Genomic DNA, 93576 nt, shown 5'->3' with positions numbered 1-93576 from the left:
CGCGCGATTGTCCGCAGATATCAAGGTGGGCGACCCTAGATTCACCACTGAGGTGGTGAAAGCGATTTCCAGTACGACGCCTGATTAGGCGTTGCGGCGATAGGGGATGGTGACTGGGGTTGCGCGCTGCCGGCGCTTGGGCTGAGCATCAAGACATCGGCCAAACCGTGTTCCGAAACGAATAAATTAGTTTTGCTACGGATCGGAGATCGAAATCTAGAATGTCAGCGAGTTTAGCTCAGGCTGCTTTGGGGGTGACCTTGTGCAGCTGGCGTCGCGATCCGGGCGCTTCGGTCTTTGACAGACGGTTGGCGTCTGAGATTTTCGATACGGATCGCAAAAAAAGATGTTGGGTTGCGAATAAACGAGCAAGAGAAGAACAAGTCGATGGGAGGGGCTCATGATCGTAACCTGGCGCTTCTTCCGGCCCTGCGCGTTCTGCGCGGCGACGGTCGGCTTTATGTGCTCGCTGGTTGCCTGCAGCACGGCTCCTGTGGACCAGGTGAAGTACTTCTCCCAAGCCGTGAGCTCGGTTGATACCGTGGGGCAACCTCTCATCGACGACCTTGCGACGGCCGAGCGCAGCCAGGGCCAGCGAGCGGCAGTGAGGCGCTCGAAGACGAGCGCGACTGACGCGGACGCGGCGTGCCTCGTGCGCTGGATGCCCGTGAGCAATTCGGTCGGCTTCATGCAGGGATTTTGCCCGGCGGACTCCGCGTATTACTCGCTCATCGGCGATCCGCCCGCGACGAAATCCCTGCGCGCTGCGTTGCAGTTGCTAGGCGATTTCGCGGGCGTGTTGTCGGCGTTGACGCAAAACACCAATATCGATGCGGCGCAAGGCCAGATCGACACGCTCGTCGGCAACTTCGGCGCGCTTGCTTCGATCGTAAGCGGGACCGCGTTGCCTCTGGGCGCGGCTGTGACCGCGCTGAAGCCGATCGTGACTCAACTGGCCGAAGCAAGGAATGCCGAGGAAGCGCGCCGCGCGATCATCGATGGCAAGGACGGCGTCAGCACGCTCATCAGCGGGCTGAGGACATCGACGCCGGCCGTGTTCAACACGCTGACCGAGGAATCGACTGGGCGGCTCAGGTCGAGGGAGGTCGCAGCGGATCCCGCGCTTGCCGCGCCCGACCTCAGGCAGATCGATGCCTATCGGGTCACGGTATCGAACTTCGTCGTCATGCTCGGCAAGTTGCAGGACGCGTGGAATCTCACCGTCAAGGCGGCGGAGTCTCCCGAGAATCCCATCACGCTAGCCGCGCTCGCCGAGCGCAGCGGAGAACTGAAGGCGGATGCGGAAGCGGCGAGACGCGCTTTTTCCATACTGCGAACCGGCGGCACGATGGCCACGACGCAGTAAAGCGCTTGTCCCTTGGCGCGCGCGAAGTCGGGCGTCGTGGGAGATCACCGGTCTGTCGACTAACGAACGGGTTGAAGGAGGGCATATGGCCAACATTCAGGTTGCGCAGGCCGCAATGGTGGATGCGCTTGCGTTGCTCATGAAAAGGCGCATCAACACCACTGATAACGCCGAAAAAGACAAGATCAGCGACACAATAGACGAGCTAAACGGCATGCTCGAGGATCTCAATCAGGCGAGTCTTCTGCAGGCCGCGAGCGATGTTGCGCAGGCGACCCAGGAACTTCAGGGTGTGGTCAGCAGCGTTCGTCTCGGACCCTTCGACACTTACCTTTCCGACCTGCAAACCATCCTGCAGCGCCTGCAAGCGCTGCAGAGCACGATGCACGCGAGCGAAGCATTGCCGCGGACGCCGGAGCCACCGCCTCCTGCGGCCGGCGTGACGGCGCAGGATAAGCTCGGTATACAGGCGGCACCGCCAACGCCTGCCGGAGTTCCTGCACCGCCGAAAAATTCGACTTCGTACGAAGACCTCCAAAGTGAGTATCTCGCGTATTTCGATGCCTGCGTGCGGGGCGCCGATCACGCGGCCAACGTCAAATACTACATCGCCCAGATGACGAGGTCACAGAGCGTCTACCAGGGCGTCGGCGGCGGATTGCACATTCCCTGGTTCTTTATCGCCATCCTGCATGGTCTCGAATGCGGCTTCAACTTCAATGAGCATCTTCACAATGGTGACCCGCTGAGTGCGCGCACGACGCATGTTCCGGCGGGGCGCCCCATCGCTGGCCTGCCGCCTTTTACGTGGGTCGAAAGTGCCAACGACGCGCTGGTCTTCGAAGGCTTCGCTGGACAGGACGACTGGAGTACCGCGCGCATCCTGTATCGCTTCGAGCGGTACAACGGCTTTGGCTATCGTTCGCATGGCGTGCCGAGTCCTTATTTGTGGAGCTTTTCCAATCTCTATAAGAAGGGCAAGTTCTCGTCGGACGGACATTTCGATCCGAACGCCGTCTCGCAGCAATGCGGCGCGGGCGTAATTCTCAATGCGCTTCAGCAGCAAGGCACTATTCAATTGAGTCGTTGACACCGTGCCGCAATTGACACGAGTGACACGACAACACCCGGGCGGAGGGAGCCATGAAATATCTTGCCTGTCTGCTCTTTCTTTGCATCTCTCTGTTCCCGGGCCGTGCTGTGGAAGCGACCCCTCCCACGGTCGCCACCATTATGGTGCCCGCCAAAAGCGACGCGACCGCGCTCAATGAAGCCATCCATGTCACGGTGGATGGCGATACCGCCGTCACGTGTGACGACTTCGATCTTATCGTCAACAACAAGCCGGGACTGGTTCAATGCACGTCCGGTCCAAATGAGCGCGAACTCATGTTCACGCTGTGGCGCGACGCAGCGGACGTCGAGGGGAGCAATCGCAGGAATTGGGCAGCGATTCTGGGCGAGCCAACATGGCCTACGAAAGAGGTGAGGGTCATCGTCAGGTCGGCGAAGAAACCGCTTACGATTGCCTTCTACAAGGCCGCGACAGTCAACACCACCACTTCGTCGACACTCGCGCCGGCTGCCTCGGACGTAAGCGAGGCTTCGTCGGCTTCCGCGCCAGATGTGACCGCAAGCGGCGGCCACGTGCCAAGTGCGACGTCCAATGCATCCGGTGATCCCGCCAAGCCGAAGGTAACGGTGTTGACCATCAACCTGCACGTCTTCAACGGTCTGGTGATGCTCGGCGCGCTGCTCCTGGGTCTGTTCGTCGTTGTCTGCACCATCATCGGCGTGCAGCTGGGTCTGGGACGCGATAGCGGCGTCCCGCAGATGCGCGTCGAGGAGTTGCCGTTCAGCCTCGGGCGATGCCAGATGGCGTTCTGGTTCGTGCTGACCTTCTGGGCGTTCAGCTTCATGTATGCGCTGGTCGGTCAGACCGATACGCTTAACAGCGAGTCACTTACGCTGATGGGTATCTCGGCGGGGACGGCCCTCACGTCCATTGTGATCGATCAGACGAAGAATGAGGCGGCCAACATTGAGAAGGCTGTTGGCGCGCTCGGCCTGACGTCGCGCTGGCACGTCGAACTGCTTTACGACATCATCCATCCCGGAGTCAGGAGGCCTCTGACGCGTCCGCTCAGGGACGGCATTCGTAGGCTCTTGCTGGGCCGTGAAATGCGTGAGCAGTTGCGCCGCCCCAACGTTACACTCATACCCGGTGACACGATAATATCGAAGGCCATTTTCCCTGGCTTCGACACCAGCGTTCCGATGACGTATCAGCAGTTGTGGGACAAGTATGAAGCCTTGGTCGAGCCGGTCAGATCGAATGGCTTCATCACCGATCTCGTCACCGATGCGAGCGGACCGACGGTCGGGCGCTGGCAGATCCTCGTGTGGACGGTGACGCTAGGCATCATTTACGTCATCAACATGTGGGAACATCTCGAGTTGCCGGAGTTCGGCGACAAGCTGCTCATGCTGATGGGTATCTCGAGCGGCATCTATCTCGGCTTCAAGGTGCCGGAGACGCAAGTGCCCAACGCTCAGGCGCAGACGCCGACCGATGCCGCGAATAATCTTCCGCCGGTATTGAAGACGGGGCAGGGTGGCGGGGGTGGAGGCGGCGGAGCTGGTGACGGAGGTGGAGGAGCTGGCGGAGTCGGTGACGCGGGCACAGGCACAGGCACAGGCACAGGCGAAAGCACGGCCGTCGATCCCAACGCCACCAAAACACAGCAAGCCGACCCCGACCACCCCTAATGCAAGCCACGCGGTGTGGCCTCGCTACCCCGCTTCCTTCGGCACCCGCCCCATCAAATAGAAGTTGTCACTTGACCGTATCGACATCACATTGGCCATGCGATTCGACAAGCCGAAAAACGCGGCAATGCAATCAGCTCATCGCGTCGAAAGCGTCGATTGGCTATCCTCGCGAATCTGCTCGTGTATCGCATTGTCCTGAGCCTCGCGAATCTGCTCGGTCCCGCTCTTTGGCCTCACGGTCGCAGGTGCCGATCCGTTCGAGAAACGCTTGATGCCGTGCAGTCAAGAAAGTCGTTCCGAAAAAGGCGGGTACAAAGAGCGTAGCGACTGCGAAGAAGTCCAGCGCAACGAAGGCGCCGGCTGAGAAAGCCACCAATGCGCCCACTGCAAAAAAAGGCCGTAGCAAAAAAAGCACCAGGACGGAAGGCGCCGCCAAAAAAACGTAGTCGCTGCCGCTGAAATTGCACCGGTGCCAGTAGTCGCTGTTACTGAAGCAACGGCCTACGAACCGGAGAGGTAAGTTTCCAGTGGCGACGGGATGTAAGGCCCCGTCGCACAGTCCGGTTAGTCACAGCTGGCCAGAATAAATTCGATAGCTACTCATATCAAAAACTCTTCATCAAAGAAACTTTACGTTCGATATGTTTGCTATGCCTTTGGCGGAAGAACTGTTATTCGAGAGTTGCCGGCCTTCGGCCGGCGGTGGCGTCTTCGACGCCTGTTTGCCATGGCGGTGCCAGACTCCCACTGCTAGGCCCTGAGGCGTGGTGGCCCCGGAGGCCGTCGCGGCAAGCGGCACGTTACGGTTCCGTAAAACGTGAAACCTGTGAATCACAAGACCGTTGAGCGTGCCCACGCGCTGATGTCGAAATTGGCCGCTAGACAAATTATCCCGACGCTAGGACAAGGACCATGATGGAAGACACACCCATTGTGTACCGTTAGTTTGCGCGACTAAACCCCTTAGGTAAATTCAATTTGAGTTTGTCTTGGGTCTGGACTGTCCGACTTGACCGATCTTGAGCGTCGTGCTCCTGTGCTGCCTGTTTCAGATTTCGTTCCGCGTTTCAATCTTGCCGCACGTCCGTATGAGTGCCCGAAGACTTCGGTCACTGAAAAGCCGAATGCCGCAATGGTCGCTCGCACCTCGTCGAGCGCCGGGCCGTATTCATTGCGCTTTGCTTCTTCGATTCTACGATCTACTCTTCCAGTTGCTTCGAGAGTTCACTGTAGCGCGACATGCGTTACTCCATTACCGTGACGGCATAGTTTACTGCGAAACTATGCCGCGAGGAATCGCGACTATTGAGTCCAGATCCGAGAGCGCGTCAACTCCAGAAGAGGTGAGTGTTTCCAGGATTGAACGCGGGGATACGGTCGATGCTTTCACAGAGGTGAGAACTTCCAGGAGAGTCAGGTCATTGACAAAGGTGATTCGATCGGCACGATTGCGGGAATTATCGCCCGCATCCTGTTGCATGCCCGCAGCGCCCGCTATTCATGCACCTTCTGGCGTGACTTGCCGCTCGTGCCGTTGCGCGACACGCTGCTTGCGCTGCAGTGGTTGGGCGCATTGTTCGGATCGCAAGTCGTATGGCGCGGAGCGCGGATGTCGGTGGCCAACCGCGTGACGCGGCGACGCACGTCGGTCATGGAGATTTCCGATGACCGGTGAAGTCACCTCTTATTCAACGCGCCGACGCGCACTCCCGCGGGTGCGGTCTCTTTCATTCAATCAGCTATCGGATTCAACGCAGACTATTGGAGCACACATGAAAACGCTGTTTTTGCAGGCCCCATCGTATGACGGTTTCGATGGCGGCGCGGGATCGCGCTACCAGGCCAAGCGTGAAGTACGCTCGTTCTGGTATCCGACGTGGCTCGCCCAGCCCGCCGCGCTCGTGCCCGATAGCCGCGTACTCGACGCCCCCGCCGACGGCTTGTCCGTCGAAGCGTCGCTCGACATAGCACAGCAATATGACCTGGTGGTGATCCACACCAGCACACCGTCTTTCCCCACCGACGCACTGTTCGCCGAAGACCTGAAGAAGCGCAAGCCTTCGGTGCTGATCGGTATGGTCGGCGCGAAGGTCGCGGTCGATCCGCACAATTCGCTGACCGCGAGCGAGGCGATCGATTTCGTCTGCCGTGAAGAATTCGACTTCACCTGCCAGGAAGTTGCCGAGGGCAAACCGTTCGCCGGCATCAAAGGTCTGAGCTATCGCGCGGCAGACGGTTCGATCGAGCATACGAAGCGCGCCCGATCCTCGAGAACATGGACGAACTGCCGTTCGTGGCGCCCGTCTACAAGCGCGATCTGAAGATCGACAACTATTTCATCGGCTATCTGAAGCACCCGTACGTGTCGATTTACACGGGCCGCGGCTGCCGTTCGAAATGCACGTTCTGCCTGTGGCCACAAACGGTGGGCGGGCATCGCTACCGCACACGCTCGACCGAGAACGTGTTCGAAGAAGTGAAGTGGATTCGCGACAACATGCCTGAAGTCAAGGAGATCATGTTCGACGACGACACCTTCACCGACTTCAGCCGCGCGTCGAGGAAATCGCCCGCGGTCTCGGCAAACTGGGTGTGACGTGGTCGTGCAACGCGAAGGCGAACGTGCCGTACGCGACGCTGCAGATCATGAAAGAAAACGGCCTGCGCCTGCTGCTGGTGGGCTATGAATCGGGCGACGACCAGATTCTGCTGAACATCAAGAAGGGCCTGCGCACCGACATTGCGCGCCGCTTCAGCGAAGATTGCCGCAAGCTCGGCATCAAGATTCACGGCACCTTTATTCTCGGCCTGCCTGGCGAGACGCAGGACACGATCCAGAAGACCATCGAGTACGCGACGGAAATCAATCCGCATACGATTCAGGTGTCGCTCGCGGCTCCCTATCCCGGCACGACGCTCTACAACCAGGCGGTCGAAAACGGCTGGCTGGAAGAGAACAAGGTCATCAACCTCGTCAGCAAGTCGGGCGTGCAGCTCGCGGCGATCGGCTATCCGCATCTGTCGCGTGACGAGATTTACCACCAGCTCGAAATCTTCTATAAGCGCTTCTATTTCCGGCCGTCGAAGATCTGGGAAATTCTGCGCGAGACGCTTCCTGCGCGCCCACGAAGCGTGATGCCGGCAATGAAGTCCCTGGCGTGGCTTGCCTGCCTGATCGGTCTTCTGCTTGCAAGTGGACTGATCGCCATGGAGGGTGCTCTTCACAGGGAGCACCTTATCCTCATGGTCTTTGCCTTTCTCTGCGGTACGGGCGCCGCGCTCGGTATCGTTTATGCTGTGCTGGCCGCGGCGGGGATGGTCGTGACGACTGCGATGCCAACAAATAGACAGGCCGCCACGGCTGTGAAGCTCATCGCGATAATTGATAGTCTCAATGCCTCGAACTATGGCGTATCTGCGTGACTCATTGGGGCGTTGTCGATCAATGAGTGCCCACGCATATGTGTCTGCCGCGCAGCTTGCCGACAGGGCTCCTGTGCCCGACTCGCAAGTGGGCGAGACTCCGCATATATTCCTGTCGCCCCGAGCCGTGGCGAATCCTTGTTGTGAGTCAATTATGTGCCAGCCGATAGCCGCAATGCGTGCGGTTTGCGCAGCTCACAAAGGGACAACAAACTCCTGTTGCACACGGGCCGCCTGGACTGGATTGACGTCAAACGTCCACCGGCGGATACAGCGGGTGGCGGTCCCTGCCTACAAGGAAAAAAGCACGCATGCACAGAGGCGCAGGCTGGACAAGATGACGAAGGCTTTGCAGCGGATGGGGCCCTACAATGAGGTACTGGGAGGCCTTCCTTCCGTAAACAATGAGTGAGGGCCGCGGAAGAAGTGCGGAAGATTACTGCAGTTGCCTTCTCAGCGAGACAACTTCGCCGCCCGCATTTTTAGCTTTCCAGCGCGGAACCATCGGTGTTTGGCGGGGCAGGCACCAACACTCAATCGCTCCAGGAAATAGGCGAGCAAGACAGCACTAATCGCCGCGGGCCGACCAGATGTTTGTCCAGTAGCATCGCGAACAGCAAGGCGACGCCATTCCCGTAGAAAGCGTTTGAGTTTCCTTTCGTCCATTCGGTTTCTGCTTCCCACTGAGCGATTTCGTTGCCACGAGGATTCTGCTGGGCAGATAAAGTAAATCAGCGCACGAGGAAAACTGTGGCAGTTATCGGCGATAACTCGCCGGAGCTCTCGGGACACCGTTGCTCATCAATCCGGCTTCAAGATTGTCGAACCTCGTCCAAACATCGTTCCGATAAATCTTTAACATGGGATCAGGCAATATGCTTTGCCTGAAAAGGCGCTCCTCTTCAACTAGGCTCGCTGCAATAGCGATGCACCACTCGACGGCAAACTCCGCCTCATCTTGCAGCACGTCGTCGACGCGATTCATGTTTATCGCTCGGCATGCCCGATCCCACCAGTGTTCTAGGCGCGAATTTTCGTCTCTTATTTCAGGCTTTGTTAACACCGTGCCGTCCACCTTGTATCTATGTAGCAGATCGAGAGCGTCGTCGCGTAACCGCCGCTTGGCAAGAGTTTCCTCGTGGTGTGCCTCACACAAGCCTCCAGCGTGAGGGCTTTCGTAGCAACCGAATTTCGTGCATTGAGGTATTTTTTTTCTCGTCATCAGTTGCTATCGTGGGTTGTTTCGGACAAGTCAACTTGGTATTTAGAATTCGGGCAGGTTATCAAGATTGTCCACGAGCTTGTTGTCGTTTACCGTCTTGAGGTAATCAACGCCGTTGAGTCGTATGACGTAGACCTGCTTCCCCTTGTCCCAGGTGCCTTGGGAATTCCTGTAAATCGTGAGGAAGGTGGTGCCGTTGTTGATAGCAGCAACGATATCTTGGCGGCTATGCTCACTAGACTGGCCTACAGAATCACCGTTATCGACAGCAATTCGTAAGTGATTAATGTGAGTGTGCTGAGCGTTAAACTGAACCCCAGAAATCAAGTAATCGGCCCACTTTGGCATGCTGGTCCCCATCCGTCGTTTTTGTTAGTCTAGTATCGCGTTAGCAGTTCGTCTAGGGAAACGCAGGTGCATGAAGAGCACTCGTAGCCGGATACGTTGGACGCCCCGCTTGCGATAAGGGATTCTGGCGTCTGGAGTAGATGTTCAACGCGATGCTGGTTGCCCCGTGTACTTTTCATGGTGGTTTACAATGGCGAGAAGCGAGTTCCGGGCAGTCGATCGCTGACGTCCCGAGGTACACGAGGATGTTCTTCTTGTCGTAACATCATCCGGCTGATTCGATGGGCTGTTGAAGACACACAGGCAGGTTGTTTTTCCCGTTAATAAAGCACTCGACTTATCGCGGTCATTCAGTGCTTTGTAAGCAAAATATGCGGGACGCATTTGTGGTGACGTTTTGCCGCAGTGGTATCGCGTTTGTGCAGATGCCTTTTTTGGCATAGAGGGTCGTGGTGGACTGGGCGAACGCGCTGCGCTGCATAGCGGCTGCCCAAGAAATACATTCGTATGTTTAACCTTCACCGACATAGTACGGGGTAAGCAAGCATGTCAAACCACATTAATCCTGGACCGAAGCCGAAACGCGAGGATGGTAAAGATGACAGAAGGCATCACGTGAATCCGCCAACCAAACCAAAGCATCCATCACTCCCTATCCACGATCCCAAGAAAAAATAACGGGTAATCTAAGGCCTCGGCCGCGACGGATGCGTCTTTGGGGTGTCCGTCGCTAGGATGAGCTGTTACCTGCAAGAAAAAGGCCGGGATTCGCGTGCGGTCGCCTAGCGCGGCGTTCATGCACCGTTCAGAGGTGTGGTGCGCGGGGGTTGGCTCGCCGCTCCGGAATGGGAAAGATGCCCTTCGTCGTGACGACACCGCCGCACCCCTCAGCAAGGACAACCGATTGCCCTGTAGCGACGGCTGCATGAACAGATTTGTGCACGTTAGAAAAAACGGTGGGAGGTCCCTTGTCCGACCAACGGAACGATTGCCACTTGGCGTTGATATCGGCAAAGCATAAGGTGATTTTTTCAATTGACGCTCGCTAGTTCCCATCGGACGGCAGCGCCGGATGCGGGCCATTCGTGCTCGCGTAACGGTTCAATAGCGCAAAAAGAACGGAGGCATAAAGCCTCCGCTAGTCACCTGGTCAGCTAGTTTTGAGCTGTTTATCTTCGGTAGCATCGAGATTCTGAAATCTGTCGAACACCATCGCTGTTTTTTTCACCTCCGCATCATCATGGGCATCGTTGGGGTGCGTTCGAAGCTCTTGAATAACTAGAGAACTACGAGGCGGTCGTGGTCTGCGGGCCATACCTCAGAGACAATATTGCCTGAGATGATGACACGACCTTCTGCCAGAAGAAGAGATGTCGCACCGTTTCCGTTTCTCATGATTGAGCGTCTACGCAAAAATATTCAGACTGGATTTGATTATCTCGTGGCGACAGGTTCTTGAGTACGATGACAACGCACTTCTCCGCCTCGTCCGCTGAGATCCCGAACAGTTCCGGAAGCGGTACGACAAACACTTGCGGCGAGCCGGGTTCCGCTGCACAGCGGTGCACCTGTTCGATGAACTCTTCGAGAACGTCATTCTCGTCGAAATCCTGCGTTCCTTGCTTATCAGTCGAAAACTTCGATCGTTTGCATCATTGCCTGTTTTCCCTGCTTCCTTGCAGCGACACGCCGCCCAAAAACTTTCGGATGACCCGCGCCGAGCGGTTAGTCACGAAACGTTGTTAGCTATTCGCCGGAATCTCGACCACGATGTGCTCGGAAATATCGATAACACGTCGGGAGTCCACCAACTGGAGGCGAGGGCTGCCTGGCGTCGAATGGCTCTCGGCGACGCGTGACGCGACCCACATATCTTCCGCCAGCTCACCATTGAACCGATAGTCGGAAAATGCCCACATGTCATCGAAGCTCCACAGAACATACAGCCGGCCGTGATGCTCGGCGGCAGTCAAATGAACTGCAACGCCCGACAGAGCGATACGTTCGCGGCCCATCATGACGCATTCCAGCGCAGTCCCATCGGGACGATAGCGAACCTCCGCGTACAGGCGCTCATCCTTGTAGTCGATTTCGCTGGCTGAAATGCCAGGCAACGGAATGACGATGCATTTCTCGTCAGAGTCCACTGCGTCCTCCCACAGTTCAGACATCGGAATGACGTATGCAATATGTCCGGCCGAAGTAGCTCGATGCTCGGCGATTGCCGCCAGCAATTCGAGGTTCGGCCGACTCAATTCGTCGGCGTCATTCTGTGTTCCTGCGTTCGTTTGAGTCGTCAAAATGTAAGATCCTTGTGTTGATTTGCCCTGTAGCCGCGCACCTTTGGTGCCGACCTACATGTGTGTAGCAATCCGGCTCGTTTCAGTTCGAGTTCGCGTCGTCTGGCGGTCCGATCTCGACGTCCGGCAATCGGCTAGCGTTCGACCCAGCGAAAGTGCAGCGCCGTTTATCAGCCATCGCTGGGTACTGTCACGACCAGTCTGAAAGTTAGCTTCCTTAAATCCAGATTAACGAATGGTCCCTGGAAATTCAATGGGCGGGGGAAAATTTATTTTATACGTGGCTTGTCATATGGATCGCGTGCCGGAATTGAAAACATAGGAATATGGCCCCCACTGATGAATCGGCATATTTGATAAGGGTTATCAATTTGATGTTTAAAAAAATTTTATGCTCGGCGCGCGGAGACGGCCAACAGGCAACCGTTTGTGGCGAAGTGCTCCGCCTGTCTTCGCTGTCTTTTGTGGGGTCCAGTCGTTGGTATAAATATTTAAACTGGCTTAAATACTATGTTGCCTGTATCGAATAACCTGGTTATGATCTGCCGCAGTTTGTAGATGTGACAACCCTAATGATTGGCTATTTTAATTTTATACGTTAATGGAAAAATCGAACGATACACTGAACTCATCGAGCTCAGCAGGTAATGCATTTTTGCCTGCCGGCGAGCTTAAGGCGGCACGGGATTTCATGCCACATCTTGACGACGCAAGGAGTCTGCGCTCTGCGGCGCCTGTGTTCGTGACAACCGTGGATCTATCCCAATTCGAGGCCCATCGTTCTGGCGCTGGCTCGTTTCGCATGGGAGCGATGGAGTTCGACGACTGCGTGATTGTCACCGCGAGACTGCAGATGGGCGGGATGCAGTTCATCTGGCTTGCGGATGCTTCAGACAACGATGTGTGGCGGGCTATCGACAACATGCAGCGAACAAAGCAGGCGGCGTTTGTGTTCGTCCCTGATGGAAACCCTAGCGATATGTCTTTCATCCCCTGGCCGCTCGCAGGGGCGAGCAGCGCCCTTGACCGTTACCGGAGAGAGTTAGGGCATAAGAACGGAAATTTTCTGGCGAAAGCTCGCGAATTGATAAACAGTAAAGCTGTCGAAGAAGGCGCCCAAAGTGTGATCCCAGGCGTGTCGTTAAAAGTCACACGTGTCAATTTGCTGCTCACGAAGCGATTGAAAAACGCGCTCGCGTCGCATGGGGTATCTGCGCTGATGGTCCAGCCTCTTGGCGATCCAGGTGTTTCGCTCGACATCTGACACGTACCGACGCCTCGGATAGTTGAGTCCACGGAGCTAACGCCTGCGGCCACAGTGATTCCCGACGGGGTTTCAGGATGTTCTCATGCGGTTCGATGCCGCAAAAATCTCGAGCGAACAGATCTCGGCGCGCCGACCAGAACACTCAGACACGAATCTGCTACCTGAGCATCTTAGGATGCGACTCGGGAAGCGGGCCGGGTCGTCGAAAACGCGGCAGGAATGGTCGCGCCAATTTTAAAAAGGATTTTCCAATGGAACACATTGAAAAGAAGCAGCACGCGGTTCAGGATTCTCTCATCCCTCTAGGCATCATTGCACCTGCAAGCGAGTACCGAGGGGCTGATGCACGACTCGGGGGGCCCGTCCTTGAGCAGATGGTCGAGTTTGACCCGGGTCAGTATGTGAACGCCCGTCGCGCGGCATTCGATACTTTCGTGATGGTTGGCCCGCTGATGCCGATGATTGTGTTCTCTCCGCGCCTTGAGGATGCCTTGCTGAACTGGCTGGCGGACCCGACAGAGCCCGACGTGTGGAAAGCGATTGGCACCTGGAACAAGCATGGCGTGCTAGCTTCCCATCAATCGTTCGAGTTCTGGCTGCGTTCCCCGTCGATTTGCAGGTTCGATGCGATGGCATTGCGCAGCGCCGGAGTGACCTTCGAGCCACTCTCCGACAATACGCTTTCCGCCAGATACCATAGTGTGAGACGGTGCGGTATGCAGGCGGCGGCGATTGCGTCCGCACCTTCGTTTGAGCAGCAAGTCGCGCGCCTTTGTTCGGCGGTGTCGCGAAGGGTCGCGTGCTCAGCAAGCAAATCCGTCAAGGTTTCCCTTTGACCGCCACTGCTGACCGCGTCCGCGAGTTCGGGCGACGTGTGTTTCATCATCCAGAAAATGACGTCCGGGACAACGGGTAGAATTTCCCCGGTCGTACACCAATACCGGTCCATATCCTCGATTAAACCGAGGGCAGCCGTGAGAGCGGCTTCGAGCGCCTCTGGTTGATTTAGATTGTTACTTGTGTTCATTCGGGTCAACCTGTTTGCGTTGGAAAAATTGCTGTGCAAACATGTAGAGCCAAGTTTTATTCAAGTTTGCCTTGCAGGCATAAACGGCCAGTCGGCCATTCTGAGCCAATAGACAGGCTGCCAACAATCGTCGACCATCGACTCCTGGATTTGACTGCTGGCAGAGGACGAGGTGAAACTGGCAGATGGTCGCAAGACATAGCCAAGCCTCGATAGAGTCGGGAGAGATAAACGTAGCCAATGCAGTCTTTCTTCGATGCCCGTCAGCCGTTGCGCCGCCGCAGACCGCGCGTTTGCCAGTGGCGATGAGTGCGTGATCAATTTCCCGGATGGCGCATGGCCATGTGACGTTGCGATTGTCGAGATCGCTCGCCGTATGTCATTCGCCACGCAGCGCTCCGACACCTGTCGAGTGCGAACGAGAGGAGAGGCCGACAACGCTTTCAACTATCAATGCCACGCTTATGCGTAGTGTCCGGCGAACGTGATGTGTCGCGTGGCCCGTCTGGTTTTATCCGCGACGGGCCCGAAAAACTCGACCTTCATACCGTGTCGTTAATCATCCTCGTTGTCATCTACATCGAAGGGCCGGTCGATAATGAATGCGTGGCTGGTTACTATAGCTTCCCGCATCAACTCAGTCATAAATGGACGACCTTCCTTTGCAGCAAGCTGCGCCTCCACGAGTTCAAGCGCAGCATCTGGTCCCCTCTCTTTGTCTGCAATCACGTCCTTAGCCAGTCGAGCCTCGCCTCGAGAGCGAAGTTGCAGGACCAGATATTCAAGTGGATTTGCGAAGACCGCTTGCCGTTTGTCGGCAGGCACTGCAAGCAGGATTTCTGCGTTCATCTCGTCTCGGTGGCGGAGCTCAAGCATAAAGTCAATCCGGTCGACAAGAATGTCGTACGCATTTTCCTCAACGAAAGAAAGAGTGTCTTTGAAGCCTGGAGCATGATTCTCCAGTGCGCGTAAAACGGTCGCGCGATCCAGCGCGCGCCAGAATACGGGTTGCGGCTTGTACGATGCCTCGAGCGCGAACTGCACCAGACGAGGATTGATGAAGTAAGCAGGAATTTCGCAACGCTTCAGGTAGGAAACTACGTCGTTGATTACAGACTGTTGAATTTCAGACGGTTGGTTCACGTTTCTATGTTCCACAAGGATAATTGTCTGCTCGACATGTCCACGTGTGACATGTCCTTGCTGTTAGTAGTCAGTGTTCTCGACGACGGGATACGAAGTACACGACGGGGACGTTTGATAAGACGCGGTTTTTCGAGGGGCGGCGACGCGGGAAGCGAAAGGTTGGCCGGCGCATCTATTCTCTCGAGAGAGTAGAAACTTCATCGATTTGCGAAAGGAGCGAATCGAGAGGTTTGTCCTGCCGCTGAAGTTTCCGATAGCTCCCGTATCCGTATGTCGATTCTCAAGGTCAGGCTGCCGGAGCGATTTCCAGGAAAGAAGTCTTGGGGGTCGTCAGGTCGACCACTTCAAAAACGCCGATGTGGCTCGCCTCCGCCGCTACCTTTTGCCATGCCTTTACCTCCTCTTGGGTCAAAGGATTGTGGTCGTCTTCGATGCCGTTTGTGACCATCATGCTTTCATTGAGGTCGTCAGAGAAGTAATACTGCGACACGACCGACTCATCATCGAAAATCCAGAGAACGTCAAGGGTGTCGTAGAGGCTCACGTCAGCCCAGTGCGGAGCCATATGCGTAAGGGCCACTGCGCCGCCGGCGAGCATAAGACACGCTATGCGTGCACCGTCCGGTCTAGGATGAACTTGGCTGTAGATATCCGGGTTCTCGTGGTCAATCGCGTTGGAGTTGTGGCCGCGAAGTCGGATGGCGACGATGTTCTCGCCAGAGATTTTTGCCGCGTTCTCAAGTACGTCATCGGCTGCCAAAACGTAGGCAGAAAGAGCAGGGCGCGCATCTGCGTCGTCGCAGATTGTCTGTAGAGCCTGCGAATTAAAATCTTCAATGTCGAATTCGAGTGCGGCAGAGCGAGAACTGTTGTAGCGATGATTTGACATGTCAATGCGTATAAAAATAACCCGGCTGATATTCAGGCCGAAGTAAGGACTGGGTGGGAGGCGGGGCGTCTACAGAGCGCGTCGCGCCGTTGCGTTGGAAACCATATTAATGAGTTATTTTCTATTCGACAATGGGTTTTGCAAAATATTCTCTGCTTGTCGGTATAAATAGTTAATCGTCTAATGATTTTTATGATAAATCAATAATTAAGCGAAAGTTACTTGCAGGGTTTGAAGCAACTTGGATTCGCTGATTTGCAGTATTACAGCTGGAGCCGTGTACGTCGGCGGGTCCGCGAGGCGAGGGATGCGGGTATGTTGCCGAGAAACGGACCGTACTTGGGACGAGACGCGGCTGCGGCTATCTGCTTTAAAATACAGATCAGGCAATGTGCTGTTCGATTATTCTCAACCAAACGTCATTCAAGCCTTTTGCTTAGCGCAAGTGTGAGAGGCAAGGCACTGGTTGAGCCGAGTGCGCCTACCCACAGGCACGTTCTCATGTGACGCAAAGCGTTTGAGCAAAATCCGTGGCCGGGGGGCTGCGAATGATCAGCCCTTTTGGTGACTATTTATACGTGCCAGAACAAATAAAAATTTTCACTTCTCAGAAAATAAATTTCTGTATTGGAATCAAGATATTGGAATCGATTTTTATACCGATTTAAGAATTTATACGTCGGAGAGTTGTTATATCTTTCGCAGTCGGTATGATTCTGGAAATTCTTGATTTAAGCGTGAATTTGAGGCCGGCAGGTCACTTGGCGACTTCTCCCTGGCTTCGTTTGCTGAAACTACTGGGTAAGCGGACTCGATCGCTTTCACTTAAGAATGACACGTATAAATCCGCCCTGCGCTTGTAGCGGGGCCAACCAAATAGGATGTGTTATGGAAAACGTTTTGATTGATGATTCGATGTTCAGGATTTGCGAGATTGCTTCAATTGCGACCGCGAAGGATTTTGCACCGTACGGCAAGTCGGCTGCAAAACTGCGGCCATCAACGCCAGTCCTGACGGCGAGCTGCGAACTAGATTTGCTAAAAAAATATGCCCGACACGATGGTGCAGGCTGCTTTGGTTTTGGCTGCATTCATGTTGATGACTGCCCTTTGCTGACCATGCGCCTGCAGATTGGGGCGTTGCAGATTTATTGGTTAGCGGACCCGAGCGACCCAGAGCTTTGGAAAACGATAGACCTGTGGAAGAAAGTTGGGCAGGCAGGCTTCGCGCTGGCTCAAGGTAGCAACGTAGCATTCTTTTCGTGGGACATGCGGAGCCCGCAGACTGGCATGACTGTCGAACAGTTCCGTGGGGAATGCGGTAGGAACCGGGCGTGGGAATTCATGCAGTGCGCTGCGTCACTTGCCGGGAGCGGTCGAATTCAACTCAACGCAACGACGGATATACCGGGCGTTCGTCTAGAACACGTTCTGGTGAACATCCTAATGACTGAACGGCTCGAAAAAGTTGCTAGGGAGCGTTCGCTGGAACAGCTTGCAAGTGTGCCGGCGTTTTGGCGCCCGACCGACGCTTCCGTTCACTAATGTGGCTGATTTGTAAGACCGCAAGCTGCTGCGTTCTAGGGTTTCCTTCAGCAGCCTGGCGATGCGCGTCTCCCGCCGATACCGTTGGCCATACGCTTTTCGCCAAGCAACAAACGCACGGATATCTCACGATAGCTTCAGCGAGAGAGACGCGATCTCCGGCATTGAGACCGGCAAGTAGCAGTTCTACTTCGTGGGCGGCGGACAGATACCCACGCACGTCGGCTCGCGGATATAACTTGCGAATCGGTGGAGTTGCGCCGGGTCCTTCGGATGGCACCACGTCCGATTACACGATTCTGCGGCGAGAGGTTGAAGCGGCAGACATTATTGTAGATGCGACCGCGAGCCACCGAGTTAGTCACTTTCTCGCAGATTTGGCGAGCGAAATTGTAAAACCCTACATCTGGCTGACTACGACCCATGGCGCGGCAGGCGGCATAGTGGGCCGGGTACAGCCAACGAAAACCGGCGGTTGCTGGCATTGCTTCCTTCGCGACCTGAATGACGGGGCGATTCGTTTGCCCGCAACCGATTGGATTTGCTCGAAATACGACTGTTTGCAGGCTGAGTCGACTCGATCTTCTCACTTAAAGGCACAGCGAGAAGACTCCGACTCGATATCCACGGTCCTTACGGACATGCCACTATTCCATCGCTCGCCTCTTCACCTGCAGCTGACATGATTAATGAGAATGACCGGAAGGGTTTGCGCGGCATACTCATTGCGGGGCTCAAGCCATTGTGACCAAGACCTGGGGCAAGCCCGGTGCCTATAAAGGCGCTATTCCTAATGCCGCATTTTCAGCTTGAAGAATCAAAGACACTTCTTCGCGTTGAGGCTAGTTGTTATGGAAATGGTCATAGCGATTGACAGTGATAGAAAAGTGTCTAGGCACTGTGCCCGAGCGCGTGAACTCGATCGGGCGGCATCGCCAGTGCTGCCGCCAAGCCGGCGAGTTTGTCGGTAAGGGCTATCCGGCGCCATCACGCTTTGAAATAACTTCGTCGACAAATTTTTTGACCGTGGGTGTTATTACAATCCATGCGCAGTGGGCAGCGTCGGCGTTAAAGTGTTCGCCGGTGAACGTTGCGACAGAAGCTGCTGACCGACAGTTGGTGGCCGCCTGCAAAAAGAAGTATGGCGTTGTGCCTTCCCCCGCGTAAGCGCGAAATGCTTCGAGGTCATCGTTCAGAATGTCGCGTTCGTCTGCGAAAGCGAAAAATGGGTATGCCTGGCCATTGCGGTCCGCACCCACCTGCAAACCTCCTTGGCCTTGCCACGCCTCAAGCAAGGTCCATGTGACCGGGTCGTCCGGGTCGAGGAACCAGTCGAAGGTGGCCCACTCTTCAAAAGTCGCGCGCAAGTTAATGACAGTGCCAAACGCGCCACGCAAAGCGTGTGCGCTTGCGCTCCCCTCCACGAAAGATTCAGGCATTGGCATATGAGCGGGGAGCGGCGCTGAAAGCCCAGGGGCAGATGCGAGGAGAGAAAACTCAGCGGTTTCGTAAGGAACAATCCGATGCGCAAAAAGCTCATTTTGTTCGTTGTCTGAGGTGGGGACTGTTTGTGTGTTCATCTTTAGGGCGCACCATACGGCGCGACAGGAGTTGTAATGGAAAAGTGCAGGAACTGGTTTTAGCCGTACACCTCGCAGACATGCTGCGCATTCGTCAATCGGCCCGTTCAACGGGAGCTTGAAATAGTGATGCCGACGGATATGGTGAGTTTCAGGATAGTGACGTCTTCTCCGCCAATTCCGCGCACAGTGCGGCAGGCGAAAGCCAGGTTCGGCCATTACGTCACTGCCTGCGTGCGGTATTCCAGAACATTGCGTAGAATGCCCAAGCTCATCGCCGAGTGTCGGCCTTAGGCCTCGGGGGTGTGGCCATTTTCATAAGGGCAAGCGAAAAGTGAATCAACCTCAATCCAATGTTAAGCCGGCGCGAATTGCAGAAGACGCGCCTGGCGTACTCGTTCTTATTCCAGACGCAGAAGAGCTGTAAAGGCTCGAAGACACCTTTCGCGCTCGCTTTGAGACCTATGGCGTCTTACGCGATTCATTAATCTTGGCGGTGCAACGGGCGAAGGCTGATCCTATCAACGGTTTCGCCATAGAGGAGGCGCAGATAAGCGTTCCGCTACCCGTACCGATCGTTGTGGGTACTCCCGACGATCTGGTCATTTTGCATAACCTGGCATCAGCGGTCGAAATGCTGAAGATGGCTTCCCGGACTTACACGGTGTTGCGGGCAATCGAGAAAGACTAATTGTTGTCAGTTCCGAAGATTTTCGCAAACTGTCGCTGGTGTGGGGCGTCGTCGGGACAGTTTTTTGGTCGGCTTGCGAGGATATTTTCCATTATGCAGCCGACCGCCTGTTTTCTTGCAACTTCCTCAATGTTCGGACGTGTAAGAAGTTCGAATATTGTGCGTGCACCGTCTAGGCGTATTCTGGCACGCGACAGTGCCTCCAGTTGCAACGCATCTTGACCATCCATGCCGGGTGCCAGGACGGCCGTCTGATGGGGGGGAAGCAGGGAGACCATCTCAGACAACGCATCGACGAGGAATAAATTGACCAGGTCGAAAACTTGGCGCGAGGCCGGGGCTACTGTTTGGTTTTGTTGTGAGTTCATAAACATGAAGGTTTGGTTACGTCTCATTGTTAAGGCACGCGCTTTATCCCTTCAGGGAGCACCGATTCGATGTCACTCAGGGCATTTGCTTGTAAGCGAGGTTCCCATCGGTCAAGGAATTGAGCGGACGTCATCAACAAGGTGGAGTCGTGTTTCGGGCAATTTGACTATGCGGTAATGCAGCTCTGAGGTATTGCCCGGAAGTTCAGGCGGTAGGGCGTCGACGTCAGCCGTCCAGCACGCGGCGATGTTCGGATGTCTGACTAACTTTGAAGGAGGGTAAAACTCTGTTTCATAGGCAGAATCGGACGCTCCTACGGTGGAGCCGATCGCTTGCAGTTGCGCTGTTCGAGCATTTCGAGCGTGTGAGACGTCTGCGCTGAGCGGCCCTTGTTCTACCAAACGGCCCAGGCCGGACTGCCAAATCATGTTTATATGTAATTCGTTTTGCCAAAATCAGTTCTCTTTGTCGAAGATGTTTGCTGACCCGCTGTTTGTAAGGCTTTGGGCGACGCAGGCAGTCTGGGTATCAAAGGTGGGACAAATTAGGTGGAAGGCGGTGCGATTTGCGGAACAGCGACCGAATGCCGTCAGGATAAGAAAGATTGTTTATAATCAATGGATTAGCGTCAAATCAGATTTGTTTGTCGGCGACCCACACAACGTCGATAAATCTGAGGAACAGTTTTATTTGTCGAAAACGGCGAAGTCATATTTGTTTTGACCGGATCAGGTTTCGATTGAGCGTCACCAATGCGATACATCGTAGGCCCGATGCAGCGCACCATGTTTCGGGGCGGCGTGAAGTGTGGATGTCACGCGCAAGCGCAAGGCGTCGAGCCCGATGATGCAAACAAAAACGGCGCACCGTTTGCGGTGCGCCGTCGTTGCAAAGCACAAGCAGCCGATCAGCGCTTCTGCGGCGCGTCCTTGATGAACAGCGTGGTCAGTGCGCCGAGAATGCAGATCGCGCCGACGTACATCGGCGCGGCCATCGGGTTCGACTTCATCATCAGCGACACCGCGATCGGTGTAAGGCCGCCGAACACGGCGTACGCCACGTTGTACGAGAACGAGATGCCCGAGAAGCGCACCACTGGCGGGAACGCCTTGACCATCACGAACGGAATCGCGCCAATCACGCCGACGAACAGGCCCGCCAGCGCGTACAGCGGCACCAGCGCCGAGCTGTCGGCGGCGAGTTGCTGAAACATCACGTAGTACGTCACCGCCAGCGCCAGGCCGCCGATGAAAATCGTGCGCCCCGCGCCGATGCGCCCGGCAATCGAGCCCGCCATCACGCAACCGATCGTCAGGCACAGCGTCGCCACGCAGTTCGCCAGCAGCGCGGTGGCCGGCGCGATATGGAACTGCTTTTGCAGCAGCGTGGGCGTCATCAGAATCACCACGACGATCGCGGCCGAGAGCATCCACGTGAGCAGCATCGAGACGATCACGGCGCGGCCGTGGTCGCGCAGCACGGCCTTGAGCGGCACTTCAGCGGCGATTGCCTTGCGCTGCTTGAGTTCGGCGAACACCGGCGTCTCATGCAGCCAGCGGCGCAGGTAGACCGAGAACATGCCGAATACGCCGCCCACCAGGAACGGAATGCGCCACGCGTATGCGGAGATTTCCGCCGGCGCGAAGTTGCGGTTCACCGCCGAGGCAATCAGCGAGCCGAGCAGGATGCCTGCCGTGAGGCCGGCCGTCAGCGTGCCGCACGCATAGCCGATGTGGCGCTGCGGCACGTGCTCCGAGACGAACACCCAGGCGCCCGGCACTTCGCCGCCGACCGCCGCGCCTTGCATCACGCGAAACAGCAGCAGCAGGACCGGCGCCAGCACGCCGATGCTGGCGTAGGTGGGCAGCAGGCCCATCATCAACGTCGGCACCGACATGAGCAGCACGCTCAGCGTGAACATGCGCTTGCGGCCGAACAGGTCGCCGAAATGCGCCATGATGATGCCGCCGAGCGGCCGCGCCAGATAGCCCGCGGCGAAGATGCCGAAGGTTTGCACCTGGCGCAGCCAGTCGGGCATCGCCGCCGGGAAAAATAGCTGGCCGATCGCCGGCGCGAAAAATACGAAGATGATGAAGTCGTAGAACTCCAGCGCCCCGCCGAGGGCGGCGAGGCCGAGCGTCTTGTAATCGCTGCGCCCAAGAGGGCGTGGGGTGACAGCCTGCGCTCCACCCAGATTTGTCGCTTGCATTGCTTGTGTCTTGTCTTGAATTGGGAGCCACACGTAGCGCGTGGAAATACGGCGGTCGTCGGGCGAGAAGTGTGGCAAGCGCTGGGTAGAGCACGGGACACCGGCGCGCCGGCCCGGGTAGGGCAAGCGCGATGACGATTGAGGCCAGGCGGGGATTTTACAGGATGAAAGCGGAACGTTTCGGGAAGTGCTTAATTAGATTGAGAAAAGTTCCCGGGAATGTGCTTTTTCGGTAGCAAGCGCAACGACGATGTCATTAGGACGTTTCGTTGGCGAATGTAGGAATGCAGAGCCGCTTTGTCCGAGCGGATTGATTCATATGTAAATTAGGATTGCTCCTATGGGATGGAACGGGCCCGCCTCTGAGAATCGCGTCCGAGCTATCAGTTACGAGTCATCCCATGCGTATTGCCATTCTTCAACGTGACCTGGTCATGCGTCAGTCGATCGAAAAGGTCCTGACGGCCACCGGGCATTCCTGCACGACCTTTGACGACGGCCTGAGCATGTCGAGAACGCTCGCGCGTTCCACCGTGGATCTGCTGGTGCTCGACTGGCACGGCCTGCGTCTGTCCGGCGCCGATGTTTTGCGCGCGGCGCGCGCGGTGGGCGGCGACCGTCTGCCGGTCATGTTCGCATCGGCGGACACGGCGGAGGAAAACGTCGTGCGCGCGTTCGTCGCTGGCGCGGACGACTACGTCGCATTGCCGCTGCGCGCAGCCGAGTTTCGCGAGCGGGTCGCGGCGCTACTGCGGCGGGCGTACCCGGACCGGTTCAGTTCCGCGAGCTTCGATGTCGGTCCGTACCACTTCGACACGCACCGCCAACTCGTCATGCTGCGCGGCGAGCCGGTCCAGTTGTCCGGCACGCAGTACCGGCTGGCGTCGCTGTTCTTCTCCAACATCGGACGCGTGATGTCGCGCGATCACATCTTTGCGATGGTGTGGGGCCGCGAGTTCCGCGAATTCACCCGCACGATCGACAGTCACGTTTCGCGGCTGCGCCTTCTGCTCGAAATCGAGCCGCAAAACGAATTCCGGCTGCAGCCGGTTTATAAAAGCGGCTACCGGCTGCTGCATTTGCGTCAGGGCGCAGCCGCCGATATCGATGCGGATATCGATGTCGAGAAGAAAGCGGCCTGAAGTCAACCAGCCGCGTCAGATCAAATCTGCGGCAGCGCGGGGCGTGTTTCGAGCGCCTTGCGAATCAATGCTTCGACCGCCTTGCGTTCGTCGCCGGCCAGCGGCAGACGGGGCGGGCGCACCGGCTCCGTGCCCAGTCCGACGATCGCTTCGGCGAGCTTGATGTTCTGCACCAGCTTCGCCGATACGTCGAGCGCAAGCAGCGGCGCAAACCAGCGGTAGATCGCCCGCGCTTCCTCGAGGCGTCCCGCCTTCAGCAACTTGTAGATCACCACCGTCTCACGCGGAAACGCGCACACGAGACCGGCCACCCAGCCATGCGCGCCCATCAGGATCGCCTCCATCGCGAGATTGTCGACGCCGCAGAGAATCGCGAAACGGTCGCCGACCGCGTTGATCAGGTCGGTCACGCGCCGCACGTCGCCGCATGATTCCTTGATCGCGACAATCTTTTTCTCGTCGGCGATTTCCGCGAACATGTCGGGCGTCATGTCGACGCCGTAGGCGAGCGGATTGTTGTAGATCATCAGCGGCAGCGCGCTCGCGTCGGCGACGCTGCGGAAATGGTGCAGCGTCTCGCGGCGGTCCGACAGGTAACGCAGCCCCGGCAGCACCATGTAACCGGCCGCGCCATGACGGCTGCCCGCTTCGGCCTGACGGCAGGCGTCGAGCGTGCTGTTCTCGGCGATCGTCAACAGGACCGGAACGCGGCCGCGCGAGGCTTCGACAGCGATGTCGAGCACTTGCAGCTTTTCATCCAGCGAGAGCGTCGACGCTTCGCCCAGCGATCCGCACACGATGATGCCGTCCACACCCGCGTCGATCTGCGCCTCGATATTCTTGCCGGTCCACGCACGGTCTATGCTGAAATCCGCGTTGAATTTGGTGGTGACTGCGGGCAATACGCCTTCCCAGATATGCGCCACGACTGCTCTCCTGAGTGTGATGAGTTCAAGCGCAGTGTAAGCAGGGAAAATCCCGCCGTCTTGCGTGAATCGCGCGTGGCGGATGACGATTTCAGCACAGTCGCTTTGCTCGTAGTATCGCCGGAACAAGGCGGATGGCCTATTTCAGGATGGCGGGCGAGGCGCGTCTAGAGCGCGTGACCGGCACGACGGCATGTGCTCGGGGTCATGCCCGCCGTGCGTCCAGCGCAGGTACACGGGCCGCGGTCTGGGCGGCGGCGTGAGGTCGCCCGGCATCGCGAAGCTATGCCGAAATCGTCACAATCCACGCGCAAGCACACCAAGACTCGACCGGCTGCGGTTTCTACCATGAGCGTCATGAAAACCTTGGACATCATCGACTCGCACACCGGCGGTGAACCGACCCGCCTCGTGGTGTCGGGCGGCCCAGATCTCGGCGGCGGCACGCTGGCGCAACGGCTCGACGTGTTTCGCACTCAGTTCGACGACTGGCGCGCGGGCATCGTCACCGAACCGCGCGGCTCGGACGTGGTGGTGGGCGCGCTGCTCTGCGAGCCGGACGACCCGACGTGCGCGGCCGGCGTGATCTTTTTCAACAACGTCGGCTATCTCGGCATGTGCGGGCACGGCACGATCGGCCTCGTCGTTTCGCTGGCGCACCTGGGACGGATCGGGCCGGGGCGTCATCGGATCGAGACGCCGGTCGGCATTGTCGAAGCGACGCTCAACGACGACGGCAGTGTCGCCGTGCGCAACGTGCCGGCGTATCGCTATCGCGAATCCGTGCGGGTGGACGTGCCGGGCCACGGCGTGTTGACTGGCGATATCGGCTGGGGTGGCAACTGGTTCTTTCTCGTCGCCGACCATGGGCGCGCGCTGGAGGCGTCGCGGATCGGCGAATTGACGGCGTTCAGCGGGGCGATTCGCGACGCGCTGATCGCGCAGCGCATCACCGGCGCGGATGGCGCGTTGATCGACCACATCGAGTTATTCGGACCCGGTTCGCGCGATGGCGTCGACAGCCGCAACTTCGTGCTCTGTCCCGGCAGTGCGTACGACCGCTCGCCGTGCGGCACCGGCACGAGCGCCAAGGTGGCCTGCCTCGCGGCCGACGGCAAACTGGCTGAAGGCGCGGTATGGCGGCAGGAGAGCATTATCGGCAGCGTGTTCGAGGCGAGCTATCGCCATGCCGGCGATGGCGTTCACGTGATCCCCACCATCAGCGGTCACGCGTACGTCACGGCAGAGGCGCGCCTGTGCTTCGACGAGCGCGATCCCTTCGCCTGGGGCATCCGCACGGCATGACGGCGGACGCGCTGATCGTCGGGGCGGGGATTGTCGGCGCGGCGTGCGCGGCGGAACTGGCGGCGCTCGGCATGCGCGTCGAGGTGCTCGACGCGCAGGGCATCGGCGGCGGCGCGACGGCGGCGGGCATGGGTCACATCGTCGTGATGAATGACTCGCCGGCGGAATTCGTGCTGAGCCGCTATTCACGAGACTTGTGGCTGGATCTCGCGCCGCAGCTGCGTCTACGCGACGCGTTCGCGCGCTGCGGCACGCTCTGGGTCGCCGCCGACGATGAGGAGTGGCAGGCCGCCCGTTCAATGCATGCCGCGTTCGAGGCTCAGGGCGTTGTCGCGCAATTGCTCGACGCGCCCGCGTTGCGGGCTTGCGAGCCGGCGCTGGCGGCGTCGATGGCGGGCGGTTTGCGGATCGAGCACGACAGCATCGTGTATGCGCCCACCGTCGCTGAATGGCTGCTGACGCGGTCGCCGGGCGCCGCGAATATCCGTGTGCGACTGGGCGCGACGGTGACGTCGGTTGAAGCGAGTGGTGTGACGCTTGCTGACGGCGAGCGTGTTGGCGCGGGGCAAGTCATCGTGGCCAATGGGTTGGGTGCGCAGCAATTGGTGCCGTCGCTGCCCTTGCAGCCGAAGAAAGGCCATCTGCTGATCACGGACCGCTATCCCGGACTGATCCGGCATCAACTGCTCGAGCTCGGGTACATCAAGAGCGCGCATCACGCGGTCGGCACCTCGGTGGCGTTCAACGCGCAACCGCGGCCCACGGGACAATTGCTGATCGGCTCGTCGCGCCAGTTCGACACCACAGATCCCACCGTCGAGATGCCTGTGCTCGCGCAGATGCTCCAACGTGCCGCGCATTATCTGCCCCTGCTGCCGACGCTCAACGGCATTCGCGCGTGGACCGGGTTTCGCGCGGCCTCGCCGGACGGCCTGCCGCTGATCGGTCCGGCCGGCGAATTTGCTCCCGGCGTATGGCTTGTCACCGGTCATGAGGGTTTGGGCGTGACGACATCGCTTGCCACCGCGAAGCTGCTTGCCGCGCAGATTGTAGGGACCCTCGCGCCGATTCCTGTCGAGCCTTATTTGCCGGTTCGTTTTGTTGAGAAGGTGATTGATGAGTAGCGCGAGCGCCACGACACGCGTCAGCTTGACGATCGACGGCCACCGTATCGATGTCGAAGCCGGCACAACCGTGGCCGCGGCGCTCGTCCTGGCTGGCGTTCACGGCACGCGCCTATCGGTGAACGGCCAGCCTCGCGCCGCGCTGTGCGGCATGGGCGTGTGTCAGGAGTGTCGCGTGACGATCGACGGCCGGGCGCATGCGCTGGCGTGTCAGACTCTGTGCCGCGAAGGCCAGAACGTTCGTACCCAGGACGGGGCGGGCACGCGATGAGACAGCACTTCGACATTGTCATCGTCGGCGCCGGTCCCGCTGGTCTGAACGCCGCGGCGGCCGCTGCGCGCGCGGGCGCATCTGTGGCGCTCCTTGACGACAATCCACGCGCGGGCGGCCAGATCTGGCGTCAAGGTCCGGGCCACGCGCCGCAAGCGCCGTTGCATAACCTCCTCACTGCGATCAGCGGGCAGAGCACCATCACGCACTGGCCGTCGACTCGCGTGATCGCGCCGCTGGGTCTACGCGGCTTGCTGCTCGAATCGGCGGAGCACGGCGGCGTCTGCGTCACCTATGAGCGCCTGATTCTTGCTACCGGCGCACGTGAGCGGCTTCTGCCGTTCGCCGGCTGGACCTTGCCCGGCGTGACCGGCGCGGGCGCGCTGCAGGCGCTCATCAAAGGCGGCATGCCGGTGGGTGGCGAGCGGATCGTGATTGCCGGCAGCGGGCCTTTGCTGATCGCGGCGCTCGCCACTGCGCGCGCGGCGGGGGCAAAGGTGGTGGCCGTGGTGGAGCAAGCTTCGGCGTTCGACGTCGCGCGTTTCGGCATCTCGCTACTGGCCGCGCCGGTCAAGTTGCAGCAAGCCCTCGGCATGACGCGCGGGTTCGCGGGCCTGCATTACTGGACCGGCAGCATCGTGGAAGAGGCGCAGGGCGACGGCCGAGTCGAGCGTGTCACCATCCGGCGCGGCCGCGACAGCAAACGCGTCACGCTCGATTGCGACCGCATCGCCTGCGGTTACGGACTCGTGCCGAACAGCACGCTGGCTCAGGCGCTCGGTTGCGCGATCAGTGAAGCGGGCGAGATCGTCGTCGACCACGAGCAGCGGACGTCTGTCGAGGGCGTATTCGCGGCGGGCGAGTGCACCGGCATCGGCGGCGCTGAACTGGCCGGCGTGGAAGGTGAGGTTGCCGGCCTCCTGGCAAGCGGTGGCGCCGCCGCGGACCATGCCGCCCTCGACGCGCAGCGCGCGCGCTGGCGCCGATTCGGCCGCCGCGTCGAAACCGCCTTCGCCCTGCGGGACGCCGCGCGCACACCGCCGCCCGATGCCACGCTGCTGTGCCGCTGCGAGGACGTGAGCATCGGCGAGGTGCGCGCCTTCGCCGACTGGCGCGAAGCCAAGCTCCACACCCGCTGCGGCATGGGCGCCTGCCAGGGACGAATCTGCGGCACGGCGGCGAACCTGTACTTCGGCTGGCAGTCCGGCGCGCCGCGCCCGCCCTTCAGTCCAGCGCAAATCGGCACGTTGATGGCGGCGGTCGCGGAGCCGCCCCAGCTTGAATGACCCGTTCGCCGACAAGCCAGCGGATATTGTCGGCGGCGGCGCGGCCCTATAATCGACCGCACGGACCAGGCAGCTGGCACGAGGCTGCAAGCCCCGAGCGTCGGTCGTCAGGCGGCAACCGTCACCCGGCAACAGAGCAACCGTAACAACCCAACGCCGAAAAAACCGAACGCTCGCCCGACCGCCCCCATCAACGCACGGACCAACGGAACCCGCACGATGAACACGCTGGCTCATCCGCTCGAACCGGACGACGCAACGCTGTCCGGCATGCTGTCGCACTTCAGGCTGCTCGAGCCGGTGTTCGACGCGATGCCGGACGTCGTGTTCTTCGTCAAGGACGCCGAGGCGCGTTACGCGCTGGTCAATCGCACGCTAGCGTCGCGTTGCGGCTTCAAAGAAAAGTCCGCGCTGCTCGGCCGGACCGCCGAGGACGTGTTCCCGCGCCGCTTCGGACGCATCTACACGGCGCAGGACAAGGCGATCATCAACGTCGGCAATCAGATGATCGATCAGTTGGAACTGCATCTGTATCCCGGCCGCCAGCCGGGCTGGTGTCTGACCTGCAAGCAGCCGCTGCGCGATCCCGCCGGCAAGGTGGTCGGCCTCGCCGGCATTTCCCGCGATCTGAAAGCGGACGAAAGCAGTCACCCGGCCTACAGCCGTCTCGCCGCGGTCGTTCAGTCCATCCAGGAAAATTACGTTCAGCCGTTGAATCTGAAGCAGCTTGCGGCCATGGCGGATATGTCCGTCGCGCAACTGGAGCGCTACTTTCACAAAGTGTTTCATCTGACGCCGCGTCAGGTGCTGCTGAAAACCCGGCTGGACGCCGCCACGGCGCTGCTGGTTTCGCACGACAAGGTCACCGACGTCGCCGCGCTGTGCGGCTACACCGACCACAGCGCGTTCACGCGGCAATTCAAGGCGACAGTCGGCGTGACGCCGACCGAATACCGGATGCTGCTGCACGGTACTTCGCGGAGTTGAACCGCTGCACATGGCTCGTCGCAAGCATCATTACTACGTCTACGTCGTCGCGCTGGACGACAAGGTCTGGAACGAGGCGCGTTTTCGCCGCGCGAATCCGGACTACCGGTTCGACAAGCCTTGCGTGTATGTGGGAATGACGGGACTGGACCCGGATCTGCGCTTCGACCGGCATAAGGCCGGCATTCAGGCCAATCGCTATGTGCGCGATTACGGCTTGCGGCTCGTGCCCGAACTGTACGAGGTATTCAATCCCATGCCTTACCGCGGCGCACAGGACATGGAAGTGGAATTGGCGATTGGACTACGTGAAGCGGGGTACGGCGTGTGGCAGGCGTGAGCCGTGTGATGCGGCGTGGCGTTCGTCAAAGGATCCGGCCGGCGCTCGGCTGTTAAAAAAGGGCCCGAGACCTGTACGTGCGCGCCTTCGAACGCAATTGAACAGCGCGCGTTACTTCACGCCGAGGCCGCGCAGCACGGCGTTGCCTTCAGGCGTCAAACGGATATGCGAAGCGCCGGCGTCGCCGGAAATCGTTTCGATCAGGCCGGCTTCGTGAAGCTGCGGAATCTCGGGTTTCGCGGACGCGTCGATCGGCGCGTGCAGCAACAGCAGCAACGTCGCCAGCTCGTGGTGGCTCAGCAGGCGGCGCAGGATGGTAGGCCGCTTGGCCGGCGCCGGTGCGTCGTTCGTGTTGTGATCGGGCTGGTTCATGGTCGCACCTTGTGCGGAATAGTGTCGGGTGGATGATGCGGACGAAGTCTTAAACGATTCTTAAGACACCATTGTCCTGTAACACCGTGACACGATGATTGCACCGGACCATGTTACCGATTGTCACACTTACGCCCGCAAACCCTTACGGGGCGCAGGTTTTGCCCGCCGATTCGATCCACAGGTTGCTCACGTGGCGCTTGCCCGCATAGAAACGGTAAGTCGTCGCGCCGTTGTCGCTACGCACCTTGACGATATTCGAGTCGCCGAAGTCGAGCATCTGGCCTTGCGGGATCGCCGTGGATTTGAACGCGGCGTCGTGGCTGGTGGCCAATTGCGTGAGGCACGCGACCACGTCGTTGACGGAGCGCTGCGTGTTGGTGTCCGTGACGGGCTCGCCGGCATCCGGATTCTTCTGGAAGTACGCGCAAGCGCTGAGGAGCAGGGGAACTGACAGGACTACGGCAAACTTCTTCATATCTCTCCTGGCGTTACATTCGGCTGACGATACGTGCGACGCCCGCACGTGCCACAGCCGCGCGGCATCGACCGCGAATCAGGCGACATTATATCGGCGCGGCGCGGCTACCCCGCCGATGACGCACACGCCGTGCCCGCCTAGCTGGAATCGCTGGACCCGAATTCGCCTGCGTGACGCGATGGTGCCTATTTGCGCCGCTGAGCCTGCGCGGCGAGCCGCACGGCAGCATTGGCCGCGCCATAGCCGTCGTAACCGCCGCGCCGCTCGACGATCTCCATGAAGAAGCGCTGGTCGAGCTGCTCCGTGTAAGCGTGGAAAAACTCGCCGCCGCGCTCATCGCGATCGTAGAGGATGTTATTGGCGCGCAATGCGTCGAGCGTGTGGTCCGGCAGCGCGTAGCGCGCGGCCAGATCCTCGTAGTAATTGCGCGGGATGCGCAGCACCGGCAAGCCGTCGGCGACGAACTCGGGAATCGCGCTGAAAATGTCGCTGGTGCTGAAGGCGACGTGGTTCAGACCTGAGCCGTGATAGGTATGCAGCGCCTCGGCCACCGCCGTGTGATGGTCCACGGAGGCATTCAGCACGATGCGCACCGAGCCGTCGTGGCTGCGCAGCGCGCGGCTGCGCACGAGGCCGTACGGATCGGGGACCAGCACGCCGGGCTCGGCCTGGAAGCCCAAAGCGGTCCGCAGAAACAGCACCCACGTATCCAGCGAATTCGCCGGCACCGACAGGCACACATGGTCGATGCGGCTGAGCGGCCCCACTTCGGTCGGGCCGTTGATGTCGGTGAGGACGAAATCGGCCTCGAACAAGGTGGGCTGATCCGGCCTTTCGTCGACGAAATAGTTCAGGCTGCTGTCCGGCGCCTGCACGGCGGGCAGCACACGCTCGTTCGGGCCGATTTGCCCGGAAAACGGCGCGTAGCCGAAGCCGGCGGCGCGCTCGAACGCCTGATTGGCGTCGTCCACGCGAAACGCCGACGCGCACAGCGACAAGCCATGCTGCTGGAAAAACGCGTTGGCGAACGAATCCGGCTCCGCGTTCAGCACTATCGAAGCCGCGCCGTGCTGATACAGCGTGACTTCTTTCGACCGATGCCGGCCAGCCTCGCGAAAGCGCAGTTTGCCGAGCCAGTCGACGAGTTGCGCGCGCGTGGTGTGGTCCACCGCGAACTCGAGAAACTGATAGCCGACGTGCGCGGGCGCCGCCGGCGAGCGGTAGAGGTCACCGACCGGCTGCTGCGTGCTTTCGAGCAGCGCGCGAGTCTGTTCCTCGAGGAACAGCAGCGAGCGATGCCCGTCCGCGGCTGTGATGGTGGTGGGGGCGGCGCGAAAGCCGTCGTTGAAAATTTCCAGCGAAAGCGGCCCGCTGTAGCCCGTTTTCACGACCTGCGCCGTGAAATTAGCCAGATCGAAATCGCCTTGGCCCGGGAAGCAGCGATAGTGGCGGCTCCATTCGAGCACGTCCATGGCGAGCTTCGGCGCATCGGCAATCTGCACGAAGGCGATGCGGTCGCCCGGAATGTCGGCGATCGCGTCCACCGTGTCGTCGAGCGACAGCGTGTGAAAGCTGTCGAGCACGAGCCCGAGATTGGGATGATTCACGGCGTTCACGAGCTTCCACGCGTGCCGGTAGGTCTTCACGTGCTTGCCCCACGCGAGCGCTTCATAGCCCGCGAGCACGCCGGCCGCCTCAGCCGCGCGGGCCAGCGCGCCGAGCTGGTCGGTCATCAGCGCATCGTCGCCGATGGTGTCGGGCGAAACGTTGCTGCACACCAGAATGCGGTCTGTGCCCAGTTCATGCATGACGTCGAACTTACGCTTCGCGCGGTCGAGATTGCGCTCGAGGCGCTCCGGGCTGACACCGTCGAAATCGCGGAATGGCTGAAACAGCATGATTTTCAGCCCGAGATCTTCGGCGATGCGCCGCACGTCGGCGGGCGAGCCGTCGAAATACAGCAAATCGTTCTCGAAGATCTCGACGCCTTCGAAGCCCGCCGCCTGGATCGCGGTCAGCTTCTCGACGAGGGTTCCGCTGATCGACACGGTGGCAATCGAACGTTGCATGGACGGCTCCTGCTAAAACAATCAAACGGCTGTTGAATAGGGCGCGCAACGGCCGGGGCGCGCGACCGCTCGCAGATCCCGCTGGCTGGCATGCTGCAATGCGGAAAATGGACCAGTTCGTTACACGCATCGGCAAGAGGCAGGCCACAATCACCCACTGTAACCGAAGTTATCGACAGTTTATACAAACTAACTAGATGGTACAAATTCGTAGAAACCCCGAATGACGGCGGCGCTCAATGCGCGCACACTTCGCTCACGTTGCAAAACCACGGCGCTTGCCGTGGCTGGCTTCTTGCCTTACTTAGCAGGAGTGGTTGTCATGAGTTTTGCGTCAGTACTGGTCCTCAACGGACCGAACCTCAATCTGCTCGGCACGCGCGAGCCGACCATCTATGGCTCGGAAACGCTCGACGACGTCGCGAAGCTTTGCCGCGATGCGGGAGAGCGCCTGAATCTCGCGATCGACTTCTGCCAGTCGAATGCCGAACATCAACTGATCGACTGGCTGCACGCGGCGCGTACCAAGGTCGACGGCATCGTGATCAATCCGGCGGCCTACACGCATACGTCGGTGGCCATCGCCGACGCGCTTTCGGCAATCGAAAAGCCGGTCATCGAAGTGCATATTTCAAACGTGCATCGCCGCGAGGCGTTCCGGCATCACTCGTACGTGTCGGCCGTCGCGGACGCGATCATCATCGGTTGCGGCACGCAGGGCTATGTGTTGGCTTTGGAGCGGATGGCGACCATTCTTAAGGATAGGGCGGCGAAATGAACTCACAAGCGAACTCACAAGCGAACGTACAAACGAACTCACAGGCAACACCTCATTCCTATCTGGTCGGCCTGATCGGCGCGGGCATCAGCGGATCGCTGACGCCCGCGATGCACGAGGAAGAGGGCAGCAAGCTCGGTCTGCACTATGTGTACCGGCGTATCGATCTGGAAGCGCTGAAACTCGACGTCGCCTCGCTTCCCGATCTGCTGATGGCCGCCGAACGCATGGGCTACAACGGTCTGAACATCACGTACCCGTGCAAGCAGGCCGTCATTCCTCTGCTCGACGAACTGTCCGACGACGCGCGCGCACTCGGCGCGGTCAACACGGTGCTGTTCAAGGACGGCAAACGCATCGGTCACAACACGGATTGGTCAGGTTTCGCGCGTGCATTCCAGCGCGGTTTGCCGGACGTGTCGCTGGAGCGCGTCGTGCAGCTTGGCGCGGGCGGCGCCGGCGCGGCAGTCGCGCACGCGGCGCTGAACATGGGCGCGAAATCGCTCACGCTATTCGATGTGGACGCCACGCGCGCCGCGTCGCTCGCCGAGGAATTGCAGAAGCGCTTTCCAGGCGCCACCGTCAGCGCCGGAAGTTCGCTTGCCGAATCGCTCGCGGCCGCCAATGGCCTGATTCACGCGACGCCGACCGGCATGGCGAAATTGCCCGGCTTGCCGTTGCCGGTCGAATTGCTGCACCGCGATCTGTGGGTCTCGGACATCGTCTACTTCCCGATCCGCACCGCGCTTTTGCAGGCGGCGGAAGCGCTCGGCTGCCGCACGCTGAGCGGCGGCGGCATGGCGGTGTATCAGGCGGTCGACGCCATGCGCATTTTCACCGGTCTCGAACCGGACGCGGAACGGGTCTACACCCATTTCCAGTCATTGTTGCAACGCTAACCGGTAGCGCGCCAACCGGTAACAACCCGATCGAGGAGACGCACACCCCATGCAGCAACCGATTCAATCCAGTCCCATCGACACCGCCGCGCCGCAAGGCGTCACGGTGAGCACCGGGCGCCGCTCGAAAGCCCGCTTTCAGATTCTGGCGCTGCTCGCGGTCGGGACGATGATCAATTATCTCGACCGTACGGTGCTCGGCATCGCGGCGCCACAGTTGACCAAGGAGCTCGGCATCAACGCCGCGCTGATGGGGCTGCTGTTTTCCGTGTTTTCCTGGAGCTATGTGGCCGCGCAAATTCCGGGCGGCCTGTTTCTCGACCGTTTCGGCAGCAAGGTCACGTATTTCCTGTCGATGACCTTCTGGTCCCTGTGCACGCTAGCGCAAGGCTTGGTGCATGGCATCGGCGCGCTGTTCGCATTCCGCCTCGGCCTCGGCGTCTCGGAGGCGCCGTGCTTTCCGACTAACAGCCGCGTGGTGGCCACGTGGTTCCCGCAGAGCGAACGCGCGATGGCGACCGGCACGTACACGGTCGGCGAATATATCGGCCTCGCTTTTTTCAGCCCGTTCCTGTTCATGCTGATGGGCGCGTTCGGCTGGCGTTCGCTGTTCTACGTGGTGGGCGGCGTGGGCCTCGTGTTCGGCGTGATCTGGTGGATGTTCTATCGTGAGCCGCGCGATCATCCGTCGGCGAATCAGGCGGAGCTCGACTATATCGAAGCGGGCGGCGGTCTCACGCATCGGAAGAAGGACGCTGAGGCGGCAGCCAGCAAGCTCGTATCGGCGAAGAGCGGTTTCGAATGGCGCACCATCGGACGCCTGCTCAAGCATCGTCAACTGACGGGCATTTGCCTCGGCCAGTTCGCCGGCAACTCGACGCTGGTGTTCTTCCTCACCTGGTTTCCGACGTATCTCGCCACCGAACGCCATATGGCCTGGCTGAAATCGGCTTCTTCGCGATCATGCCGTTCATTGCCGCGTCGATCGGCGTGATGTTCGGCGGCTTCTTCTCCGACTGGTTATTGCGCCGCGGCAAGTCGCCGAACGTGGCGCGCAAGCTGCCAATCATTGCCGGCCTGCTGCTCGCGTCGACCATCATTCTCGCCAACTATGTCGAGAGCAACGTGCTGGTGATCGCGATTCTGTCGGTGGCGTTTTTTGCGCAGGGTATGGCCGCACTCGGCTGGACGCTGGTGTCCGACATCGCGCCGGACGGCCTGCTCGGCGTGACCGGCGGCATCTTCAACTTCGCGGCGAACCTGGCCGGCATCGTGACGCCGTTGGTGGTGGGTTTCATCGTCGCGGCAACCGGCTCGTTTGTCGGGGCGCTGGTGTTCATCGGCGCGATCGCACTGGTCGGCGCGCTGTCGTACATCTTCATCGTCGGCGATATCAAGCGGATCGTGCTGGTGGATTGAGCGGCCTCGCGCCAGACGAAAAAAACGGGACGTGGCGCAGGCCACGTCCCGTTTTTTACTTGAGGCTTACAGGCGTCAATCGTCCTTGCGCACGAACCGCAGCACGGCATCGACGATCATGGCGCGATGCCGCGCACGCAAACGCGGATGCGACGGGTCGCGCCCGAACGCCGTGCCGAAGGTATGGCGATTGCCGACGCGGTGAAAGCACAGCGAACTGATCAGCAGATGCAGATCGATCGGATCGATGTCGCTGCGGAACTGCCCGGCCGCGATGCCGCGCGCCAGCAGATCCTCGATCGTATGAATCACGGTGACGTTGCGGCCTTTGAACGTCTTGACCTGCTCGACGTACTTCGCGCCGTGAATATTTTCGATCGTCACGAGCCGCACGAAATCGCGCTGCCGGTCGTGATAGTCAAACGTAAACTCGACGAGTGCGCGCATCCCCTCGATCGGATCGAGTTCGCTGACGTGCAGATCCTGTTCGAGCGCGCGAATGTCTCCATACACCTTTTCCAGCACCGCCTGGTACAACCCTTCCTTGCTGCCGAAGTAGTAGTACAGCATGCGCTTGGTGGTGTTCGTGCGCTCCGCGATCGCGTCGACGCGTGCGCCCGTCAGTCCCATCGCGGAGAACTCCTGGGTCGCGACCTCGAGGATGTTGCGCTTCGTCTGTTCGGGATCGTACTTGCGCCGGGCGTCGGTACGCGGACTGTCGGACGGGATGCCGTTGGTATCAGGCTCGGCGGCCTTGCTTCCCTTTTTCATTGTGTATTCGAGCGGCAGTGACGGCGCATTCTAGCATGGCGAAATTGGCCTCTGGAGCGGGTCTCGGGCATGAGCAGCAACGTATTGGTCGACGTCAAACGGCAGGCCGCCGGCGTGCGGCGAGCGCGTCGCGTGTCTGCATGGCGGTGTAGGTCAGTTGTGCGGCCGCGAGGCCGAGCGCGCCGTAAGCGGGTGTCAGGCCGAACGACGCAAATGCCTCGGGCACCGGACGCTCGCCGGCAATCGCCGCCGCCAGCAGTTCGCCGGACACGGTGGTCGGCGCCATGCCGTGTCCCCCGAAGCCGACCGCGTACCAGACGCCATCCGCGCTGCGGCCGATCTGCGGCATCTTGTGCCGCGCGTAGCTCATCAGGCCACCCCACGCGTACTCGATACCCACGTCGTGCAACTGCGGATAGACCTTCAGCAGATCGCGCCGCAACAGGCGCGCGATCACCTCGGGCGCGCGGTCGCGCACCGAGATGCGGCCACCCCACAGAATGCGCGTGTCGGGCAGCGGCCGGTAGTAGTCGAAGGCGAAGCGGGTGTCATAGACGGCGGCGCGCGTATCGATTGCGTCTTGCAGACGTGAGCCGAGCGGTTCGGTCGCCATCACGTAGGTGGCGATCGGCAGCACCGCGCGTTCGACCAGCGGGTAGACGCGGCGTGCGTAGCCGCCGCCCGCCATCACGACGTGTTGCGCGTCGAGCGCGCCGTGCTGCGTGTGCACCACGAAGCCGGCGCCGTCGCGCTGCAGACGCACGACCGGCGAGTCTTCGTGGATCTGCACGCCGGCATGCGCAGCGGCGTTAGCCACGCCGAGGACGTACTTCAACGGATGAAAGTGGAACGCGTTGCGCTCGAACAGACCGCCGTGATAACGGCGCGTTTTCAGTTGCGCAGCGAGCTGCTCCGCTGCCACCGGTTCCCACTCGACGCCGAACGAATCGCGCATCAGGCGCCGCTGCGACTCGAGCCGTGCCGGTTCGTCGAACCAGTTGGCGAGGATCACGCCGGCGTCGGTCGCGTCGCAGTCGATGTGATAGCGCGCGATGCGCTTTCTCATCAGATCGACGGCGTCGGTAGTCAGCGTATAGAGTTCGCGGGCGTGCACGGCGCCGAGGGTTTTGAGCAGATCGGCGCAATCGAGGCTGTAGCCGCCGAACACGAACCCGCCATTGCGCCCGGATGCGCCGAAACCCACTTGCCGGGCTTCGAGCACGGTGACGTCGGCGACGCCCCGCTCGGCGAGTCCCAACGCCGTGGACAAGCCCGCCAGGCCCCCGCCGATGACGCAGACATTGGCGCTACGCCGGCCAGCCAGCGGCGCATAGGCGGACGAACGGGTGACAGTGGCTTCGTAAAAGCTTTGCATAAGGGCTAGGTTAGCGGCAATCGCGCGCTCGCGTCCAGCCGTCGCGCGATTGCCGAGTCGAAGGGCGGATGAAACAGAGGCCGGCACCCGCGTCGAGCAAATGCCGGTCTTCTTCGGCTGATCATGAAACGCCTAGGACACCGGCAACAGCTTGCCGGTGAACACCACCGGACCGCTCGGCGCGTTGTGATCCGGCGAGCCGCCCGGCGCTTCGATCGACACGGCCAGCGCCGCATAATTCTCCGGCTTCTGCTGGCCGGCCGTAACCTTGCCGTTCGCGCTGTCCGGCAGCATGCCGAGCGAGACCGGATGGCCGCTCGCCGGAATGCCCCACAGTTCCATCGCCCGGCCCGCGGGCAGCTCGACCTTGCCGAGCGGATGCACCGTCATGGTCGAATGCGCTTCGTCCCACGCGACCAGCATGACCGGATGCGCGTCCTTATTGTTCAGCACGGCGACATGCGACACCGCCGTTTCGGGTTGCTCAGCCACGGTCGGCGCGGTGACAGGCGCCGTGGTGGACGGCAACAGCGAGCGCACGGCGACCACCACGGCAACCGCGGCGAGGCCCGTGACGCCGAGTGCCCAGCCGCGCCAGAACGCCAGGTTCTCGAACACGCTGCGCGACGGCCGCGCGGGTGTTGCCGCCACGGTGCGGGGACGTGCGGCCTCGCGCGTGGCCGCGAGGCCGAGACGCCGTTCGATGGCGTCCCATACGGCGGACGGCGGCATGCGCGGCTCGGCGAGTTCGGCCAGCGGCGAGATGCGCCGCTGCCATTCGTCGACGGCACGGCGGATCGTCGTGTCGTGGTCCGCGTAGCGTTCGAAGCGGCGCCGTGCGCCGCCGCGCAGCGTGCCGAGCACATATTCGGCGGCCAGCAGGTCGACCAGCTGAGGATAGCGATGGAGATTCATCACTCGCCTCCCAGACAGGTCTTCAGCTTGGCGAGGCCGCGCCGGATCCATGACTTGATGGTGCCGAGCGGCACCGCCAGCACGTCGGCGATCTCGCTATGGCTTTGATCGCGTAGGTACGCGAGGGCCACCGCCTGGCGCTGCGCCGGTTCCAGCTGTTGCATGCAACCGGCGAGCAGACGCGCCTGCAGGCTGACCGCGGTCAGCGCTTCGGGATCTGGATCGCCGGTTGCCACGAGATCGTCCAACGCATCGCTCCATTCCGTTTCCTGGGTGTTGACCCGCCGCAGGTGATCGAGAGCACGGTTGCGGACGATCGCCGACATCCACGTCATCGGGGCGGACAGCGCGCGGCGATAGTCGCCGGCAAAGCGCCAGATATTGACGAAGCTGTCCTGCAAGACCTCTTCGGCCCACTCATGCTTGTTCAATATACGGAGGGCGAGGCCGAACAGTTTCGGGGCGGCGAGATCGTAGAGTTCGCGCAATGCCGCGGCGTCTTCCTTGGCGACACGTTCGAGCAACTCGGCAAGCGTGTCCGGCGTTAGTTCTCGAGGATGGGCGGTCATGGAAGGAGATAGGGTGAGCTTGCGCGCCTATGGTACTCAATTTCTCCACTGCCTTATATGCGGGTTTTTTTCTTCGACGTGCATCCGTTGATGAGATGTCAACGTATGTGGAGCAGAGTCCGGCGTTGGGTGTGCTTGCCGGATGGTCCGGGACACGGGGTGGTGTGCAGCGAGGGCGGGGCCGTTGCGCTGGTCTGCTGAAAGTGAAAGACCGGCAACGGAGCCACGCGATGCAAGGGCGGTTAACGCGTTGCGGGCGGTATGACGAAGTACGGGGGGGCACGGCTCATTCCTGATGAGGTCCGGGACGGTTGTCGACCGATCGGCAACCGCCCTGGACCGGAATGGGCGTTTAACGGCCCCAGCGCAGCACCAGCGGATCGAGCCGCCGCGCAACCTTCAACAGACCTTCACGCGTGGCCGGGTGCATTTGCGGCAACGGATGGCGCACCGCGTCCGAACGGATCACACCGCCTTCCTTCATCAGCGCCTTGCACGATGCGAGACCGCCCTGGCGGTTTTCGTAATTGATCAGCGGAAGCCACTGCTGATAGTGCGCGGCGGCGGCCTCGGTGTCGCCGGCCGCATAGGCGTCGATGATCAGACGGATGCCGTCGGCGTAGCCGCCGCCCGTCATCGAACCGGTTGCGCCCGCATCCAGATCGGCCATCAGCGTGATCGCCTCTTCGCCGTCCCACGGACCGACGATCGCATCGCCGCCCAATTCGATGAGCTCGCGCAGCTTGTTCGCCGCCTGCGGCACTTCGATCTTGAAGTACGACACGTTGTCGATCTCGCGCGCCATGCGGGCGAGAAACGACGCGGACAACGGCGTGCCGCTGACCGGCGCATCCTGAATCATGATCGGAATGCCGATCGCGTCGGACACGGTCTTGTAGAACTCGTAGATGCCGCGTTCGCCGATGCGGATCGTCGCGCCGTGATATGGCGGCATGACCATGACCATTGCGGCGCCCGCGGCCTGCGCACTGCGGCTGCGCTCGGCGCACTGGTACGAACTGAAATGCGTGGTCGTGACGATCACCGGCACGCGGCCCGCGACGTGGTCGAGCACCACGTGCATCAGCGTATTGCGCTCGTCGTCGGATAGCGCGAACTGTTCGGAGAAGTTCGCCAGAATGCACAGCCCGTTCGAGCCCGCGTCGATCATGAAGTCGATGCAGCGTTTCTGGCCTTCGAGGTCGAGACGGCCGGCGTCGTCGAAGATGGTCGGCGCGACGGGGAACACGCCGCGCAATGCAGCAGGATGGGATGACTGGGTCATGATGATAGGTGTTGTCGTAGTTTGGAATGTCTCCGTGTCGACCCGGGTTGGCGCTTTGGCGCTGACTCGGGTCCCATGCAACGCAGTCGACTATACGGCGCTGAACACGGCGGGTATATTGAATTGTTTCCATCTTGTGATCGCTTTTGCGACTCACCTCCGCTTCAGCCCCCGCTTTAGCCCCCCGCTTCAGCCCCGATACGCCGCCATGAAAGACACCCTCAACGTCCTGCTGTCGAAACTGCGCATGAAACAACTGCAATTGCTGATCGCGCTCGACGACCTGAAGTCGCTGCACAAAGCCGCCGGCGCGATGTCAATGACACAGTCGGCCGCCAGCAAGGCCTTGCAGGAACTGGAGTCGATGCTCGAAGCGCCGCTCTTCGAGCGCTCGAAGAGCGGCATGATCCCGAACCAGCTCGGCCACTGCGTGATCCGCTACGCGCGCCTCGTGGCGACCGATCTCACCGCGCTCTGCCAGGACGTCGCCGAGATACGTTCCGGGCGCGGCGGGCGTCTCGCGATCGGCGCGATCATGGGGGCGATTCCGGAGTGCGTCGTGCCGGCACTGAATCAACTGCATGCGGGCCAGCCGAATCTTTCCGTCGAAGTGGTGGAAGACACGAGCGCGCGAATGCTCCAGCAACTCGACGACGGCCGGCTCGATCTGGTGATCGGCCGCGCTGCGGTAGCGGCCGATCCGTCGAAATATCACTATCGTCCGCTAGGCGACGAGCCGCTCTCGGTGGTGGTGGGCTACGGCCATCCGCCGTTGCCAAAGAAAGAGGTGAAACTGCGCGATCTGGCCGGGCACCGCTGGGTGATGTATCCGTCGCATATGCCGTTGCACGCGCTGCTCGAGCGTGAGATGGATCTGGCCGGTCTGGAGATGCCGGATAACCCGGTTTCGACGGCCTCGACGTTCGTGACGGTCGCGCTCCTGCAAAGCAGTCACAACCTGGTTTCGTTATTACCGACGGCGATCGCCGCGCTGTTCGTCAGGCAAAAGATGCTGCGTCTCGTGCCGGTGAAGCTCAAGTCGCCCTCGCAAACTTTCGGCGTCGTGACGCGCAAGGGCGGGGTGCTGTCGCCACCGGCGGAACAGTTCATCGAATTGCTGCGCACGCAGCCGGCGGAGCAGGCGCAAGCCCGCTTGCCGGCGCATGCGGCTCGAAAGCAAAAAACCGCCTGAAGCGGCGGTTTTCATCACGCGAAAGACGTTGAATATCTCATGGCAATTGGCGCCGCGCCATGTCTTGCGAAGAGGTGTTGTAGCCGCGACACTCTCGGGTAAATCCGAACCGATCCTGGGTTCGCGTTCCGCGCTACACTGCCTTGAAGGTGCGCCGGGCCAGAAGAAACCGGCGTCCGCTCGGGGAGAGCACCATGAATCGGCCGCTGGTTCGATTACCGTTTCGCGCGACGGGCACGACGTCTGTGCGCAAGTGGTTCAAATGGGCGCTGGTGGCGGCATTCTTGCTTGCGCTGGCATTGGCGGTACGCTTTTGCCAGAACGAGATCGAAACCTCGCGATTGCAGGCGCACTATCTCTCCGAATTGACTCGCGACGTGGGCTTTTCCGTCGCCGACGGTGCCAGTCATTCCATCCGTTTTCCCCAAGCCGACAACGGCCCATACGATAGCCGACTGGGCTACGCGCTGCTGCCGTCGATCCAGCAGCGCTTGCTGCAACGCGGGTTTGAAATCACCGCCCAAGCGCGCGATTCCGACCGGATGCTGTCGCTGGCGGATAACGGCCTCTTTCTGCCGTACGAAGAAAAAGATCGGGCGGGCTTGCAACTCTTCGACGGCACCGGCGCGCCGCTCTTCGCCGCGCAGTTTCCCGGCCGCGTGTACGACGACTTCGACGCGATTCCGCCGCTGGTCGTGAATTCGCTGCTGTTTATCGAAGACCGCTATCTGCTCGATCCGAACCAGCCGAACCGCAATCCGGCAATCGACTGGGGGCGCTTCAGCCGTGCATTGGCCGACCAGGGCGTGCGCGTGTTCAATCACCATCAGTCGCAGCCCGGCGGCAGCACGCTTGCCACGCAGATCGAAAAATTCCGCCACTCCGCGGGCGGCCGCACGGCGACGCCGCCGGAGAAATTGCGGCAAATCGCATCGGCTTCGGTGCGCGCCTATCTGAACGGCCCGCAAACCATGCCGGCGCGCCGGCAGATCGTCGTCCGCTATCTCAACTCGGTGCCGCTGGCCGCGCAGCCGGGCATCGGCGAAATCAACGGGATCGGCGACGGTCTCGCCGCCTGGTATGGCCGCGATTTCAACGATGTCAACCGAATCCTGGCAGCGCCGTCGACCGAACAGAATCTGCCGGAGCAGGGCGTGGCGTTCCGGCAGGTGCTCTCGTTGATGATCGCGCAACGCGCGCCGTCGTATTTCCTGCATCACGGCTACAAGGAACTCGAACGGCTGACCGACAGTTATCTGCGGCTGCTGGCGAACGGCGGCATCGTTTCGATTCCGTTGCGCGATGCCGCGCTGTCCGCGGTGGTCGATCTGCACCGCGCGCCCGTCAAAACGGCCAGCACGGATTCCTTCGTGTCGCGCAAGGCGGTGACGTCCATGCGTTCGCATCTGCTGGCCGCGCTCGGCATTCCGAGTTTTTACGAACTCGACCGCCTCGATCTGCAGGCGAAGGGCACGCTCAACAACGCCGTTCAGCAGGCCGTGAGCGAGCGGCTTGCCGCCGCCGCCACGCGCGACGGCGCGAAAGCGGCGGGTCTGGTCGGCTTCGAAATGCTGCGCGCGTCGGACGATCCGTCGAGAATCGCCTATAGCTTCACGCTGTTCGAGCGGCGCGACGGCGCCAACCTCGTGCGGGTGCAAACCGACAGCGTCAACCAGCCGTTCGACATCAACTCCGGCGCACGCCTGAACCTCGGTTCGACGGCGAAACTGCGTACTGTGGTGACGTATTTGCAGATCGTCTCGGATCTGCACAAGCGTTATGCAGCGCTGAGCACAGCGGAGCTGAAAGCCGTCAAGTACGATCCGAACGACCAGCTCACGCGCTGGGCGCTCGACTATCTCGCGCACACCTCGGACCGTTCGCTGCAAGCCATGCTCGACGCGGCCGTGGAGCGCAAATACTCGGCTAGTCCCGGTGAAACGTTCTACACGGGCGGCGGCGCGCAAACCTTCAACAATTTCGAATCCGACGACAACGGCCGCATCCTGACCGTGCACCGCGCGTTCCAGCATTCGGTGAATCTGGTGTTCGTGCGGCTGATGCGCGACATCGTCCATTACGAAATGGTGCAGACCACCGGGCCGTCGGCGCAATGGCTGGGTGATCCAGAGATGCGCAAGATGTATCTGACGCGTTTCGCGGATCAGGAAAGCCGCGTGTACATGAACCGTTTCTACACGAAGTATCATGGCAAGACACCCGATCAGGCCTTGGCGCTGCTTCTGCTCGGCGTGCGCAAATCGCCGCCGAAGGTGGCGACGGTGTTGCGCAGCGTCGCGCCTGACGAGTCGAATGCGTGGTTCAACGCCAGGATGCGCGCCGCGCTGAAAAACACACCCGCCGCCTCCGTGCTGGACGACGAAGACCTCGCTAACCTGTATGCCAAATACGCAATCGACCGCTTCAATCTGAACGATCGCGGCTATATCTCGAGCGTGCATCCGCTGGAACTGTGGACGCTCAACTATCTGCGAGCGCATCCCGACGTCACGCTCGAGCAGATCCAGAACGCGAGCCGCGACGTGCGTCTGTCGACGTATTCGTGGCTCTTCAAGACGCGCTATCACGCGACGCAGGACCGCCGCATCAAACGGATGGTCGAACTGCGTGCCTACGATGCCATCGGCAAGTCATGGCAGGCGCTTGGTTATCCGTTCGCGACGCTCACGCCTTCGTATGCGGCGGCAATCGGCGCGTCGGGCGACCGGCCGGCCGCGCTCGCGCAACTGATTGGCGTGATCGCCAACAACGGCAACAAGGTGCCGACCGAAAGCCTCACGCAACTCGACTTCGCGAAAGACACGCCTTACGAAACGCATTTCCAGCGCGCGGCGGTGGCACCGCAGCAGCAGTTGTCGCCGGAAATCGCCGGCGTCGTAAAAGTGCTGTTGCGCGATGTGGTGACGGGCGGTACGGCGCGGCGTCTCGCGCAAGGCATGACGTTCCCCGACGGCCAGACGCTCCAGGTGTACGGCAAGACCGGAACCGGCGATCAGCGTTTCAATGTGTTCGCCAAAGGCGCGCGGCTGATCGAGTCGCGCAAGGTGAACCGCAGCGCGACCTTCGTGTTCGCGATGGGCGACCGGTTCTACGGCACCTTGACCGCCTGGGTGCATGAACCGTATGCCGCACATTACGAGTTCACCAGCGCGCTGTCGGTGCAATTGCTGAAGTCGCTTGCGCCGGTATTGCAGCCGTTGCTCGACAATCCGCCTGCGAAGACGGCTTCCATCACGAAGGTCGCCAAGCAATGAGCATGAAGTGAAGCGTGCCGGTGTCGATGGCCACATCGGCAGCGCCTAATAAGCCGTCTCCGCCGCCGGCTTCAGGAAGAGTTCATGCACCGGCGCGAAATGCGCATAGAGCGGCAGAATCGCGCCGCCCATCGCACGCGCATCGGCGCCGATCGCGCCTTCCAGCAATTGCGGACGCACCATGCCTTCCCATTCGAAGCGGTCGAGCACGCGCTCGGTGCGTCGAATGATCTCCCGCACCAGTTGCCGGTCGAGTTCGCCGTCGATCACGATCGCGTCGAGATCGAGCAGGGCCGCCGCATTGGTTAGCGCGTTGGCGATCGCGGGGCACGCGCTATCGAGCCATTGCTCGGTGTGCCGCCACAATTCCGGCGACAACGCGCGATGATCGTGCGCGGCCGCGGCCGGCGCGCCCGCATCGGTCAATAGCTTTTCAAGTACGAAGCCCGAGGCCGCGTGCAACAGTTGCCGCGCGGGTTTGCGCGCGCCACCTTCGCGCAGCGGAATGGAACCGACCGCGCCCGCGTTGTCGTGCGGGCCGCTATGCAAACGGCCGTCGATGACGAGACCGCCGCCGATAAACGTGCCGACGAACAGATACAGAAAGTTGTGGATGCCGCGGCCCTGGCCCATGACGAGTTCGGCGGCGCAGGCGGCCGTGGTGTCTTTGGCGAACTCGACGGGCAGGCCCGTCATGGTGGCGATGCGCGAGCGCAGATCGATCTCGTGCCACGCTTCGAGCGCATCAGGCGGCGCGCCGAGAAAATCGCGCCAGCCGCCGAGCCACAAGGGCGCCGCGACGCCCACGCCGACCACCTGGCTGGCCTTCGCGCCGAGCGTCTGATTCACGCGCGCCAGCTTGCTTTCGAGCGCGGGAAACAATGTGCGCGGATCGGGGTAGGCGTAGTCGAAGACATCGCGGTGCACCACGTGGCCGGCGAAATCCATCGCGAGCACGTCGAGACTGCGACGTCCCACCTTGACGCCGATGGTGTACGCGCCTTGCGCGCGCAACGCGATCGGCACCGATGGCTGGCCGATCCTGCCGCGCACGCGAGCCTGCTTTTCGAGCAGACCGTCCTCGATGAGACGCTCGACGATCATCGACACCGTCTGCATCGAAAGACGCGTGAGACGGCCCACGTCGGCTTTCGGCAGCGGCCCATGCAAGCGGATCGCCTGCAACACGATGCGCTCGTTGAACTGCCGCATGCCGACCTGGTTCGAGCCGACCGTGCGTTTGAGGGGCGAGCGGGTGCCGGTGGTTTCCATGGTGAGAGCCCGCTCAGCAGGATGCACGCATCATGCAATCGCCTTGACGTCCGCTTCCTTTGCGCCCGTCATGATCGCCACGGCTTCCGACATATGTATGTCTTTCCTGTTCACCAGCGCCGCGCGCCGGCCAAGCCGCTGGATATGGATGCGGTCCGCGATCTCGAACACGTGCGGCATGTTATGGCTGATCAGGATCACCGGCAAGCCGCGATCGCGCACGCGCCGGATCAACTCCAGCACCATATTGCCTTCCTTCACGCCGAGCGCGGCGGTCGGTTCGTCGAGAATCACCACGTGCCGCGCGAACGCCGCGCTGCGCGCCACGGCCACGCCCTGGCGCTGGCCGCCCGAGAGCGTTTCGACGGCCTGGCGCATCGAGCGGATGCCGATCTGCAGGTCCTTCATATGCGCGGTCGCTTCGTCCAGCATGCGGCGCTTGTCGATCATCTTGAAGATCGAGCCGCGCCAGCCGGGTTTCAGCAGTTCGCGGGCGAGGAACAGGTTTTCGGCGATGCTCATGGCCGGCGCCACCGCGAGTTCCTGATACACCGTCTCGATGCCTTGCGCGCGGGCATCCAGCGGGCTACGGAATTTGACGGGCTTGCCGTCGAGCAGAATCTCGCCTTCGTCCGGCACCGTGGCGCCGGAAAGGGCCTTGATCAACGACGATTTTCCCGCGCCGTTATCGCCGATCACGGCCATGATTTCGCCGGGCATCACTTCGAAATCGCAACCGTCGAGCGCGGTCACGTTGCCATAGCGTTTGATGAGTCCGCGCGCCTGCAGAACGGGCATCGCGGCAGAAGCGGAATTTGGTGTCGACATGACGGGCTCCTCTGTTGGCCGGAGTTGGCGCTTCAGCGCTTACTCCGGCCCCATGCACGAAGTGCGATTGCGTTTTTAACCGCGACGATGGGAAAGTTTGTCCGCGGCCACCGCGAGAATCACCAGCATGCCGGTGATCAACACCTGGTAGACCGAAGAGACGCCGATCAGAGTCAAACCATTGCGGAACACGCCGACGATCAACGCGCCGAGCAACGTGCCGACAATCGAGCCGCGTCCGCCGAACAGACTCGTGCCGCCGAGCACGACCGCGGTGATACTGTCGAGATTTTCGGTTTGCCCCGCCTGCGGATCGCCCACGCCGGTCCGCGACACGGACAACAGCGCAGCGATGCCGTAGATCGCGCCGGCCAGCGAATACACGGTCAGCAGGATCTTCTGCGACGACAAGCCCATCAGGCGCGCGGCCTCGGGATTGTTGCCGAGCGCGTACAGATGCCGGCCCGGCACGGTGTCGCGCAACACGAACCATGTGGCGAGATACATCAGCAAGGTGAGCACGGTGCCGTACGTGACATCCGCGGGGCCGAGCTTGAACGTGTTGCCGAAGAACATGATTGCGTCCGGCAGGTTCGACACGCTCTCGGCGTTCGAATAGATCTGCGTAAGCGCGAACGCGATATTCAACGTACCCAACGTGACGATGAAGGCCGGCAGTTTGATACGCGTGATCAGCACGCCGTTGAGCGCGCCGAACAGCGTGCTCGCGCCAACCCCGCAGAGAATCGCGAGCGCCGGTGGAACGCCGAGCGTGACCGCGAATTTGGTCATGATGATCGAGCCGAACGCCATCACCATGCCGCACGACAGATCGATGCCGCCGGTCAGCACGATCAGCGTCTGGCCGATGGCGATGACCGCGACCACCATGGTTTGCTGCAGGATAAGCGAGAGGTTCTGGAACGACAGGAAGCGGTCGCTCTGCGAAATGAAGAAGCCGCAAGCCAGTACCAGTGCGATGAGTGGCCCGACTTCGGCAAGCGATGGCATGCGCTCGGCGAACGAACGCGAGTGGCCGGCGGGCGCGGAAGGAGTCGACATGATGGATGACCTCGATGCATGAGCGTGGCGGGCTGGCCACGCGGCAAATCCGATGGCGGCCCGGCGAAGCGGGCCGCTGTTCAGTGCGCGTTACTTGTTGCCCCAGCAGTTGTCGAGGCCGAACTTGGTGTCCTTGCTGTCGATGCCGGACATCGCCTTGTCGGTGATCAGCGTCACGCCGGTGTCCTGATAGCCGGAGACCTTCTTGCCGGTCTTCGCATACTCGACACCGGCCGTCACGCCGAGCGAGGCCATCTTCAGCGGATATTGCTGCGAGGTCGCGGCGATGGCGCCGGCCTTGACGTTGCGCACGCCTTCACAGCCGCCGTCGATCGAGACGATCATCACGCTCTTATCCTTGCCCGCCGCCTTGAGCGCGCGGTAAGCGCCCGCCGCGGCCGGTTCGTTGATCGTGTAGACCACGTTGATGTCGGGCGACTTCTGCAGGCAGTTTTCCATCGCCGTCTGGCCCTTGGCCTGATCGCCGCGCGTGTCCTGGCTGCAGACCACCGAGGGATCGCCTTCCTTCACGCCGAAGCCTTCCAGGAAGCCGTTATGACGCAGCACGCCCACCGAGACGCCGGGCGCGAGATCGAGCGTGGCGATCTTCGCGGGCTTGCCGTTCAGCGCGGCTTTCGCGTATTTGCCGATCAGCACGCCGGCCTTGAAGTTGTCGGTGGCGAAGAGGGCGTCGGTGGCGTCTTGCGGATCGGTCGGCGTGTCGAGCGCGACCACCATCACGCCGGCGGCGCGCGCTTTCTTGATGCTCGGCACGATCGCCTTGGTGTCGCTCGGCGTGATCAGAATCGCTTTTGCGCCGGCCGTCATCATGTTTTCGATGGCGGTGACTTGGCTCGCGTTATCGCCGTCGAACTTACCGGCGGCGGTGATCAGCTTCGCGCCGTCTTTCGAGGCGGCCGCTTCGGCGCCCTGTTTCATCTTCACGAAGAACGGGTTGGTGTCGGTCTTGGTGATGAGGCCGACGACAGGCTGGTCAGCCGCCTGGCTCGCGCTCGCACACCATACCGCCGATGCCGCGACGCACATCGACACGATTTTCCTGGCGACAGGAAGCCTGCGGGAATTCAGATTCATGGGACGCTCCTCCGGTTTTTGGCAACGACGTTGTGGACTGCTGGCGGCTGCCTGCGCGAACGCTGCGCGCGGACACCCTGGTTTATGGCCTGATGCGGGATTAAGGTGGTTCGAAACGACCCGGACTCGGGTTGATTCGTGTTGCCTAAATCACTTTGGTTGATTTAGTACAGCAGGCGCGTCGACGCGCGTCAAGGAAATGATCGGAATGGAAGATGACGCCAAGAAACTCGTCAGAAGGCTGCGCGCCTTATGTGGTGGGGCTTGGATGGAGTGGTGCGGTGCGAGATCGAGCGTTCGGAGTTGGGGAAAGTCCTGGCTCGTGTGAAAGGTAATTGAAGGCTTATTGGGGTTTTATCGGCGTCTGAGGCGCGATTGCTTGCCCGCAAGACAGCGTGCGCGAATGAAGGATTCACCGCGTAACGTCCGCGATGCCGTACGGCCACATCACCGCGGACGCGGCACGCCGGTGGATGCGCGTACGACCAGTTCGGGCGGCGAGGCGACCCGCATCGGCACGCTTGCCGCGCCGCGACCCGCCTGACCATACGATGTCTCGATCAACTCTCGCAACAGGGATACCGCGAGCCCGGCGACTTCGACCGTCGGGACGGCGACCGTCGTCAACGCGGGGCGCGACTCGCGCGCGAGCTGGATATCGGTGATGCCGATCACGGACAAATCCGCCGGCACGTTCAGGCCGAGGTCGGCGGCGGCGTGCATCGCGCCGAGCGCGGGCAGGTCGTTGGTCGCGAAGATCGCGGTGAGCTTCGGATTGGTTTCGAGCAGTGCGCGTGCTGCTTCGTAGCCGCCCTGAATCGTGTCGGCGCCATGTTTCACGCGGCCTTTCGGCGCGCCTCCGGCGCGCAACGCATCGACGAAACCTTCGTAACGCGCCGCATGAATGCCCGAGGCTTTGCTGCCGACAATCGCGCCGATCCGTCGATGGCCGAGCTCCAGCAAATGCGCGCCGGCCAGTTCGCCGGCGCGCCGGAAATCGACAGCGACGCACGGCAGACCCGGCGGCTCGTTAGGCCGTTCCCACATGCACAGCACCACCGGTGTGCCGCGCGATTCAGTCGTATGAAGGTCGGCGAAATCGAGGTTTGCATTCGTCACGAGCACGCCTTCGGAAAGTGTGCCGGCGATCTGGTCGAGATACGCGCGGCCGGTCAGCGGATCTTCGTTCGTATTGCAGATGATCACGAAGTGGCCGCTCGTGCGCGCCGCACGCTCGACGGCAAGTGCGAACTCCGGATAAAACGGATTGGCGATGCTCGACACCATCAGCGCGAGCGTCGGCGCGCGACCTTCGGCGAGGGCGCGAGCGGCCAGATGCGGCCGGTAGCCGAGTGCTTCGACGGCCTCGAGCACGCGCTGTCGCGTGTTCGCGCCGACCCGGCCGCGATTGCGCAGCACGTTGGACACCGTGGCCGGGGTGACGCCGGCATGACGCGCGACTTCGCTGAGTGTGGGCATGATGTTTTCAGTATTTGGGATGCCTGCCCGACATTTGCATCACGAGCGAAGGCGCGGCACCATCTGTCGCACAGACAAAACGATCTCGGAGACAGGCAAGGCCCCAACGATCCCAAGCGATCGATTTTTTCGGCCCTGCTGATTAAGCGCTTAATCTCCGACTTCGAGCCGATTAAATCACGGAGTCGATGCGATGGCGAGCATTTCGTTAAGAGGCGTGCAGAAGGCGTATGGCGACGGCGCGCTAGTGATCCGCGACGTGGATCTCGAGATCGGCGAAAACGAGTTCTGCGTGTTTCTCGGTCCGTCCGGCTGTGGCAAGTCGACCTTGCTGCGCATGATCGCCGGCCTGGAAGACCTCAGCGACGGCGACCTCTCGATCGGCGGCCAACTCATGAACGACGTGCCGGCCGCGCAACGCGGCGTGGCGATGGTGTTCCAGAGCTACGCGCTGTTTCCGCATATGAGCGTGTTCGAGAACATGGCGTTCGGCCTGAAGCTCGCTAAAACCCCGAAGGATGAAATCGACCGCAAGGTGCGTGAAGCCGCGCGCATTCTGCAACTCGAAGCGTTGCTCGATCGCAAGCCCAAGGCGTTGTCGGGCGGTCAGCGGCAGCGGGTGGCGATTGGCCGTGCCATCGTGCGCGAGCCCGGCGTGTTTCTATTCGACGAGCCGCTTTCCAACCTCGATGCCACGCTGCGCGGTCAAACCCGCATCGAAATCGCGCGGCTGCACAAGCAGTTCGCCAAGGCCAGCGTAGTCTACGTGACGCACGACCAGATCGAAGCGATGACGCTCGCCGACAAGATCGTGCTGCTGCATGCCGGTAAGGACACCGAGCGCTACGGCAGCATCGCGCAGATCGGCGCGCCGCTCGAGTTGTACCACCGTCCGAAGAGCCGTTTCGTCGCGGGTTTCATCGGCTCGCCGCGGATGAATTTTCTGCCGGGAAGAGTGGCCTTGGTCGATGCGCAAGGCGTAACCGTCACGCTCGATCACACGGAAGAAACCGTGCGCGTGCCGGTGAACGGCGCGGGGCTGCAAACCTCGCAAGCGGTCACGCTCGGCGTGCGTCCTGAACACCTGGAGTTTGTCGACGCATCGTCCGTCGCGCCTGACGACGCCGTGCTGACGCGCACCGTGTCGCTCGTCGAGCAACTCGGCGAACACAGTTATGTCCACCTCGATCAGCCTGGCGGCGCCGCGCTGATCGCCAAAGCGCCGGGCAATACACGCCTTGCGCCCGGCGAGCGCGCGAGCTTGCGCGTGCCCCGTCCCGCCTGTCATTTGTTTACCGAAGACGGCTTTGCCGCCGCTTCGCTCGAATCCGTCGAACACTACGCATAGAGGACATTCGGATGCGCCTTGGAGTCTGTTATTACCCGGAACACTGGCCGGAGTCGATGTGGGAAGACGACGCTCGCCGGATGAAAGCCCTCGGCATCGAACAGGTGCGAATCGCCGAATTTGCCTGGAGCCGGATCGAGCCGACGCCGGGCGAATTCGATTGGGGCTGGCTCGACCGCTCGATCGATGTGCTGGGCGCAGCCGGCCTGCAAGTGGTGATGTGCACGCCGACAGCGACGCCGCCCAAGTGGTTGATCGACCGCCATCCCGACATTCTGCCGGTCGGTGCGGACGGCCGTCCTCGTGCGTTCGGTTCGCGTCGTCATTACGACTTTTCTTCGCCGTCGTATTTCGCCGCGTCGCAGCGGATTTGCACGGCGGTGGCCGAGCGCTACGGCAAGCATCCGGCTGTCGCTTACTGGCAAACCGACAATGAGTTCGGCTGCCATCACACGGTGGTCAGTTATTCGCCGGCGGCGGTGGGGCGCTTTCGCGAGTGGCTCAAAGCGCGCTATCACACCATCGACGCATTGAACCGCGCATGGGGCACGGTGTTCTGGAGCATGGAGTACCGCAGCTTCGACGAGATCGACGCGCCGGTGGCGACCGTGACGGAAGCGCATCCTTCGCATCGCCTCGATTACCGGCGGTTCGCGTCCGACGAGGTGGCGCGCTATAACCGCATGCAGGTCGAGATCATCCGTGCCCATTCGCCGGGCCGGCCGGTCGCGCACAACTTCATGCAACTCTTCACCGAGTTCGATCACTACAAGGTCGCCGCCGATCTCGACGTGGCGACGTGGGACAGCTATCCGCTCGGCGCGCTCGAAGAACAATGGTTCGCGCCGGAGCTAAAGGCCCGTTGGCTGCGCAGCGGGCATCCCGACTTCGCGTCGTTCAATCACGATGTCTACCGTGGCATGTCGAAGCTGCCGTTCTGGGTGATGGAGCAGCAGCCGGGTCCGGTGAACTGGGCGCAGTGGAATCCGGCGCCGCTGCCGGGCATGGTACGGCTGTGGAGTTGGGAAGCGTTCGCGCACGGCGCGGGCTGCGTGTCGTACTTCCGCTGGCGTCAGGCGCCGTTCGCGCAGGAACAGATGCATGCGGGACTGAACAGGCCCGATAACCGGCTCGACGTGGGTGGCAACGAGGCGGCGCAAGTTGCCGGCGAGATTCGCACAGTGCTCGCCGCGAATGCCGACGCCAATGCCGCGATTCGTTCGAAAGTCGCGCTCGTCTACGACTACGAGGCGAAGTGGCTGTTCGAGATTCATCCGCAGGGAGCGGACTTTCACTATCCGCGCTTTGCCTTCGAGTATTACTCGGCGCTGCGCGCGCTCGGCCTCGACGTGGATATCGTGCCGGTCGACGCGCCGCTGGATGGTTACTGTCTGATCGTCGTGCCGCCGCTGCCGGTCCTGCCGGCTGATTTTGCAGCGCGTCTGGCGAGTTCGGGCGCGCAGGTCGTACTCGGGCCGCGCACGGGTTCGAAGACTCAGGATTTGCAGATTCCCGCGAACCTGCCACCTGGCGCGCTGGGGTCGGTGCTGCCGTTGCGCGTATGGCGTGTCGAATCGATGCGGCCGAATGTGACCGAAGCAGTGCGGCTATTGGACAATCCGGCCTCGAGTGAAGCGGACGGTTTCGCGCGTCACTGGCGTGATTTTGTTGAGAGCGACGCGGCTGATTCGCTCGACGTGCGCGCCCGATTCGCGGACGGCCATCCCGCGTATGTTCGAAGCGGCGCGTTCCACTACCTCGCGAGTCTGTTCGATGATGCGCTTACCCTGCGCTTGTTCGAGCGGATCGCGCAGGAAGCGGGTGTGGCAACGATGCCGCTCGGCGACAGCGTGCGAGTGAGCCGCCGCGGCGCGCTGACCTACGTGTTCAACTACGGCGACGCGACGCACACGCTCGCCGATGTAGCCGACGATGCCTTCGTGATCGGTTCGCATGCAATCGAACCGCAAGGCGTGGCCGTCTATCGAACCCGATAGTGGTCTGATGCACCGACGCAGTGTCCAACGAAATTCCATGCAGTAACGACAACGACGCAAAATCAAGGAATAAAGGAGACAGGCAACATGAAACTGAAACCACGCAAAATTCTGTTGGCACTCGCGCTGGCTGCCGCGGCTGTGGGGACGTCGGCCGTCAGCACGGCCCAGGCGGGTACGCTCACGGCCAATATCGCGTTCAAAGGCGCGAGCCAGCGCGCGGTGTGGCAATCGGTCGTCGACGACTTCAAGAAGGCGCATCCCGGCATCGACGTGAAGGTGTCGTTCGTCGACGAAGAAGCGTACAAGGTGCAACTGCCCGGCTGGCTGACAACGGTCGCGCCCGACATCGTCAACTGGCATGACGGCGAACGCATGGCCTATTACGCGCAACGCGGCCTGTTCGAAGACCTGAGCGGCGACTGGGCGAAGAACGGCTGGAACGAGATGTATGCGTCGACCAAGGAAGCGTCGTCGTATAAGGGCAAGCAGTACGCCGCCCCGACCGTGTACTACTCGTGGGGCATGTTCTATCGCAAGGATCTGTTTCAGAAGGCGGGCATTAGCGGCGAGCCGAAAACGTGGGATCAGTTTCTCGAAGACTGCAAGAAGCTGAAGGCAGCCGGCATCACGCCGATCGCCGTGGCGGGCCGCGACGCCTGGACGCTTGCCGGCTGGTTCGATTATCTCGACCTGCGTTTGAACGGCAATGCGTTCCATCAGAAGCTGATGGCGGGCGAGATCGCGTACACCGATCCGCGCGTGAAGAAGGTCTACACGACGTGGAAGCAATTGATCGACGCGGGCTATTTCATCGACAACTCGCTCTCCTACGACCTCGATTCGGTGCAGCCGTTCCTGTTCCAGGGCAAGGCCGCGATGATGCTGATGGGCACGTTCATCACCGCTGGTTTCCCGCCGAACGTGAAGCCGGAAATGGGCTACTTCCAGTTCCCGATCATCGACGCGAAGGTGCCGACGGCCGAAGACGGTCCGGTGGAGTCGCTGCATATTCCGTCGAAGGCGAAGAACAAGGCGGATGCGCACACGTTCCTGGCGTTCGTCGAGACACCGGAAATCGGCGCAAAGCTGGCAACCGGGCTCGGCTCGTTGTCGGCGAACAGCAAGTCGCCGGAACCGGAAGATCCGATCTCCAAGATCGGCTTCCAGATTCTGGCGAACACCAAGGGCGGCATCGCGCAGTTCTATGATCGCGACATGACCAAGGAAATGGCCGACGAAGGCATGAAGGGGATGCAGCAGTTCATCTCCGATCCCACGAAGCTCGACGACGTGCTCGCGCAACTCGAGCAGACGCGCAAGCGGATCTACAAGAAGTGAGCGGCGGCGGCCGCGAGGCCGCCTTCCGTTGCATCTCATCTGGAGAGAACGATCGTGTCGCATTCCGTCACCCGCCACACTGTCGGCGGTCCCGCTGAACCCGGCGGTCCGGGTTTGCCCACGCCGGGCGGCGCCTTGCGTGGCGGCAAGCCGGCCACCGCACGGCGCCGCCGTCCGTCGCCCACCGCGCGGCGGCAGCGGCGCGCGGCTTTTCTGTTTCTGGCGCCGGCCTGCGTGATGGTGGCCATCTACGTGGTGTGGCCGATCCTGTCGACCATCCGCTTGAGCTTTTTCAACTGGGATGGCATGAGCGAACCGTCGTTCGTCGGCCTCGCGAACTACGTGGAGTTGTTCCATGCGCAGACGTTCTACACGGCGCTCAAGAACAACGTCATCTGGCTGCTGCTGTTCCTGCTCGCTCCGCCGATGGGCCTCGCCGTCGCGTTGTATCTAAATCAGGCGGTGGCCGGTATCCGTATCGTCAAATCGCTTTTCTTCGCGCCGTTCGTGTTGTCGGGCGTAGTGGTCGGTCTGATCTTCTCGTGGTTCTACGACCCGACCTTCGGCCTGCTCGCGATGATTCTCGGCCACGGCGTGCCGGTGCTCGGCGACCCGCGCTATGCGACGTTCGGCATCGTGTTCGCGGCGCTGTGGCCGCAAACCGCCTACTGCATGATTCTTTATCTGACCGGCCTCACGTCGCTGAACGCCGAACAGATCGAGGCCGCACGCATGGAAGGCGCGCGCGGCTGGTCGATGCTGTGGCATGTGATCCTGCCGCAACTGCGGCCGACCACCTTCATGGCGATCGTGGTGACTATCATCGGCGCGCTGCGCAGCTTCGATCTGATCTCGGTGATGACGAGCGGCGGTCCGTTCGAAAGCTCGACCGTGCTCGCGTATTACATGTACGACCAGGCGATCAAGTACTACCGCATCGGCTATTCGGCGGCGGTGGCGGTCGTGCTGTTTGCCATCATGCTGGTGTACATCGTTTATCACTTGCGGCGGATGCTGCGCGCCGAGCAATAAGGAGCCGACCATGTTTCCGATTCCCATCGACAAATGGAAGCCGGCCACTCGCCGCATGTACAAACTGACGTTGCCGGTCGCGCTGCTGATCTGGCTGCTGCCGATGATCGCGGTGCTCGTCACGTCCGTGCGTTCGACAGAAGAGTTGAGCGAGGGCAACTATTGGGGCTGGCCGAAGCACTTCGCGATGTTCGAAAACTATCGCGAGGCGCTGACCACGTCGCCGATGCTGCATTACTTCTGGAACAGTGTGTTGATCACGGTGCCTGCCGTGGTGGGCTCGATTGCATTGGCGGCGATGGCCGGTTTCGCGTTGGCGATCTACCGGTTCCGTGGCAATTCGACTTTGTTCGCGACGTTCGTGGCGGGCAATTTCGTGCCGGTGCAGGTGCTGATGATTCCGGTGCGGGATTTGTCGTTGCAACTTGGTCTCTTCAATACCGTCAGTGCGCTGATTCTGTTTCACGTGTCGTTTCAGACGGGATTTTGCGCGCTGTTTCTGCGTAACTTCATCAAACAGTTGCCGTTCGAACTGGTCGAGGCGGCACGCATCGAAGGCGCGAATGAGTGGACAGTGTTCTTCAAGATCGTGCTGCCGTTGATCCGGCCGGCACTCGCGGCATTGGCGATTCTCGTGTTCACGTTTGTCTGGAACGACTACTTCTGGGCGCTGTGTCTGACTCAAGGCGACGACGCCGCGCCGATTACCGTGGGCGTGGCCGCATTGAAAGGGCAGTGGACCACGGCGTGGAATCTTGTTTCGGCGGGATCGATTCTCGCGGCATTGCCGTCAGTGGCGATGTTCTTTGCGATGCAGAAACATTTTGTGGCCGGGTTGACGTTTGGGGCGACGAAGGGTTGAAGGGGTTGTGTGTCGTGTCGAGAAGGGTTGCCCGCGAAAGCGGGCTTTTTTTGTAGCTGAAACTCCTGCTAACCGCATTGCCTCGCAAGAGGTGCGGATAGCAGGAGCGTAGTCTTTTCAGTTCAGTTCACTAAAGCCTGAATGGCCTCAGTTGTTGTTCCAGTGAGTCGGAACCTTACGATAGCTGCTCCAGTTATTGCCGCCTTTGCAGATCAGATCCGAACCGTGGGTCTGACACCAGGCTTCATAACCCGGTGAGTAGAGCCACTCGCCGATCCAGTGCAGATCGACGTGCGGATCCGATGACGGCGTGGAGGCCACGAAGTTGGCAGCGTCGTCCGTGCTGCCCGAGCCCGTGTAGTGAGCTACGGCCGGATACGGGAACACCGGACGCGTCCGCGTCGTTTGACCGTTCGCGTCCACGATCGAGGCGACGATCTTGCCCGGCTTGGTGCCGGTCTCCGCCCACGCCATCACCGACGTCACGATGTCGAACGTGTTCGGGCCGTTGCCGCCACCGCAGTGCGCGACGCCGGGGAACAGATAGAGCCTCGTGAATTGATCGACCTTGTCGCTACCCATGTAGTACTTCATCTGCTCGTAGTACTCGATCGTGCCGCGCGGCGTGATGTGCTGATCTTCGAGGCCGTGCCACAGGATCAGCTTGCCGCCGCGGCGGGCGAACGGGCTCAGGTCCGGATCGGTTGCCGCGAGATAGCTCGACACCGGCGCGGTCTTCAGGAAGCCTTCGATCGTGAACTTGAGGTTGCTCAAGGTGGCGGAAGGATTCGAACCGTTGAAATAGTCGAGGTACTGCAGGAACGGCAGAACGAAGTTGATGCTCCCGCTCGGCCCGGCGTCGGTGGCCGGCACGAACAGACTCCAGTTCAACTCTCCGCCCCATTCACGCGAGACCGGTTGTTCGAGGTGGACGCCGTTCGCATCGGTGGCACCGTCATGAATCTCGCGTACGACATTCACTTCGGCTTGCGACAGACAGGTGGATGCCGCCTGGCCTTTTGCGCACAGCATGGACTGCGGATTGAAGTGGCACACTTGCGGATTGTCGATCACACCGTCAGTGACACCGTCGATGCTATCGCACGCTTGCAGCACGGCAGCGTGAATCAGCGGCAGCTTGCTGGCGAGCAGAACGTACTTGCCGGTCTTCGGATCGAGATTGATTACCGCGGGCCACGCGTGATGGAATGTGTTCTGAACGATGAGGTCGTTTGCTGGCGCGCCCGCCGCGATGCCGTCGAAGTCATCCGGGAAACGCTGTGCTTCCATCAACGCTTCACGTCCGCCATCGGAACAACCATCGAAGTACGAATACTTCGCTGGCCGCGCGTAGAACTTGTTGATGATCGCCTTGGAGACCTGTGCGGTGGCATGCTCCGCGCGATACGCGAAGTCGATCTTGGTTTGCGGATTGAGTGCCCACGAGCCGTCGTTACCACCTTCGTGGCCCATGTCGGTCGCGGCCATCGCGATCTGTCCGTTGGTCACCGGTACGCAGGTCGAGGCCATCGGCGCATTGACGGACAGGTTGCCGCACAGGCCGCCGCAACCGGCCTGCAAGTAGCGCTGCGTCCAGCCTTGCGTAGGCAATTGCAACTCGAATAGCGAGGCGCCCGGTCCGATCGTCCCCTTCACATCGCACACGGCTGCCGGTAGTGTGTTCTGCCCCACGACGGTGCCTGCAGGGAGCACCGTCGCGGACGTAATGGTGACCGTGCCATCGGTGACGCCGCTGAGGTCCATGCTCATCACGGCGGCGCAGTTCATGGCCGGCATGACGGCGGGGAGGTTGGCTAAACCAGTGGTGGCAGCGCTTGCGTTGATCGGCATGCCGAGCATCGCAATCAGCGCGGCGCCCATTAGCGCGGCAAATGATCTGCCGCCGACGGTCTGTTGAAGAAGCCAGGTCTGCACTGCTAGCAGCCAGCCTCGTGTTGCACATCCTGTTTTGAAAAGACCAGGCATCTTTGTCTCCTGTCATTGTCGTCGATTGACGCGGGGCGGACATTGTCCGCGGCCATCGGAATGGGGACCGCTCGATGCGCACCGCAATCGAGCTCGGTGCGCGGGTTCAATATAGGCGGGCGTGATAGGGGAAAGAAGGCGTGGCGCGGCTGCCAGAAGACGATCGAAATAAGCTATCCGAATCTTTCTGGTTGTTGCCGCTAATTGCGGGCGCGATCTGGAGCGCTTCATTAATTAGAAAGCGCCGCAAAAACAATGGGGTAGGGCAGGGTGTCGGGTGGTTCGACGAGGTGGCGCGTCGAGCGACTCCGTCGCGTGTGTCATTCCACCCGATAAGAAAAATAGATTGGATTGCATAACTTTCGCAATCGTTGCCTGATCGATACCGTCATCGATGCCGCCGGTGCTGCGTGGAAATATCGTGTAAGCACTTTTGAATCACGGCATGTTCTCCCGTCATCGGGCCACTTCATGAGCGCTATCCTGCTTTCACCGCTATCGCAGTCCTTGATTGCATGGCAGCAGGCCGCGACACAGTCTCGCCGCGCCTGAGCCTGGTTATTTCCCTGAACAGAGGCCCGGTATGTCCACCCTGAACACCGTTTTCTCCCGCCCCCTTCAACGCCTCACGACGCCGTGCGCATTGCTGTCGATCGGCTTACTGGTCGCAGGCGCCACGCTTGCTATGGATGCGTCCGCGGCAAGCTTCAAGTGCACGAGCAAGGCGTCCGCGTCGGAAAAGATCGTCTGTAAAGATCCGGCACTGTCGGCACTCGACGACCGTCTCGCCGCGGCGTGGCAGCGCGCGAAAGACACCACGCTCGACACGGCCGCGCTTGAAGCCGCGCGCACGCATCAATGGCTGTGGCGCCAGCACAACTGTACCGATCAGGCTTGCGTGAAGAGCTGGTACGACCGCCGTATCGCTGAACTGGACGCCGACTACGAGCAAGCGAAGCAGGCGCGCCGCGAAGCGTTCGACGCGTCGCTGGCCGGGCAGAACCTCGCGCCTTCGGCGGCCGATGCGGTTCGGAAGATGAAGGGCGAGTCCGTTGCGAACGAGACGACTGCTAGTGCACAGTAGTTGCCGGCGGTGATGGCGCGTCGGTGGGCACGACGCCTCGGCGCGCTAGTTCACGTTGAAATGCACGCGGACGTCCTGCCGGCTTTCGACCGGACGGCCGCTCTGCAACGCCGGAAAGAAGCGCCATTCGCGAAGGGCTTCGAGGAGAAGTTGGTTGAGGCGTGGATTGGGAGTCGGCTTGAGCAGTTCGACATCGACCGAGCCATCGGCATGAATCACGAAGCGCGCGGTCGCGACGGTTTGATAGGCCTGCTCGCGTAGGTCGTCGGGCAACTCCGGTAACGGTTGCGCGATGGCGCGCGCGGTTGCATCACCGGCAGAGATGGCGGGTTGTGATGTGCTTTGTCTTTCCTCCGACGAGTTGGTTGAATGCACGGGGGACTCGGCGGGCGCGCTGGGTTCATTGGGAGCAGCGATCTGGGCTGCGTGCCTATCCGGCGTCGGCATCCGTGGAGCGGGTGCTTCAGTGTGTCTAGGCACGGCATGCGGGTGTGGCTCGACCGGCCGCAGTGGCTTGACCACAGGCGTTGGCTCGGTATGTATTGCCGGCGGTGGATCGAGTTCCACCACGCGCATCTCCAGCGGCTTGTCTGGTGCCGGCTCGGATGTCGTTGCGTCGAGCCAATGTCCGAGCGCGAACAGAAACACGAGCCAGAGCACGAGCGCGATGAAAATCGCCAGCCCGATCCGAAGCTTCGGCGAATCATCGACGGTGGTGGTCAGATGCATCGCGCTATTCACGATGCACGGCGATCAGAAAATGCGCCGCGCCGGCGCGGCGTGCGGCGAGCATGGCTTGCACGACCGTGCCGTGGCCCGCTGCGTCGTCGGCGGCAATGACGACATTTGCGTCGGGCTGCAACAGGCGCTTTATCGTCGGCTCGATCTGATCGGGACGCACGGGCAGATGGTTCACGAAGATCTCATTGCGGCGATCGACCGAAATGGTCAACGGTTCGTGCGCGTCCATCTGCTGCGCGCGGCCCGCGGGCAAGGTCAGCTTAACGGCATCGAGCCGCTGCATGGCGAGCGAAGCGAGCATGAACGTCGCCAGCAGAAAGAACATCACGTCGATCATCGGAATGATTTCGATGCGACCGCGCCCGGCCGCGCGCGAGCGTTTGAACTTCACGAGTGCGCTCCGGCAGCGGCAGCGGCAAGGCGGATTTCACCGAGCCGCGCATTCGCGAACGATTCGAGTTCATCCATCAGACGTTCAAGCCGCCGTGAAAAGTAGTTGAACGCGAAGAGTGCGAACAGCGCGACGACGAGACCGATCGCAGTCGCCACCAACGACTGTGCCACCCCGCCGGTGACGCCGGCCGGATCGACGAGCCCCGTGCCGCCGAACAACTGAAACGAATGCATCATGCCGACGATGGTGCCGAGCAGGCCCAGCAGCGGCGCGGCCGTGATGATCGTCTCCAGCACCCAGAAACCCTTGCTCATATCGCGCTCGATTTGCGAAGCGACCGACTGCGCATTGGCTTCGCGCAACCACAGCGGGATGGACGGGTCGGGCAGCCACGGTGCATTCATCCGCCTGAATGCGTTCTGATTCGCGGCGTGATTCAATCCGTTATCCAGATGAACGGTTGATCCAACCTTGTGAATATCGTGCGCGGCGTGAATGCCTGGCGGCAAGCGGCCAAAACGCAAAAATACATAGGCGCGATCGAGGACGATCGCAACCGCCAGAACAGCGAGTACCGTGAGCGGATAGATAACCCATCCGCCCACACGCACCGCCGCCAGAACATTCGTCCAATCCTGCATAACCGACCTCGTTGCCGTGTGACAGATTTAAAAATGCTTGGTGATACCGGCATAGACGGCGAAATGCGGGCCGTATTGCGGCGCGCCCACCCCGATGCCCGAGCCGTCGCGCAACTCATAGACCCGATTGAACGCATTGACGACCAGCAAGCGTGCATCGAACTTGCCGACGAGAGGCTGGTTGAAGTGCTGGATCACGCCGAGATTGATCTGCGCATAGACGGGTAGGCGATCGGTATTGGCAAAACCGCTTCTCAAGCCGCTGCCCACAAGGCCGTCGAAGGTGAACGTCGTTCTGCCGAGGTCGTACGTTCCGCCGAATGACGCGGTCACGCGCTGGTCGTGATCCAGATACACCCAATGGTCGTTGATGAAGGCGAGTTCGTCCGCTTCGAAATTGAATTGGGCGGAGTCGATCTGTTTGCCCTGCGCGCGGCTGTAGGCTAGGTTCAGATAGGCGGACACGTTGTCCTGCTTGTAGTTCGCGGTGAACTCGAGTCCGTACACGCGTCCGTATTGATAGTTGAACGGCGTGAAGATGAGGGCGGAGCCGAACTGTCCTTCGTCGAGCAGGTTGGTGGATTTCTTATAGTAAGCGTCGACGCCGACTGTCACGTTCGAACCGAGGCGCTGCGTGACGCCGAGATCGAAATAGTGGCTGCGTTCGGGTTGTACCTGATCGTTCTGGCTCGACGGACTCTGGTTTGTCGTGCCGTTGAAGCGGCTAATGGTCGAGCCCGACACCAGTTCGAACGCAGGCGGTGTGAAGTAGCGCGCGTAGCCGGCGTGAAAGGTGGTGGTCGGCGTCAGCGCATAGACGAGCCCAATGCGAGGACTCAACTGGCTCGCGCTGACGTACTCGTCCATCTTGTCGTAACGTAGCCCGTAGTTGAGTGTGAGCTTGTCGGTGATTTTCCATTCGTCCTGCACATAAGCGCTGTACAGGTAGCCGGTTTTGCTGCTCGAGTCGTGGATATTGAAGGGCTGGTCGGATAGCTGATTGCCGTCTGCGTCCGTTGCGAAGACGTTGACGCTGTCGTCGAATACCGCGTGCTCCTGTTGGAAGAACAGGCCGGCGCGAATCGTATGCTTGGCGTTGAGTCGCCACGTGGTGTCAACTTGCGCGCCATTGGCCGAGTTGCTATGAAAGTCCTGCGACGCTACGCCGTTGAACAGCAGGTCGCCCACCGGATCGGGATTGAATTGCGTTCGCGTATAGCGGGTAAATAGCGCGACCTGGTAGTCCAGTGCGCCGCCATTGGTGCCCTGAAGCGCCACCACGGCAAAATTGTTTAACTCCGATTGCGTTTCGTTCAACTGACTCGAATCGAACGTGCTGTTGCCGTTGAGCGTGAAATTGGTCGGCAGACCGGGCGTGTTCGGGATTTCGAACTGGTTGCTCGTGGTGCCGAACATCAGGCTCACCCGCGTGAGTGGATTGACGATGTACGACATATAACCGAACGCGTCGCCCTGACGGGTGTGGTCGTGAATGGCGTTCGCGCTTGCAGTGGGATTCTCGATGCCGAGGTTGTTGACGCCGAGCGAGCCGCTGAAGTAGTAGCTGAACGGACCTTGCGTGCCGAACACGTCGGCACTGGTCTTGAGGGTCTGGTGGCTGCCGCCGAATACGTCGATCGTGCCGCCATTGCCCGCATCGCCCGTCTTCGTGCGGATGTCCACGACACCGGCAGTGCGGTAGCCGTACTGTGCCGGCAACGCGCCGGTCAGCAGATTGACCTGGTCGATGATGCGCGTGTCGAGCGCCTGCCCAAAACCGCTGATCGGCTCGGGAATCATGATGCCGTTGATACGGTACTGCAGATTGGCGTGGTCTCCACGCACGTGCAATTGACCGTATGAATCGCTGGCCACGCCGGGCGCCTGAAGCAGCACCTGATTCAGTGGCGTGTCCTGGCCCGCGGGTAGCGCATCGATATCGGCCTGGCTGAAGCGGTACACGCTGCTACCGGTCTCCGGCAACAACCCATTGCGTGCTCTGTCCAGTCGCTTCGCGTTCACCTGAACGTCGAGTGTGCCGCTCTTCGCGAGACTGACACTGACGGTGCTTTCCGTGCCGGCGCTCGTGGTCGTGATGCTGTTGCCGCTCGCAAAGCCCGCTGCGGTGACGACGACCGCGTAGGTGCCCGGTGTCACGTGCGCGATGGCAAAGCGGCCTTCGGCGTTCGTTTTCGCCTCGCTGACAGCGGCGCCGCTTGCGTTCTGCACGATCACTGTGGCGTTGTCGACGGGTTGGCCGGTGGCATCTATGACTGCGCCGGTTACTGAACTTTCGTCGGTTGCGGCGTGGGCGCGGGCGGCCATTGCGAACAGCAGTAAGGCTGCAGAGGAGACGCGCGTGCGGTTTTTCATCGTTATGTATTCGAGTGTGTTGGCGACTGGGGGGATGCGTTTTTTCTGTCTTGGTCGACGGATTTCCTGGGGCTGAACGTGCGCGGCGCTGGATAGCGGTGCGGATCTCCTTTCAACTGCGGTAGTCTTTTGAAACGTCTCCGGAATGTTATATCATTACATTCATGGAAAACAATAACAAGTTGATGGCGCGTTGGTTTTGAGGCGCGGATGAGATGGCGAGCGTAATTCGCAGGCACGCGGCTGCCCGGTTTCGGACAGTCGTCGTCGTTCGGCGCGTCTTATCGGTTGTGCGTGTCGCGCGCCGGCTGAGGCGGCGGGAGGGCGGTTTTGATCGCGTGTCGAGCGGTTTTGTCGAGCCGACCAGGCAATTGTTGCCGTCGCAGACGACGTGGCTCATCCGGCTGCGACGAAGTTGCAGCCGTGGGCGCTAAAGTTCAGAGGATGGCTTGTTGCAGATGCTCGAGCATCGCCACGCTGAGAGCAGCATGGCGGGCAGAGAGGGATTGCTTGGCGAAATGAGGCTCTTCGAATCGCTGTGGATTGTCGATACGCCAGTTCAAGACTGCGCATGCTTTGCCGCGTCCTCGATGACAGCGGTCACTTCCTTCGGCCGCGATTCGTAGACCGAGTGGCTCGCGCCCGGGATCACCGTCGTATGGCTATGTGCGCGTGCGTAATACCAGCGTTCGAGATCGGGGTTGATGATCTTGTCGTTGGCCGCTACGATGCCCCAGCTCGGCTTGGTCGTCCACGCGGCGACTGTCATCGGCGCCGAGAAGACTTTTGCGGCCGTCAGGATTTGCGCGTGCGATTCGAACTGCGCTTGCTTGAGCGGCAAATCGGCAGCGAAATCCTTGGGGAAGTCCGCGGGATTCAGATAGGTGTATCCGTCGCTAGTCTTCATGATCGCGCCCGGCTGCTTTGACGTATAGCTCGGCATGCCCTTGCCAAGGTCGCTTTCATCTTCGCCGACTGCCGGTGCGTGCGCGGCCACGTACACCAGGCCCACCACGTTCGGGTTCACGCCGGCTTCGGTAATGACCGAACCGCCGTAGCTGTGAGCCACGAGAATCGTCGGACCGTTCTGCTGATCGAGCACGCGTTTGGTCGCGGCGACGTCGTCGTCGAGCGAGGTCAGCGGTTCCTGCACGATGGTGACGTGATAACCGTCTTTGGTCAGTCTGTCATAGACCGGTTTCCAGCCCGAGCCGTCCACCCATGCGCCGTGTACGAGAACGATGTTGTGGACCGGCGCATTCTGCGGTTTGGCATCTTGCGCCATCGCGGCAGTCGAGGCGAAAAGGGCGGCGGACAACGACAAGGCCGTCGCGACGAGAGACAAAACTTTCATGACAAACTCCGGTTTACAAGTGAGAGATTCTTCTTTGAATATATTTAGAATTTCTTGTGAAAAGTAGGAATCCTGTTGATATCGAAGGCGGAACAGGATTCCCGATACGTGTCATTCAGCTGCCGAAAAAGACGTTGCAGAAGCTGACGGGGCCGACGCAGCTGGAATCCGTCGACGCGTGCTTGTGCATGCCGGACGAAGAGCTGCCGTCCTGCGCCACGCCGCCGTACGACGACTGCGTCGTTTGCGGAGCGTTCTGCGCGGCGACCTTCGCTTCGGCGGCTTGAATGGCGGCGGGGTAATTAGCATCGTCCCCAAGCGAAGGGTTGTAGCCCGCCTGTTCGAGGCGCACCAGATCGGCACGCACTTCGGCGCGTGTGACGGGGGCATTCGATTGTGCGAAGCTCAGAACAGGAGCGGCCAACGTGCCGACGGCGAGAGCGAAACAAACAAGAGTTTTTTTCATGATAAAAATTCCTTCGTAAATGCGATGAGTTGGATGGCAACGATTGCCTGGAAAGCGTGCTGAATTAGCTGCCGAAGTACGGGGTGCAGAAACCTGCGGGGCCGACACACTGCTGCGTGTTCGTGTGCATATGTTCCTTCGCCGAGGCTTGGGTAGCGAAACCTGCCGAAGCGAGAACGATCAGCGAGAGAATGATGGAAAGTTTGCTTTTCATTTGGATACCTAACTAGTAAAAGATTGAAGATGCCTTGCGGATTAAGTGAAGCTACGTCTTTACTCGTCCACTGACATGACCCGCTCGCAACGAGAGCAGCGCGTACATGTCCGTTTCGTCACTACCGTGCAGCGTTCGTCGCTGTCATGTAGGGGCAAACACCTCGGGTTTCCGCTTATTCCAAATTTTTTCGCGATTGTGACGAAAAAATTGAGTCTTACATTTTCATGAACGTCCGGTGCGTCAACGGCGGACCTTTCTGTCATCCATCGAAAAAAGCTGCATCGCGCCAATCCTTGTCCAGTAAGGCTCCCAAACGTTTGCACTGTTAAGTCTGAGGATTACGTTTATTAAAGCTTTGCGTTTTGCATGTCGTTATCCAGTCCAATAATGTGGACCATCGGACACGCGCGAGCCTTCAGCACGGCTGGCGCTGGACGAGGAAATAGCTCTTCGGGGGAATCATCTTGAATCACCAACGATCGCCATGGTCGCGTACAGCGGCTCCGGGCGAAGTCATCTATTCCGAAGGCTTCGCGGGCGACGCCGTCGTCTACGTCATTGCGGATGGCAAAGTCGAAATCTCCACCCAATGCGACGAGAAGAAAGTGATCCTCGCGACACTAGGCAAAGGCGAGTTTTTCGGCGAGGCGGCTTTGTTGCCGCCCGAACCACGGGCACATACCGCGAAAGCGCTGAGCTTCTGCCAATTGACCGTCATCGCGGCCAACGTGGTGGAGGACGAACTCGAGCGCGTCTCGCCGTTGCTTCGCCATATCGTACGCACGCTGATCCGGCGAGTGAAAAAGAAGGACGACGTTCTCGCCACCAATACGCACGCTGATTTTCTGCCGGGCGTCGTGTCGTACGCGCATGTCCTTTCGTTGATGGCGGGCGGCGAGAACGCCGACAGACCGGACGGCCGCATGCGCCGAGCGCAAGGCGAGGAATTCTCGGTACCACTGCCCGACGTGATCAGGAAGTGCCATGCGATTGCCGGTCATTCGCGTCCGCATGTGATGGCTATGCTCAAACGGATGGAGAAACTCAATCTCGTTTCGCTCGAACCGGGCCGCTCCGATCGCTCGAGCAACACGTCGGCGCGCTATTCCGCGCAGGACGGCGCGACGAGCCGGCAACTGGTCACGTTCGATCCGCTTCGAATCACCGAGCGTGCGCAACAGGTGGCGGACCACGATCTCGATCTCTCCATCAGCAGCGAGTTGGAACTGATCGAACTGGACGACCTGGAAGCCTTGATCGGCGTCGAGAAGAAGGTGATTCTCAACAAGCTGTCCCACGCTGAAATCGCGGAAGACATCTTCGCTTTTCGCAAGACCAAGGTGCTGAACTATGTCGAAGAAAAGGGCATCAGCTATTTCTCGCGCCGCAATACTCGTGGTCTGAGCGAACTGAAGTCGCTCGACGATCTGGAGTTTGTCGACCAACGAACCTTGTTCGAAGCGGTGAGCGCATTCGACACATACGACCTCGCGAAACTGCTTTCCGCCGTGACGGGCCAGCCGATCGCCGAGCGCCTGCTCTCGGTGATGACCGAGGCGAGAAAGAAAGAAGTCTCGTGGGTCATGCGTCGTGAGATCAAGATCGATCCGCTCGAAATTGCCGAGATCGAAGAACGCTTTCTCGAGACCGTGCGGGCGATCAAAGCTCCGGCTGCCGCGCCTGCGCCGCTGTCCAAGCTGGATGCCTGACGCGCAACACGCAAACGGCACGCACTGTCGACTTCGAGCTTCGAAGGCGCGGGCGGCCATTCGAGAGGACGTATGGATCTTTTGACGCTATTTGGCGCGGTGTTCGGCGTGACGGCGATCGTCGCGGGCTTTTCACTCGAGGGCGGGCACTTCACTTCGCTGTTTCAGTTGGAGGCATTCGTCATCGTTCTGGGCGGCACCTTCGGTGCGGTGATGATTCAGAACACCTGGGCGAGGTTTTACGACGGCATCAAGCAACTGCGCCTGGCTTTTGTGAAGGCGCGGCAGGTCGATCGCGAGAGCCTGTCCGTCCTGCTCGAATGGGGCGATCAGGCGAAGCTGAACGGCATGCTGGTGTTCGAGTCGATCGAGGCGGGGGGCATCAATCCATTTGCCAAACGAGGTTTGGAACTGCTGGCAAACGGTGTTTCGACGGCTGTGCTCGAAGACGCCTTGCAACGGGAACTGGGTGCATACGAGCGCAATTACATGGCGGCCGCACGGATCTGGCAACAGGCGGGCGGTTACGCGCCGACGTTCGGCATTCTGGGCGCCGTGCTTGGTCTGATTCAGGTGACCGGCCATATGCTCGAGCCCGCGCAACTCGGGCAAGGTATCGCGGTGGCTTTCGTCGCGACGCTATATGGGCTTGCTCTCGCTAATCTGGTCTTTCTGCCGTTGTACGGAAAGATCAGGGCGCAGGTGGATAGTGAATTGCGCTTCCGGCGTTTATATCTCGACGGCTTGCTCGCGATCTCGCGCAAGGAGTCGCCTCACACCATCGAGACGCGGCTCGCGGGTGACGTGCGGGAAAGATCGGCCGAGTTGCTGGGCTAGCCGGGTCCGGCTCGCGCATATGACGAGCGAGCCGGAACCCATCACACGTAATTTCGGACGCGGGCTTTTCGGGTATGAACACCTCCTCGGGTAACAAGCGCCTCACGGCGGATAAGACCGGCTATGACGCCGCCGACGAAGGCGAGGAGCAGTCGGGGCGCTGGCTGATCTCCTACGCCGATCTCATCACGACGCTGATGGTGTTGTTCCTCGCGCTCTATGTGCTGCAGTTGGCAAAGACGAGGGAACTCGAAATCAACGCGCTGGAGCGCCATGCGGTGACAGAGGCGACGTCCGCTACGCCGGATGCCTCGAAGAAGCGGCTTCTTTCTCTGTTGGAGCCACTTCAGGACAATCGCCAGATTACGATTACGAACGCGGCTCACGGCGTGGAAATCGCCATCAACGCAAAGGTTCTGTTCAATTCGGGCGACGCGCGTTTATTGCCGGAATCGTTCGGCGTGTTGAATCAGATTGCCGGCGTGCTGCGTGACAAGTCGAAGAACAACATTCTCGTGGAAGGACATACGGACAACGCGCCGATCTCGACGGCGAAATACGAGTCTAATTGGGAGCTGTCTTCCGCACGAGCCGGCGCGGTGGTTCGCTTCTTCGCGGACAAAGGCATCGAAGCGCACAGAATGGCCGCGATCGGGCGGGCCGACAATTTCCCCTTGATCATCGGCGATGACGCGGTGGCGCGCGCCGCGAATCGTCGTGTGACTATTCTCGTCGAGTACTGAATTGCCGCGGGTGGAGAATAGGCTAACGCACGACCCGCAGCATCCAGGTACCCATTCGCGCTAGAGTATCGACAGCGGCCCCGCCGCGATTCCACGCATTCCGCCGAACCCGCGAATTGTCGAGATCCTCTATGCCCCTCAACACTCTGCCTGATCCGCTCGGCGCCGCCTGCAATTCATTGGGCAGCTTCCTGCGCGATCGCCGCTCGCGTTTGCAACCGGGGCCGGACGCGCCGAGCCGGCGTCGTACGCCGGGTTTGCGGCGCGAAGAAGTGGCGGCGCGGGCGAACGTCAGCGTCGCGTGGTACACGTGGCTGGAGCAGGGGCGTGGCGGCCTACCGTCGAACGAGGTGCTGGAGCGGCTCGTCCGTGCACTGGAACTCGACGCGGCGGGCCGCGAGATGCTGTTCCTGTTGGCCCAGCAACGGCCGCTGCCGCTCAGCCCGTTTGCGCCGCCGCAAGTCACGCCTGCCTTGCAGCGCGTACTGGACGGCATGCCCGGCAGTCCCGCCATCGTGAAGACGCCGACGTGGGATGTCGTGGCCTGGAACGCGGCCGCGGTCGCGGTGCTCGGCGACTACGCGGCTGTGCCGGCGCGCGAGCGCAATGTGCTAAGGCGTCTGTTCGGAGACCCGGCAGTGCGAGAAAGCCAGCCGGATTGGGAGGAAAGCGCGCGTGCCGCACTCGCCGTTTTTCGCATCGATATCGCGCGCATCGGCGGGTCGGCGCAAGCCGCGGCGCTTGCGGCCGAATTGCAGGCGAGCAGCGCGGACTTTCGCCGCCTGTGGGCGGAGAACGACGTGCGCAGTCATTGGATTGGAACAAAACGTCTGCGCCACTCGCAGGCCGGGCCGATCACGCTCGAGTATTCGGCCTTCGCGGTGGATGGTGGAGACGGCTTGAGCATGGTCGTGTTTTCGCCGGCCTCGGCGGCCGATCTGCGCGCCGTGCAAGCGCTCATCGCGCGAACCACTCAAGCCGCGTGACGAACGCGGTTCAGTTCAAAGCCGCTTCAAGACGTCTTCGCAGGCATGAATTTGAACGAAGGCGTCGGCACGAAAGTACCTGATACGTCGCCGGAATAAAGTTGACCCGCGTCGATCGTCAGCTTCATCACGAGCGCCGGGCACCCGACATCACGCGGAGCGCCCGGAGCACTCCTCGCGACGTCAACGCCAAACCGCCACTCAGCTACCCATATAAAGCGAACGATTCAGGTTGGCGAGTTGACCATCCTTCTCCGCTTGCACGAGTTCCTGACGGACCTGTGCGCGCGTTTTCCCGGCAACGCTGGCCGTGCTCGCGGACCATTGCGGCTGCGCAGCCTGAGCGATCTGCGAAGAATCCACAGTGCCGGTCGAGGGCGTCGGTACCGCAGCGTGAGCAACACTTCCGATCACGCTGGCAGCAAGAGTCAAAGCAATCATGGAAACTTTCATATCGTTCTCCTTGAACGGTTGGATAAGAGACGTCCGCGGATCAGAAAGCACGAGCAGAGGTCGACCTGGACTTGCTGCGATGCGATTCTTCTCAGAGAAGCGGCGTTGATGTATTGAACCGCGCGGGTGTATCGGGCATGTGTCGAGAAAGCGGCGAATTGCAATGTTGTGTATCGCCGGAAACCGCGGATACATTCCGATACGAACCCGCGTTTATCCTTGCTGCGCGAGCAGGGCTTGAATCTTCGCTTCCGTCTTCGCATAGTCGCCTTCGCCGAAATGCGTGTAGACGATCCGGCCTTGCTTGTCGAGCAGGTAGAAAGCCGGCCAGTACTGATTGTTGTACGCGTTCCAGGTCGCATAGCGATTGTCCTGGGCGACCGGATAAGTGATGCCGAAGCGCTTGATGGCCGTCTTCACGTTGTCGGTGTCGCGCTCGAACGGATACTCGGGCGTGTGCACGCCGATAACCGTCAGCCCCTGGTCCTTGTATTTCTGATTCCAGCTTTTCACGTAGGGCAGCGTGTTGATGCAGTTGCCGCAGGTGTAGGTCCAGAAATCGATTAGCACCACCTTGCCGCGCAGTTGCTGCAACGTCAGCGGATCGCTGTTGAGCCATTGCGAAATGCCGGCGAATTCGGGGGCCGGGGCGTTGGCTGCGAGGGCGGGCGCGCTCGGTTCGGGCGACCCCGCGAAGGCGGCAATACCGCTCGCGGCTGCGGCGGCGATCACAGTTGCGACGGCGAATGTTTTGATCTTGGATGCGGAGAGCATGTCAGTGTCCTTTCAGGATGAGGCTAAAAACGGCAGTTCGCGTATCAGCCGCGAATGACTGTATTGAAGCGTCCGCAGGTATCTGGCATGTGTCGTTCAGACCTCTTGGGTGCAATGTTGTGTATCTGTACGGGGTCCAGATACACTGCGACACAATTCGCCGTGCGAGCCAGGCTATAAAGCAGGCATTGCCAATCACGGAGAGCACCATGAGCGCCGACTTGCTGCAAGGGGCCTGCCACTGCGGGGCCGTCAAATTCGAAGTGCGTACCCCGATCGTCCCGGCCGGGCGCTGCAACTGCAGCCTGTGCCGCCGCAAGGGCGCTTTGATGACGCCGCTGTTCCCGGCAAGCCAGTTGAAGATCCTGAGCGGCGAAGATTTACTGACGCTCTATCAGTTCAACACGCGGGTGGCCCGGCACTATTTTTGCAAACACTGCGGTGTCTATCCGTTTCATCAGACGCGTAAAGACCCGCAGCAGTGGCGAGTCAACATCGGTTGCCTGGAAGGCGTCGATCCGTATAGTCTGGAAGCGGGAGTCGCGGACGGCGCGAGCCTCTCCGTGCTGGAGGACGCATGAAACGCCTGCTGGCTATCGTCGTCTTCGTGACGGGCGGCCTTGCCGCCGAACTGGCGCATCCGGTGCAGTGTTCATTGATGTATGCGAGCCGGGTGCAGTTGAAACGCCAAAAGAGATGATGCATTGATGGAAACCATCGATCACGTACTGATTGTCGACGACGACCGCGGCATCCGCGAATTGCTGGCCGGTTATCTCGAGAAGAACGGCATGCGCGTGTCGCTCGCGGCGAATGGGCGCCAGATGCGCGCGGCGCTGGAGCAGGGCGCGCCCGATCTGATCGTGCTGGATCTGATGATGCCCGGCGAGGACGGCCTGGTGCTATGCCGCGAACTGCGAGCCGGCAAATTCCGTTCGGTGCCGGTGTTGATGCTGACGGCGCGCAACGAGGAAGCCGATCGTATCGTCGGCCTGGAGATGGGCGCGGATGACTACCTGCCCAAGCCCTTCGCCGTGCGTGAATTGCTCGCGCGCATTCGCGCCGTGCTGCGCCGCGCCCGCATGCTGCCGCCCGGCATGCAGGTGACGGAATCGGCGCCCATGCTGGCCTTCGGCGACTGGCGCCTCGACACCACCGCGCGGCATCTGCTCGACGCCGAAGGCACCATGGTGGCGCTAAGCGGCGCCGAGTATCGCTTGCTGCGCGTGTTTCTCGACAATCCGCAGCGGGTACTGACGCGCGATCAACTCCTCAACCTCACGCAGGGCCGTCAGGCCGACCAGTTCGACCGTTCGATCGATCTGATGGTGAGCCGTCTGCGTCAACGGTTGCGCGACGTTGCGCGCGAGCCGCGCTACATCAAGACGCTACGCAGCGAGGGGTATGTCTTTTCCGCGGCGGTGACTGCCATCGAGGATCCGCAATGAACCGCTGGTCCTGGCTGCACTGGCCGCGCACGCTGTTCGCGCGGCTTGCGCTGATTCTTTTCGTCGGCCTCGCGCTGGCGCAGACCTTGTCGTTCTGGCTCACGCTGACCGAGCGCGACCAGACCATGACCAACGTGATGATGGGTTACATCGAGCGCGAAGTGAGCAGCTCGGTGGCGCTGCTCGATCATCTGCCGCCGAACGAACGCGCGCAGTGGCTGCCGCGGCTCGCGCGGCGCAGCTACGAGTTCATTCTGGGGCCGGGCATTGCCGGCAGCCCGATCGATGCGCATCTGTCCGAGCGTGTGGCGCAATCCATCGCGGACGGCATCGGCAGGCACTATCCGCTGACGGTGAATGCCGTCCCCGGCGACAAGGAGCGCCTGCAGGTTCATCTGCAACTGAGCGACGGCACGCCGCTGACGATCGATATGCGCCCCATGTCGGGCGCGCCGCTGTCGCGCTGGCTGCCGCTCGTGCTCGCGTTGCAACTGGCGGTGCTGGTCGCGTGCTGCTGGCTGGCGGTGCGGCTCGCCACGCGCCCGTTGCATCAGCTGGCGCTCGCCGCGGATACGCTCGGCCCCGACCTGAAGGCGGCGCGCCTGCCGGAGGACGGGCCGTCGGAAGTGTCGCGCGCCGCGCGCGCCTTCAACGCGATGCAGGACCGCATTGCCACCTACATGACCGAACGCATGCAGATTCTGGCGGCGATTTCGCACGATCTGCAAACGCCGATCACGCGCATGCGCCTGCGCGTCGACGTGATGGACGACGACGCGCAGGGCGCGAAGCTGCGCCAGGATCTGCAGGAAATGGAAAGCCTGGTGAAGGAGGGCGTGACGTACGCGCGCACGCTGCACGGCGCGACGGAAGTGCCTTGCCGCGTCGATCCCGACGCGCTGCTCGACAGTCTCGTCTGCGACTATGTGGACGCCGGCCAGGCGGTCAGCCTGGAAGGGCGGCTCGGCGATTCGCTGGTGACGCGTCCGCAGGCATTGCGCCGCATACTCGGCAACCTGGTGGACAACGCGCTGAAGTTCAGCGGCGCGGCTGAGATCACGGCGGCCACTTTGCCCAGCGGAGAAACAGCGATCGCCGTGCTCGACCGCGGCCCCGGCATACCGGCTGAGTCGCTTGAAGCGGTGTTCGAGCCGTTCTACCGGCTCGAAGCATCACGCAATCGCGATACGGGTGGCACGGGGCTGGGCCTCGCCATCGCGCGGCAACTTGCGATGGCGATGGATGCGACACTCACGCTGCACAACCGTCCCGGCGGCGGCCTGGACGCGCGCTTGACGCTGAGGAATCTGCGCAAGGCGTAGTTGCGCTTGTCGCTGGCCGCCAGGCGCACGCAGCGCCCGGTCTCACCTGTTCAGCGCCAGATATTGATGCAGCGACTGGATCGCGGCCGCTCCCTCGCCGACGGCGGCCGCAACCCGCTTCACCGAGCCGCTGCGCACGTCGCCTACAGCAAAGATGCCGGGCCGGCTCGTCTCCAGATAATGAGGCGGGCGGTCCGACGACCACTGCGGAACCGCATCGGGACCCGTGAGGACGAAGCCGTGTTTGTCGAGCGCGACGCAATCGCCTAGCCAACCGGTACTCGGCTGTGCGCCGAGAAACAGGAACACATGGCGGATCGGTTTCTCCTCGATGCGGCCTTGACTGTCCCACTTGATCGATTCGAGTTGGGTCTCGCCGTTCAGTTCGACGATCTGCGTGCGCATATGAACGCTGATGTTCGCCGCCGCTTCGATCCGTCGGATCAGATAGTTCGACATGCTCGCGCTGAGTCCGTCGCCGCGAATCACGATATGCACGTGACGCGCGAATCCCGACAGGAACACCGCGGCCTGCCCAGCCGAATTCCCGCCACCGACTATGACCAGTTCCTGGTTGTTGCAGAACGCGGCTTCCATATAGGTCGCGCTGTAATAGATGCCGCTTCCCTCGAACTCTTCGAGGCGCGGCAGGAGCGGCTTTCGATAGCGCGCGCCGGTCGCGATGACGACCGCGCTGGCATACACGTGCTCGTTGTAATTGAGGCGCAAATGAAAGGGCGGCGCGTTCTCACATTCGATGCCGAGCACTTCGATGGGCACGCCGACTTCCGCACCGAATTTGCGGCATTGGGACAGGCCCCGGCCGGCAAGCGCTTGCCCCGAGATGCCGGTCGGGAATCCAAAGTAATTTTCAATCTTCGAGCTGGTGCCGGCCTGGCCACCGGGCGCCTTGGTGTCGAGCACCGCGACCCTCAGTCCTTCGGAGGCCGCGTACACCGCGGCCGCAAGACCTCCCGGTCCCGCGCCGACCACGACCACGTCGAACCGTTCGCCGTTCAGCCGGTCGGGGCTCAGGCCGATCGCATCGGCCACCGCCCGGTTGGTCGGCTGCTTGAGCACATTGCCTTGCAGGGTGACGATCACCGGTATATCGGCTTCGGTTGCGTTATAACGTTCGAGCAACCCCTTGGCTTCCTCGTGCTCGACGATATCGAAGTAGGCGAAAGGCTGCGCATTGCGGCTCAGGAAATGCCGCAGCACGAGCGTGCTCCACGAAGCCGAACTGCCGATCACCAGCAGACCGCCGTGCTGATCCTGAATGAACGCGACGCGCCGCAGGATGAACGCGCGCATGATCGTTTCGCTCAACTCCGCTTCCGCGACGACGAGCGCCCGCAGCGATTCCTCGTCGATCACGATCACTTCGCAATCGCTGATGGCGTGGGCCGTCGCTACCGCGCCGCGGCCCGCGAGCGTGCCCACCTCGCCGGTGAAGCAGCCGGGGCCGTGCGTGCCCAGAACGTGGCGCTTGTCGCCGGCGCCTCGCGTCGCCTCGATCGCGCCGGAGACGACGGTGAACATAGGAATGTGCCGGTCGCCTTCGGTGAACAGGATGTCGCCTGCCTTCAGCCGGCGCCGTTCGCCGTATCGTTCCAGCACCGCAAACTGACGTTCATCGAGCGTTGGAAAAATCTGATGGTGGCGGCTGCCGCCGGGCACCAGGTCTTCACGTCTGCTTGACGACTTATTGCTCATGGGGCGTTCCGAATGGAGGGCGCGTGCTGCGCGCCGTGGTGAGCTTGCTGCCGGATGCCGCATCGGCGCGAACGGTCTGCATGGACCGGAGACGACGGCGGACCGTCCTATCCGCAGAGATTGTGCGCCTGAGACCAGGCCTAGGTAAAGTGCGAAAAAGAGGGGTGTGCCGCTTGCTCGTGGGCGGCCCATTTCCATTTACATGCACGCTGCATGGTTTAATTGCTGGGCCTTGAACATATCTTCATACGAATCACCGACTTTTCATATCTGGCGAGTTACATTGTCGAGAAATGATTGTTCGGAGAGCATTACTCATGGTCAAGCACCATATCCGTGCCACGCTCCTGTGCGCGGCGATCTTGTTCGCGCAGACCTGTTACGCGCAATACACCACCGACTGGCTGGGCAATACGTTCGGCACACTCGCCGCGCACGTGGGCAACACCGCGCGCTCGCTATGGGTCGCGCCGGAAGGCGTGATCTACACGGCTTCGTTGTGGGACGAGAACGAGGGCGGCGTCGCGATCTATCAGAACGGCCAGAGCCTCGGCTCGATCGGCACGCACGCCGACTTTCAGGGCAGCGCCATTACCGGCAATGCCACGTCGATCTTCGCAGCGTTGCAATACAACAGGTCGTTCGGCAGCGGCTCGGTGGGGCGCTACAACCGCGCGACCCAGACGCGTGACCTGATCATCCCCGTCAGCGTGTGGACCGCGATACCGCATGCCGATGTCATCACCGGACTCGCGACTGCGGGCTCATTGCTGTATGCGAGCGACTTCTACGGCAATCGCGTGCGCGTCTTCACGACCGACGGCGTCTGGCAGCAGGACATCAAGGTATCGGGTCCCGGTGCGCTGGCGCTGGATAGCGCCGGCAGTCTGTGGGTCGCGCAGCAGAGCGCGGCCACGATCGTCGAATTCAGTCCGGCCGGCGCGCTGCTGAACACCATCCAGATGCCGGCGACGTCGCGGCCCTCGGCGCTGTATTTCGATGCCGCGTCCGCGCAACTCATGGTCGGCGACCAGGGGCCGGACATGAATATCAAGCGCTACACGATCGCGGGCACGCCGACGCTCATCGGCACGTTCGGCATTCAGGGCGGCTATCTCGACACCACCAGCGGCATCAAAGGGCAGGTGGGCGACAAGCGCTTCACACGCGTGGTCGGCATCGGCAAGGACGCCGCCGGCAACCTGTACGTGCTCAACAACCCGTGGGGCGGCAGCTGGGACCTCGGGCGCAACGGCGCCACCGACCTTCACGCCTACGACAGCGCCGGCAACCTCGAATGGAAGCTGCAGTCGCTCAACTTCGAAGCGGTCGCGGCCCCGGACCCGTCGACGGACGGCACCTACTTCTACAGCGGCACGCACATTTACACCGGCACGGCGGGCGGCACCTTCGTCGCGAACACGGTCGACCCGTTCACGTATCCGTCCGATCCGCGCCTGAACATGAACGACACGCAGCGCGACGAGCACTTCGGCCAGCTCGTCACGGTCGGCGGTAACCGGATTCTGGTGGCGTCCGGACAGAACCCCGGCGTCTTCTATTTTTTCCATTTCAATCCGGCGAGCGGCTACATAGCGATACCGGACGCGTCGATTCCGGGAGCGGCGTTCAATACGAATCTGCAGGTCACGGGCGGCTTCAGCATCGATAGCAGGGGCGACGTGTGGGCCGGTCTGGACCGGACGAATCACATCTATCACTATCCGCTGAGCGGCTTCGACGGCAACGGCAAACCGACTTGGAGCCCGGCGGTCACGATCTCCATTCCGCAAAGCATCCGGCCGCTCACGCGCATCCTCTACCTCGCGGAGAGCGACACCATGATCCTCGCGCAGGGCATTGCGGGAAGCTGGGACTGGACGGCCATGCAGTCACGCATCGAGGTCTATCACGGTTGGAGCGCGGGCAACGCCACGCGGCCCGACCCGGTGATCACTCTCACCAGCGCCAATCCCAAGTCGATCACGGCGGCGGGCAATTATCTGTTCGTCGGCTATGTGCACACAGTGCCGAATATCGACGTCTTCAATCTCACTACGGGTCAGCTCGTCACCACGCTGATCAATTCGAGTCCGGGAACCGTGGATGTCGGCAACGACGTCGATTCGATGTACGGCCTGCGGGCGTATCTCAGAGCCGCGGGCGAGTATGTGATCACGAAAGACAACTACAACGGTTCGAGCATGGTGGTGTATCGCTGGACGCCATGACGACCGTGCGCTCGGCTATGACACTCCCTATCGGATAAGATACGGCCCGCGCCGCAATTTTCCGAACACAAGGAGTGGTTTCAATGATTCAACCGGGCAACGTATTCAAGGACAACCTCGCGCAGATGCCGGCTATCGACGGTATCGCGCGTATCGATCTGCTGGACGGCAAGGGCGCCGTGGTGGCCAGCATGGAGAACAAGCCGGGCAAGCAGGGCTCGCTTGCGGTGTACAACTATCTGCGGCAAACGTTCGGCACGCTCGACGCCAAAGCGGCCGAGCACGGCCTCGTGGTGTTCGCCGAGCATACGGCCGATGCGCGCAATCGTCCGGGTGCGCACCCGAACGTCGACATCCTGCTCGCGATTGCGGCGGGTGGCGAAGCGTTGCGGATCGACGTCGTGGCTGCTGGCTGAAATGAGTTGATTGTCATCAGCGTGGCGCGGGCGGGCGAGTCGATCCGCAAGGCCGCGCTGGTCGGATAAGACGACGCCGGCTGCATGCCGGCGTCGCCAATCAACACACGTTCAGTTCAACCAGCCCTTGATCGCCTCGGACATCGTGGCAGTCGAAATGCCATAGCGGTCGTGCAATGTCGGCAACGCGCCGGCATCGAGGAACGCATCGGGCAGACCCACTTGCCGGAAATGACACGCCACGCCCGCGCGCATCAGTTCCGCGGCGACCGCTTCGCCCAGACCGCCGATCACCGTATGATTTTCGGCGACCACCACGAGCCGCCCCGAGCGTTTCGCTTCGCGCACGATCGTTTCGGTGTCGAGCGGCTTGATTGTCGGCACATGCAGCACGGCTACGCCGATCCGGTCGTTCTCCAATGCCTTCGCCACTTCGAGTGCGCGCATCGTCATGATGCCGGACGAGATGACCAGCACTTCCGCGCCGTCGCGCAACAGTTTGGCTTTGCCGAGTTCGAACGTGTAGTCGTATTCGTCGAGCACTGCCGGCACGTTGCCGCGCAGCAGGCGCGCATAGACAGGGCCCTGATGCGCGGCGATCGCGGGCACCATCTGCTCGATGTCGAGCGCGTCGCACGGATCGATCACGGTCATGTTCGGCATCGCGCGCATCAGGGCGAGATCTTCCGCGGCCTGGTGGCTGGGACCGTAGCCGGTCGTCAGGCCCGGCAGCGCGCAGATGATCTTCACGTCGAGATTGTCTTCGGCGATCGTTTGATGCATGAAGTCGTACGCGCGGCGCGTGGCGAAAACCGCGTAGGTCGTGACGAACGGTTGCGCGCCTTCATGCGCGAATCCCGATGCCGCGCCCATCAGTAATTGCTCGGCCATGCCCATCTGGTAGAAGCGCTCCGGAAATTCCTTGGCGAAGATATGCAGGTCCGTATATTTGCCGAGGTCGGCGGTCATGCCGATCACGTTCTGCTTTTGCCGCGCCAGTTCCACCAGCGCGTGGCCGAAGGGCGCGGAACGTGTGACCTGTCCTTCGCTCGCGATCGACGCGATCATCGCGGAGGTCTTCAGGCGCGGTTTGCTCGCGGTTGCGTTGCTCATGCTTGTCTCCCTACTTCGAGTGCCTGGAGCGCCAATTGCCATTCATGGGCATCGACGCGGATAAAGTGGTTTTTCTCGCGTTGTTCGAGGAACGGCACGCCGCAACCCATGCGCGTATCGGCGATGATGATGCGTGGTTGCGCAACCGGATGCTTCCGGGCCGCGTCGAACGCGGCCGCCACGGCAACGATATCGTTGCCGTCCACGCGTTGCGTGAACCAGCCGAACGACTCCAGTTTCTCGACGAGCGGTTCGAACGCCATGATCTGCGTCGACGGACCATCGGCCTGCTGGTTGTTCACGTCGACCACGGCGATCAGGTTGTCGAGCTTCCAGTGACTCGCGGACATCAGGCCTTCCCAGATCGCGCCTTCGTCCAGTTCGCCGTCGGAGAACAGCGTGTACACGAATGACTTCGAACCTTTGCGCTTCAGGCCGAGGCAGCGGCCCACCGCGATGGTCAAGCCCTGGCCGAGCGAGCCGCCGGACATCTCCATGCCGGGCGTGTAGCTCGCCATGCCCGACATGGGCAAGCGGCTGTCGTCGCTGCCGTAGGTTTCGAGTTCTTCCGCGGGCAGAATGCCGGCTTCGAAAAGCGCCGCATACAGTGCGATCGCGTAGTGTCCGTTCGACAGCAGGAAGCGGTCGCGCTCCTCCCATTCGGGATCTTCCGGCCGGTAGCGCATGGCGCCGAAGTAAGCGACAGCGAGAACATCGGCGATGTCGAGCGCCTGGCCGATATAACCCTGGCCCTGCACTTCACCCATCAACAGCGCGTTTCTACGGATACGGTATGCGTGTTCGGCAAGGCTTGCCGTCGGCACGCGTTCTGGACTGTTCATGTTGTCTCCTGTGATCAGTCGTAAAGAGTAAGAAGGGTTCAGCGGTTCACGGACTTCGCGGGCACCAGAAACACGAGGCAAGCGCCGAGCGTGACGGCCACCGAGATAAAGATCAGTCCAGCTGTCGACTTGCCAGTCAGATCGTTGAGCCAGCCCACGATCGCCGGCGAGAAGAAGCCCGCGAGATTGGCGATGCAGTTCACCGCGGCGATCCCGGCTGCGGCCGACATGCCGCCGAGCAACGCGGTCGGCAGCGACCAGAACTGCGACGAGGACGCGAGAATGCCGGCGGCAGCGACGCTCAGACAGACGATAGAGGCCGGCACACTGCCGATTGCGGGCAGCAGGATGAAGCCCGCCGCGGCGATCAGCATCGGAATCGCCAGATGCAGCCGGCGTTCGCGATGACGGTCTGCGCTCATGCCGACCAACGGCAGTGCGATGATGGCGCACAGATAAGGAATCGCGGTGAACACGCCGATCCACAGCGGATCCGCGACGCCGGATTTGCGGATGATGGTCGGCAGCCAGAACGTCAGGCCGTACTGGCCGAGCACCACGCAGAAGTAGATCGCGGCCATCAGCCACAAGCGGCGGTCGCCGATGAACGACTTGACCGAGACGTGGGCGATCTTATGCGCGTTGTCGCCGGCCACATTGCGGGCGAGCAGCGTCTTTTCGGAATCCGTCAGCCACTTCGCTTTCGCGATGCCATCGTCGAGATAGAGCAGGATCGCGACGCCGAGCACGAGCGAGGGCAGTGCTTCCAGTAGGAACAGCCACTTCCAGCCGGCCATGTCCATCGCGCCTTGCAGCGAGTGCATGATCCAGCCCGACAGCGGGCCGCCGATAATGCCGGCCAGCGGTATCGCCATGAAGAACAGCGACAACGCTTTGGCGCGGCGCGCGGCCGGAAACCAGTAGGTCAGATAGAGAATCACACCGGGCGCGAAGCCGGCCTCGGCGACGCCGAGCATAAAACGCAGCACGTAGAAGGCTGTAGGCGATTTCACGAAGATGAAGCACGCGGAGATCACCGCCCACGTCAACATGATCCGCGCGAGCCACTTACGCGCGCCGACACGATGCAGCACCAGGTTGCTCGGCACCTCGAAGAGGAAATAGCCGAGAAAGAAAATCCCTGCGCCCATGCCGTACACGGTTTCGCTGAAGCGCAGATCGTTGAGCATCTGCAGCTTCGCGAAGCCGACGTTGACACGATCGAGATAGGCGCCGAGATAGCACAGCATCAGGAACGGGATCAGGCGGCGGCTGACTTTCGCGTAGGTTTTCGACTCGAAGCTCGTCGAGTCCGCCTGGTTCGGTAGGTCGGCGGCAAGGGATGCCGCGGGGTATTTCGTTTTCATGTGTGTCTCCTTCCATGGCCCCGGGATGGCCTGGGTGCCGGGCACGTTGCCGCTCTCTGCAAGCGGCAACGCGTCAATGAATGAGCATGCCGCCGTTCACGTCGAGCGTGATGCCCGTGAGATAGGTCGACAGGTCGCTGACGAGGAACAGGCACGCGTTCGCCACGTCGCTCGCGTCGCCGAGACGGCCGAGTGGAATGCCCTTGATGATGTCGGCGCGCATGTCCGTAGTGAGCTTGTCGCCGGTGATGTCGGTCTGGATCAGACCGGGCGTGATCGAGTTCACGCGAATGCTGTCGCCGCCGAACTCGCGGGCCATTGCACGCGAAAGACCGAGCACGCCGGCTTTCGCCGCGCTGTAGTGCGGGCCGCCGAAAATGCCGCCGCCGCGTTGCGCGGAGACCGACGACATGCAGACGATGCTGCCGCTCTTCTGCTCTTTCATCGCCGGCAGCACAGCTTGCGACATGTAGAGCGTGCCGCGCAGATTGACGTCGACGATCGCGTTGAAGTTTTCGGACGTGATGTCCAGCGTGCGCGCCGGTTGCGTGATGCCGGCATTGTTGATGAGGCCGTCGATGCGGCCGTAGCGCTCGAGCGTCGCTTTGGCGGCCGAGACGCACGCGTCTTTGTCGGTAACGTCGCAGGCGAGGCCTAGATGCGCGTCACCGAGATCGGCGGCGGCGCGCTGCGCGTCTTCTTCGCGCAGATCGAGAATGACGATGCGTGCGCCCTGAGCGGCGAGTGCTTTAGCGGTTGCCTTGCCGATTCCGCGCGGTGAGGCGGCGCCGGTCACGATGACGACTTTGTTCTCCAACAGCATGATTGTCTCCTGAGTGTTGATGTGATGGCCGAAGTGTCTACTGCGCGGCCGGTCGCATCAACGACGTACTGCTCAACTATGTTTGAGAAATTTTCAGGTGACGTGCTGCTTCGAAGCAGGCGTTGTATGGTGCGACGCCGCATTCGCACTCTCAGCGCATGTGATGCTGGAAAACCCTGGCAAAGATCGATGCCGGTCTCAGGCCTTGCGGTCCATGCGTCCGACTTCGCGCTCGATCCACGCGATAAAGCGCGTGACACGTGGAAGCTCGGCGTTTTGCGGCGGATAGACCAGATGATGCGCGCCGACTTCCACAGCGTGCGTATCGTCGAATACGGGCACGAGCTTGCCCTCCCTGATCCGAACCGAGGCGAGCATCACGCTTTCGAGCGCGATGCCGAGGCCGAGCGCTGCTGTCTCCAACGACATGTACGAGCGGTCGAAGGAGAAGTCGAAGGTCTTATGGGCGGCCGATACGCCGGTACGCCCGAACCACTGCTTCCACTGTACGAGCGGCGTCTCCGAGTAGATCAGCCGATGCTGCAGCAGATCTTCAGGCGTTGTTACCGGATGGCTCTCCAGATATTTCGGCGACGCGAGCGGTGCGATGAATTCGCCGCGCAATGTTCTGACTTCGAGGTCGCGCCAATTCGCGTAACCGTGGCGCAGGTCGATGTCGTAGTAACCGCTGGTAAACGAGACGTCCTCATATGAGCAGGCGAGATTCAACTGGATATCGCCATTGGCTTCCTGAAACGACGCGAGCCGCGGCAGCAGCCACATGAGCCCGAAGCTGGGGCTCGAATGCACCCGCAGGATATCGACGTCGGTGCGACTCGACGCGCGTTCGGTCGCGCGGCTCAGATCCGCCAGCGATCCCGTCACATCGGACAGATAACGCTCGCCGGTCGGCGTGAGGACGAGCCCACGGCCCGAGCGATAGAAGAGCGGCTGGCCGATCACCGACTCGAGATTGCTGATCTGATGACTGACGGCCGACGCGGTCAAGCCGAGCTCTTCGGAGGCCCGGTTGACGCTTTTCGTTCTGGCCACGCTCTCGAACGCGACGATGGCTTTGACAGGTGGAATGCGCATAGTGAAATTTTTTTCAGATGCAGTTGAATGAAACCGCCTTGTTCGCACGCCATTCGCACTGCCATTCTGTCGACAAGCCGCACAGCCAGGGATGCATGAAGTCCTCTCGATACTGATCCGGCAGTTTCACTGCCGCAGAGCGGCTAATCATAAACATGGGTTGCGCAGTGCAACAACTGTGCAGGAGACAGTAATGGATTATCCGACTTTCCCGGTGAGCGCGCGATTAGCCGACGCTCATACGCAGCCATTTCATCCCGTTCGTTCCCCTATCCAGTGAAAGCACTCGCCGGTCTACGCCGATGTGGTGTACCGGTGGGCTTCATACCACGCGCTCGCAGAACATACGCAGCGTGCGGAAAAACGCGGAAGGAGACAGGACATGACTGAGCAACGCTTCTTGCTGACGGCGCGTTCGATCGTCAAGAGCTTTGGACCGACGAGCGTGCTGAAGGGATTCGATCTTTCGATCGCACCCGGTGAAGTGCACGCTTTTCTGGGTGGCAACGGCGCGGGCAAATCGACGCTGATCAAGATCATCTCCGGTCAGTTCGAACGCGACGGCGGCACGCTCGAATTCGACGGGCAAGCGATCGGCGCATCCGTAGGCGGGCACGTTGCCGCCGGCACTATCGCGGTCGTCAATCAGGAACTGGCACTGCTGCCGCATCTGTCCGTGGCCGAGAACATCGCGATGCCGCGGCTGCGGCGCGGTACGGCGAAATATAGCGAACGCGCGTCGATGGAGATCGCCGTCGAAGCGCTGTCGCTGATCGATCCGCAGTTCGCGCGTGAATCGTCGGGACGGCTGGTCGGCGATTTGACCTTGCACGAGCGTCAACTCGTGGAGATCGCACGCGCGCTCGGCTCGGGCGCCAAGCTGTTGTTGCTCGACGAACCGACCGCCAATCTGACCGCCGCGGAAACGATTCGGCTCTTTGCGGTGTTACGGCGACTGATCGCCGATACGGGGCTCGCGGTGCTGTTCGTCTCGCACCGCATGCGTGAGATTCGCCAGATCGCCGACGTCTGCACGATCATTCGCGACGGCAAGACGGCCGTCGATCGCGTCGCGCTCGATGCGATCACGGACCGCGAGATCATCGAATGCATGGGGCAGAGCATCGTGGTCGACGAGGCGGCGGCAAGCGTCGCGGAGTCGGCGGAGTTGGCGGAGCAGGACACCGGCGGTAACGGTGCGCGCATCCATGCAGGCGCATTGCGCATCGAACGCGACGGCGTGGCGATCGAGGTGCCGGCTGGCGCGATCATCGGTCTAGCGGGTGCGCCGGTCGGTCCGTCTTCGCTGATCGATGCGCTGACCGGCATCGCGCCCGCCGGTTCGTGGGCCATCACACGCGACGGCGCTCGCGTCAGCTATGGGCATCCTTCGGCCGGTGCGCGCGATGGCGTCGGCTTCGTTTCGGGCGATCGCTCGAACAAGGGGGTGCTCGCCACGCTGCCCATCGTCGACAACCTCGTCGCGGCGGCGCGTGTCGTCAACCGGCGCAGTGTCGTGAAGCGCGAGGAGATCGAGCAGAGCACACGGCTGCTCGACGCACTGAAGATTCGCGCGGGCTCGCTGTGGGACCTGCCGGCCACACTGAGCGGCGGCACGCAGCAGAAATTGCTGATCGCCCGCTGGCTATTACTCCGCCCAAGACTGCTGGTGCTCGAAGAGCCGACCCGCGGCGTGGACATTCGCACGAAGCGCGAAATCTACGCGTTGATTCGCAAGATGGCGCAGCAGGGCACGACGATCGTCTGGTGGTCGACCGAATACATCGAGCTGGTCGAACTGTGCGACACCGTGCTCGCGTTCGATCTGGACGGCAAGCCCACCGAAGTCTTGCGGCACGCCGACGTCAACGAAACGCAACTCGCCGCCGCAACGGGCATGGCCGCCTAGCGAAGGCTAATGCCGCTTCGCACAAAACATCATCATTCTGGAGACAGTCATGAAATCAGCCACTCATCCGATCGTGGAGGGGCAGCCCAAACGCAGCGGCGCGGGGCGCCGCCTGCTATCCACCTACCGCACCGAAATCGCGATTGCCATTGCGATCATCGTGATCGAACTCGCGGTCGGCATGATCGTGCCGGCCGCGCTGTCGGGCGGCAATATTTCCAACGTGACGCAGGCGGCCGCGCCGCTCGTCATCATGGCGTTCGGCGTGTTGCTCGTGATCATCACCGGCGGCATCGATCTGTCTGTCGGTTCGGTGTTCTCGCTGACCGGCATGGTCACCGGCCTTGCGATGGCGCACGGCTACGGCGCGGTCGCGAGCAGTGTCGCGGGACTCTCCGTCGGCATCCTGATCGGCGCGCTAAACGGTGCACTCGTGACGTTCGTCGGACTCGCGCCGTTCGTCGTGACGCTGAGTACGTATGCGATTGCGGGCAGCCTCTCGTTTATCGTCACCGACGGCCATTCGCTGCCGATCTCCAACCCCGACTACTGGCTGCTCGATTCGGGGACGCTGATTCCCGGCCTGCCGAACTATGCGCTGTGGTGCGTGCTGCTGCTCGTCGCAATCGAATTCTGCTTGCGCAAGGTGGTGGCGGGCCGCTGGCTGTATGCGATCGGCAGCAGCAGTTCGTCGGCGCGCGTGATCGGGATTCCTGTCAATCGCGTGCGGCTCGGCGCGTATCTGCTTTCGGGCTTGCTGGCTTCGTTTGCAAGCATCGTCAGCGTCTCGTACATCAGCAATGCGGAAGCCACCGCAGGATCGAGCCTGATGCTGCAGGCCATCGCGGCCGTGGTGATCGGCGGCGCGAGCCTGTTCGGCGGGACCGGTTCGGCGATAGGCGCGCTGCTCGGTGCGCTGATGATCACGATCATTCAGAACGGCGCCAATCTGATCGGAGTGAACAGTTTCTGGCAAGGCACCGTGACCGGTGTCGTGATTCTCATCGCGGTTCTCGTGGACCGCGTTACCAAAGCCCGGCGTTGAGCACGGGTTCGCTAAAACTATCAGGAAGGAGACACATCATGAACAAGTGCACGTTCAAATCAGCTGGCGGATTCTCGGGCCGGCCGGTCGCACGGGTCGCGGCGGCAGCGGTGGCGGCATCTATAGTCGCGCTCGCCGCGGCGTTCGCCTCGCAGATGGCGGTGGCGGCGGACAAGCAGACGGTCGCGTATATCGCGCCGTCGCTGGATATTTCGTACTGGCAGTGGGTCGCGTATGGCGTCAAGCAACGGGCGCAGGAACTCGGCATGGACTACGTCGAGTTCACCTCGGAGAACTCGCCGGCCAAGCAGATGGACAACGTGCGCACGGCCATGACGCGCGGCGTCAACGCGATCGTGATCGGGCCGGTCAGTTCGACCAGCACGCCGCCCGTATTGCGTCTTCTGAAGTCGAAGTCCGTGCCGGTGGCTTTTACGGGTATCGGGCCGCAAGCGGGACAGACGGACTATACGTCGGCCGTGACCGCGAATAACTACGATACGGGCAAGGCTCAGGGCACGTACGTCTGCAAGCTCGCAAAAGAACGCGGCAGCAACAAGGTGGCGATGCTGTCGCTGCCGCAGGATCGCGAGAATGCGCAGAAGTATATGAAGGGCGCGCAGGAGTCGTTCAAGGCCGATGGCTGCGATCTCGTGCAGGTGCTCGAAACGCACGGGCTCACGGTCAATGAAGCGGTGCAGCAGGCCAACGACGTGTTGACCGCTCATCCGGACGTCAAGGCGATTTACGGCATGTACGACGAAGCCGCGACCGGCGCCGCCAAGGCGCTGCAAACGCGTGGTGCTGTCGGCAAGGTAGCGGTCGTCACCGCCGATGGCAGTCCGACGACGATCAAGCTGCTGCGCGACGGCACGATCCAGGGCATCTTCCTGCAGGAGGCGGTGGGGCAAGGGATCGACGCGACCACGCAGGTGTTCAATGCGCTGAACCACAAGCCGACCACCCAGGAACTCGCGCTCAAGGAGCCGCTCGTGACGAAGGAGACGATCGATCAGCCGGACGCACAGGCCACCGTCAAGCGTGTCTATCCGCCTTCAGCGGGCAAGTACTGAGGAGTCGATGTTGAGTTGATTGCGCGGCCGCTCGTTGCGTTGCGTTTTGTCGCGAGCCGAGCGGCGCGTCGTATAACCCTATAAGGAGGCACTGTGGACAATCTGCCTATCATCGACCCGCATCATCACCTGTACGATCTGAAGACCGGCAACTATCCGTGGTTGCAAGGGCCGATGCTCAAACGCGTGTTCGGAGACTATTTGGCCATTCGCAAGGACTATCTGATCGACGATTTTCTTGCCGACATCAAGAATCAGAACGTGGTGAAGACGGTTCATCTTCAGGTCGAATACGACCACAACGATCCGGTGGCCGAAACACGATGGCTTCAGAGTGTCGCGGACAAACACGGCTATCCACATGGCATTGTCGGTTTTGCCGATCTGTCATCGCCGAACGCACAGGCCGTGATCGAAGAGCACTGTCAGTACAAGAACGTGCGAGGCATTCGCCAATGCCTGAATTTTCACCGCGATCCGGTGAAGACGTTTATCGACAGCCCGCATCTGATGAGCGATCCGCAATGGCGGCGCGGTTATGCGCTGCTCAAGGAGTACGGTTTGTCGTTCGATCTACAACTCTATTACACGCAGATGGAAGAGGCGCTCGCACTAGCGCGCGACTTCCCCGATACGCCCATGGTGCTCAACCACACCGGCATGCCAGTCGATCGCGCTCCCGAAGAGATCGAGGCGTGGAAAAAGAGCATGACCTTGCTTGCTTCAGCGGACAACGTTTTCTGCAAGATCTCCGGTCTGGGCATGGGCGACTGGAAGTGGACCGTGGACAGCATCCGTCCGTTCGTCCTGCACGCGATCGAAGCATTCGGCGTCGAGCGCTGCATGTTCGCGAGCAACTTTCCGGTCGACAAACTGTTCAGCAGTTACGACGACGTGTTCAACGCGTTCAAGGAGATTACCCGGGACTTCTCTGCGCAGGAAAGGGCTGCGCTGTTTCATGACAACGCGGAGCGGGTGTACAGGCTGTGATGCCGGCGAGACGGTTGGCGTGGGCGGATGGAATGGCGGACGGCGAGCGCGCAATCGCCCGCCCGATCACACGCCCGAACCCGCCGGATATCCTTTCGACCGGCCGAACGCGGGTTGTTCGCGAGCGGTGCGGTTGAGCAGCATGGGTATCTCGTCCAGACGCAGTAGCGTCAGCGCTCCGCCATACACCAGTCCCGTATCGACGTTGATGACGTTGCCGCGAACCCTCGGCTCCCGCACCGGCGTGTGCCCGACGATGACCGCGGCCACGCCGTCGATGCGGCCGCCCGGGTCGCGCCATCCCGAAGCAAACCGTTGGCACAGTTGCGCGAAGGCCCGCCGCATCGAAACAAAACCTGCCGCCTTGCCCGGAATCCAGCGCGAGCGATCCCAGATGGCCTTTCGGCGCACCGGTCCGTTGCGGTCCTCCTGTTCGAGCGCCTGAACCATCTTCGGCCACGATTGCATGGGCACGTTGGCGTGCACGATTCCCACAAGGCCGTCGTCCGTTTCGATTTCGATCGCGTAGGGAAGGGCCGCCATATACGTCACGATGTCGTCCAGCGCCGCTTTGTCGTAAGCCATGTCGAACAGCCACTCTCCGCCGTTGGAGCGAATCGACGCGTTCTTGCCGCCGTGATGGTGCCACCGCACGATCGTGTCCTCATGATTGCCGCGCACCGATTGAATCCGATATCGATTCACGAATTCGAGCACCGCCGGCGATTCGATGCCCCGATCGACCAGGTCGCCAACGGCGAAAAGCCTGTCGCGAGACGGGTCGTACCGGCGCAGTTCCAGTTCTCTTCGAAGCCGGCTAAAACAGCCATGCAGATCGCCTACGACGAAGTCGCGACCGGCCGTGTTCTTTTTGAAGCGTCGCACGGGTATGAAAGTCTGCTGCATGTTTTCACCGCAATGAGGTTGACGTGAAACGACGAAAGACTTCTGAACGGTTGCTGCGCGAAGCCCCTATGGTTTCGACCTCGAACGTGTCCTCGCTGGCTGGATTTCGCGCGCAGTCGCAACGCGTCACTCAGTGTTGACCGCCGATTGGGCGCTTTTAGTGTCGATTTGTAACGAGGTGTTGGGACGAGCATGCCGTTTCCATCGTCTGGATCGAGCTTCAGGACGAACGGGGCCTTGGTGGGGTGCGGGCGGAGCGGCGACATCGTCGCATTAGTCGGGTGGCGCCGGCAGTGTCTTTTACGCTCGGTTACAAGTGCCGCGTGAAGGCGCTCGCAGTTCATAGCCGATGTCCTCGACGACCAACCGTTGTGGGCGCGTCCACTGACTGGGCCGGCTCGCAGGGCTGAACGAAACCGGACGCGTCGCCCTTCTTCGCTGTCCAGGTCGCCATGGCGCGCGCCATGAACGATGGTTTCATCGTTGCGCTTGCCAAACTGCGATGCCGAATGGGCCCCAAATCGCGCTGATAAGCGCCATAGCAAGGCGCCGCGCATCATCCGGGGGCAAGGGATGCTTTCCTCGCGGAAACCCCAAAATTTTTTGCCGCGGCGTCGATCCCAAGCGTTTCATCGCGCGCGAGAACAATCGGGCGATCGACCGTCAATCGCGCAATGCGCGCTACCCCACATAGGGAAGCGTGCGGACATCGCTTTTCGCTGCCGTGCCAGCGCGCCGCTCTCAGGCCGTCCGTCTCACGCTTGCAACATTCCGGACGCGCCCAGTAAAACGTACTTTTGTCCGCTCAATGGCAGCATGTTTGACCGACGCATTTGTCGAACCATTGCCAGCCAATGGTCCTAAGGGTTTTCCACACGCCGGAAATAATGCGCGGAGCATGGTAGGCGGGCTCCGCCCCGGCCCTTTCCGGTGTCTCAAATTCGAGTCATCGCGTGTTGCGAACTTGATCCAGCACTCCCCGCCGAATCGCCAATCCTTGCCCAGCAAGGGTTTGAGGCCTGCTGGCATACCCGTTGCAAATAGAGAGTCACAAAACGAAAAAACACGTTGCAACCGGGACGCAGCAAAAAGATTCCGGCAGCAACAACAGTCTTCGTGAACCGCGTTCGGGGAAGTCCACGCGTTTTACGGGGTGCGGCGGGGTCAACGAAAACAGATGTCGATAAACAACGACACGGTGATCGATACGGGGTATCGGCCACTTGTGATCGTGACGAAGCAAAGCGTTGGCCTCGCCCCTTTTTTCCGTCCTCGTGACGGGCTTGAACGCCGCTTCGATACGCCTGTTTTTCAGGCGGCTGAAGACGGCACAAAACCGAAGTCAACTTTCACTCTACGGGGGTTAGCATGAAGAACATGATCCAGAAATTTCTGCGCGAAGAAGACGGTGTGGCAGCGATCGAATACGGCCTGCTGGCCGGCCTGATCGCAGTGGCGATCATCGCGACGGTGACGACGATGGGCACGAACCTGAAAGCCGTGTTCACGACCATCTCGACCAAGTTGGCCACCGCCGCGGCCTGACGCACTGCGTAGCAGCGGGTGCAAAGCCGATCGCCCGCCCTGCCTCGACGGTCCTTCGAGACAGGGTAGCGACGGCCCAGCGCTCAAAAGAAACGACTCCAGAAGGGCAATTCGATCGTTGAAACGGAGCAGGCAATGAACGGGGTTCCCTTTCCGGTTGGACCGTGCGTGATGACACTGGTACTCGTCGCCGCACTGTGGGACATGCAAACGCGCCGGATTCCTAACTGGTTGGTGGCGACAGGATTGATCGTGGCGATGCCGGTGCAGTGGTTCACGCACGGCGGTGTCGACGGAATGACGATGTGGTTGGGCGGCCTGCTGGCCGGCGGCGCGATTTTCCTGCCGGGCTACGCGATGCGGCTGCTGGGCGCGGGCGACGTGAAGCTGATGGCGGCGATCGGCGCTTTCTGCGGCGCTTACGGCGCACTCGAAATAGGTTTGGCGACCTGCGTGATCGGTGGGATCGGGTCGCTCGCAGTATGGCTTCGGCGTCGCCAGATGCGCGCCGGACTAAGCGGGGTGGCGGCATTGGTGATCAGCTGCGCGACGCCGGGAAACGGCGTGCTGCGAAGGTCGGGCAGTGTGGCTGAAAGCAGTGCGACGGGGACCATGCCCTACGGCGTCGCGATAGCAATAGGCAGCGCATGCGTGTTGTTCGCCAGCGTGTGACGCGTGCCGGAACTGGGCAAAAAATCGGGGGTTGAAAATGAAAAACGCGCGCGCTGTAACGATGCTGCTGATCGCGACGCTGGCAGGCCTCACCGCGGTGGTGTTCGCCTCGCGCTGGATGGTCTCGCAGTCGTCGAATGCCACGACCAAGGTCGTGGTGGCGGCATCCGATATCAATCTCGGTCAGCGGATCGGCCCGGACTTCCTCAAGCTCACCGACTGGCCGTCCAATAGCGTGCCGCCCGGTTCCTTCACCGACATCCAGAAACTCGACGGCCGCGTGCTGAAGGAAAGCCTGCTGCACGGCGAACCGATTCTCGAGGCGAAGCTCACGCCGGTCGGCACGCTCGGCGGCCTCTCGGCGGTGATCGGCGAAGGCAAGCGCGCCATCACGGTGCGGGTGAACGACGTAATCGGCGTCGCGGGCTTCGCGCTGCCGGGCAATTACGTCGACATCATCGTCAACACGCAGAAGGATGGCCGCGACCCTGGTGCAACGCGTGACCAGAACATCTCGAAGATCGTGCTCGAAAAGATTCTCGTGCTGGCCGTCGCGCAGGAAGTGGGTCGCGACGAAACCAAGCCGAAGGTGGTCGACGCGGTGACGCTCGAAGTGTCGCCGGAACAGGCCGAGAAGATCGACCTTGCACGCAGCATCGGCACGCTGTCGCTGGTGTTGCGCAACCAGATCGATCCGAAAGCGATCGACACCGCCGGCGCCACCAAGGCCAGCCTGCTGCAAACGCCGGTCGCCGTGGTGCCCGCACCCGAGCCGAAGCCGGTGCGCATCGTGCGCAAGGTGGCGGCGCATGCGCCGGCCAACTGCGTGCGAGTGCTCGACGGCGCCGACGCAAGACAAGAATGCTTTTGACAGGCTCGAGCCTGCAAGCCGCGACCGATGCGTGACTGACATCCAGACCGGCACGCAAAAAAAGCGGCATATAACGGGGGTAGGACATGAACGCCATAACGACTCAGCGCGCCAGCGCGCCGCAGCACCCGCGCGGCGAGCGCGAAGCGGATACGCGCGCGCCCCGGGGCCCCCCCCGGGTAG

81 protein-coding genes and 4 pseudogenes are annotated in these 93576 nt (G+C 61.2%); 44 read left to right on the top strand and 41 right to left on the bottom strand.

Translation table 11 applies throughout. From position 1 onward, the window contains the following. Window positions 1–400: 400 nt before the first annotated feature. The 3 genes from P0D96_RS33455 to P0D96_RS33445 all read left to right on the top strand — a co-directional run bounded on the left by P0D96_RS33455 (window position 401) and on the right by P0D96_RS33445 (window position 4135). Entirely contained in the window at window positions 401–1366 is a 966-nt protein-coding gene (locus tag P0D96_RS33455) for a hypothetical protein (protein ID WP_408317876.1), read from the top strand. Between the two features lie 85 nt (window positions 1367–1451). Continuing rightward, window positions 1452–2456 (top strand): hypothetical protein, encoded by a 1005-nt coding sequence (locus P0D96_RS33450; RefSeq protein WP_408317874.1) that lies wholly within the window; start codon window positions 1452–1454, stop codon window positions 2454–2456. Between the two features lie 53 nt (window positions 2457–2509). Next, on the top strand, window positions 2510–4135 hold the full coding sequence (locus tag P0D96_RS33445; protein ID WP_408317872.1) for a hypothetical protein: 1626 nt from the start codon (window positions 2510–2512) through the stop codon (window positions 4133–4135). Between the two features lie 24 nt (window positions 4136–4159). On the opposite strand, the pseudogene P0D96_RS33440 reads toward P0D96_RS33445, so the two are convergent. Next, window positions 4160–4264, bottom strand: a pseudogene (locus tag P0D96_RS33440) (peroxidase-related enzyme); the annotation flags it as partial. 1327 nt (window positions 4265–5591) lie between these two features. Here P0D96_RS33440 and P0D96_RS33435 point away from each other — a divergent pair. Beyond that, a pseudogene (locus P0D96_RS33435) lies at window positions 5592–5813 on the top strand (glycosyltransferase); the annotation flags it as partial. Window positions 5814–5910: 97 nt separating this feature from the next. After that, window positions 5911–7252, top strand: a pseudogene (gene hpnJ / locus P0D96_RS33430) (hopanoid biosynthesis associated radical SAM protein HpnJ); the annotation flags it as partial. Between the two features lie 1066 nt (window positions 7253–8318). Here hpnJ and P0D96_RS33425 read toward each other — a convergent pair. From P0D96_RS33425 to P0D96_RS33415, 3 genes are all read right to left on the bottom strand, one after another. Further along, a complete protein-coding gene (locus tag P0D96_RS33425; RefSeq protein WP_408317870.1) occupies window positions 8319–8546 on the bottom strand; it encodes a hypothetical protein in 228 nt (75 codons plus the stop codon). A gap of 279 nt (window positions 8547–8825) precedes the next feature. Then, window positions 8826–9131 (bottom strand): DUF3892 domain-containing protein, encoded by a 306-nt coding sequence (locus P0D96_RS33420; protein ID WP_408317868.1) that lies wholly within the window; start codon window positions 9129–9131, stop codon window positions 8826–8828. A 1742-nt stretch (window positions 9132–10873) separates the two neighbouring features. Further along, window positions 10874–11431, bottom strand: a complete 558-nt coding sequence (locus tag P0D96_RS33415) for a hypothetical protein (RefSeq protein WP_408317866.1) — start codon at window positions 11429–11431, stop codon at window positions 10874–10876. Window positions 11432–12032: 601 nt separating this feature from the next. On the opposite strand from P0D96_RS33415, the gene P0D96_RS33410 reads away from it, so the two are divergent. Both P0D96_RS33410 and P0D96_RS33405 read left to right on the top strand, forming a co-directional pair. Continuing rightward, a complete protein-coding gene (locus P0D96_RS33410) occupies window positions 12033–12695 on the top strand; it encodes a hypothetical protein (RefSeq protein ID WP_408317864.1) in 663 nt (220 codons plus the stop codon). Between the two features lie 254 nt (window positions 12696–12949). Then, window positions 12950–13534, top strand: a complete 585-nt coding sequence (locus P0D96_RS33405) for a hypothetical protein (RefSeq protein WP_408317862.1) — start codon at window positions 12950–12952, stop codon at window positions 13532–13534. 746 nt (window positions 13535–14280) lie between these two features. On the opposite strand, the gene P0D96_RS33400 is transcribed toward P0D96_RS33405, so the two are convergent. Together P0D96_RS33400 and P0D96_RS33395 are read right to left on the bottom strand one after the other, a co-directional pair. Further along, complete coding sequence (locus P0D96_RS33400) at window positions 14281–14868, bottom strand: hypothetical protein (RefSeq protein ID WP_408317860.1); 588 nt, start codon at window positions 14866–14868, stop codon at window positions 14281–14283. A 289-nt stretch (window positions 14869–15157) separates the two neighbouring features. Then, the gene (locus P0D96_RS33395; RefSeq protein WP_408317858.1) at window positions 15158–15760 is read right to left on the bottom strand and encodes a hypothetical protein; all 603 of its coding nucleotides are present in this window, start codon (window positions 15758–15760) and stop codon (window positions 15158–15160) included. A gap of 888 nt (window positions 15761–16648) precedes the next feature. On the opposite strand from P0D96_RS33395, the gene P0D96_RS33390 reads away from it, so the two are divergent. Continuing rightward, complete coding sequence (locus P0D96_RS33390; RefSeq protein WP_408317856.1) at window positions 16649–17305, top strand: hypothetical protein; 657 nt, start codon at window positions 16649–16651, stop codon at window positions 17303–17305. Window positions 17306–18279: 974 nt separating this feature from the next. Here the strand turns inward: P0D96_RS33390 and P0D96_RS33385 are convergent. From P0D96_RS33385 to P0D96_RS33375, 3 genes are all read right to left on the bottom strand, one after another. Beyond that, window positions 18280–18885 (bottom strand): hypothetical protein, encoded by a 606-nt coding sequence (locus P0D96_RS33385; protein WP_408317854.1) that lies wholly within the window; start codon window positions 18883–18885, stop codon window positions 18280–18282. A 687-nt stretch (window positions 18886–19572) separates the two neighbouring features. Continuing rightward, window positions 19573–19950 carry a hypothetical protein gene (locus tag P0D96_RS33380; RefSeq protein WP_408317852.1) on the bottom strand — a complete coding sequence of 126 codons (378 nt, stop codon included), beginning with the start codon at window positions 19948–19950 and terminating at the stop codon, window positions 19573–19575. Between the two features lie 902 nt (window positions 19951–20852). Next, window positions 20853–22154: an MFS transporter gene (locus tag P0D96_RS33375; RefSeq protein WP_408174919.1), complete on the bottom strand. Its 1302-nt coding sequence runs from the start codon at window positions 22152–22154 to the stop codon at window positions 20853–20855. 401 nt (window positions 22155–22555) lie between these two features. Here P0D96_RS33375 and P0D96_RS33370 point away from each other — a divergent pair, with 401 nt between their 5' ends. Continuing rightward, window positions 22556–23296 (top strand): response regulator transcription factor, encoded by a 741-nt coding sequence (locus tag P0D96_RS33370; RefSeq protein WP_408317850.1) that lies wholly within the window; start codon window positions 22556–22558, stop codon window positions 23294–23296. A 20-nt stretch (window positions 23297–23316) separates the two neighbouring features. On the opposite strand, the gene P0D96_RS33365 is transcribed toward P0D96_RS33370, so the two are convergent. Next, entirely contained in the window at window positions 23317–24222 is a 906-nt protein-coding gene (locus P0D96_RS33365; protein ID WP_132377684.1) for a dihydrodipicolinate synthase family protein, read from the bottom strand. A 348-nt stretch (window positions 24223–24570) separates the two neighbouring features. On the opposite strand from P0D96_RS33365, the gene P0D96_RS33360 reads away from it, so the two are divergent. From P0D96_RS33360 to P0D96_RS33335, 6 genes are all read left to right on the top strand, one after another. Beyond that, the gene (locus P0D96_RS33360; protein WP_408317848.1) at window positions 24571–25527 is read left to right on the top strand and encodes a 4-hydroxyproline epimerase; all 957 of its coding nucleotides are present in this window, start codon (window positions 24571–24573) and stop codon (window positions 25525–25527) included. Further along, window positions 25524–26651 (top strand): NAD(P)/FAD-dependent oxidoreductase, encoded by a 1128-nt coding sequence (locus tag P0D96_RS33355; RefSeq protein ID WP_408281343.1) that lies wholly within the window; start codon window positions 25524–25526, stop codon window positions 26649–26651. Before P0D96_RS33360 ends, P0D96_RS33355 begins: the two co-directional genes overlap by 4 nt. Further along, on the top strand, window positions 26644–26922 hold the full coding sequence (locus P0D96_RS33350) for a (2Fe-2S)-binding protein (RefSeq protein ID WP_408174912.1): 279 nt from the start codon (window positions 26644–26646) through the stop codon (window positions 26920–26922). Before P0D96_RS33355 ends, P0D96_RS33350 begins: the two co-directional genes overlap by 8 nt. Continuing rightward, window positions 26919–28208, top strand: coding sequence for an FAD-dependent oxidoreductase (locus P0D96_RS33345; protein WP_408317845.1), 1290 nt, complete (start codon window positions 26919–26921; stop codon window positions 28206–28208). Before P0D96_RS33350 ends, P0D96_RS33345 begins: the two co-directional genes overlap by 4 nt. Window positions 28209–28427: 219 nt before the next feature. Further along, window positions 28428–29195 carry an AraC family transcriptional regulator gene (locus tag P0D96_RS33340; protein ID WP_132377679.1) on the top strand — a complete coding sequence of 256 codons (768 nt, stop codon included), beginning with the start codon at window positions 28428–28430 and terminating at the stop codon, window positions 29193–29195. Between the two features lie 10 nt (window positions 29196–29205). Continuing rightward, the gene (locus P0D96_RS33335) at window positions 29206–29535 is read left to right on the top strand and encodes a hypothetical protein (RefSeq protein WP_007177862.1); all 330 of its coding nucleotides are present in this window, start codon (window positions 29206–29208) and stop codon (window positions 29533–29535) included. Between the two features lie 111 nt (window positions 29536–29646). On the opposite strand, the gene P0D96_RS33330 is transcribed toward P0D96_RS33335, so the two are convergent. The 3 genes from P0D96_RS33330 to P0D96_RS33320 all read right to left on the bottom strand — a co-directional run bounded on the left by P0D96_RS33330 (window position 29647) and on the right by P0D96_RS33320 (window position 32457). Further along, window positions 29647–29907 carry a hypothetical protein gene (locus P0D96_RS33330; protein WP_132377678.1) on the bottom strand — a complete coding sequence of 87 codons (261 nt, stop codon included), beginning with the start codon at window positions 29905–29907 and terminating at the stop codon, window positions 29647–29649. Between the two features lie 145 nt (window positions 29908–30052). After that, window positions 30053–30385: a hypothetical protein gene (locus P0D96_RS33325; protein WP_408281351.1), complete on the bottom strand. Its 333-nt coding sequence runs from the start codon at window positions 30383–30385 to the stop codon at window positions 30053–30055. Window positions 30386–30573: 188 nt separating this feature from the next. After that, the gene (locus P0D96_RS33320) at window positions 30574–32457 is read right to left on the bottom strand and encodes a bifunctional sugar phosphate isomerase/epimerase/4-hydroxyphenylpyruvate dioxygenase family protein (RefSeq protein ID WP_408317843.1); all 1884 of its coding nucleotides are present in this window, start codon (window positions 32455–32457) and stop codon (window positions 30574–30576) included. Between the two features lie 322 nt (window positions 32458–32779). On the opposite strand from P0D96_RS33320, the gene aroQ reads away from it, so the two are divergent. From aroQ to P0D96_RS33305, 3 genes and pseudogenes are all read left to right on the top strand, one after another. Further along, entirely contained in the window at window positions 32780–33235 is a 456-nt protein-coding gene (gene aroQ, locus P0D96_RS33315; protein ID WP_342960393.1) for a type II 3-dehydroquinate dehydratase, read from the top strand. Next, window positions 33232–34134: a shikimate dehydrogenase gene (locus tag P0D96_RS33310; protein ID WP_408281354.1), complete on the top strand. Its 903-nt coding sequence runs from the start codon at window positions 33232–33234 to the stop codon at window positions 34132–34134. The genes aroQ and P0D96_RS33310 overlap by 4 nt, the downstream gene beginning before the upstream one ends. Window positions 34135–34183: 49 nt before the next feature. Then, window positions 34184–35553, top strand: a pseudogene (locus P0D96_RS33305) (MFS transporter). Window positions 35554–35628: 75 nt separating this feature from the next. On the opposite strand, the gene P0D96_RS33300 reads toward P0D96_RS33305, so the two are convergent. From P0D96_RS33300 to P0D96_RS33280, 5 genes are all read right to left on the bottom strand, one after another. After that, window positions 35629–36324, bottom strand: a complete 696-nt coding sequence (locus P0D96_RS33300) for a TetR/AcrR family transcriptional regulator (RefSeq protein ID WP_310818013.1) — start codon at window positions 36322–36324, stop codon at window positions 35629–35631. Window positions 36325–36418: 94 nt separating this feature from the next. After that, window positions 36419–37699, bottom strand: coding sequence for an NAD(P)/FAD-dependent oxidoreductase (locus P0D96_RS33295; RefSeq protein WP_408317841.1), 1281 nt, complete (start codon window positions 37697–37699; stop codon window positions 36419–36421). A gap of 132 nt (window positions 37700–37831) precedes the next feature. Further along, the gene (locus P0D96_RS33290; protein ID WP_408317839.1) at window positions 37832–38614 is read right to left on the bottom strand and encodes an anti-sigma factor; all 783 of its coding nucleotides are present in this window, start codon (window positions 38612–38614) and stop codon (window positions 37832–37834) included. Then, window positions 38614–39183, bottom strand: coding sequence for an RNA polymerase sigma factor (locus P0D96_RS33285; RefSeq protein ID WP_132377670.1), 570 nt, complete (start codon window positions 39181–39183; stop codon window positions 38614–38616). Before P0D96_RS33285 ends, P0D96_RS33290 begins: the two co-directional genes overlap by 1 nt. Window positions 39184–39535: 352 nt before the next feature. After that, complete coding sequence (locus P0D96_RS33280; protein WP_408317836.1) at window positions 39536–40468, bottom strand: dihydrodipicolinate synthase family protein; 933 nt, start codon at window positions 40466–40468, stop codon at window positions 39536–39538. A gap of 208 nt (window positions 40469–40676) precedes the next feature. Here P0D96_RS33280 and P0D96_RS33275 point away from each other — a divergent pair, with 208 nt between their 5' ends. Both P0D96_RS33275 and P0D96_RS33270 read left to right on the top strand, forming a co-directional pair. After that, window positions 40677–41660 carry a LysR family transcriptional regulator gene (locus P0D96_RS33275; protein WP_132377668.1) on the top strand — a complete coding sequence of 328 codons (984 nt, stop codon included), beginning with the start codon at window positions 40677–40679 and terminating at the stop codon, window positions 41658–41660. A gap of 194 nt (window positions 41661–41854) precedes the next feature. Continuing rightward, window positions 41855–44935, top strand: coding sequence for a transglycosylase domain-containing protein (locus P0D96_RS33270; RefSeq protein WP_408317834.1), 3081 nt, complete (start codon window positions 41855–41857; stop codon window positions 44933–44935). 45 nt (window positions 44936–44980) lie between these two features. Here P0D96_RS33270 and P0D96_RS33265 read toward each other — a convergent pair whose 3' ends face one another. From P0D96_RS33265 to P0D96_RS33245, 5 genes are all read right to left on the bottom strand, one after another. Further along, window positions 44981–46207 carry an ROK family transcriptional regulator gene (locus tag P0D96_RS33265; RefSeq protein WP_132377666.1) on the bottom strand — a complete coding sequence of 409 codons (1227 nt, stop codon included), beginning with the start codon at window positions 46205–46207 and terminating at the stop codon, window positions 44981–44983. Window positions 46208–46237: 30 nt separating this feature from the next. Beyond that, window positions 46238–47035 (bottom strand): ATP-binding cassette domain-containing protein, encoded by a 798-nt coding sequence (locus P0D96_RS33260; protein WP_408317832.1) that lies wholly within the window; start codon window positions 47033–47035, stop codon window positions 46238–46240. Between the two features lie 75 nt (window positions 47036–47110). After that, on the bottom strand, window positions 47111–48097 hold the full coding sequence (locus P0D96_RS33255) for an ABC transporter permease (RefSeq protein WP_132377664.1): 987 nt from the start codon (window positions 48095–48097) through the stop codon (window positions 47111–47113). 90 nt (window positions 48098–48187) lie between these two features. Next, a complete protein-coding gene (locus P0D96_RS33250; RefSeq protein ID WP_106301095.1) occupies window positions 48188–49192 on the bottom strand; it encodes a sugar ABC transporter substrate-binding protein in 1005 nt (334 codons plus the stop codon). Between the two features lie 447 nt (window positions 49193–49639). Beyond that, entirely contained in the window at window positions 49640–50671 is a 1032-nt protein-coding gene (locus tag P0D96_RS33245; RefSeq protein WP_408174895.1) for a LacI family DNA-binding transcriptional regulator, read from the bottom strand. A 193-nt stretch (window positions 50672–50864) separates the two neighbouring features. Between P0D96_RS33245 and P0D96_RS33240 the strand changes: the two genes are divergently transcribed. From P0D96_RS33240 to P0D96_RS33220, 5 genes are all read left to right on the top strand, one after another. Next, window positions 50865–52019: an ABC transporter ATP-binding protein gene (locus P0D96_RS33240; protein ID WP_408174893.1), complete on the top strand. Its 1155-nt coding sequence runs from the start codon at window positions 50865–50867 to the stop codon at window positions 52017–52019. 11 nt (window positions 52020–52030) lie between these two features. Beyond that, window positions 52031–54016, top strand: a complete 1986-nt coding sequence (locus tag P0D96_RS33235) for a beta-galactosidase (RefSeq protein WP_408317829.1) — start codon at window positions 52031–52033, stop codon at window positions 54014–54016. A gap of 87 nt (window positions 54017–54103) precedes the next feature. Beyond that, window positions 54104–55357, top strand: coding sequence for an ABC transporter substrate-binding protein (locus P0D96_RS33230; protein WP_408317827.1), 1254 nt, complete (start codon window positions 54104–54106; stop codon window positions 55355–55357). Between the two features lie 54 nt (window positions 55358–55411). Next, window positions 55412–56389 carry a carbohydrate ABC transporter permease gene (locus P0D96_RS33225; protein ID WP_408174889.1) on the top strand — a complete coding sequence of 326 codons (978 nt, stop codon included), beginning with the start codon at window positions 55412–55414 and terminating at the stop codon, window positions 56387–56389. A gap of 10 nt (window positions 56390–56399) precedes the next feature. Next, the gene (locus P0D96_RS33220; RefSeq protein ID WP_132377659.1) at window positions 56400–57251 is read left to right on the top strand and encodes a carbohydrate ABC transporter permease; all 852 of its coding nucleotides are present in this window, start codon (window positions 56400–56402) and stop codon (window positions 57249–57251) included. A 147-nt stretch (window positions 57252–57398) separates the two neighbouring features. On the opposite strand, the gene P0D96_RS33215 is transcribed toward P0D96_RS33220, so the two are convergent. Continuing rightward, complete coding sequence (locus P0D96_RS33215) at window positions 57399–59237, bottom strand: tannase/feruloyl esterase family alpha/beta hydrolase (protein WP_408317824.1); 1839 nt, start codon at window positions 59235–59237, stop codon at window positions 57399–57401. A 583-nt stretch (window positions 59238–59820) separates the two neighbouring features. On the opposite strand from P0D96_RS33215, the gene P0D96_RS33210 reads away from it, so the two are divergent. Next, window positions 59821–60321: a lysozyme inhibitor LprI family protein gene (locus P0D96_RS33210; protein WP_408317822.1), complete on the top strand. Its 501-nt coding sequence runs from the start codon at window positions 59821–59823 to the stop codon at window positions 60319–60321. A 45-nt stretch (window positions 60322–60366) separates the two neighbouring features. Here P0D96_RS33210 and P0D96_RS33205 read toward each other — a convergent pair whose 3' ends face one another. From P0D96_RS33205 to P0D96_RS33170, 8 genes are all read right to left on the bottom strand, one after another. Beyond that, complete coding sequence (locus P0D96_RS33205; protein WP_408317820.1) at window positions 60367–61050, bottom strand: energy transducer TonB; 684 nt, start codon at window positions 61048–61050, stop codon at window positions 60367–60369. A gap of 4 nt (window positions 61051–61054) precedes the next feature. Then, entirely contained in the window at window positions 61055–61453 is a 399-nt protein-coding gene (locus P0D96_RS33200; RefSeq protein WP_408317818.1) for an ExbD/TolR family protein, read from the bottom strand. Further along, complete coding sequence (locus P0D96_RS33195; protein WP_408317816.1) at window positions 61450–62097, bottom strand: MotA/TolQ/ExbB proton channel family protein; 648 nt, start codon at window positions 62095–62097, stop codon at window positions 61450–61452. The genes P0D96_RS33200 and P0D96_RS33195 overlap by 4 nt, the downstream gene beginning before the upstream one ends. Before the next feature lie 27 nt (window positions 62098–62124). Continuing rightward, on the bottom strand, window positions 62125–64470 hold the full coding sequence (locus tag P0D96_RS33190; protein WP_408317814.1) for a TonB-dependent receptor: 2346 nt from the start codon (window positions 64468–64470) through the stop codon (window positions 62125–62127). Between the two features lie 437 nt (window positions 64471–64907). Next, window positions 64908–65033: a hypothetical protein gene (locus tag P0D96_RS33185; protein WP_408174879.1), complete on the bottom strand. Its 126-nt coding sequence runs from the start codon at window positions 65031–65033 to the stop codon at window positions 64908–64910. Then, complete coding sequence (locus tag P0D96_RS33180) at window positions 65030–65824, bottom strand: alpha/beta hydrolase (RefSeq protein WP_408317812.1); 795 nt, start codon at window positions 65822–65824, stop codon at window positions 65030–65032. Before P0D96_RS33180 ends, P0D96_RS33185 begins: the two co-directional genes overlap by 4 nt. A 115-nt stretch (window positions 65825–65939) precedes the next feature. After that, a complete protein-coding gene (locus tag P0D96_RS33175) occupies window positions 65940–66290 on the bottom strand; it encodes a DUF4148 domain-containing protein (protein ID WP_408317810.1) in 351 nt (116 codons plus the stop codon). A gap of 64 nt (window positions 66291–66354) precedes the next feature. Continuing rightward, window positions 66355–66504 carry a hypothetical protein gene (locus tag P0D96_RS33170; protein ID WP_165923924.1) on the bottom strand — a complete coding sequence of 50 codons (150 nt, stop codon included), beginning with the start codon at window positions 66502–66504 and terminating at the stop codon, window positions 66355–66357. A gap of 467 nt (window positions 66505–66971) precedes the next feature. Here P0D96_RS33170 and P0D96_RS33165 point away from each other — a divergent pair, with 467 nt between their 5' ends. From P0D96_RS33165 to P0D96_RS33150, 4 genes are all read left to right on the top strand, one after another. Then, the gene (locus P0D96_RS33165) at window positions 66972–68216 is read left to right on the top strand and encodes a Crp/Fnr family transcriptional regulator (protein ID WP_408174877.1); all 1245 of its coding nucleotides are present in this window, start codon (window positions 66972–66974) and stop codon (window positions 68214–68216) included. Window positions 68217–68288: 72 nt separating this feature from the next. Beyond that, complete coding sequence (locus tag P0D96_RS33160; protein ID WP_408174875.1) at window positions 68289–69053, top strand: flagellar motor protein; 765 nt, start codon at window positions 68289–68291, stop codon at window positions 69051–69053. A 74-nt stretch (window positions 69054–69127) separates the two neighbouring features. Beyond that, window positions 69128–69796, top strand: coding sequence for an OmpA family protein (locus tag P0D96_RS33155; RefSeq protein ID WP_408174874.1), 669 nt, complete (start codon window positions 69128–69130; stop codon window positions 69794–69796). Window positions 69797–69927: 131 nt separating this feature from the next. Next, the gene (locus P0D96_RS33150) at window positions 69928–70782 is read left to right on the top strand and encodes a helix-turn-helix transcriptional regulator (protein ID WP_408174872.1); all 855 of its coding nucleotides are present in this window, start codon (window positions 69928–69930) and stop codon (window positions 70780–70782) included. Window positions 70783–70983: 201 nt separating this feature from the next. Here the strand turns inward: P0D96_RS33150 and P0D96_RS33145 are convergent, their stop codons facing one another. Together P0D96_RS33145 and P0D96_RS33140 are read right to left on the bottom strand one after the other, a co-directional pair. Then, complete coding sequence (locus tag P0D96_RS33145; protein WP_132377646.1) at window positions 70984–71235, bottom strand: DUF4148 domain-containing protein; 252 nt, start codon at window positions 71233–71235, stop codon at window positions 70984–70986. 213 nt (window positions 71236–71448) lie between these two features. After that, entirely contained in the window at window positions 71449–72009 is a 561-nt protein-coding gene (locus tag P0D96_RS33140) for a thioredoxin family protein (RefSeq protein WP_408317806.1), read from the bottom strand. A 209-nt stretch (window positions 72010–72218) separates the two neighbouring features. On the opposite strand from P0D96_RS33140, the gene P0D96_RS33135 reads away from it, so the two are divergent. Genes P0D96_RS33135 through P0D96_RS33120 form a run of 4 tightly spaced genes read left to right on the top strand, consistent with a single transcriptional unit; the run spans window position 72219 to window position 74779 of the window. Then, complete coding sequence (locus P0D96_RS33135; protein WP_408281412.1) at window positions 72219–72590, top strand: GFA family protein; 372 nt, start codon at window positions 72219–72221, stop codon at window positions 72588–72590. Further along, window positions 72587–72709, top strand: coding sequence for a hypothetical protein (locus P0D96_RS33130; RefSeq protein ID WP_279388619.1), 123 nt, complete (start codon window positions 72587–72589; stop codon window positions 72707–72709). The genes P0D96_RS33135 and P0D96_RS33130 overlap by 4 nt, the downstream gene beginning before the upstream one ends. Before the next feature lie 7 nt (window positions 72710–72716). Then, window positions 72717–73457, top strand: a complete 741-nt coding sequence (locus P0D96_RS33125) for a response regulator (RefSeq protein WP_132377643.1) — start codon at window positions 72717–72719, stop codon at window positions 73455–73457. Continuing rightward, window positions 73454–74779, top strand: coding sequence for a sensor histidine kinase (locus P0D96_RS33120; RefSeq protein WP_408174868.1), 1326 nt, complete (start codon window positions 73454–73456; stop codon window positions 74777–74779). The genes P0D96_RS33125 and P0D96_RS33120 overlap by 4 nt, the downstream gene beginning before the upstream one ends. A 42-nt stretch (window positions 74780–74821) precedes the next feature. On the opposite strand, the gene P0D96_RS33115 is transcribed toward P0D96_RS33120, so the two are convergent. After that, the gene (locus tag P0D96_RS33115; RefSeq protein WP_408317804.1) at window positions 74822–76495 is read right to left on the bottom strand and encodes an FAD-dependent oxidoreductase; all 1674 of its coding nucleotides are present in this window, start codon (window positions 76493–76495) and stop codon (window positions 74822–74824) included. Window positions 76496–76812: 317 nt separating this feature from the next. On the opposite strand from P0D96_RS33115, the gene P0D96_RS33110 reads away from it, so the two are divergent. Then, the gene (locus P0D96_RS33110) at window positions 76813–78726 is read left to right on the top strand and encodes an SMP-30/gluconolactonase/LRE family protein (protein ID WP_408317802.1); all 1914 of its coding nucleotides are present in this window, start codon (window positions 76813–76815) and stop codon (window positions 78724–78726) included. Between the two features lie 83 nt (window positions 78727–78809). Further along, window positions 78810–79142: a DUF2322 family protein gene (locus tag P0D96_RS33105; protein WP_408317800.1), complete on the top strand. Its 333-nt coding sequence runs from the start codon at window positions 78810–78812 to the stop codon at window positions 79140–79142. A gap of 111 nt (window positions 79143–79253) precedes the next feature. Here P0D96_RS33105 and P0D96_RS33100 read toward each other — a convergent pair whose 3' ends face one another. The 5 genes from P0D96_RS33100 to P0D96_RS33080 form a co-directional block, all read right to left on the bottom strand. Then, on the bottom strand, window positions 79254–80255 hold the full coding sequence (locus tag P0D96_RS33100; protein ID WP_132377638.1) for a transketolase family protein: 1002 nt from the start codon (window positions 80253–80255) through the stop codon (window positions 79254–79256). Further along, window positions 80252–81097: a transketolase gene (locus P0D96_RS33095; protein ID WP_408174862.1), complete on the bottom strand. Its 846-nt coding sequence runs from the start codon at window positions 81095–81097 to the stop codon at window positions 80252–80254. The genes P0D96_RS33100 and P0D96_RS33095 overlap by 4 nt, the downstream gene beginning before the upstream one ends. Before the next feature lie 38 nt (window positions 81098–81135). Continuing rightward, the gene (locus P0D96_RS33090) at window positions 81136–82464 is read right to left on the bottom strand and encodes an MFS transporter (protein WP_132377636.1); all 1329 of its coding nucleotides are present in this window, start codon (window positions 82462–82464) and stop codon (window positions 81136–81138) included. A 73-nt stretch (window positions 82465–82537) separates the two neighbouring features. After that, complete coding sequence (locus P0D96_RS33085; RefSeq protein WP_408174860.1) at window positions 82538–83287, bottom strand: SDR family NAD(P)-dependent oxidoreductase; 750 nt, start codon at window positions 83285–83287, stop codon at window positions 82538–82540. Between the two features lie 198 nt (window positions 83288–83485). Further along, window positions 83486–84382 carry a LysR substrate-binding domain-containing protein gene (locus tag P0D96_RS33080; RefSeq protein ID WP_408174859.1) on the bottom strand — a complete coding sequence of 299 codons (897 nt, stop codon included), beginning with the start codon at window positions 84380–84382 and terminating at the stop codon, window positions 83486–83488. Window positions 84383–84764: 382 nt separating this feature from the next. Here P0D96_RS33080 and P0D96_RS33075 point away from each other — a divergent pair, with 382 nt between their 5' ends. The 4 genes from P0D96_RS33075 (at window position 84765) to P0D96_RS33060 (ending at window position 89399) form a co-directional block, all read left to right on the top strand. Beyond that, entirely contained in the window at window positions 84765–86291 is a 1527-nt protein-coding gene (locus P0D96_RS33075) for an ATP-binding cassette domain-containing protein (protein WP_408317797.1), read from the top strand. Window positions 86292–86340: 49 nt separating this feature from the next. Next, window positions 86341–87336, top strand: a complete 996-nt coding sequence (locus P0D96_RS33070; RefSeq protein ID WP_408317795.1) for an ABC transporter permease — start codon at window positions 86341–86343, stop codon at window positions 87334–87336. 38 nt (window positions 87337–87374) lie between these two features. Then, entirely contained in the window at window positions 87375–88409 is a 1035-nt protein-coding gene (locus tag P0D96_RS33065) for a substrate-binding domain-containing protein (RefSeq protein WP_408317793.1), read from the top strand. Window positions 88410–88511: 102 nt separating this feature from the next. Further along, complete coding sequence (locus P0D96_RS33060; RefSeq protein WP_408317878.1) at window positions 88512–89399, top strand: amidohydrolase family protein; 888 nt, start codon at window positions 88512–88514, stop codon at window positions 89397–89399. Window positions 89400–89465: 66 nt separating this feature from the next. Here P0D96_RS33060 and P0D96_RS33055 read toward each other — a convergent pair whose 3' ends face one another. Then, the gene (locus tag P0D96_RS33055) at window positions 89466–90305 is read right to left on the bottom strand and encodes a metallophosphoesterase (protein WP_408317792.1); all 840 of its coding nucleotides are present in this window, start codon (window positions 90303–90305) and stop codon (window positions 89466–89468) included. A gap of 1177 nt (window positions 90306–91482) precedes the next feature. Here P0D96_RS33055 and P0D96_RS33050 point away from each other — a divergent pair. The 4 genes from P0D96_RS33050 to cpaB all read left to right on the top strand — a co-directional run bounded on the left by P0D96_RS33050 (window position 91483) and on the right by cpaB (window position 93393). Then, complete coding sequence (locus P0D96_RS33050) at window positions 91483–91677, top strand: hypothetical protein (RefSeq protein WP_408317790.1); 195 nt, start codon at window positions 91483–91485, stop codon at window positions 91675–91677. Next, window positions 91674–91850, top strand: coding sequence for a Flp family type IVb pilin (locus P0D96_RS33045; RefSeq protein ID WP_132377627.1), 177 nt, complete (start codon window positions 91674–91676; stop codon window positions 91848–91850). Before P0D96_RS33050 ends, P0D96_RS33045 begins: the two co-directional genes overlap by 4 nt. A 135-nt stretch (window positions 91851–91985) precedes the next feature. Next, window positions 91986–92522, top strand: a complete 537-nt coding sequence (locus P0D96_RS33040) for an A24 family peptidase (RefSeq protein WP_408317788.1) — start codon at window positions 91986–91988, stop codon at window positions 92520–92522. Between the two features lie 37 nt (window positions 92523–92559). Next, entirely contained in the window at window positions 92560–93393 is an 834-nt protein-coding gene (cpaB, locus tag P0D96_RS33035; RefSeq protein WP_132377625.1) for a Flp pilus assembly protein CpaB, read from the top strand. Window positions 93394–93576 lie beyond the last annotated feature (183 nt).

It is taken from the genome of Paraburkholderia sp. RL17-347-BIC-D (assembly GCF_046027915.1).
GTDB lineage: Bacteria > Pseudomonadota > Gammaproteobacteria > Burkholderiales > Burkholderiaceae > Paraburkholderia.
This window is presented reverse-complemented; position numbering and strand designations above follow the sequence as displayed.

Excerpts from the sequence above, each read along its gene's own strand:
- P0D96_RS33455 (WP_408317876.1), top strand. The coding sequence starts at position 401 with ATGATCGTAACCTGGCGCTTCTTCCGGCCCTGCGCGTTCTGCGCGGCG.
- P0D96_RS33450 (WP_408317874.1), top strand. The coding sequence starts at position 1,452 with ATGGCCAACATTCAGGTTGCGCAGGCCGCAATGGTGGATGCGCTTGCG.
- P0D96_RS33445 (WP_408317872.1), top strand. The coding sequence starts at position 2,510 with ATGAAATATCTTGCCTGTCTGCTCTTTCTTTGCATCTCTCTGTTCCCG.
- P0D96_RS33425 (WP_408317870.1), bottom strand. The coding sequence starts at position 8,546 with ATGAATCGCGTCGACGACGTGCTGCAAGATGAGGCGGAGTTTGCCGTC.
- P0D96_RS33420 (WP_408317868.1), bottom strand. The coding sequence starts at position 9,131 with ATGCCAAAGTGGGCCGATTACTTGATTTCTGGGGTTCAGTTTAACGCT.
- P0D96_RS33410 (WP_408317864.1), top strand. The coding sequence starts at position 12,033 with ATGGAAAAATCGAACGATACACTGAACTCATCGAGCTCAGCAGGTAAT.
- P0D96_RS33405 (WP_408317862.1), top strand. The coding sequence starts at position 12,950 with ATGGAACACATTGAAAAGAAGCAGCACGCGGTTCAGGATTCTCTCATC.
- P0D96_RS33395 (WP_408317858.1), bottom strand. The coding sequence starts at position 15,760 with ATGTCAAATCATCGCTACAACAGTTCTCGCTCTGCCGCACTCGAATTC.
- P0D96_RS33390 (WP_408317856.1), top strand. The coding sequence starts at position 16,649 with ATGGAAAACGTTTTGATTGATGATTCGATGTTCAGGATTTGCGAGATT.
- P0D96_RS33385 (WP_408317854.1), bottom strand. The coding sequence starts at position 18,885 with ATGAACACACAAACAGTCCCCACCTCAGACAACGAACAAAATGAGCTT.
- P0D96_RS33380 (WP_408317852.1), bottom strand. The coding sequence starts at position 19,950 with ATGTTTATGAACTCACAACAAAACCAAACAGTAGCCCCGGCCTCGCGC.
- P0D96_RS33375 (WP_408174919.1), bottom strand. The coding sequence starts at position 22,154 with ATGCAAGCGACAAATCTGGGTGGAGCGCAGGCTGTCACCCCACGCCCT.
- P0D96_RS33370 (WP_408317850.1), top strand. The coding sequence starts at position 22,556 with ATGCGTATTGCCATTCTTCAACGTGACCTGGTCATGCGTCAGTCGATC.
- P0D96_RS33360 (WP_408317848.1), top strand. The coding sequence starts at position 24,571 with ATGAGCGTCATGAAAACCTTGGACATCATCGACTCGCACACCGGCGGT.
- P0D96_RS33355 (WP_408281343.1), top strand. The coding sequence starts at position 25,524 with ATGACGGCGGACGCGCTGATCGTCGGGGCGGGGATTGTCGGCGCGGCG.
- P0D96_RS33350 (WP_408174912.1), top strand. The coding sequence starts at position 26,644 with ATGAGTAGCGCGAGCGCCACGACACGCGTCAGCTTGACGATCGACGGC.
- P0D96_RS33345 (WP_408317845.1), top strand. The coding sequence starts at position 26,919 with ATGAGACAGCACTTCGACATTGTCATCGTCGGCGCCGGTCCCGCTGGT.
- P0D96_RS33340 (WP_132377679.1), top strand. The coding sequence starts at position 28,428 with ATGAACACGCTGGCTCATCCGCTCGAACCGGACGACGCAACGCTGTCC.
- P0D96_RS33335 (WP_007177862.1), top strand. The coding sequence starts at position 29,206 with ATGGCTCGTCGCAAGCATCATTACTACGTCTACGTCGTCGCGCTGGAC.
- P0D96_RS33330 (WP_132377678.1), bottom strand. The coding sequence starts at position 29,907 with ATGAACCAGCCCGATCACAACACGAACGACGCACCGGCGCCGGCCAAG.
- P0D96_RS33325 (WP_408281351.1), bottom strand. The coding sequence starts at position 30,385 with ATGAAGAAGTTTGCCGTAGTCCTGTCAGTTCCCCTGCTCCTCAGCGCT.
- P0D96_RS33320 (WP_408317843.1), bottom strand. The coding sequence starts at position 32,457 with ATGCAACGTTCGATTGCCACCGTGTCGATCAGCGGAACCCTCGTCGAG.
- aroQ (WP_342960393.1), top strand. The coding sequence starts at position 32,780 with ATGAGTTTTGCGTCAGTACTGGTCCTCAACGGACCGAACCTCAATCTG.
- P0D96_RS33310 (WP_408281354.1), top strand. The coding sequence starts at position 33,232 with ATGAACTCACAAGCGAACTCACAAGCGAACGTACAAACGAACTCACAG.
- P0D96_RS33300 (WP_310818013.1), bottom strand. The coding sequence starts at position 36,324 with ATGAAAAAGGGAAGCAAGGCCGCCGAGCCTGATACCAACGGCATCCCG.
- P0D96_RS33295 (WP_408317841.1), bottom strand. The coding sequence starts at position 37,699 with ATGCAAAGCTTTTACGAAGCCACTGTCACCCGTTCGTCCGCCTATGCG.
- P0D96_RS33290 (WP_408317839.1), bottom strand. The coding sequence starts at position 38,614 with ATGAATCTCCATCGCTATCCTCAGCTGGTCGACCTGCTGGCCGCCGAA.
- P0D96_RS33285 (WP_132377670.1), bottom strand. The coding sequence starts at position 39,183 with ATGACCGCCCATCCTCGAGAACTAACGCCGGACACGCTTGCCGAGTTG.
- P0D96_RS33280 (WP_408317836.1), bottom strand. The coding sequence starts at position 40,468 with ATGACCCAGTCATCCCATCCTGCTGCATTGCGCGGCGTGTTCCCCGTC.
- P0D96_RS33275 (WP_132377668.1), top strand. The coding sequence starts at position 40,677 with ATGAAAGACACCCTCAACGTCCTGCTGTCGAAACTGCGCATGAAACAA.
- P0D96_RS33270 (WP_408317834.1), top strand. The coding sequence starts at position 41,855 with ATGAATCGGCCGCTGGTTCGATTACCGTTTCGCGCGACGGGCACGACG.
- P0D96_RS33265 (WP_132377666.1), bottom strand. The coding sequence starts at position 46,207 with ATGGAAACCACCGGCACCCGCTCGCCCCTCAAACGCACGGTCGGCTCG.
- P0D96_RS33260 (WP_408317832.1), bottom strand. The coding sequence starts at position 47,035 with ATGTCGACACCAAATTCCGCTTCTGCCGCGATGCCCGTTCTGCAGGCG.
- P0D96_RS33255 (WP_132377664.1), bottom strand. The coding sequence starts at position 48,097 with ATGTCGACTCCTTCCGCGCCCGCCGGCCACTCGCGTTCGTTCGCCGAG.
- P0D96_RS33250 (WP_106301095.1), bottom strand. The coding sequence starts at position 49,192 with ATGAATCTGAATTCCCGCAGGCTTCCTGTCGCCAGGAAAATCGTGTCG.
- P0D96_RS33245 (WP_408174895.1), bottom strand. The coding sequence starts at position 50,671 with ATGCCCACACTCAGCGAAGTCGCGCGTCATGCCGGCGTCACCCCGGCC.
- P0D96_RS33240 (WP_408174893.1), top strand. The coding sequence starts at position 50,865 with ATGGCGAGCATTTCGTTAAGAGGCGTGCAGAAGGCGTATGGCGACGGC.
- P0D96_RS33235 (WP_408317829.1), top strand. The coding sequence starts at position 52,031 with ATGCGCCTTGGAGTCTGTTATTACCCGGAACACTGGCCGGAGTCGATG.
- P0D96_RS33230 (WP_408317827.1), top strand. The coding sequence starts at position 54,104 with ATGAAACTGAAACCACGCAAAATTCTGTTGGCACTCGCGCTGGCTGCC.
- P0D96_RS33220 (WP_132377659.1), top strand. The coding sequence starts at position 56,400 with ATGTTTCCGATTCCCATCGACAAATGGAAGCCGGCCACTCGCCGCATG.
- P0D96_RS33215 (WP_408317824.1), bottom strand. The coding sequence starts at position 59,237 with ATGCCTGGTCTTTTCAAAACAGGATGTGCAACACGAGGCTGGCTGCTA.
- P0D96_RS33210 (WP_408317822.1), top strand. The coding sequence starts at position 59,821 with ATGTCCACCCTGAACACCGTTTTCTCCCGCCCCCTTCAACGCCTCACG.
- P0D96_RS33205 (WP_408317820.1), bottom strand. The coding sequence starts at position 61,050 with ATGCATCTGACCACCACCGTCGATGATTCGCCGAAGCTTCGGATCGGG.
- P0D96_RS33195 (WP_408317816.1), bottom strand. The coding sequence starts at position 62,097 with ATGCAGGATTGGACGAATGTTCTGGCGGCGGTGCGTGTGGGCGGATGG.
- P0D96_RS33190 (WP_408317814.1), bottom strand. The coding sequence starts at position 64,470 with ATGAAAAACCGCACGCGCGTCTCCTCTGCAGCCTTACTGCTGTTCGCA.
- P0D96_RS33180 (WP_408317812.1), bottom strand. The coding sequence starts at position 65,824 with ATGAAAGTTTTGTCTCTCGTCGCGACGGCCTTGTCGTTGTCCGCCGCC.
- P0D96_RS33175 (WP_408317810.1), bottom strand. The coding sequence starts at position 66,290 with ATGAAAAAAACTCTTGTTTGTTTCGCTCTCGCCGTCGGCACGTTGGCC.
- P0D96_RS33170 (WP_165923924.1), bottom strand. The coding sequence starts at position 66,504 with ATGAAAAGCAAACTTTCCATCATTCTCTCGCTGATCGTTCTCGCTTCG.
- P0D96_RS33160 (WP_408174875.1), top strand. The coding sequence starts at position 68,289 with ATGGATCTTTTGACGCTATTTGGCGCGGTGTTCGGCGTGACGGCGATC.
- P0D96_RS33155 (WP_408174874.1), top strand. The coding sequence starts at position 69,128 with ATGAACACCTCCTCGGGTAACAAGCGCCTCACGGCGGATAAGACCGGC.
- P0D96_RS33150 (WP_408174872.1), top strand. The coding sequence starts at position 69,928 with ATGCCCCTCAACACTCTGCCTGATCCGCTCGGCGCCGCCTGCAATTCA.
- P0D96_RS33145 (WP_132377646.1), bottom strand. The coding sequence starts at position 71,235 with ATGAAAGTTTCCATGATTGCTTTGACTCTTGCTGCCAGCGTGATCGGA.
- P0D96_RS33140 (WP_408317806.1), bottom strand. The coding sequence starts at position 72,009 with ATGCTCTCCGCATCCAAGATCAAAACATTCGCCGTCGCAACTGTGATC.
- P0D96_RS33135 (WP_408281412.1), top strand. The coding sequence starts at position 72,219 with ATGAGCGCCGACTTGCTGCAAGGGGCCTGCCACTGCGGGGCCGTCAAA.
- P0D96_RS33130 (WP_279388619.1), top strand. The coding sequence starts at position 72,587 with ATGAAACGCCTGCTGGCTATCGTCGTCTTCGTGACGGGCGGCCTTGCC.
- P0D96_RS33125 (WP_132377643.1), top strand. The coding sequence starts at position 72,717 with ATGGAAACCATCGATCACGTACTGATTGTCGACGACGACCGCGGCATC.
- P0D96_RS33120 (WP_408174868.1), top strand. The coding sequence starts at position 73,454 with ATGAACCGCTGGTCCTGGCTGCACTGGCCGCGCACGCTGTTCGCGCGG.
- P0D96_RS33115 (WP_408317804.1), bottom strand. The coding sequence starts at position 76,495 with ATGAGCAATAAGTCGTCAAGCAGACGTGAAGACCTGGTGCCCGGCGGC.
- P0D96_RS33110 (WP_408317802.1), top strand. The coding sequence starts at position 76,813 with ATGGTCAAGCACCATATCCGTGCCACGCTCCTGTGCGCGGCGATCTTG.
- P0D96_RS33105 (WP_408317800.1), top strand. The coding sequence starts at position 78,810 with ATGATTCAACCGGGCAACGTATTCAAGGACAACCTCGCGCAGATGCCG.
- P0D96_RS33100 (WP_132377638.1), bottom strand. The coding sequence starts at position 80,255 with ATGAGCAACGCAACCGCGAGCAAACCGCGCCTGAAGACCTCCGCGATG.
- P0D96_RS33095 (WP_408174862.1), bottom strand. The coding sequence starts at position 81,097 with ATGAACAGTCCAGAACGCGTGCCGACGGCAAGCCTTGCCGAACACGCA.
- P0D96_RS33090 (WP_132377636.1), bottom strand. The coding sequence starts at position 82,464 with ATGAAAACGAAATACCCCGCGGCATCCCTTGCCGCCGACCTACCGAAC.
- P0D96_RS33085 (WP_408174860.1), bottom strand. The coding sequence starts at position 83,287 with ATGCTGTTGGAGAACAAAGTCGTCATCGTGACCGGCGCCGCCTCACCG.
- P0D96_RS33080 (WP_408174859.1), bottom strand. The coding sequence starts at position 84,382 with ATGCGCATTCCACCTGTCAAAGCCATCGTCGCGTTCGAGAGCGTGGCC.
- P0D96_RS33075 (WP_408317797.1), top strand. The coding sequence starts at position 84,765 with ATGACTGAGCAACGCTTCTTGCTGACGGCGCGTTCGATCGTCAAGAGC.
- P0D96_RS33070 (WP_408317795.1), top strand. The coding sequence starts at position 86,341 with ATGAAATCAGCCACTCATCCGATCGTGGAGGGGCAGCCCAAACGCAGC.
- P0D96_RS33065 (WP_408317793.1), top strand. The coding sequence starts at position 87,375 with ATGAACAAGTGCACGTTCAAATCAGCTGGCGGATTCTCGGGCCGGCCG.
- P0D96_RS33055 (WP_408317792.1), bottom strand. The coding sequence starts at position 90,305 with ATGCAGCAGACTTTCATACCCGTGCGACGCTTCAAAAAGAACACGGCC.
- P0D96_RS33050 (WP_408317790.1), top strand. The coding sequence starts at position 91,483 with ATGTCGATAAACAACGACACGGTGATCGATACGGGGTATCGGCCACTT.
- P0D96_RS33045 (WP_132377627.1), top strand. The coding sequence starts at position 91,674 with ATGAAGAACATGATCCAGAAATTTCTGCGCGAAGAAGACGGTGTGGCA.
- P0D96_RS33040 (WP_408317788.1), top strand. The coding sequence starts at position 91,986 with ATGAACGGGGTTCCCTTTCCGGTTGGACCGTGCGTGATGACACTGGTA.
- cpaB (WP_132377625.1), top strand. The coding sequence starts at position 92,560 with ATGAAAAACGCGCGCGCTGTAACGATGCTGCTGATCGCGACGCTGGCA.